The sequence below is a fragment of the Mesorhizobium sp. M1406 genome (genome assembly GCF_040317555.1).
Classification (GTDB): Bacteria; Pseudomonadota; Alphaproteobacteria; order Rhizobiales; family Rhizobiaceae; genus Mesorhizobium.
Genome location: NZ_JAMYKW010000014.1, coordinates 1 through 109538, shown reverse-complemented (window position 1 = coordinate 109538; position 109538 = coordinate 1). Strand labels below are relative to the sequence as shown.

At 62.3% G+C, this 109538-nt stretch carries 120 protein-coding genes, 1 tRNA gene and 3 pseudogenes (1 of these 124 running past the window's edge); 56 read left to right on the top strand and 68 right to left on the bottom strand.

The features are described 5' to 3' along the window. Both NKH03_RS14925 and NKH03_RS14920 read right to left on the bottom strand, forming a co-directional pair. Positions 1–215, bottom strand: the beginning of a protein-coding gene (locus NKH03_RS14925; RefSeq protein ID WP_352968943.1) for a GNAT family N-acetyltransferase. It extends 307 nt beyond the left edge of the window; 215 of the gene's 522 nt are visible here — the first part of the coding sequence; it begins with the start codon at positions 213–215; the stop codon falls past the left edge of the window. Between the two features lie 105 nt (positions 216–320). Further along, positions 321–968: a helix-turn-helix domain-containing protein gene (locus NKH03_RS14920; protein WP_352968941.1), complete on the bottom strand. Its 648-nt coding sequence runs from the start codon at positions 966–968 to the stop codon at positions 321–323. A 362-nt stretch (positions 969–1330) separates the two neighbouring features. Here NKH03_RS14920 and NKH03_RS14915 point away from each other — a divergent pair, with 362 nt between their 5' ends. The 8 genes and pseudogenes from NKH03_RS14915 (at position 1331) to NKH03_RS14885 (ending at position 6641) form a co-directional block, all read left to right on the top strand. Next, positions 1331–1663, top strand: a complete 333-nt coding sequence (locus NKH03_RS14915) for an ArsR/SmtB family transcription factor (protein ID WP_352968940.1) — start codon at positions 1331–1333, stop codon at positions 1661–1663. A 16-nt stretch (positions 1664–1679) separates the two neighbouring features. After that, positions 1680–1805 (top strand): annotated as a pseudogene (locus tag NKH03_RS14910) (arsenate reductase/protein-tyrosine-phosphatase family protein); the annotation flags it as partial. 103 nt (positions 1806–1908) lie between these two features. Beyond that, positions 1909–3018 carry an ACR3 family arsenite efflux transporter gene (arsB, locus tag NKH03_RS14905; RefSeq protein ID WP_502913519.1) on the top strand — a complete coding sequence of 370 codons (1110 nt, stop codon included), beginning with the start codon at positions 1909–1911 and terminating at the stop codon, positions 3016–3018. Continuing rightward, entirely contained in the window at positions 3015–3425 is a 411-nt protein-coding gene (arsC, locus tag NKH03_RS14900) for an arsenate reductase (glutaredoxin) (protein ID WP_352968938.1), read from the top strand. Before arsB ends, arsC begins: the two co-directional genes overlap by 4 nt. Further along, positions 3426–3605, top strand: a pseudogene (locus NKH03_RS35025) (arsenical resistance protein ArsH); the annotation flags it as partial. 58 nt (positions 3606–3663) lie between these two features. Continuing rightward, positions 3664–3984, top strand: a complete 321-nt coding sequence (locus NKH03_RS14895) for an ArsR/SmtB family transcription factor (protein WP_352968937.1) — start codon at positions 3664–3666, stop codon at positions 3982–3984. Positions 3985–4029: 45 nt separating this feature from the next. Beyond that, positions 4030–5418: an FAD-dependent oxidoreductase gene (locus NKH03_RS14890; RefSeq protein ID WP_352968936.1), complete on the top strand. Its 1389-nt coding sequence runs from the start codon at positions 4030–4032 to the stop codon at positions 5416–5418. A gap of 2 nt (positions 5419–5420) precedes the next feature. Beyond that, positions 5421–6641 carry an MFS transporter gene (locus NKH03_RS14885; RefSeq protein ID WP_502913521.1) on the top strand — a complete coding sequence of 407 codons (1221 nt, stop codon included), beginning with the start codon at positions 5421–5423 and terminating at the stop codon, positions 6639–6641. 956 nt (positions 6642–7597) lie between these two features. Here the strand turns inward: NKH03_RS14885 and NKH03_RS14880 are convergent. Together NKH03_RS14880 and NKH03_RS14875 are read right to left on the bottom strand one after the other, a co-directional pair. Beyond that, positions 7598–8128, bottom strand: coding sequence for a helix-turn-helix domain-containing protein (locus NKH03_RS14880; protein WP_352968966.1), 531 nt, complete (start codon positions 8126–8128; stop codon positions 7598–7600). 103 nt (positions 8129–8231) lie between these two features. Continuing rightward, positions 8232–8876, bottom strand: a complete 645-nt coding sequence (locus tag NKH03_RS14875; protein WP_352968934.1) for a hypothetical protein — start codon at positions 8874–8876, stop codon at positions 8232–8234. A 641-nt stretch (positions 8877–9517) separates the two neighbouring features. Here NKH03_RS14875 and NKH03_RS14870 point away from each other — a divergent pair. Then, entirely contained in the window at positions 9518–9727 is a 210-nt protein-coding gene (locus tag NKH03_RS14870; protein WP_352968933.1) for a hypothetical protein, read from the top strand. 150 nt (positions 9728–9877) lie between these two features. Here the strand turns inward: NKH03_RS14870 and NKH03_RS14865 are convergent, their stop codons facing one another. Further along, entirely contained in the window at positions 9878–10135 is a 258-nt protein-coding gene (locus NKH03_RS14865) for a hypothetical protein (protein ID WP_352968931.1), read from the bottom strand. A gap of 249 nt (positions 10136–10384) precedes the next feature. Here NKH03_RS14865 and NKH03_RS14860 point away from each other — a divergent pair, with 249 nt between their 5' ends. Beyond that, positions 10385–10693, top strand: a complete 309-nt coding sequence (locus tag NKH03_RS14860) for a hypothetical protein (RefSeq protein WP_352968930.1) — start codon at positions 10385–10387, stop codon at positions 10691–10693. A gap of 190 nt (positions 10694–10883) precedes the next feature. Here the strand turns inward: NKH03_RS14860 and NKH03_RS14855 are convergent, their stop codons facing one another. Continuing rightward, the gene (locus NKH03_RS14855; protein WP_352968929.1) at positions 10884–11909 is read right to left on the bottom strand and encodes a hypothetical protein; all 1026 of its coding nucleotides are present in this window, start codon (positions 11907–11909) and stop codon (positions 10884–10886) included. A 212-nt stretch (positions 11910–12121) separates the two neighbouring features. Between NKH03_RS14855 and NKH03_RS14850 the strand changes: the two genes are divergently transcribed. After that, positions 12122–12763, top strand: a complete 642-nt coding sequence (locus tag NKH03_RS14850; RefSeq protein WP_352968928.1) for a DUF3102 domain-containing protein — start codon at positions 12122–12124, stop codon at positions 12761–12763. 47 nt (positions 12764–12810) lie between these two features. Here NKH03_RS14850 and NKH03_RS14845 read toward each other — a convergent pair whose 3' ends face one another. Next, positions 12811–13038, bottom strand: a complete 228-nt coding sequence (locus tag NKH03_RS14845; RefSeq protein WP_352968927.1) for a hypothetical protein — start codon at positions 13036–13038, stop codon at positions 12811–12813. A 467-nt stretch (positions 13039–13505) separates the two neighbouring features. On the opposite strand from NKH03_RS14845, the gene NKH03_RS14840 reads away from it, so the two are divergent. Genes NKH03_RS14840 through NKH03_RS14830 form a run of 3 tightly spaced genes read left to right on the top strand, consistent with a single transcriptional unit; the run spans position 13506 to position 14188 of the window. Beyond that, complete coding sequence (locus NKH03_RS14840; protein ID WP_352968926.1) at positions 13506–13727, top strand: hypothetical protein; 222 nt, start codon at positions 13506–13508, stop codon at positions 13725–13727. Between the two features lie 38 nt (positions 13728–13765). Continuing rightward, on the top strand, positions 13766–13987 hold the full coding sequence (locus tag NKH03_RS14835; protein ID WP_352968925.1) for a DUF768 domain-containing protein: 222 nt from the start codon (positions 13766–13768) through the stop codon (positions 13985–13987). Between the two features lie 24 nt (positions 13988–14011). Beyond that, positions 14012–14188: a hypothetical protein gene (locus NKH03_RS14830; protein WP_352968923.1), complete on the top strand. Its 177-nt coding sequence runs from the start codon at positions 14012–14014 to the stop codon at positions 14186–14188. 78 nt (positions 14189–14266) lie between these two features. Here the strand turns inward: NKH03_RS14830 and NKH03_RS14825 are convergent, their stop codons facing one another. Then, positions 14267–14425 carry a hypothetical protein gene (locus tag NKH03_RS14825; protein ID WP_352968922.1) on the bottom strand — a complete coding sequence of 53 codons (159 nt, stop codon included), beginning with the start codon at positions 14423–14425 and terminating at the stop codon, positions 14267–14269. Between the two features lie 306 nt (positions 14426–14731). Between NKH03_RS14825 and NKH03_RS14820 the strand changes: the two genes are divergently transcribed. Further along, on the top strand, positions 14732–15193 hold the full coding sequence (locus tag NKH03_RS14820) for a hypothetical protein (RefSeq protein ID WP_352968921.1): 462 nt from the start codon (positions 14732–14734) through the stop codon (positions 15191–15193). Positions 15194–15268: 75 nt separating this feature from the next. Beyond that, positions 15269–15499, top strand: a complete 231-nt coding sequence (locus NKH03_RS14815) for a hypothetical protein (protein ID WP_352968920.1) — start codon at positions 15269–15271, stop codon at positions 15497–15499. A 2-nt stretch (positions 15500–15501) separates the two neighbouring features. Here NKH03_RS14815 and NKH03_RS14810 read toward each other — a convergent pair whose 3' ends face one another. Further along, a complete protein-coding gene (locus tag NKH03_RS14810; protein ID WP_352968919.1) occupies positions 15502–15690 on the bottom strand; it encodes a hypothetical protein in 189 nt (62 codons plus the stop codon). 653 nt (positions 15691–16343) lie between these two features. Between NKH03_RS14810 and NKH03_RS14805 the strand changes: the two genes are divergently transcribed. Continuing rightward, positions 16344–16646 (top strand): hypothetical protein, encoded by a 303-nt coding sequence (locus NKH03_RS14805; RefSeq protein ID WP_352968918.1) that lies wholly within the window; start codon positions 16344–16346, stop codon positions 16644–16646. Positions 16647–17255: 609 nt separating this feature from the next. Here the strand turns inward: NKH03_RS14805 and NKH03_RS14800 are convergent. Next, a complete protein-coding gene (locus tag NKH03_RS14800) occupies positions 17256–17549 on the bottom strand; it encodes a helix-turn-helix domain-containing protein (RefSeq protein ID WP_352968917.1) in 294 nt (97 codons plus the stop codon). An 89-nt stretch (positions 17550–17638) separates the two neighbouring features. On the opposite strand from NKH03_RS14800, the gene NKH03_RS14795 reads away from it, so the two are divergent. The 3 genes from NKH03_RS14795 (at position 17639) to NKH03_RS14785 (ending at position 19045) form a co-directional block, all read left to right on the top strand. Continuing rightward, positions 17639–18067 (top strand): hypothetical protein, encoded by a 429-nt coding sequence (locus NKH03_RS14795; RefSeq protein WP_352968916.1) that lies wholly within the window; start codon positions 17639–17641, stop codon positions 18065–18067. Between the two features lie 324 nt (positions 18068–18391). After that, complete coding sequence (locus NKH03_RS14790; RefSeq protein ID WP_352968915.1) at positions 18392–18607, top strand: hypothetical protein; 216 nt, start codon at positions 18392–18394, stop codon at positions 18605–18607. 9 nt (positions 18608–18616) lie between these two features. Beyond that, a complete protein-coding gene (locus NKH03_RS14785) occupies positions 18617–19045 on the top strand; it encodes a hypothetical protein (RefSeq protein WP_352968914.1) in 429 nt (142 codons plus the stop codon). A gap of 32 nt (positions 19046–19077) precedes the next feature. Here the strand turns inward: NKH03_RS14785 and NKH03_RS14780 are convergent, their stop codons facing one another. Beyond that, positions 19078–19662, bottom strand: a complete 585-nt coding sequence (locus NKH03_RS14780) for a hypothetical protein (RefSeq protein WP_352968913.1) — start codon at positions 19660–19662, stop codon at positions 19078–19080. Between the two features lie 160 nt (positions 19663–19822). Continuing rightward, positions 19823–19899 (bottom strand) — tRNA-Met (locus tag NKH03_RS14775). A 239-nt stretch (positions 19900–20138) separates the two neighbouring features. On the opposite strand from NKH03_RS14775, the gene NKH03_RS14770 reads away from it, so the two are divergent. Further along, a complete protein-coding gene (locus tag NKH03_RS14770; RefSeq protein ID WP_352968912.1) occupies positions 20139–21098 on the top strand; it encodes a Gfo/Idh/MocA family protein in 960 nt (319 codons plus the stop codon). 185 nt (positions 21099–21283) lie between these two features. Here NKH03_RS14770 and mnmA read toward each other — a convergent pair whose 3' ends face one another. Then, positions 21284–22474 (bottom strand): tRNA 2-thiouridine(34) synthase MnmA, encoded by a 1191-nt coding sequence (mnmA, locus tag NKH03_RS14765; RefSeq protein WP_352968911.1) that lies wholly within the window; start codon positions 22472–22474, stop codon positions 21284–21286. 311 nt (positions 22475–22785) lie between these two features. Here mnmA and sciP point away from each other — a divergent pair, with 311 nt between their 5' ends. Then, the gene (gene sciP, locus NKH03_RS14760; RefSeq protein WP_013529904.1) at positions 22786–23061 is read left to right on the top strand and encodes a CtrA inhibitor SciP; all 276 of its coding nucleotides are present in this window, start codon (positions 22786–22788) and stop codon (positions 23059–23061) included. Between the two features lie 183 nt (positions 23062–23244). Here the strand turns inward: sciP and NKH03_RS14755 are convergent, their stop codons facing one another. Further along, a complete protein-coding gene (locus NKH03_RS14755) occupies positions 23245–23649 on the bottom strand; it encodes a hypothetical protein (protein ID WP_352968910.1) in 405 nt (134 codons plus the stop codon). A 202-nt stretch (positions 23650–23851) separates the two neighbouring features. Here NKH03_RS14755 and NKH03_RS35020 point away from each other — a divergent pair, with 202 nt between their 5' ends. Continuing rightward, the gene (locus NKH03_RS35020; protein ID WP_502913518.1) at positions 23852–24367 is read left to right on the top strand and encodes a winged helix-turn-helix transcriptional regulator; all 516 of its coding nucleotides are present in this window, start codon (positions 23852–23854) and stop codon (positions 24365–24367) included. Here the strand turns inward: NKH03_RS35020 and NKH03_RS14745 are convergent. Continuing rightward, positions 24260–24637 (bottom strand): hypothetical protein, encoded by a 378-nt coding sequence (locus NKH03_RS14745; protein WP_056595903.1) that lies wholly within the window; start codon positions 24635–24637, stop codon positions 24260–24262. The genes NKH03_RS35020 and NKH03_RS14745 overlap by 108 nt on opposite strands. 451 nt (positions 24638–25088) lie before the next feature. Here NKH03_RS14745 and ctrA point away from each other — a divergent pair, with 451 nt between their 5' ends. Further along, complete coding sequence (gene ctrA, locus NKH03_RS14740) at positions 25089–25784, top strand: response regulator transcription factor CtrA (protein ID WP_006203583.1); 696 nt, start codon at positions 25089–25091, stop codon at positions 25782–25784. A gap of 106 nt (positions 25785–25890) precedes the next feature. Here the strand turns inward: ctrA and NKH03_RS14735 are convergent, their stop codons facing one another. Together NKH03_RS14735 and chpT are read right to left on the bottom strand one after the other, a co-directional pair. Continuing rightward, entirely contained in the window at positions 25891–26295 is a 405-nt protein-coding gene (locus tag NKH03_RS14735; RefSeq protein WP_352880905.1) for a response regulator, read from the bottom strand. 236 nt (positions 26296–26531) lie between these two features. Next, entirely contained in the window at positions 26532–27161 is a 630-nt protein-coding gene (chpT, locus tag NKH03_RS14730; protein WP_352627522.1) for a histidine phosphotransferase ChpT, read from the bottom strand. A gap of 413 nt (positions 27162–27574) precedes the next feature. Between chpT and NKH03_RS14725 the strand changes: the two genes are divergently transcribed. Further along, on the top strand, positions 27575–28111 hold the full coding sequence (locus tag NKH03_RS14725; protein WP_352865935.1) for a DUF1134 domain-containing protein: 537 nt from the start codon (positions 27575–27577) through the stop codon (positions 28109–28111). Between the two features lie 252 nt (positions 28112–28363). Continuing rightward, the gene (locus tag NKH03_RS14720) at positions 28364–29494 is read left to right on the top strand and encodes a coiled-coil domain-containing protein (protein ID WP_352865937.1); all 1131 of its coding nucleotides are present in this window, start codon (positions 28364–28366) and stop codon (positions 29492–29494) included. A gap of 2 nt (positions 29495–29496) precedes the next feature. Here NKH03_RS14720 and NKH03_RS14715 read toward each other — a convergent pair whose 3' ends face one another. The 7 genes and pseudogenes from NKH03_RS14715 to NKH03_RS14685 all read right to left on the bottom strand — a co-directional run bounded on the left by NKH03_RS14715 (position 29497) and on the right by NKH03_RS14685 (position 34317). After that, entirely contained in the window at positions 29497–30300 is an 804-nt protein-coding gene (locus tag NKH03_RS14715) for a TrmH family RNA methyltransferase (RefSeq protein WP_352880911.1), read from the bottom strand. 164 nt (positions 30301–30464) lie between these two features. Further along, positions 30465–30809: an ArsR/SmtB family transcription factor gene (locus NKH03_RS14710; RefSeq protein WP_023760638.1), complete on the bottom strand. Its 345-nt coding sequence runs from the start codon at positions 30807–30809 to the stop codon at positions 30465–30467. A 155-nt stretch (positions 30810–30964) separates the two neighbouring features. Beyond that, a complete protein-coding gene (locus NKH03_RS14705; RefSeq protein WP_352968909.1) occupies positions 30965–31744 on the bottom strand; it encodes a HugZ family pyridoxamine 5'-phosphate oxidase in 780 nt (259 codons plus the stop codon). A 4-nt stretch (positions 31745–31748) separates the two neighbouring features. Then, positions 31749–32291, bottom strand: a complete 543-nt coding sequence (locus NKH03_RS14700; protein ID WP_352968965.1) for a CoA transferase — start codon at positions 32289–32291, stop codon at positions 31749–31751. An 86-nt stretch (positions 32292–32377) separates the two neighbouring features. Then, a pseudogene (locus tag NKH03_RS14695) lies at positions 32378–32854 on the bottom strand (CoA transferase); the annotation flags it as partial. A gap of 105 nt (positions 32855–32959) precedes the next feature. Continuing rightward, positions 32960–33721 (bottom strand): 3-hydroxyacyl-CoA dehydrogenase, encoded by a 762-nt coding sequence (locus NKH03_RS14690; RefSeq protein ID WP_352968908.1) that lies wholly within the window; start codon positions 33719–33721, stop codon positions 32960–32962. Between the two features lie 62 nt (positions 33722–33783). Next, entirely contained in the window at positions 33784–34317 is a 534-nt protein-coding gene (locus NKH03_RS14685; RefSeq protein ID WP_352968907.1) for a GNAT family N-acetyltransferase, read from the bottom strand. 268 nt (positions 34318–34585) lie between these two features. Between NKH03_RS14685 and NKH03_RS14680 the strand changes: the two genes are divergently transcribed. Beyond that, on the top strand, positions 34586–35578 hold the full coding sequence (locus NKH03_RS14680; protein WP_352968906.1) for a glutathione S-transferase family protein: 993 nt from the start codon (positions 34586–34588) through the stop codon (positions 35576–35578). A 1-nt stretch (position 35579) separates the two neighbouring features. On the opposite strand, the gene NKH03_RS14675 is transcribed toward NKH03_RS14680, so the two are convergent. After that, positions 35580–36074 carry an NUDIX domain-containing protein gene (locus NKH03_RS14675; RefSeq protein WP_352968905.1) on the bottom strand — a complete coding sequence of 165 codons (495 nt, stop codon included), beginning with the start codon at positions 36072–36074 and terminating at the stop codon, positions 35580–35582. Between the two features lie 53 nt (positions 36075–36127). Here NKH03_RS14675 and NKH03_RS14670 point away from each other — a divergent pair, with 53 nt between their 5' ends. Continuing rightward, positions 36128–37057: a metallophosphoesterase family protein gene (locus NKH03_RS14670; RefSeq protein WP_352865952.1), complete on the top strand. Its 930-nt coding sequence runs from the start codon at positions 36128–36130 to the stop codon at positions 37055–37057. Here NKH03_RS14670 and NKH03_RS14665 read toward each other — a convergent pair. The 4 genes from NKH03_RS14665 to leuA form a co-directional block, all read right to left on the bottom strand. Next, a complete protein-coding gene (locus NKH03_RS14665) occupies positions 37041–37658 on the bottom strand; it encodes a hypothetical protein (RefSeq protein ID WP_352968904.1) in 618 nt (205 codons plus the stop codon). The two genes, NKH03_RS14670 and NKH03_RS14665, sit on opposite strands and share 17 nt — an antisense overlap. 115 nt (positions 37659–37773) lie before the next feature. Next, positions 37774–38577, bottom strand: a complete 804-nt coding sequence (locus tag NKH03_RS14660; protein ID WP_352968903.1) for an alpha/beta fold hydrolase — start codon at positions 38575–38577, stop codon at positions 37774–37776. 183 nt (positions 38578–38760) lie between these two features. Beyond that, positions 38761–40509 (bottom strand): tetratricopeptide repeat protein, encoded by a 1749-nt coding sequence (locus tag NKH03_RS14655; RefSeq protein WP_352968902.1) that lies wholly within the window; start codon positions 40507–40509, stop codon positions 38761–38763. 184 nt (positions 40510–40693) lie between these two features. Further along, positions 40694–42448, bottom strand: a complete 1755-nt coding sequence (leuA, locus tag NKH03_RS14650; protein ID WP_502913517.1) for a 2-isopropylmalate synthase — start codon at positions 42446–42448, stop codon at positions 40694–40696. Between the two features lie 662 nt (positions 42449–43110). Here leuA and NKH03_RS14645 point away from each other — a divergent pair. From NKH03_RS14645 to NKH03_RS14635, 3 genes are all read left to right on the top strand, one after another. Next, complete coding sequence (locus NKH03_RS14645; RefSeq protein WP_352968901.1) at positions 43111–44277, top strand: ATP-grasp domain-containing protein; 1167 nt, start codon at positions 43111–43113, stop codon at positions 44275–44277. 4 nt (positions 44278–44281) lie between these two features. Further along, positions 44282–45058 carry an esterase family protein gene (locus tag NKH03_RS14640; RefSeq protein WP_352968900.1) on the top strand — a complete coding sequence of 259 codons (777 nt, stop codon included), beginning with the start codon at positions 44282–44284 and terminating at the stop codon, positions 45056–45058. A gap of 333 nt (positions 45059–45391) precedes the next feature. Next, entirely contained in the window at positions 45392–46465 is a 1074-nt protein-coding gene (locus tag NKH03_RS14635; RefSeq protein WP_352968899.1) for an SIP domain-containing protein, read from the top strand. Between the two features lie 43 nt (positions 46466–46508). Here NKH03_RS14635 and NKH03_RS14630 read toward each other — a convergent pair whose 3' ends face one another. Both NKH03_RS14630 and NKH03_RS14625 read right to left on the bottom strand, forming a co-directional pair. Beyond that, complete coding sequence (locus NKH03_RS14630) at positions 46509–47408, bottom strand: proline iminopeptidase-family hydrolase (protein WP_352968897.1); 900 nt, start codon at positions 47406–47408, stop codon at positions 46509–46511. Between the two features lie 111 nt (positions 47409–47519). Further along, positions 47520–48281 carry a helix-turn-helix transcriptional regulator gene (locus NKH03_RS14625; protein WP_352968896.1) on the bottom strand — a complete coding sequence of 254 codons (762 nt, stop codon included), beginning with the start codon at positions 48279–48281 and terminating at the stop codon, positions 47520–47522. A gap of 293 nt (positions 48282–48574) precedes the next feature. Between NKH03_RS14625 and NKH03_RS14620 the strand changes: the two genes are divergently transcribed. The 5 genes from NKH03_RS14620 (at position 48575) to NKH03_RS14600 (ending at position 54355) form a co-directional block, all read left to right on the top strand. Beyond that, entirely contained in the window at positions 48575–50248 is a 1674-nt protein-coding gene (locus NKH03_RS14620; RefSeq protein WP_352968895.1) for an ABC transporter substrate-binding protein, read from the top strand. Between the two features lie 100 nt (positions 50249–50348). Beyond that, positions 50349–51377 (top strand): ABC transporter permease, encoded by a 1029-nt coding sequence (locus NKH03_RS14615; protein ID WP_352968894.1) that lies wholly within the window; start codon positions 50349–50351, stop codon positions 51375–51377. Continuing rightward, positions 51377–52351, top strand: a complete 975-nt coding sequence (locus NKH03_RS14610; protein WP_352865972.1) for an ABC transporter permease — start codon at positions 51377–51379, stop codon at positions 52349–52351. Before NKH03_RS14615 ends, NKH03_RS14610 begins: the two co-directional genes overlap by 1 nt. Before the next feature lie 4 nt (positions 52352–52355). Beyond that, the gene (locus NKH03_RS14605; RefSeq protein ID WP_352968963.1) at positions 52356–53375 is read left to right on the top strand and encodes an ABC transporter ATP-binding protein; all 1020 of its coding nucleotides are present in this window, start codon (positions 52356–52358) and stop codon (positions 53373–53375) included. After that, positions 53372–54355 (top strand): ABC transporter ATP-binding protein, encoded by a 984-nt coding sequence (locus NKH03_RS14600; protein ID WP_352880935.1) that lies wholly within the window; start codon positions 53372–53374, stop codon positions 54353–54355. The genes NKH03_RS14605 and NKH03_RS14600 overlap by 4 nt, the downstream gene beginning before the upstream one ends. Positions 54356–54363: 8 nt before the next feature. Here the strand turns inward: NKH03_RS14600 and NKH03_RS14595 are convergent, their stop codons facing one another. The 6 genes from NKH03_RS14595 to NKH03_RS14570 all read right to left on the bottom strand — a co-directional run bounded on the left by NKH03_RS14595 (position 54364) and on the right by NKH03_RS14570 (position 58739). Beyond that, the gene (locus tag NKH03_RS14595) at positions 54364–56469 is read right to left on the bottom strand and encodes a TonB-dependent siderophore receptor (RefSeq protein WP_352968893.1); all 2106 of its coding nucleotides are present in this window, start codon (positions 56467–56469) and stop codon (positions 54364–54366) included. Between the two features lie 44 nt (positions 56470–56513). Continuing rightward, entirely contained in the window at positions 56514–56729 is a 216-nt protein-coding gene (locus NKH03_RS14590; RefSeq protein ID WP_352968892.1) for a hypothetical protein, read from the bottom strand. A 71-nt stretch (positions 56730–56800) separates the two neighbouring features. After that, positions 56801–57046, bottom strand: coding sequence for a type II toxin-antitoxin system Phd/YefM family antitoxin (locus NKH03_RS14585; RefSeq protein WP_352865982.1), 246 nt, complete (start codon positions 57044–57046; stop codon positions 56801–56803). Between the two features lie 38 nt (positions 57047–57084). Then, positions 57085–57393 carry a putative quinol monooxygenase gene (locus NKH03_RS14580; protein WP_352968890.1) on the bottom strand — a complete coding sequence of 103 codons (309 nt, stop codon included), beginning with the start codon at positions 57391–57393 and terminating at the stop codon, positions 57085–57087. Positions 57394–57456: 63 nt separating this feature from the next. After that, a complete protein-coding gene (locus tag NKH03_RS14575; protein ID WP_352968889.1) occupies positions 57457–58239 on the bottom strand; it encodes an SDR family NAD(P)-dependent oxidoreductase in 783 nt (260 codons plus the stop codon). A gap of 62 nt (positions 58240–58301) precedes the next feature. Then, positions 58302–58739, bottom strand: coding sequence for a DsrE family protein (locus NKH03_RS14570; protein WP_352968888.1), 438 nt, complete (start codon positions 58737–58739; stop codon positions 58302–58304). 102 nt (positions 58740–58841) lie between these two features. Between NKH03_RS14570 and NKH03_RS14565 the strand changes: the two genes are divergently transcribed. The 3 genes from NKH03_RS14565 (at position 58842) to NKH03_RS14555 (ending at position 60640) form a co-directional block, all read left to right on the top strand. Next, complete coding sequence (locus NKH03_RS14565; RefSeq protein WP_352968887.1) at positions 58842–59945, top strand: hypothetical protein; 1104 nt, start codon at positions 58842–58844, stop codon at positions 59943–59945. Between the two features lie 66 nt (positions 59946–60011). Then, positions 60012–60257, top strand: coding sequence for an antitoxin (locus tag NKH03_RS14560; protein WP_352968961.1), 246 nt, complete (start codon positions 60012–60014; stop codon positions 60255–60257). Continuing rightward, positions 60254–60640, top strand: coding sequence for a type II toxin-antitoxin system VapC family toxin (locus NKH03_RS14555; RefSeq protein WP_352865991.1), 387 nt, complete (start codon positions 60254–60256; stop codon positions 60638–60640). The genes NKH03_RS14560 and NKH03_RS14555 overlap by 4 nt, the downstream gene beginning before the upstream one ends. A 6-nt stretch (positions 60641–60646) precedes the next feature. On the opposite strand, the gene NKH03_RS14550 is transcribed toward NKH03_RS14555, so the two are convergent. Further along, on the bottom strand, positions 60647–61594 hold the full coding sequence (locus NKH03_RS14550; protein ID WP_352865993.1) for a cation diffusion facilitator family transporter: 948 nt from the start codon (positions 61592–61594) through the stop codon (positions 60647–60649). Between the two features lie 5 nt (positions 61595–61599). After that, positions 61600–63789, bottom strand: coding sequence for an anthranilate synthase (locus NKH03_RS14545; RefSeq protein WP_352865995.1), 2190 nt, complete (start codon positions 63787–63789; stop codon positions 61600–61602). A 321-nt stretch (positions 63790–64110) separates the two neighbouring features. On the opposite strand from NKH03_RS14545, the gene NKH03_RS14540 reads away from it, so the two are divergent. Then, a complete protein-coding gene (locus NKH03_RS14540; RefSeq protein ID WP_352968886.1) occupies positions 64111–64881 on the top strand; it encodes an isocitrate lyase/PEP mutase family protein in 771 nt (256 codons plus the stop codon). Position 64882: 1 nt separating this feature from the next. Here the strand turns inward: NKH03_RS14540 and NKH03_RS14535 are convergent, their stop codons facing one another. From NKH03_RS14535 to NKH03_RS14520, 4 genes are all read right to left on the bottom strand, one after another. Continuing rightward, on the bottom strand, positions 64883–65938 hold the full coding sequence (locus NKH03_RS14535; RefSeq protein WP_352968885.1) for a M14 family metallopeptidase: 1056 nt from the start codon (positions 65936–65938) through the stop codon (positions 64883–64885). An 88-nt stretch (positions 65939–66026) separates the two neighbouring features. Then, positions 66027–67205 (bottom strand): MFS transporter, encoded by a 1179-nt coding sequence (locus tag NKH03_RS14530; RefSeq protein ID WP_352968884.1) that lies wholly within the window; start codon positions 67203–67205, stop codon positions 66027–66029. Between the two features lie 124 nt (positions 67206–67329). Beyond that, on the bottom strand, positions 67330–68706 hold the full coding sequence (locus NKH03_RS14525; RefSeq protein WP_352968883.1) for an FAD-containing oxidoreductase: 1377 nt from the start codon (positions 68704–68706) through the stop codon (positions 67330–67332). Continuing rightward, positions 68703–69164, bottom strand: coding sequence for a DUF4126 domain-containing protein (locus NKH03_RS14520; protein WP_352968881.1), 462 nt, complete (start codon positions 69162–69164; stop codon positions 68703–68705). The genes NKH03_RS14525 and NKH03_RS14520 overlap by 4 nt, the downstream gene beginning before the upstream one ends. Positions 69165–69349: 185 nt before the next feature. Here NKH03_RS14520 and NKH03_RS14515 point away from each other — a divergent pair, with 185 nt between their 5' ends. Beyond that, the gene (locus tag NKH03_RS14515; RefSeq protein ID WP_352968879.1) at positions 69350–69907 is read left to right on the top strand and encodes a sugar O-acetyltransferase; all 558 of its coding nucleotides are present in this window, start codon (positions 69350–69352) and stop codon (positions 69905–69907) included. Positions 69908–70042: 135 nt separating this feature from the next. On the opposite strand, the gene NKH03_RS14510 is transcribed toward NKH03_RS14515, so the two are convergent. Continuing rightward, the gene (locus NKH03_RS14510; protein ID WP_352968878.1) at positions 70043–70936 is read right to left on the bottom strand and encodes a glutathione S-transferase family protein; all 894 of its coding nucleotides are present in this window, start codon (positions 70934–70936) and stop codon (positions 70043–70045) included. Positions 70937–71011: 75 nt separating this feature from the next. Between NKH03_RS14510 and NKH03_RS14505 the strand changes: the two genes are divergently transcribed. Beyond that, positions 71012–71971: a hypothetical protein gene (locus tag NKH03_RS14505; protein WP_352968877.1), complete on the top strand. Its 960-nt coding sequence runs from the start codon at positions 71012–71014 to the stop codon at positions 71969–71971. Between the two features lie 45 nt (positions 71972–72016). Here the strand turns inward: NKH03_RS14505 and NKH03_RS14500 are convergent, their stop codons facing one another. Together NKH03_RS14500 and NKH03_RS14495 are read right to left on the bottom strand one after the other, a co-directional pair. Further along, on the bottom strand, positions 72017–73012 hold the full coding sequence (locus tag NKH03_RS14500; protein WP_352968876.1) for a LysR family transcriptional regulator: 996 nt from the start codon (positions 73010–73012) through the stop codon (positions 72017–72019). A gap of 44 nt (positions 73013–73056) precedes the next feature. Then, entirely contained in the window at positions 73057–74055 is a 999-nt protein-coding gene (locus NKH03_RS14495; RefSeq protein WP_352968875.1) for a GlxA family transcriptional regulator, read from the bottom strand. A 127-nt stretch (positions 74056–74182) separates the two neighbouring features. On the opposite strand from NKH03_RS14495, the gene NKH03_RS14490 reads away from it, so the two are divergent. Beyond that, on the top strand, positions 74183–74827 hold the full coding sequence (locus tag NKH03_RS14490) for a cysteine hydrolase family protein (protein ID WP_352968874.1): 645 nt from the start codon (positions 74183–74185) through the stop codon (positions 74825–74827). Positions 74828–74893: 66 nt separating this feature from the next. On the opposite strand, the gene NKH03_RS14485 is transcribed toward NKH03_RS14490, so the two are convergent. From NKH03_RS14485 to NKH03_RS14445, 9 genes are all read right to left on the bottom strand, one after another. Then, on the bottom strand, positions 74894–76573 hold the full coding sequence (locus tag NKH03_RS14485) for a formate--tetrahydrofolate ligase (RefSeq protein ID WP_352968873.1): 1680 nt from the start codon (positions 76571–76573) through the stop codon (positions 74894–74896). A gap of 313 nt (positions 76574–76886) precedes the next feature. Continuing rightward, positions 76887–78011, bottom strand: coding sequence for a DUF2333 family protein (locus NKH03_RS14480; protein ID WP_352866021.1), 1125 nt, complete (start codon positions 78009–78011; stop codon positions 76887–76889). A gap of 105 nt (positions 78012–78116) precedes the next feature. Beyond that, complete coding sequence (locus tag NKH03_RS14475; RefSeq protein WP_352968872.1) at positions 78117–79415, bottom strand: DUF6638 family protein; 1299 nt, start codon at positions 79413–79415, stop codon at positions 78117–78119. 67 nt (positions 79416–79482) lie between these two features. Beyond that, positions 79483–79893 (bottom strand): endonuclease domain-containing protein, encoded by a 411-nt coding sequence (locus NKH03_RS14470; protein WP_352968871.1) that lies wholly within the window; start codon positions 79891–79893, stop codon positions 79483–79485. 69 nt (positions 79894–79962) lie between these two features. Further along, positions 79963–81873 (bottom strand): AAA family ATPase, encoded by a 1911-nt coding sequence (locus NKH03_RS14465; protein ID WP_352968870.1) that lies wholly within the window; start codon positions 81871–81873, stop codon positions 79963–79965. A gap of 24 nt (positions 81874–81897) precedes the next feature. Continuing rightward, positions 81898–83043 carry a hypothetical protein gene (locus tag NKH03_RS14460; RefSeq protein WP_352866029.1) on the bottom strand — a complete coding sequence of 382 codons (1146 nt, stop codon included), beginning with the start codon at positions 83041–83043 and terminating at the stop codon, positions 81898–81900. 31 nt (positions 83044–83074) lie between these two features. After that, positions 83075–84163 carry a hypothetical protein gene (locus NKH03_RS14455; protein WP_352866031.1) on the bottom strand — a complete coding sequence of 363 codons (1089 nt, stop codon included), beginning with the start codon at positions 84161–84163 and terminating at the stop codon, positions 83075–83077. Positions 84164–84476: 313 nt separating this feature from the next. Beyond that, positions 84477–84866 (bottom strand): c-type cytochrome, encoded by a 390-nt coding sequence (locus NKH03_RS14450; RefSeq protein ID WP_352968869.1) that lies wholly within the window; start codon positions 84864–84866, stop codon positions 84477–84479. A gap of 127 nt (positions 84867–84993) precedes the next feature. Then, positions 84994–85605, bottom strand: coding sequence for a thymidine kinase (locus tag NKH03_RS14445; protein WP_352866036.1), 612 nt, complete (start codon positions 85603–85605; stop codon positions 84994–84996). A 400-nt stretch (positions 85606–86005) separates the two neighbouring features. Here NKH03_RS14445 and NKH03_RS14440 point away from each other — a divergent pair, with 400 nt between their 5' ends. From NKH03_RS14440 to NKH03_RS14425, 4 genes are all read left to right on the top strand, one after another. After that, entirely contained in the window at positions 86006–86941 is a 936-nt protein-coding gene (locus tag NKH03_RS14440; RefSeq protein ID WP_352866039.1) for a choline ABC transporter substrate-binding protein, read from the top strand. Positions 86942–87061: 120 nt separating this feature from the next. Beyond that, positions 87062–87916 (top strand): choline ABC transporter permease subunit, encoded by an 855-nt coding sequence (gene choW / locus NKH03_RS14435; protein WP_352866042.1) that lies wholly within the window; start codon positions 87062–87064, stop codon positions 87914–87916. Beyond that, complete coding sequence (choV, locus tag NKH03_RS14430; protein WP_352866044.1) at positions 87913–89094, top strand: choline ABC transporter ATP-binding protein; 1182 nt, start codon at positions 87913–87915, stop codon at positions 89092–89094. Before choW ends, choV begins: the two co-directional genes overlap by 4 nt. Positions 89095–89139: 45 nt before the next feature. Next, positions 89140–89430, top strand: coding sequence for a hypothetical protein (locus NKH03_RS14425; RefSeq protein ID WP_352883444.1), 291 nt, complete (start codon positions 89140–89142; stop codon positions 89428–89430). A gap of 119 nt (positions 89431–89549) precedes the next feature. Here NKH03_RS14425 and NKH03_RS14420 read toward each other — a convergent pair whose 3' ends face one another. Together NKH03_RS14420 and NKH03_RS14415 are read right to left on the bottom strand one after the other, a co-directional pair. Next, on the bottom strand, positions 89550–90956 hold the full coding sequence (locus tag NKH03_RS14420) for an ATP-binding protein (RefSeq protein ID WP_352968868.1): 1407 nt from the start codon (positions 90954–90956) through the stop codon (positions 89550–89552). Next, complete coding sequence (locus tag NKH03_RS14415; protein ID WP_352866051.1) at positions 90953–91669, bottom strand: response regulator; 717 nt, start codon at positions 91667–91669, stop codon at positions 90953–90955. Before NKH03_RS14415 ends, NKH03_RS14420 begins: the two co-directional genes overlap by 4 nt. Positions 91670–91900: 231 nt before the next feature. Between NKH03_RS14415 and NKH03_RS14410 the strand changes: the two genes are divergently transcribed. From NKH03_RS14410 to clpS, 4 genes are all read left to right on the top strand, one after another. Beyond that, positions 91901–92203 (top strand): hypothetical protein, encoded by a 303-nt coding sequence (locus tag NKH03_RS14410; RefSeq protein ID WP_136615919.1) that lies wholly within the window; start codon positions 91901–91903, stop codon positions 92201–92203. Positions 92204–92242: 39 nt separating this feature from the next. Beyond that, a complete protein-coding gene (locus NKH03_RS14405; RefSeq protein WP_013529962.1) occupies positions 92243–92476 on the top strand; it encodes a hypothetical protein in 234 nt (77 codons plus the stop codon). 219 nt (positions 92477–92695) lie between these two features. Continuing rightward, on the top strand, positions 92696–93004 hold the full coding sequence (locus NKH03_RS14400) for a hypothetical protein (RefSeq protein WP_352968867.1): 309 nt from the start codon (positions 92696–92698) through the stop codon (positions 93002–93004). Positions 93005–93170: 166 nt separating this feature from the next. Next, positions 93171–93476: an ATP-dependent Clp protease adapter ClpS gene (clpS, locus tag NKH03_RS14395; RefSeq protein ID WP_352968866.1), complete on the top strand. Its 306-nt coding sequence runs from the start codon at positions 93171–93173 to the stop codon at positions 93474–93476. Positions 93477–93699: 223 nt separating this feature from the next. Here the strand turns inward: clpS and NKH03_RS14390 are convergent, their stop codons facing one another. Genes NKH03_RS14390 through NKH03_RS14375 form a run of 4 tightly spaced genes read right to left on the bottom strand, consistent with a single transcriptional unit; the run spans position 93700 to position 100597 of the window. Next, a complete protein-coding gene (locus tag NKH03_RS14390) occupies positions 93700–95778 on the bottom strand; it encodes a hypothetical protein (protein WP_352968865.1) in 2079 nt (692 codons plus the stop codon). Between the two features lie 57 nt (positions 95779–95835). Continuing rightward, positions 95836–98658 (bottom strand): DUF4159 domain-containing protein, encoded by a 2823-nt coding sequence (locus NKH03_RS14385; RefSeq protein WP_352968864.1) that lies wholly within the window; start codon positions 98656–98658, stop codon positions 95836–95838. Beyond that, positions 98655–99593 (bottom strand): DUF58 domain-containing protein, encoded by a 939-nt coding sequence (locus NKH03_RS14380; RefSeq protein WP_352883434.1) that lies wholly within the window; start codon positions 99591–99593, stop codon positions 98655–98657. The genes NKH03_RS14385 and NKH03_RS14380 overlap by 4 nt, the downstream gene beginning before the upstream one ends. Then, entirely contained in the window at positions 99593–100597 is a 1005-nt protein-coding gene (locus NKH03_RS14375; RefSeq protein ID WP_352883432.1) for an AAA family ATPase, read from the bottom strand. Before NKH03_RS14375 ends, NKH03_RS14380 begins: the two co-directional genes overlap by 1 nt. A 141-nt stretch (positions 100598–100738) precedes the next feature. On the opposite strand from NKH03_RS14375, the gene NKH03_RS14370 reads away from it, so the two are divergent. Genes NKH03_RS14370 through NKH03_RS14360 form a run of 3 tightly spaced genes read left to right on the top strand, consistent with a single transcriptional unit; the run spans position 100739 to position 103259 of the window. Further along, positions 100739–101368: a DUF1285 domain-containing protein gene (locus tag NKH03_RS14370; protein ID WP_352866065.1), complete on the top strand. Its 630-nt coding sequence runs from the start codon at positions 100739–100741 to the stop codon at positions 101366–101368. Beyond that, a complete protein-coding gene (locus NKH03_RS14365) occupies positions 101368–102000 on the top strand; it encodes a CoA pyrophosphatase (protein ID WP_352968863.1) in 633 nt (210 codons plus the stop codon). The genes NKH03_RS14370 and NKH03_RS14365 overlap by 1 nt, the downstream gene beginning before the upstream one ends. Continuing rightward, a complete protein-coding gene (locus tag NKH03_RS14360; RefSeq protein WP_352968862.1) occupies positions 101997–103259 on the top strand; it encodes a CCA tRNA nucleotidyltransferase in 1263 nt (420 codons plus the stop codon). Before NKH03_RS14365 ends, NKH03_RS14360 begins: the two co-directional genes overlap by 4 nt. Positions 103260–103319: 60 nt before the next feature. Here the strand turns inward: NKH03_RS14360 and NKH03_RS14355 are convergent, their stop codons facing one another. The 5 genes from NKH03_RS14355 to hemF all read right to left on the bottom strand — a co-directional run bounded on the left by NKH03_RS14355 (position 103320) and on the right by hemF (position 107107). Then, entirely contained in the window at positions 103320–104300 is a 981-nt protein-coding gene (locus tag NKH03_RS14355; protein WP_352968861.1) for a S8 family serine peptidase, read from the bottom strand. Positions 104301–104387: 87 nt separating this feature from the next. After that, entirely contained in the window at positions 104388–104966 is a 579-nt protein-coding gene (locus tag NKH03_RS14350) for a hypothetical protein (RefSeq protein ID WP_352874008.1), read from the bottom strand. A 250-nt stretch (positions 104967–105216) separates the two neighbouring features. Further along, positions 105217–105402: a DUF1059 domain-containing protein gene (locus tag NKH03_RS14345; RefSeq protein ID WP_109659722.1), complete on the bottom strand. Its 186-nt coding sequence runs from the start codon at positions 105400–105402 to the stop codon at positions 105217–105219. A 228-nt stretch (positions 105403–105630) separates the two neighbouring features. Continuing rightward, positions 105631–105891, bottom strand: a complete 261-nt coding sequence (locus tag NKH03_RS14340; protein WP_352883424.1) for a DUF1344 domain-containing protein — start codon at positions 105889–105891, stop codon at positions 105631–105633. Between the two features lie 301 nt (positions 105892–106192). Then, on the bottom strand, positions 106193–107107 hold the full coding sequence (gene hemF / locus NKH03_RS14335) for an oxygen-dependent coproporphyrinogen oxidase (RefSeq protein ID WP_352968860.1): 915 nt from the start codon (positions 107105–107107) through the stop codon (positions 106193–106195). 169 nt (positions 107108–107276) lie between these two features. Here hemF and NKH03_RS14330 point away from each other — a divergent pair, with 169 nt between their 5' ends. Further along, positions 107277–107534 carry a hypothetical protein gene (locus NKH03_RS14330; protein ID WP_023760711.1) on the top strand — a complete coding sequence of 86 codons (258 nt, stop codon included), beginning with the start codon at positions 107277–107279 and terminating at the stop codon, positions 107532–107534. Positions 107535–107688: 154 nt separating this feature from the next. On the opposite strand, the gene soxR is transcribed toward NKH03_RS14330, so the two are convergent. Beyond that, entirely contained in the window at positions 107689–108162 is a 474-nt protein-coding gene (soxR, locus tag NKH03_RS14325; RefSeq protein ID WP_136615932.1) for a redox-sensitive transcriptional activator SoxR, read from the bottom strand. Between the two features lie 132 nt (positions 108163–108294). Continuing rightward, positions 108295–108753, bottom strand: coding sequence for a tRNA (cytidine(34)-2'-O)-methyltransferase (locus NKH03_RS14320; RefSeq protein ID WP_352968859.1), 459 nt, complete (start codon positions 108751–108753; stop codon positions 108295–108297). A 283-nt stretch (positions 108754–109036) separates the two neighbouring features. Here NKH03_RS14320 and NKH03_RS14315 point away from each other — a divergent pair. Then, positions 109037–109538, top strand: a 502-nt coding sequence (locus NKH03_RS14315; RefSeq protein WP_352968858.1) for a hypothetical protein, incomplete at its 3' end; no start/stop codon positions are given.

Here is a 109538-nt window from a genome sequence, read left to right as displayed (position 1 = left end):
GCAAGAAAATTATGGATATGGGCGTCGTCTGAACGCGTCATCGCGACCAGCCGTTCATGGGAGACTTCCTTCACGGCGCCGAGAAAGCGGAAGCGCAGGTCGTCCGGCGTCACATGGGTGAAGAACTCCGCCAAGGTCGGTTCGTCTTGGGGATGCGCAAGGCGTATCTCGAAGTGAAAGCCGGTGCGTGTGGTGATTGCGCTATTCGTGGTCATATGCGGATCTCTAATCCTGGATTGTTCTGATCGGCCGGATGCAGCGGAGCCAAAGGGATATGGCTTTGCTCAGTATCTCCATGCCGCCGTTCGACGATATCCGGGTCATTCGCTCATGCAGTGGAGCGCGTCGCGCTTGACGATTTCGATGCTGCGCAGGTTGAGCAGGCGGATGACGCCCTTGTCCTTCAGCCGGGTGAAGACCCGTGAAACGGTCTCGATGGTGAGGCCGAGATAGTCGCCGATGTCCATACGAGACATGGGCAGTTCCACCTGTCGCAAGCCGCCCTGCCGTTCCGCGATGTCGACCAGGAAAGCGGCCACGCGTTCGATGGCGTTCTGGCGACCCAGGACCAGCAGGTGTTCCTGCGCGCGGGTCAAACCCTTGAGCGCCAGGGGCAGCAACTGATGGGACATGTCCGCCCCGGCATTGAGCCGCAAGACGCGCACAGCGGTGGCGTTGATTGCTTCCGCGAAGAAATGATGTGTCGTGTCAGCCTCGAAGCCGAATGTCTCGCCGGCGAGGTGGAAGGCGCTGATCTGCCGGCGGCCGTCGGCAAGCAGGCGGTAGATGCGCACGGCGCCGAACTCGACCTGATAGAGGGCTCCGGCCTTCTCGCCCTGGGCATAGATCTCCGAACCAGCGGGAAAGAAACCAACCGGCTGCAATGGTGCCGGGTCGAATACCGCCGGCAGGCTTGGCTGGACAGAATGCGACGGCAGTGAAATTCTGGAGCTCGTGTAGGCGTGCATGGCTGTTTTCCCGGTTGTTCCGTGACACAGCAATCGCGCGAATCCGCGGGTCGCGAAATTCGGTTATATCCCTACGGGAAACTACCTAGGATTCGACCGTGGCAGCACGGGAGCCGTTGATGATGGCCGGTGCATGCCCGATCTGCTCGGGCGAGGTCGGGGCGTGCCTGCCGGAGCCGATCGAGCATCTGGTCTGAGCCGTAGCCCATCGGACCGCCCATGGAAAAGCGCTACGGTCCCCGCCGGGCTCGCGGCACCGGTCGAGGATTAGATGCGGCGAATCCGACCACCGCGCTTGCCCTATTGTCATCCTGCGGTCATACGTTGGCGCTACATACCGTTAAATCTGGATTTATAGATAAATGGATAAAAAACTAGCTCTCCTTGCCTTGGCGGCGCTCGGCCAGGATACCCGGCTCGAGGCTTTCCGCATGCTCGTCCAGGCTGGCGGCGAGGGAGTTCCCGCAGGTGAGATCGCTGCACGGCTCGATACCGTTCAGAACACCATGTCGGCGCACCTGAAGGTTCTAGATCATGCCGGCCTGGTTCGAGCTGAGCGCGACGGCCGCACAATCCGCTACGTCGCGGACATGACCGGCTTCCGCGATCTACTCGCCTATCTGATGGAAGATTGTTGCAACGGCGCACCGGAATTGTGCCAGCCCGTCATTCAAGCTGTGACCTGCAAATGCTAGAAGGGAGGCGTACGCGATGAGCGAGCCGTACAACGTTCTGTTTCTCCGCACCGGCAATTCGGCCCGTTCGATCATCGCCGAAGCGGTCCTTAACCGTGTCGGTGTCGGCAAGTTCAAGGCCTATTCCGCCGGATCGCACCCCAATCAGCCTGCCGATGAACATGGTCGACAAACTTGCCCTGCAGAAGCAGCTGGACGAGATCGGCCGCAACCCGCCGAAGGCCGGCTGAGTCAAGGAACCCACCATGACTGATCATGCTTTGAACGCGGGCGAGGTGACGCGGCCCAGGATTGGCTTCGTTGAGAAATACCTGACGGTATGGGTGGCACTGTGCATCGTTGCGGGTGTGGTGCTCGGTCATCTGCTGCCGGGCGCGTTCGGCGCCATTGCTTCGGCCGAGATCGCCAGGGTCAACATTCCCGTCGCGGTGCTGATCTGGCTGATGATCGTGCCGATGCTGTTGCGCGTCGATTTCGCCTCGCTGGCCAGGGTCGGCACCTACTGGCGCGGCATCGGCGTGACGTTGTTCATCAACTGGGCGGTGAAGCCGTTCTCGATGGCGCTGCTGGGCTGGCTCTTCATCGGCTGGCTGTTTCGGCCCTGGCTGCCCGCCGTGCAGATCGATTCCTACATTGCAGGGCTGATCATCCTTGCCGCGGCACCGTGCACGGCGATGGTGTTCGTGTGGTCGAACCTGATGCGCGGCGAACCGAACTTCACACTGTCGCAAGTGGCGCTCAACGACGCGATCATGATCGTCGCCTTCGCACCCATCGTCGGTCTGTTGCTCGGCCTGTCGGCCATTGCCGTGCCGTGGAGCACGCTGGTATTGTCGGTGGTGCTCTACATCGTCCTGCCGGTGATCGTCGCGCAACTGGTTCGCGCCCGGTTGCTGGCGGCGAAGGGGCAAGCGGCGCTCGACGCGCTGCTGGCCGCCATGCAGCCGCTGTCGCTGTTTGCCCTGCTGGCAACGCTGGTGCTGCTGTTCGGCTTCCAGGGCGAGCAGATCATTGCCCAGCCGCTGGTGATCGCGCTGCTGGCGGTGCCGATCCTGATCCAGGTCTATTTCAATTCCGGCCTTGCCTATCTGCTCAACCGCATCTCCGGCGAGCGGCATTGCGTGGCCGGGCCATCGGCATTGATCGGCGCGTCGAACTTCTTCGAGTTGGCGGTGGCAGCCGCGATTGCGTTGTTCGGGCTGAATTCGGGCGCCGCCCTCGCCACCGTGGTCGGCGTCCTCATCGAGGTTCCGGTCATGCTGTCCGTGGTGTGGATCGTGAACCGCAGCCGGGGCTGGTACGAAGAGGGTGCCGCCGTCAAAACCACAATGTCGACAGAGAGGCCCGCGCAATGACCGTCACCATCTACCACAATCCCGATTGCGGTACGTCCCGCAATACCCTCGCGATCATCCGTCAATCGGGCGAGGAACCCGAAGTGATCGAATATCTGAAAACGCCGCCGTCGCGGGAACGACTGGTCGAACTGATTGCGGCGATGAGGATGAAGCCCCGCGACTTGCTGCGCGAGAAGGGCACGCCCTATGCCGAACTCGGCCTCGGCGACCCCAAGTGGACCGACGACGAGATCCTCGATTTCATGCTCGCGCATCCCATCCTGATCAACCGGCCGATCGTGGTCACACGTCTCGGCGTCGTCCTTGCCCGGCCTTCGGAAGCGGTTCTCGGCGTCCTGCCAAATCCGCATATCGGGCCATTCGTCAAAGAGGATGGCGAAGTCGTGGTCGTCAGGACGACATAGGGGCGCACCCTCGCGGTGATGCAGGTGTCGGGCGGCTCGCGGAGCTTCAGCGCCGTCAACCAGCTGCGTATTCTCGGCCGCTGGGTGCGGATGGTCACGATTCCCAACCAGTCGCCGGTAGCCAAGGCGTTCGCCGAGTTCGACGAAGCCGGCGGTCGATCTGAGCCAGAAAATTCATATTTCGAGAATCGCCGAAATTCATTTGCCCGACTTCCCAATCGCGCTTATACATATTTCCATGAAACTCGAAAAAGCAGCATCGCAACTCGAAGCTCTCGGGAACCCCACTCGACTTCAGCTCTACCGTGTCCTGGTTAGGGCAGGGGACGAAGGGCTTCCGGTTGGCAGTATCCAAGAGAAACTGGAGATTCCGTCCTCGACACTGTCGCATCACCTCAAGCGGCTTGTCGACACTGGCCTCGTGACCCAGGAACGCCAGGCAACAACTCTGATCTGCCGTGCCAACTATCCCGGCATGAATGCGTTGATTGGCTATCTGGCTGACGAGTGCTGTGCCGACGCAAAATGTGCGCCAGCGGCCAGCAAAGCTGTCGCCTGATTTTTTTTGCGCGAATAATTCGAAGATACTGGAAGGATCGAACAAATGAGCGACATCGCAAATCTCCCGGTAGCCGTCATCGGCGCGGGGCCCGTGGGCCTCGCCGCGGCCGCTCAACTGATCAGCCGTGGACTGAAGGTGAAGGTGTACGAGGCCGGCTCGCATGCAGGTTCGAACCTGTTGGACTGGGGGCACGTTCGCGTTTTCACGCCGTGGCGCTATTGCGTCGATGCGGTTGCCCGCCGGCTGCTCGAGGGCCATGGCTGGACAATGCCGGAGCTTGAGGCATTTCCCACCGCCGATGAGATCGTCGACCAATACATCGGCCCGCTCGCGCAGCTTCCGGAACTGGCACCGTCGATCGAGACCAATGCTCGCGTCATCGCCGTATCCCGCTGGGGTGCCGACAAGGTCCTCAGCAAGGGGCGTGAACAGAGGCCCTTCATGCTGATGGTCGAAACCGCAAGCGGCCGGCGCCGGGATACGGCCCGCGCCGTCATCGACGCTTCGGGCACTTGGCAAACACCGAACCCGCTTGGCGCAGGCGGCTTGTCCGCTGAAGGCGAGAGCGAGTTCGGCGACTGGATCGCCTACGGCATACCCGATATCCTCGGCCGGGACCGCCATCTCTATGCGGGCCGTACGACGCTCGTGGCTGGGGCCGGTCATTCGGCTGCCAATGCCTTGCTGGAACTGGCCAAGCTGTCAGAAAGCGCTCCAGGCACCTCTGCAATCTGGACGACGCGCGGCACCGACCTGGTGCGGATCTATGGTGGCGGCGATGCTGACGCGTTGCCGGCACGCGGTGAACTCGGCTCCGAAGTCAAGGACCTTGCCGAAAGCGGGCGCGTCCGCCTTGTCACCGGCTTTGCCACCACAGCCATTCGTGAGGTGGACGGCCGCCTGCTTGTGGACGGGCAAACCAAAGACGGTCTTCAAACCGTCGGGCCCGTCGACAGGATTATCGCGGCCACCGGCCAGCGCCCGGACCTCGCCCTGACCCGCGAGCTGCGGCTCGATCTCGATCCATGGCTTGAGAGCGTAAAGGCGCTCGGTCCTCTCATTGATCCTAACGAGCACTCTTGCGGGGACGTCCCCCCGCATGGCCACCGTGAACTCAGCCATCCGGAACCGGGGTTCTATACGGTCGGAATCAAGAGCTATGGGCGTGCGCCGACATTCCTGCTGCTGACCGGCTATGAACAGGTCCGCTCCGTCGCAGCAGTGATCGCCGGTGATATGGCGGCGGCCGATGCCGTGCATCTGGTGCTGCCGGACACCGGCGTTTGCACGGTGCCGGCATCGTTTTCCGGCTCAGCAGCCAAAGGCTGCTGCGGTGGCCCGGCGCCTGTGGCCGTTGACGCCTGCTGTGTTGCGGACGCGCAAGCCAAGGAGAAGGGCAAGGCCGGCTGCGGCTGCAGCGCCGCAGCATGACCATGTCGCCCCCGTCGGCCGCCGTCGTGCGTGGTCGTCGCACGATCATCACGACGCTCGGCGTGACACAGATCATGGCGTGGGGATCATCGTACTATCTCCCCGCGGTCATTGCGCCGGCAGTCGCCTTAGGCACAGGCTGGCCTCTGGCCTGGGTCGTTGGGGGCCTGTCTCTCGGATTGCTCACAGCGGGAGTTATCTCGCCGCATGTCGGGTCTTCGATCGAGCGGCACGGTGGCCGCAACGTTCTGGCCTTCAGCGCGGGTTGCATTGGGCTTGGCCAGATCGGACTTGCGGTAGCGCCCAATCTGGCCGCCTACATCATCGCGTGGCTCGTTATCGGCCTCGGCATGGGGGCAGGGCTCTACGACGCCGCGTTCGGAACCCTTGGCCGGCTCTACGGCCATGGGGCTCGCTCCGCCATCACCACGCTCACCCTGTTCGGGGGCTTTGCGAGCACGATCTGCTGGCCGATCTCGGCTTTTTTGCTGGGGGAGATTGGATGGCGCGGCACGTGCCTGGCCTACGCTGCGGTCCAGCTCTGCCTTGCCTTGCCGCTTTACCTTGTGATCTTGCCTCGCGGCCTGCCGCAACCGGCTGCCAAAGCCGCGTCGAGTAGGGCGGTGACGCCTGCGCTGCAAACCGGCTCCAATCTCACGATCATGATCGTCCTGGCCGCGACCCTCACCCTTGCAGCGGTAATCTCTTCGACGCTGTCAGTGCATCTGCTGACGATCCTGCAGAAGGGCGGCATGACACTTGCCGCGGCCGTTGGGCTTGGAGTCCTCGTCGGTCCCTCCCAGGTGGCCGCGCGGACGATCGAGATGGTGATCGCGCGCCTCCATCACCCGATCTGGACCAAGTTCGCGTCGGTTACCTTCGTCGCTATCGGGGTCTCGGCGCTCTGGCTCGGCATGCCGATCATCCCGCTAGCACTCGCGTTCTACGGCGCGGGCATCGGGCTGGAATCCATCGCGCGGGGCACTCTGCCGCTCGCGATCTTCGGCTCTAATGGCTACGCCAAGCTGATGGGTCGCCTTGCCATGCCGAGCCTGATTGCTCAGGCGGCGGCGCCGTCCCTTGGCGCGCTGCTGCTGGAGCGCTTCGGCGCTTACGGCACACTGGCGACGCTTTCCGGCCTTGCGCTGGTTAACGTCGCCCTGGCATGCGGTTTGGGTTGGCTGTTTTTCAGTCGAAGGGATATTCAGGTGCAGCCGCAATAGTGTGGCTGACGGTAGCGGTTGCCCACTTAACTTATTATTAGCGACTGGTAGCGGGAGAGCGCTACCGCCTTTCCCCCCACCCGTCGAACTGCCAGTTCAGGCTTCGCTGCTACGGCTGATTTAGGCGAGCCCATCTAACGACGAATCTGGGGGTCAGGAGTTCGAATCTCTTCGGGCGCGCCATTCCATCCAATTCAAATTGCCTGTCTTTTAGCCTCGCCAACGCGAGCGCGCCGGCTCGGATTCCAGATTTCAGCCGGTTTTTCAGCCGGTTTTGGAAGAACGGACATTCCTTCGAATCATATCGCAGCCTGGCGAATGGTGGCCCTCCTGTTTTCTTCTTGGTCAACACAGGGCTCGATGAGATTCGCACGCATCGGGCTGGCGGTCGTCGCGGCTAGCCGGTGTAGGCTCGAGGCAGCGGTGTTGATGTAGCCGGCTTCATGACGCAAAACCTAGGGAATGACAGTCCGAAAAAAGGCAACCCGTCTCCAACTGCCGCCGCTTGTTGCAGGCGAATGGCGTGGTGAGATCGTTGGCTCAGCCAACATCAATTTTGGCCAGTCCGTGCAGCCCGGACCACCACGCCAATCAGTCGAGTTCAGCTATGTCATACTAGCCGCGTCGCTCATCATGCCGAACGCAGCATTCAGATGGCCTGGCGTCGTCATGATCATGGCCCCAACTCCCATGAAGACAGAGCATCCCGACGCGGGCGCACTTTTTGAAGCCGATCAGCTGGCGTCGCTGAGCCTCTCCCTTGAAGTCACCAGGGCGCAATTTTCTGACATGCTGCCACGTTTCGAGGCGAAACGTTTCAGGGATTTTTACTTCTTGGTAGAGGAAAGGGAGGCAGACGGTAGATGGCCGGTGCGGAGTTGGGGCATGGAACCGCCCAGCTTTGAAATACCTACTGACGATACTCCAAGTCGCTACAAGACAGCCGCAACCGCCTATCAACCGGTCTTGCGGTCAGCCGGTGCGGGTTCGTCGTTCGCCTTGGTGTCCCTGTTCGCGTCGAGCCCCGCCAATTCCTCCCCCAATGCCGCGATTACGGCTGATACGCGACCACGTACCCGTGGAGGAAGCTGCATGAGCCCCGCGATCAGGCGCTGGCCTTCCGCGCTGGCGATAAAGTCGATGCGCTCATCGGCCGGCAGAGGCGAAGCGTTACGACTGATCTCGTCATTTCCGGGCAGACCGTCGAAGAAGCGACTGACGGGAACGTCCAAGGACCTGCCGATCTCGTAAAGCATGGAAGCGCTCACGCGGTTCCTCGCGTTCTCATATTTTTGGAGCTGCTGGAAGCTAATGCCTATGGATCGGGCAAGCTGAGCCTGCGATACGTGCGACAGGACACGAACCGTCGCGATTTGCCTGCCGACGTGCAGATCTGCGGTATGTGGGCTACACTCGGTTTCAGGCTTTGGCCATGCCTGGAAGACGCGGGAGCGTCTTGATTCCACCAATGCCTTTCGCAATTGCATCACTCCCTTGTAGAAAAGTTGGTCGCGGTAGGTTCCCCTACGAGACTCGCGAAACTTTCGAATCATAGGGGCGCTGCCGAGTGCTTGAAACGTCCTTGAGCAGTCAGCTTGGCTCTGTCTGCCCACCGATCCGACCAATATCCTCCAGGACCGAGCGGATTTGCGGCCAAGGAAACTCCGAATCGTCCTTCGACGGTTGCCCCTCCCTGAGTATGGCATCAAGCTTCGCTGCCACACCGGCAAGGGAGATAGCCGGCGTTTCCGACAATGCTTCAAGCAACGCCTCTGCCCGATCGGCTGCCTCACTCTCAGCGCGCATCGTGGCGGAATAGCCAATCACCCGGTCAGAGGCATCCCAGCGCGCCTGATGAGCCGCCAAATCGGCCTCGGCCTTCGCACCGACCGCCACGTCTACAGAACCGACGCCGACCACATCGCGAAGCGCCTCAAGTGAGTGCAGCGTAACGGTCCTACCTTCGGATAATTTGATCACCACACTAGGAAAGCCGACTGTCTCTACGAGCTTCCGTTCCAAACGCTGCTGCTCACGGCTCAACCGTTCAGTCTCTTCGTGAGCAGCTTGCCATTTGCGCGACGCTGCTACCGCAGGGTCGGCCGATTGGTCTCTTTCGAAATCGATGCAGGCAGTCGTCGCTGGCTGCGATCCGGTCGTTGCAGTTCCCGTGCGCGTATGCGCCGTCCTGCACGTGACGGGAGGCAAAGTCGTGGTATTGTCGGAATCAGCCATGATCCGAGCTCCAGACAGCTTTGGTTGTGGTCAAGCCGGGCGACGTGTTGGCGCACGTCGTTCGGCTGAGAATCGCGAACCACAAATTACGTACATACCGTACAATACGGACATGCCCATTGTCAAATACGCCTGATCCTGTTGAGACCAAAACTGAGCGCTTCGAATTGCGACTCTCGAGTGACTTGCTTGCTCGCGTTGATGAATGGCGTCGCAAACAGCCCGATCTTCCCACTAGATCGGAGGCGTTTCGCCGGCTAGTGGAGGCCGGCCTAGGCTCGAAATAGTCGGAAGCCCACCGCAATCCTTGTGGCTTAGCAGTCAACAAGGCGTGCTGTTCGCTTATTTTATCGAATGATCTGTCGCAGCCAGTGCGCCCACCCACCTAAGTCGTCAGGCATGCGCTCTATCTCCGCAGGGTTGCTACTGGGCCGGCTGTGGAAACGTGTGCAAATGGCCAAGGCGGGACCGCCGGTTGGCCTTCCCACGGCGGAGGTCACTCCGGACGTAGAATGGGTCAAGCCCGGCATCAGGGCGCGCGTGAAGACCCTTCGCGGCGAGCCAAAGCTGCGGCATGCATCGGTGCAGGATTTTAGGTAAGAGAATTAGCCTGTATGGATTCCGTGCGGGGAACCAAGCAAATGTCGATCCGGACCAAAGCCAATGAAGCAGGTGTTTTCGGCCCGACCGAATTGGCCTTGCTAGGACGGGTTTTCGAGCAACTAAAGCTCGACGGCCAATCGCCCGATGCACGCGATGCGCTCGCCTCTCGGATCATCGCAAACTACATGTCCGGACTGATTGACGAAGCCGAGCTTATCTCTCTTTCAAAACAGCCGCTCGGCCGTTAGTGCCTATAGCGCCTTGCCTGCGCGTATCATGGCGCGTGCGATTGCCAGTTGCCCGTCACGAAAAGTGCTGCCAGGCAAACGCGCTTCATCGCCTTGCCTTTCGCCAGCCCATTGCCCCTTCCTCTACGGCCGGCAATGGGTCTGCGGTTTTCATTTCTTGGTGAGAAAGGCTTTGCAAGCCGGCGTGAGTTCGCTGAGGTGCTGCTTAAGGCAGCCTTGGGCCTTAATTTCGTTGTCCATGTGGCATACTCGCTTGGCGTCTGACCTACAAGGTGTCTTCCAGGCTTCTTTCGCTAATGCGGCGTCGGTGAGAAAAAGCGATAGAAAAGCCAGAAGCGCTAGTTGAACCGTTTTTCCATTCTGCATGATTATTTCCCCCTTCAGAATTGAGCGCAGAAGCGCGGACATTTATATACGCTCTTCCTAATATAATTGGAATGCACCTCAAGGATGAAGTCGGGCCGGCGCCAGGACGCGCAAGGCGCTTCGCGACGTAAGGTAGCACAATCATGGCGCGATCTTGATCGCTGAGCAACTCAAAGTAGAACCTGCGCGTAGGCAAGATAGCCCGCGCAGCCTTCGCCGGGCTATTGGCAACCGAGCGGCGCCAGGAATATAATCCTTCGTTGCGGCGACCCATTCAACGGAGATTCGCCAATGGCCAGAACCAAATTATCCAAGCACCTTTCACAGGCTGAGATCCACCGCTTTTTGACCGAGGCCGAACGGCTGCATAAGAGCATCGTCCAGCCGCTTCTGTCGCCTAGCAGCGAGCATTACCGGGCGCTGCAAAACACCCATGAGGCGCTGTTGAAGACGATCAAGGATATCACCGGCAGGGGATGCGCCGTTCATTCAGTGGAACGGGACCGGCCCGGCCAACACCGGTCAAACCGGATTGACGGAACATTAGCAATCTCTAACTGTTTGTACTTGCGGCAACGATGCTCACCCCATGGTTGCTGAAGATCGTGATTTCACCAGCCCGATCGGCCCGCGCCTCCCGCAAGTGGTGCGACAGGGCCTCGCCGGTAACACCGGTACCACAACCGCGACAACCGCCATAAAGAGGCACGCGCCCATGCTCATCATATCGCGTTTCAGGGCGCCGATTGCAGCTATGTAGAGAGCGGGACTAAGCTTTGCAGTGCGATTTTCACTGCGATCCCTGGTAGCATTTAACCTGTATCTTGTTCGCGAATTCAGAGATGGTCCGTTGCTTGTAGTCCTCACCGTTGAACAGCGGCATTGCATAGGCGAGAATCACGATCTCCTTGCCGATGCTCTTGACGGGGTTTTCATCATCAAGTTTGTCGACAACGGACATCATTTGCGACATATCGGTCCCGCTCTGGCGCTTCATCATTATGCTGCGGGCAAGTTCGCCGATTGAGGTGCAGTTTTGTGTCAGGGTGGCAGCCTTCGGTGGAGATGCGCCCGCTTGCAGCGGATAGCCGTGTTCGGCCATGCAACTCCGCATCTGGTCGCCTGTTAGTTGGTTTGGGTTCGCACCCATACAGTTCGTCATCGCGCCCAAGCATGTGGACAAATCGGAACTAGAACGACAGATTGTCATGGAGATCAAGACAGCTTCGTCCCGATCTCGATCATGGGCGAGTAGACTTGGATCCGCGCTAGTCTCAATCTTCAGCGCCGATCCAATCGCGCTGCCGGCACCGGCAAGCTCGACTGTCGTGTCAGCAGAACCGCCGGTATCGAAAAAGAACCGAACTGCCAACGTTTTGCCGTCTAGCATGTTTTGCAGGACTCCCCGCGTGGGCGACGGACCTTCCCCATGCCAGAGGATTTCTCGTATCGATCTTCCTCCGTGAAGGATCTCAGGATCCTCAAGGCCTGGTACGGCTTTTTTTAGTGCAGACACTTCGACGTCGACAGCGTCGTTGTCATCGATTCGATAGGCCGCAACTCGTCCCACCGTCAAAATTCTGTCGAGCGAGCTCTGCGGTAGCGACAAGACCCATCGGACCTTGCTGTCTTTGTTTCGGAATATCGAAATTGAAAACCCTTGCGCATTTGTAACGGTTGCAGCTTGGGTAAGTTCAGCATTGGCCGGATCTCGGAATTCTGCGACAGACCAAGTGTCGGCATTGGCTGCGCTTATGCCAGCAGCACAGAAGAATACTGCAGCTACGGTAGTTGCAAAGAAACGCCCCGGTGACATTTTCCCCTCTCCCTTCCCCAAAAGAAGCATCGCGCCAGTTGAGCGCAAACGCAAGCCGGGCTCGCGGAAAGGGGGGTGCCTGTGTCATGGTCGGACTGCGGTGACCTTGCATATAAGCGCCGACTTATGCAATATCCGCCACGTTCTCCCAAGCGAGGCGCGCGGCAATGCTGGCACGGACAGACCCTCTTCCTCGCGATATCCCCTCCGGCATGGTCGTCGATCCTCGCGTGAAAGCGCTTTGCCAGGAATTCGACGTCAGGATCGTCGGCAAATCAGCCTACCCGCTTCCGGGAGAGACCCGAGCCGTCGCCACGATCCGGCGGATCATCGATCGCCACGGCGTCGAGCATGCGCGCCTCATCCTGGCTGAAGGGCGTGGCAACAACGCTCTGATAGACGAAACGTCGCTGGGGGCCATCTCTGACCTTCTGCGGGCCTGTCCCGACTTGGTCGAGCAACACACCGCGGCGCTGCTCGATATGTTCGATCTCATCCCGCTGGGGCCAATGATGGCGCTGGCGAATGAGCTCCGCGGCATCGTTCACCAGGGCCACGCGCTCGCGGGCATGATTTACATGCTGGCACGGCAGCGGCAGGGCGGCGCCCCACGCGTCGATCAGCGCATTCGAGCGAGCGAGGCCGCAAAGGGTCGATCGACTGGTGCCCGGCTATGCAAGGACCGCAAGTTGGCGATCGGGCACCAATTGCTCGAGGCCAAGGCGTCATTGCCGCGTGGTCATTTCGGGCCTTGGCTCGATCGGCAGGAAGGCCTGTCGCGGTCCATGGCTTCGCAGTGCATGGCACTGGCCATAGAGACGCGCCAGGACGCGCGGGGCGCATCGGCGGCGTAGGATGGCGGCCGGCGGAAACGCGCGCCGGCAGGCTTCCCTGTGGCGGCCTACGGTTTGATACTGGGGGAAGGTGGTTTCATCATCACGCGCAATTGCATCTGGTCGATAGTTGCGACGATGGCAGCCGCCAGCGCTTCCGCCTCATGGATCAGTTCCGGACCATAGAGGCCATTCACCTTCTCTTCGCTGGGCAGCACGCCGGGCGGACAGTGTTCCTCGATGGTGCGCCGGATCAGCATCAGCGCTGCGCGGCATTCGTTGGCTTCGGTCTTCATAACCAATGAAACATGCATTTAAGCTAAAATGTTCCGGAACCGATTGCCGGTCCTGCGGCTTGAATCGGCGTTTTGTGAGTCGTGTGCATGCGTTTGAAGTTCGTCGCGCCTTTGATGCCGAACTTGGTGGAGAAGCCTCCCGAAGGGGGACCCGCTCGCCAAGCGTGGCCAATGGCCTATCTCACAAGACGGAATGATGGCGCGCGCACGCCCGATGGTTCCACAACGTGTTGCTAATATGCAGCACCGATTGCATCTCCATCGCAGCGGCGCTTGGAATCGCTTCCAACGGCTGCCCGTTGACGGCAAGATAGCAACGCCAACGACGCGAGGCGACGAAGATGGACAAGCGACAAAACACAAAAAATATTGAGTTGTGCGGTCTTCTAGCCATTCCGTTGTCACTTCTCATTACGGTGTTGCTAGCTGGAATGATCCTTGGCTAGGCGGCCGGTGGGAGGGGAATAATGCACACACTGCCCGCCAATATCGATGCTGACGTGGTGCTGGCAATTGGGCGGATGCTCGACGACCATGCAAAACTCGCGTCGGTCTCGATCGCGGATTCGGTGGAGCAAATCCGGAAAGATCAGGCGAGCTCGCTTGCCGACTTTGAGATCGAGGAACTTGTGATCGAGATGGCTGCGTCTCGCGGCCTCGCTGTTCTGCTCGACCGAACGGCAAGATAAGGGCTCGGAACCGAAAGGCATCTGCGAGCTTACGCTTGATGAGCACGCGCGGCGTCAATTTCCTCGACAAATGGATGGCAGATCATCTGCCCGACGCCATGACCGACGATCCTGTCGCCATCAGCGATCTGGCCGACGATGTCATGAAAGCCGCCGACAGTGCGGGTATTGGCGTCAATGAGATCACCGAGGAAGTGGGCAGCGTGTTTGAGGTCATCCTCGATGCGATGCAACACCGCGACGGCAGCTTGGCAGACTGATCTTCACCACGATATAGGGACCAGATGGCAAAAGGCTGGACGTTCCAATCGCTGATCGACTCAAAGATGATCGTGTCGGCGCATTGCCACTATGCACCCTGCTATCATAGCCATGTGCTCGACCTGGTGAAACTGCGCGATCGGTTCGGCCCAGATGCGCCGGCAATGGCGGACGACCTGATCCCCGAAGCTAAAATGTAGCAGGTGCGGCGGGGTCGACGCCGGACTGATTTACACGCCGGACACCAGCCCGACCGGGTACGGCAAGGCCAAGGGCAGCTAACCGGCGATCGCCATCCCAAGGCCGACGCCGAGTCCGATAGCAACGCCCATGAACAGTTTCCCGGCAAGATCGAGCGCAATGGCGTGGAGTGGGCGCCATACGTCCAGGCGGGGCGCTCTGAGGGCTTGGGAAAGATCGTCAAAGATCGTGTCCATGGGTCGATTCTAGATCGGAACGCTGCGAATGTGAATCCCCCGTCCGGTCCGTCAAAGTCTAACGATCAGCAAAGCGCACTGGAAAGCACGTGCAGTAACAGTTGATTCAACCATCACTGGTAATTAGGGAGTGTGAGTAGCGGCTCCGACAGTGGGCGGGTGCTTGAGTGCCGGAGCCGCCAGCGCAGTCCGGTTGGGGTTTGACCGCGCCGTCCTATTCTGGGACAGCGCGGTCAACGATTCGTTAAAATGTTCCGGAACTAATTAAGCGCGTGCTAATTGAATCGCGGTTTCGCGAGTCAGTGCATGCGTTTGAGGTTCATCCCCCCGCTGATGCCGACCTTAGTGGACAAGCCTCCCGAAGGGGACGACTGGATTCACGAGGTCAAGTTCGACGGCATGGTATCGAAGCGGCGGGACAGCAAATACCGGAGCGGTCCGTCGACCAACTGGCTGAAGGCCAAATGCTATTCGATCGATGACTATGAGTTGCTCGGCGTCGAGCGTGAGGCGGGCAAGCCGGCCTTCGCTCTGATGGCCGAGCGCGGCACCGGGCGCTATGTCGGCAGCGCCTTCATCACCTTGAACCGGGAGATGCGTGAACGACTATGGAAGCGTGTTCAGGAGCACCCAGGGCCGGCACCAAAGGGCATGAAGCGACCAGCAACGCAATGGGTCAAGCCGGGGTTGATAGGCCGCGTGAAGCACTTGCGCGGCGAGGATGATTTGCGGCACGCTTCGCTGAAGGATTTCAGGGAAGAATCGTAAAGCCCGACTTGCCAGCAATCCCAAGATCAGGAATATAATCCTCCCGTTGCGGCGTCCCTTTAACGGAGATCGCCAATGGCCAGGACCAAACCATCCAAGCAGCTTTCACAGGATGAAATCGAGCGCTTTCTGGTGGCAGCGGAAGCGCTGCACAGAAGCATCGTGAAGCCGCTTCTATCGCCTATGAGTGAGCATTACCGCGCGCTGCAAAATACCCATGAGGCGCTGTTGAAGACGGTCAAAGATATCACCGGCAAGGATGCGCCGTTCATTCGATGGCACGGGACAGGGCCAGTGCAGCAGTGAACCTATTTGCTCTTAGCGCCATCCTTGGCGACTATCGAGAGCTTCGGCTTGTGGGCGTCCTGAATGATCCTGAGAGCCTCGTCTCTGGTGATGCCAACCTTGCGCGCATAGAAGTCGGCCTCTCGCGCCCGTTCGCGATCTAATGGGGTCTCAATCGCCTGCTTTGCTTTCTGCTTTGCCTTCTTTCCCATGAGGCGAATCATAGCACATTGAAGGCCCGTCTAAAACGCGAGCCGCCCGCCTTGTGGAAGGGCGGCCGATACAAGTCCCGTACCTATCCCCTACGGCTGGGTAATCCTTTTGGCGCAATTGCGTGAACGCTGACGTGCCCTTAAATTCCGGGTGTCCCCGTGAAAGAGTGACCAGTGCGGCGGGTGATGCCCCTCTAGCCCCGCCGCACTGGTCATGCTCCCTACGGCTGGGTAGCGCCTATATCTCAATCCACGCGAAAGATCCCGAGCGTCATAACTATGAACCACGCCCAGCTCTTCAATGCGGCGCGCACGTCTTCAGGCTTTGCGCCTTTCTGGTTGTCGTAGTCGTCCATCGTCGAAACCCCGGTTCATCGATTTGTCTTGGTACCAAAATCGATGAATGGTGGGCAACCCTTGAGTTTGTACCGGCCTGCCAGGACAGTACGCCGTCACCGCCATCACGAACTCGACCTTGGTGAAGCTCCGCGATCGGTTCGGCCCAGAGGCGCAGGCAATGGCGGACGACTTTATCCCCGAAGCTAAAATGTAGCAGGTGCGGCGGGGTCGACGCCGGACTCGCATACCGCAGATCCCGCCCAAAAGGCTAGATCGGCCCGCCGCTGCCGTGAATGGGGCGGCGGGCTTCCCCTTTGAAAGACGTCACCATGTCCCAATCCGTCGAACCACCGATATTGCCAGAGCATAGCCCAGATCGTCAGGTGAACTGTGAAGTGGCATTAGAAGCCGCATTTGCGGCCCTGGTGACTACGTCAGAAGCGCAAGGTTGGACGCCACAGAAAACGGCTGCAACTCTTCTTAAAATCGCGACGGAGCATGCCCACCGGCTTGAGGCGGCTGCGACCGCAGAGTTGCTGACCAGTAAGGACAAGGCAAAGGCTGATGTGCTAGCGAAAAATGGCGACAAGGTGCGTATCGAGACGATCACGCGCTGAGACGATGGCCGGCGCCCTTTTTTGGGCGGGGGGGTGTTGGGGTAAGGACGCCGGCCAGGCGGAACAGGTCCGCCGCGTCGCGAATGTAGTGCGCAACAAATGCAAGGGGGCACGAACTGCGCTCTAATCGATCCGCCTGATACGGCCCTTGTCGAGGCGGAAGACCCCGCTTTGCCCGCCCTGCTTCTCAAAATCGGTCTGCAGGTCATCCCATATTCCCAAGAACGCGTCGCAATCGGCGCAAACGATATGGGTTTCCGGTTGGGCGTCGTCCGGAATTCTCAGCCTGATTGTCAGGCAGTGCAGTAAGGGCATTCGAGACGATGGTTGAGATATTGCTGGCTCATGGAACATGGAGATTGCATCCGAGGTTGTCCTTGCGCAAGCCGTCGCCCCGAAGGAACTAGACGATTTGCGCAGCCTCACGCCAGCGCCGCCGCCGTTATCGGGGATGAACTCGACGCCGGCCACCAGCGGTCCGCCGCGTGCCCCCACGCGACGGACCTCTGATGGGAGCGGCTATATCCTGAAGGAATCGACCGCTTGTAGTTATATTTGTGAACTGCGTGATAGCCTATGGTGTGATCACGGAAGTGGCGTCGCCGCCGCCTACATCTCGTTGTTTTCGATGATGCCGGCTTCGCCGTCGGGTAACTGAGTGGTGGGCGTTGGCGACTTCCGCAGCCTAGCGCCAGTGCCTTCGCCATTCGTGATGTCGACATTGTGCGCGGCATAGGCAGCCACGATCTTCGCCTTGGTAGTTTCGGTCGCAACTCCGGTGCTCTCGAACCTATGCACGGTCGTAAAGGCGATGCCTGCGGCGCTTGCGAGATCGCGCACTGACCATTTCAGGATCGCTCGCGCGGCGCGGTTTGCTTCCGGCGTCAAAGGCGCTTCATGCATACAGGTGTTCCTATTCCAGTAGACAATGCGAACATCTGTATGTTTTACATACGGTTGTAACTGAACGCAACATCTACTGGAGTTTTTCCATGCCGAACACCTCTGTTCGGGCAGCCGCCGAAGCTATGCCCGCTGCCAACCTGAACCGCCGCCTGGCCCTGCTGGGCGGGCTGACTGCCGCCGCCGCATTTGCTGCAACGCCAAGGGCGAATGCCGGCGCAAACAAGGGCCATGCTGATCCTCTTGCCGATGCGATCACCGAATACCGCGCCGGAGCGGCGCAATTTGCCGCGATCCCAAGCGAGTTGATTGACATCGGCAATGAGGAGGACTTCGTGCAGGCAACCTATGGACCAGCGTTCGATAGGCTGTGGGATGATTGTCCGCCGGCAACCAGTCTTCGCGGCGTGGCAGAGGCGATCCGCTTTACGATCGAGTCACGGTGCATTGCCTGCTCGAGCTCGGAGAACACGCTGGTGGCGGCGCTGGCCTTCCTTGAACAGGAGCACGGACTATGACCGAACCGGGAGACGCCAAGCTGCTGCGCCGCGCGGCCGAGTTCAACGCTGCTGACGACCGGCGGCGAAAGGCTACCGCAAGGACTGCGGAAATCGAGGAGGCGATCGACGTCTCAGATCCCGCATTCGCAAGGCAGAAAAGAAGGAGGCCTCCGCGGTGTCCCGCGCGTTCGATCGGGACATGAAAACCCGCGCCACAAGTCTGGAGGGTCTGCTCGCGAAGGTGAAGGTACGGCGCCGTTGGAACACAGATGACGAGGCGAGCGAGGTCGAAATCCTCAAAAGCCTTGTTGCCGATATCAGGGCCATGTGGGGGGTGCGGTCATGAACGCCCACACGCCTGTCCTGAAGCCCCTTGGCGTGGCTGGCATGGACCCGCGCACATGGCGCCAGTCGGTCGAGAAGCGCCTGAATGACCTTCTGGACCGCGCCATGTCGCTGATCACCGCGCTCGACGTGATGGAAGCCGACTTCGACCTCGAAGACACAGCTGACGACAAGCCGTCGCTTGGCTGCATAGACGATCTCGAACTAGGATAAACGCGGACGATGAGCAAGGCGGCGACGCCGAACCTTGCCCGGACATCTACGGCGAAACCGGATGGCCCGCTGCCGATGGTAGCGGGCTTTTGCTTGCGACTAGGAACGAGTCGGCCAGCGTCGGCGTTATTTGCCATCGAAACGATGGAGGTAACCGTGAGGAAGCTGATATTCGCATCCGTGCTCGCGTTTGCCACAACTGCCGCCGTCACTTCACCGACACAGGCGCAATTTCTCTTCTCGCCCTTCGGAGGCTATTACGGCGGTTTTGGTAGCTTCGGGCGCCCCTTGTATCGCCCTTACTACTACGACGATCCTTATTATGCCGTGCCATATCGCCCGTTCTACCGATACCATCACCGGCACTATTATCGGTATTACCACCGGCACTACCACCACAGACATCACCGCCACCATAGGCACCACTACCGCTACTGAAATACGCGACGTTGCGCATTTGGCCCGCTGCCTCACGGTGGCGGGCTATCTGCTGGATATCGGAGCGGGAGGTTGCTGTTACCAATGCCGAGATACTGGCCGAGGAACAACCGACAGTCGAAGGTAGCCTGGAGGCGTTCCCGGTGTCCGTCGTAGTTGATGACTTCAAACCCAAATACGCATTGAGTGTCGTTCAAATCGCCCACACCCGAAAGATAGCTCTCAAGCGTGTCCAAGCGAGCACGGTCGGCAAAATGAACTCGCAGTGTCTGTGAACCTTCGGCCGGAATGACACTATCGCCCTCCTCGAGGTCGAGACGCAGGTTGCCGCTGAAGGCGGACTTAATCGTCCCTGCAAAATGGAATTCGCCACTTACCCTGCCTATCGACGCCGGCCGATTTCCTTCATTCTCGGCAAGGAGGCGCATGTACTCCTTCGTCGATGCCATTGGCCGTATTGTTACGTAAGACGTTGCGAATCCGAACCAGTCGCGATGAGCGTAGACGGCCACTCCCCCGCCAACAATGACGCCCAAACCGCCAATAGCCGCCACCATGGCGCCGAAGTATTGCTTGGCGTAGTCCAGTAGCTTCGCCGGCTTCTGCAGCCTGGCCATTCGGTCCCCCTCTCATGTCGCGTCCATGTCGCACGGATGGCGGATACTCGCAGGAAACCCTTGGAAATCAACGGTAGTCGCTTGCAACATGCTGCGACATGAAATCAGCCGCCCGATGCGATCGATTGCATCTAAGCCGCTGATCAACTTGAAGAAAAATTGGTAGCGGGAGAGGGACTTGAACCCCCGACCCCAGGATTATGATTCCCGTGCTCTAACCAACTGAGCTACCCCGCCAGGGCGGCGAAAGGCCCGAAATCCGCCTCAAATCGAAAGGCATGTCGGGGGCGTTCGCCAAGGTCGCGCGGATATAAGGTTGGGAGGGTGAGCCTGTCAAGCTTCGAAGCAACCAGCTTGCCGGCTTATCGTCATTATCGAAAAGCTTTGTCGCCCGGAGATTTGGTTGCCGCCGCCGGGGTTGAGTTCGCGGTGGCACGTCGCTATGTCTCGGCCACGAGTTTAAGAGTTTGAAACAGATGAAGCCGCGCATTGCAGTCCTCGGTTGCGGATACTGGGGCAGCAACCATATCCGCACCCTCAAGGCGCTCGGCGCGCTGCACGCGGTCTCCGACACCAACCGGGCCCGTGCCGAAGGCTTTGCCAGCGAGCAAGATTGCCTGGCGATCGAGCCGGACCAGCTGTTCGTCCGTGACGATATCGACGCTATCGTCATGGCACTGCCGGCGCAATTCCATGCCGACCTTGCCGTGCGTGCCGTCGAGAGCGGCAAGGACGTGCTGGTGGAAAAGCCGATCGCTCTGACGGTACCGGACGCCGAGCGTGCGGTGCAGGCGGCCAAGGACAATGGCCGCGTCTTCATGGTCGGCCATGTCCTGCGATTCCATCCCGCTTTCGAGACGCTGAAAGGGCTGATCGACAAGGGCGAGCTCGGCGAAGTCCGCTACATTCACTCGCACCGGCTCGGGCTCGGCAAGTTCCACACCGAGAACGACGCGCTGTGGGACCTGGCGCCGCACGATTTGTCGATGATCCTGGCGATCACCGGCACCGAGCCGATCGAGGTGCGCGGCGAGGGCGCAGCGCTCCTCGACAATCTCAGCGACTTCGCGCATCTGCACATGCGCTTTCCCAACGGCCTGCGCAGCCATCTCTTCACCTCGCGGCTCAATCCCTATCGCGAGCGGCGGCTGACCGTGGTCGGCACCAAGGCGATGGCGGTGTTCGACGATGTCGAGCCATGGGAACGCAAGCTTGCCGTCTACCGCCACGCGGTGTGGCAGGACAGCGGCCAATGGGCCTTCACCACCAATGAGCCGTCCTATGTCGGGGTTGCCCAAGGCATGCCGCTGACGCGCGAGCTGGAGCATTTCATCCACTGCATCGAGACGCGTGCCGAGCCGCGCACCAGCGGCGAGGAAGCGATCAGGGTGCTGCGCATCCTGACCGCCGGCACGGTCACCCACACCAAGTCCTGAGACCGTTTGGAAATTCTACTCCGGCGGCCATCTGGTGGCATTTTCTGCGCTTCCCCGTTCTACTGCGTCGACGCAGTAGAACTGTGCTCACGGACCCAAATGTCCGCTCCGTGCCGGTTCTCGAAAACACCACTATATGACTCGCCAGAGCGAATTTCGAAACGGTCTCCGAGAGGACGGAGCCCCTATTCCGCGGGAATCTGCGCCGGCCTGGCGGCCAGCCGGGTCAGCATGGCTTCGGCCTCGGCGCCACGCTCCGAACGCTCGATAAAACCGCCGCCGAACACGCGGGCCTCGTTGACGTCGTCGGAGTAGAGCACGCAGGCCTGGCCCGGCGCGATGCCGGACTCGCCGTCGACCAGTTCCACCCATGTGGCGCCGGCACGATGATGCAGCACGGCCGGGCGCGGCGGCCGCGTCGAGCGGACCTTGGCGAACAGCTCCAGGCCGCCGATGGGGACGTCTGTGAGCGGTCCGTCGCCCAGCCAGTTCATGTTGCGCAGATAGATCTTGTGCGTCTCCAGCGCCTCGCGCGGGCCGACCACGACGCGGGCGCGGTCGGCATCGAGGTGGACGACGTAAAGCGGCTCGCCGGAAGCGATGCCGATGCCGCGGCGCTGGCCGATCGTGTAGCGCAGGATGCCTTCATGGCGGCCGAGCACGCGGCCGTCGATATGGACGATGTCGCCTGGATTGGCGGCGGTCGGCTTCAGCTTGGCGATGATGTCGGAATACTTGCCCTGCGGCACGAAGCAGATGTCCTGGCTGTCCTGCTTGGCGGCAACGGTCAGCCCCATCTCCTCGGCAATGGCGCGAACCTGCGGCTTCGACAGGCCGCCGAGGGGAAAGCGCAGATAATCGATCTGCGCCTGCGTGGTGGCGAACAGGAAATAGCTCTGGTCGCGGTCGGCATCGACCGGCCGGTAGAGCGCGCGGTGGGCGCCGTTGGCGCCGGAGCGGATGTAGTGGCCGGTGGCCAGCGCGTCGGCGCCAAGCTCCTTGGCGGTGGCCAAAAGGTCGGCGAACTTCACCGTCTGATTGCAGGAAACGCACGGGATCGGCGTCTCGCCGGCGACATAGCTTTCGGCAAAGGGATCGATGACCGCCTTGCGGAAGCGCTCCTCGTAGTCGAGCACATAATGGGGGATGCCGAGCGTCTCGGAGACGCGGCGGGCATCGTCGATGTCCTGCCCGGCGCAGCATGAGCCGGCCCGGTGCGTCGCCGCGCCATGGTCGTAGAGCTGCAAGGTGACGCCGACGACATCATAGCCTTCGCGCTTCAGCAGGCCAGCGACGACCGATGAATCGACACCGCCCGACATGGCGACGACGATGCGGTTGGTTTCGGGACGTCCGGGAAGATCGAGACTGTTCATGATGCTTTCGTTCTACGCGGCGTCTCAATGCCAATGTCGAGAATATAGGTCAAGCTTTACCGGCGCGCCAGCGGGCAGGGCGATTCACGGGGGGGCGGTCGATCCGCGTGAGGGGATGCATTTTCCCCGGCGAACCGGGGTCTGTTCCCCGGCAGACCAGGGTTTGCGGGCAGATGGTTCAAATGCCGGTGAAAAGACTAACGCGGCGTTCATGATCCTTACCTAGTCATTAGGGTCTGCTTAGGCAATTTTTAAAGCTGTGGCGGTAACGTGGCGGGGATTGGGTCTTTGAGTTTTTTGTAGAGAGTACGATGACCGATCTGGTTAGACCGAGAGTCAAGTATGTTATTGGGCCTGACGGCAGTCCTCTTACGATTGCCGATCTGCCGCCGACGAATACACGTCGCTGGGTTATCCGGCGTAAGGCGGAAGTGGTTGCGGCAGTGCGCGGCGGGCTTTTGAGCCTGGACGAGGCATGCCAACGCTACAAGCTCACCACCGAGGAATTCCTGTCCTGGCAGGCGTCGATCGACGAATATGGCCTTGCCGGGCTGCGCACGACGCGCATCCAGCAATACCGGCACTAGCAATATTCGCTTCAGGAACGGCGATCGTGAGTTAAGGGGCGGCGCAACCGCTGCTCTTCGCTCGCCTACCCCATCGCGATCCGCGCTACATGGACATGCTCGCCGACCCTCGGAGGGCGAGACATGATCGCGCACCTCTTCTTAAAAATCGCGAGATGAATGCCGCACCCAGCGATCGGGAATCTATTTCACAAACGAGCCAAGAAAACTGTCGACCAAATCCTCTTTCGTCTCCAAAAAGTGACTTTCGATGGTGAGGTCCATCTCTTTTTGAGCGATAATAGCGTCGATCTGTGCGGTTGGGAGGGGACTGGCGAATCGGCAACTCAGCGCGTGCTGTGTTCTTTGGACCAGATAGCAGCTTACCAGTTCGGATTTATCATCACCAAATTGCAGGTAAAAGTAATCCGGACTGCCGGAAAAGCTGCCGACATACAGCGCCGCTCCACCTTCGGACAGGTCCAGCATGCGAAAATTGTTGCTCTGTACTTCGCGCAGGCCATGTGATGGAAAGATGAGGCGAACAAGGAAATTGACGTTCCTTCGAACCCATCTGCGCTTTTCCTCGACGCCGCCAGAATGTTCCACGAGTTTTGTTCCAATATCTAAGAATCCAAGTATTCCTCGGCTCTTACTTCGGTAGCTTGGGTTAGAAACCTTAAGGACCGATAAGCGGTTCTGCTCGAATTGGTTCTTCCCGTATGACTTCGCGAGCGCGTATCCGCTTCTTCAACATCGCCGATCTCGCTTCACGGTCGAGCGAGACGATCGCGCTGCGGGTGTCTATCTGGTGGTTTGCGCGCTGCGCAAAGGCCGGCTGCGCAATGGCGAGCTTGCCCGCAAGCTCGAAGGCATCACGCCGAAGATGCTGACGCAGACGCTGCGCGTTCTCGATCGTGACGGACTGGTGCTGCGCGAGATCTTCCCGGGGATCCCGCCGCGCGTCGAATATGAATTGACGGATCTCGGCCAGAGCCTGGCGGGGCTGCTTACCCAGATGCTGCTTACCCAGATACGGTCATGGGCGGAACAGCATGCACCGGACATCAAGATGCCAGGGCGCGGGCGGCTGCCGAATATGAAGGCGATTTGGCCGCCTAGGTGGCTTCCAGTTCTCTTGGCGACCTTGCCGCCAAGGCTGGCCGAGGTCATGCGCCCGCCGGGTTGGCAAGCGCCGGAGTCGCGTGCGGGCCGGACTTCAGCCGATCATGGCGCTGCGGCCGCCGACTTCGGCTTCGCGGATCTTGGTGTCACGCGATTCCAGCATTTCCGCCTTGGAAAGCTCCGCTTCAGCTTCGCCGAGTAATGATTCGGCAGTGCTTCGCTGCTGAGCGAGGTCACTTTGCGAATTTCTGAGGTTGTCGCGGCGCAAACGCGCCGCCTTGGCGAAGGTCGGATAGGCGAAATGGTTGATGTCGGTGATGCCGGCCTTCTTTTCTTCAGCGGTGATCTGAAGCTCCAGCTCGACGGCCATGCGTTCGAACTCGGCGATCATCATGTCGAGCTGCAGCAGCTGCCGCCGCTTCTCATTCACCTGAAACTGTTTCAGCCGAACGAGGTTTTCACGTGACTTCATGATTCGGTACTCCCGGAAACGCACACCCGCACTTATCGTCCAAACCACCTGGAAGGGCCCAGGCCGCACCCGTGTCCACCGCCTTTCCCCGAACTATGGGAAACAAAACCCTAAAGTTTTTTGCCGGCGGTAACCATTCGTTTACGGGCATTGTTAATCATACGGGTCAGGACTTAAGGCCGGGTAAAAATTCCGGCCGCCGATGCGGAAGCGATGTCGATGAGTCCCTGGAGTCACTTAGTCCAGATTGTTGATGTGTTGCATTAGGATTTGGTTCTGAGATTCGTTATTAGATTCAAGAGGGTGTAGAAAGAGGTTAAAAAATCTGGTACCGTCATGGACGGGAAATTAGGTTTTGTTAACCATTTAATGGCAGCCTCTGCACAAGGCAACCACTGCTCCGGGTCCGGACGGGTCGTGAAATGGTCCGGCAGCAGAAAAGGGGAATGAAATGCGTGTTCTGCTGATAGAAGATGACAGTGCAACCGCACAAAGCATCGAGCTGATGCTGAAATCGGAAAGTTTCAACGTCTACACGACCGATCTCGGTGAAGAGGGCGTCGATCTAGGCAAGCTCTACGATTACGACATCATCCTTCTCGATCTCAACCTGCCTGACATGTCGGGCTACGAGGTTTTGAGGACGCTTCGCCTTTCCAAGGTAAAGACGCCGATCCTCATCCTCTCCGGCATGGCCGGTATCGAGGACAAGGTACGCGGCCTCGGCTTCGGCGCCGACGACTATATGACCAAGCCGTTCCACAAGGATGAGCTGGTCGCCCGCATTCATGCCATCGTGCGGCGCTCCAAGGGGCACGCCCAGTCGGTCATCACCACCGGCGACCTCGTGGTCAACCTCGATGCCAAGACCGTCGAAGTCGGCGGCCAGCGCGTGCACCTGACCGGCAAGGAATACCAGATGCTGGAGCTGCTCTCGCTGCGCAAGGGCACGACGCTGACCAAGGAAATGTTCCTCAACCACCTTTATGGCGGAATGGACGAGCCTGAGCTGAAGATCATCGACGTCTTCATCTGTAAGCTGCGCAAAAAGCTCGATGCGGCATCCGGCGGCCAGAATTACATCGAGACGGTCTGGGGTCGCGGCTATGTGCTGCGCGAACCCGAAGACATCCGCGTCAGCGCCTGAGCGAAGAACACGTTCTAACTTATTCAATAAAAAACCCGGCTCTGCCGGGTTTTTTGCGTGATGGGCTGATGAGCATCCGTTTTACGCAATTACCAGCAGAAAACCGTCACGCACTCTTCCTGGAATTGCTCACCACCGCCGAATCAGGCGCGATCCTCAAGGCGCGAAAACGCTCAAGCAATTGCGACCGGTTGAACGGCTTCAAGAGATAGCCCTGGGCGCCGGCGCGCTTGGCCCGCATGATCGAAGCGATATCGAGCTCGACCAGTGAAACCAGGATCTGCGGCTTTATCGGGCTCTCCATGGCGCGCACGCGACGGATGAGATCGACCGCCGCCACGTCAGGCAAGGCGCCGTCGACGACGATGATGTCGGGCATATCGGCGGCGCACATCTCCAGCGCGTCAAGTCCGCTGGCGGCCTCGATGATAACCATTTCGGAGCCGCCCAGGATTCGTTTTGCAACCTTCCTGATGACGCTTGAATCGTCGACGAACATGCAGCGTTTCATTTCCGGGTCCTCTTTGCCGTCTGGCAATCCGGCAGCGTCGGGGGCATCGAGAGGCACCATAGGCCAATCCGGTAAAGAAGCCGAAAAGGCGTTAGGTAAAATTTTTGCAAAGATGGCGGCTGCTGACTTTTATTCGCGAATGCTTCAATGCCGCCTAGGCAACTAAACGAATTTCATGCCAATCAGCCGGAATTACAGATTTCGATGTAAAAGTACTTGGCTTCTCGACCGCGCTATCAGGCCGCCGCAAACACGATTTCTTCAGGCGTCGCGTGGATCGATATCGTCATACCGGCTTCGCGCGCCAGAAGCAGCGTGTAATAGGGTTGCACGGAATGCGCGTCGATCGGTTCTTCCGGCTTGTGGCCGGAATGCAGTTCGAGGAATTTCGGCGGCACACGCAGCATCGGGCCAGCCGCGGCGAGCGCGAAACGCGGCTCGGTCTCGAGGTTTTCCAGGGTCACCGAGAGCTTGCCACCGCGCGGAATGGCGGCGTTGGCGACGAGGATCAGGTTGAGCAGCAGCTTGACCTTGTTCTTTGGCAGCAGAGCGCGGGTCCCGTTCCAGGTCAGTTCCGGCTTCTCGTTCTTGAGGAAGGCGATGGCGACCGCTTCGGCATCGCCGGTATCGATCAGCATGCCGGCCGAGCCGGCGGCGCCGAAGGCGATGCGGGCGAACTGCAGGCGGGCCGAAGCGTTGCGGGCGCTCTGACGGATCAGCTTCATGGCGTCTTCGTCGGCGCCGCCTTCATCGAGCAGTTCGAGCCCATTGTTGATCGCGCCGACCGGCGAGATGATGTCGTGGCAGACCCGGCTGCACAAAAGCGCCGCCAGATCGGGTGCGGAAAGGGTGAACAGATCGGCCATCGGCGAAAATCCCAGCAAAATTTTACAATTCATGGCCGAGCGATCGATCGTCGCCTGCCCACACGAATCACGCTCTCTCTCCTCGGACTTTCTGAATACACAGCGTCCGTGCGTGCAGCAACAAATCCAAATTGTGGCTATGGCAAATGGCGTTCACGAAGGCTGCCGACCCCACTTGAGCGACCCTAAACAGCCTTTGAACCGCCATGTTCATGTGGGAGCTTAATGGTTGAAAAAGGATTACGGCATAGTTTGCCCGTAACAGTTACCCCTAACGGCCGGCTAAAAGAGCCGTACGGGGTGCGAGGCGTCGGCGAAGGTGCTCCCTGACGGAGATTGGAAGCATGTTTTCCCGATTCTATGGCCGGACTTTTTTCCGTGTCCCAGACCGGACGTTTGTTCGTGTCATCTCAATGGCGATTGCGCTCATGGGCGTTCTCGCCTTCTCGACTTCAGCCCTACGGGCCCAGGAATATACCGCTCAGGAGATTGTCGATTCCGGTCACAAGTTCTTCGGCGCGACATCGGGCGGGCTCGCCACGGTCGTCGAGAAGATCTTTGCTTCCTACGGCCTGCCCAACGGCTATCTGCTGGGCGAAGAGGGCTCGGGCGCGCTGATCGGCGGTCTGACCTATGGCGAAGGCACGCTCTACACCAAGAATGCCGGCGATCACAAAGTGTTCTGGCAAGGCCCGTCGCTCGGCTGGGACTTCGGCGGCGAGGGCTCGCGAGTGATGATGCTGGTCTACAATCTCGATGATGTGGGCAGCCTCTACAACCGCTATGGCGGCGTCGCCGGCTCGGCCTATGTGGTGGCAGGTGTCGGCTTCAACGTGCTGAAGAACAATAATGTGATTTTGGTGCCGATCCGTACCGGCGTCGGTGCCCGGCTCGGCGTCAATCTCGGCTATTTGAAGCTTACCGAGCGCGCGACGTGGAATCCGTTCTGAGCTAAAGGTCTTTGGCTTTATGCATGTCGCTAGCCCAAAACCGGGCCACTTTTGGGCGACAAGCGTTAAACCCGTCAAGTTGCGGCAAACCCTTGCCGCAACGCTGGATTTCCGCCATGTCAACGTGGCACGGTCAAAAGCGCTCGACGCGTTTTTGGTTTTATCTTGTTGCATGTCGTTGCCCCAAACCGGTTCTCATTTTTTGGACGACATGCATTGGTTTGATGGTTGCCGTCCACAACGGGTAGTCACTTGGTCCAGTCGGTCCTGTTCTTCGTTCTCGGCTTTCTCTGCGCCGGCTTTCTGGCGCTTATGGTGGCTCCGGCCATATGGCGTCGCGCCGTCACCCTGACGCGTCGACGTATCGAAGGCTCGATCCCCCTGACGCAAACCGAAATCCAAGCGGACAAGGATCGCATCCGCGCCGAGTACGCCATGTCGACGCGCCGCCTCGAAATCATCGTCAAGGCGTTGCGCGAGAAGGCGGCTGAGCAACTCGTGGAGATCAATCGCGGTCGCGAGGCCCTGAAAGGGCTGGCGGTCGAGCGCATGGACAAAAGCCAGGCGCTGACCGAGCTGGGCGTCACGACCGAGGCGTTGCATCAACGCGAGAGCGAGTTGCGGCAGCTTTCGGAGCGACTCAAGGAAACCGAACGCAAGCTGGAAAAACGCGCGCTCGAGCTTGAAAAGCTCGAGCGCATGTATGACGACGCCAGTTTTTCCTCCAGCAGCCGGCAGATCGAGCTCGTCGCGCGCGAATCCGAAATGCAGAAACTCGCCAGCGACATTGCGCTGCTGCGGGGCCAGCGCAAGGAGGCGGACAGGCGCGGCCAGGAGATCGCGGCCGAAAGCAAGGCAGCACGCGAAGCGCTGAAAGCCGAGAAGAAAAGGACCGCTGAGCTCGACAAGAAGGTCGAACGGCTGCTGGCGACGCTTGCCGACCGCGAGGACAAGCTTGAACGCCGCGAAAAGGAACTGGCGCGCATGCGAGAAAAATCGAAAGGCGAAGACAGCGCACCGGACTTGCGGCTGGTCGGCAAGGCCGGCGAAACCGCCAGGAGCGACGACCTCGACAAAGCGATCGCCAAGCTCGACAGCGATCGTGAGCGGCTAGAGGCGAGGCTGACGGCGCTGGCGCTCGAGAACAAGCGGCTGAAGGCGGATCTCACAGCGCTGGCCGCGTCCAATCCCGCGGAGGTCAGCTCCGCCCTGCGCGAGCAGATGAACGAACTGGCGGCGGAGGTTGTCCACCTGACGGCCAAGCTCGAAGGGCCTGGTTCGCCGATCGACAAGGCCTTGGCGGCCCCTTCGGATGTACGCTCCGGCAACCGCAGTCTTGCCGACCGCGTGCGGGCGCTGCAGAAGGCTGACGCGACAAGTTGAAATCAGGTCTCTTTGGCCGAAAAATGATGCAGGGCGATGGCTGATGCGGCTGCGACATTCAGGCTGTCGAAACCTTTCGACATGGTGATCCGCACGGTGTGCAAGCGCGCGAGCAGGCTGTCCGGCAAGCCTTCGCCCTCAGTGCCGAGATAGAGTGCCAGGCGTTCGCTCCTTTGCGCATCGCGGATGTCGGTCCGCCCGCGTGGCGTCAGTGCGAATTGTTCGAAGTTCCGCCGGCCGAGCATTGCCATGAAGCCGGCGGCGTCGGTGAACGACGCGAAAGGGATCTTGAGCGCGGCGCCGACTGAAACGCGGATCGCCTTGCGGTAGAGCGGATCGCAGCATGTCGCGTCCAGCAGTATGGCGTCGGCACCAAAGGCGGCGGCGTTGCGGAAGATCGAACCCATATTGTCATGATTGGCGATGCCGACGAGCACCACGACCAGTGCCCCGGCCGGCAAGGCATCGATCAGGGCCTCGGCGGACCGCGGCGTCCCCTTGCGGCCCATGGCCAGGATGCCGCGATGCATGTGAAACCCGGCGATTGCGTCCATCACCGCGCTGGTGGCGACATAGACCGGAAGGTTGGCCGGCGCCTTGCGCAGGATGCTCTCGAGGCCGGAGAGCCGGTTCTCCAGAACCAGAACCGATTCGGCGCCAAAGCGTCCGGCCGAGAACAGCAGGTCCAGCACCACCTTGCCTTCGGCGACGAAGCGGCCTTGCCGGCCGGCGAGATCGCGCTCACGGATGTCGAGATAGGCAGCGACGCGCGGATCTTGCGGGTCGTCGATGCGAATAGGGTCCATGCGTTCCTCGCCGCCGTCGCATCGGCTCGAAAATCCGGGCCGATTTCCCGGCGCTCACCTTTGGGTTCGGAAAGCACGATGCGACAATTCGGGACGGTCAGCTAGCTCCATGCGCCCTAGCGCATGTCGGCTCTGAAATCGCCGGCGAGGCGGCTACAGGACGGTCAGGTTCCGGCACGGCGCAAACGGTGCGCCATCTGGGACAAGTCATCCTTGCCGCTGCCGAAAATGCCGTCCAGCATGACAAGCAGTTCGCGCACGGCGTCGGATTTGCAGGAATAGTAAATCATCTGCCTGTCACGGCGGGTGTCGACGAGGTCGAGCGCACGCAACTTGGCCAGATGCTGGGATAGTGCCGATTGACTGAGCATCACCTTCTCGGCGATGGCGCCGACCGACATTTCACCGTCGGCGAGATAGCTCATGATCAACAGCCGTTTCTCATTGCCCATCAGCATGAGAAATTCGGCCGCGGATTCGGCGTTGACGATTAGCTTTGTCGAGACCATTGATGCCCCATGCTTCTTGTTCATCCCGACGCCATGGGGGCAATGGCGTCTGATTCCATAAACTCACTTGTCAACCGGCGCTGGCGATTCAGCGCCACCAGCAAAAGGTAGAGCATTTCATTTAAATCTCAAGTGTTGCTTTTGATCAAACATAATTAAGTCCAGTCTCCGGCGTCGACCGAGGCCCGGCCGCTCCTGGCCATCTCGACCAGAACGTGTCGCAATTCGCGCGCTGCCACCAGGGGTTGCGGGAAGAAAACCCGGCAAGTGTAATCACCCGATACCAGATCCATGCCATCGGCATCGAAGCCGGCAATGGTCCAGCCGTTGGCGGATGCTCTCGCGAAATGCCGGGCATACACGGCGATTGCGTCAAGATGGTCGGCGTTCATGTGATCGATGGCGGATTGCTCGCTCGCCGCAAGCTCCTCGACGATCGGCCCGCTGGTGAGCAGATCCGACCGATCGAGATGATAGGCCTTGCCGAAACCTCCATTGAGGCTGGCGCGTTGCGGCTCGAGGCGAAAGATCGAAAAGTCGCCGAGACTGGCGTAAAGTTTCGCCTTGGGATTGTGGTTGAGATAACGGCGCTCGGTGCGGGCGTGTTCGCTTGATCCGCGCTCGAGCCGTGCCGCCCGGCAGACCAGTGTCAGGCGCGGGTGCGCAAGCGGGTCGCCCTTGCCGGGTTCGCCAAGCAAAAGGGAGCAGCGCGGATCGGCAAGCAGGGCGCCGGTGTGCGCCGAGAGCATCGACACCAGGATCAGCGGCGCGCCATCGATGTCGGTGGCCACGCCGACCCTGCTGGCCAGCGGCGAGCCGGTTTGCGGTTCGATCACCGCCAGCGCGCCAAAGCGGGGGCTGCGCAGAAGCGCCTTCGCCAGCCGGATCGCTTCGGCGTCCGTCTCGCGGATCACGTCCTTCTTCGGTTCGTCCAAGGCATCACCGCAATAAGTGGATTTTCTTTCTCCAATTATCTGTCAAACAAACCGGATTTGACAAGGTCGTCGATCTCGTTTTTCGAAAACCCGAAACGTGCCAGCACCTTCGACGGGGCGAGATCGTTGTCGGCGAGCCTGGTCGCCGGTGTCGGCCGCGAGCCGGAGAACGCGGCGCCGGGGCAGGGCGCTCAAGTGCGCCCGCCATCACGAAGGAGTTGCGCGCCCGATTGTGCGGGTGCTGCTTCGCCTCATGCAGCGACAGGACAGGAGCAACGCAGGCATCGGTTTGGGTAAACAGCAGGTCCCAGTCGTCGCGTGATTTCCGCCGGACCCGATCGGCAATCGCCGCGCGCATCGGCGGCCACAGCGCCTTGTCGTACTGGCCGGACACAAAGCGCTCGTCGAGCGGCAGCAGTCTGGCGAATTCGGCGAAGAATTGCGGCTCGAGGCAGCCGATGGCGATATGGCGTCCGTCCGATGTCTCATAGGTGTCGTAGAAGGGGGCGCCGGAATCGAGAGGTTCGCGCCGCGCTTGTCGCTCCACAACCCGGCTGCCACGAAGGCGTGCAGAGGCACCGCCAGCATCGAGGCGCCTTCGACCATCGCGGCGTCGACGACCTCGCCCTTGCCCGTGCGCGAGCGTTGGAACAGCGCGGCCAGCAGGCCGGCTACCAGCATCATGGCGCCACCACCATAGTCGGCGACGAGGTTGAGCGGCGGGACAGGGCGGTCGTCCGGGTGGCCGATTGCGTGCAGCACGCCGCAATAGGCGAGGTAGGTGATGTCGTGACCGGCGCGGCCGGAGAGCGGGCCGTCCTGGCCGAAGCCGGTCATGCGGCCGTAGATCAGCGCCGGGTTGCGCGTCAGCACCGCCTCCGGGCCGAGGCCAAGCCGTTCCATGACACCGGGGCGAAACCCTTCGAGCAACATGTCCGCGTTTTCGGCAAGGCGCAGCAGCAGATCGGCGCCTTCCCGGCGCTTCAGGTCAAGACGCAGGATGGCGCGGCCGTGGCGGTCGATGTTGTAGTCATCCGGGAGCGGCAGGAGCGGCTGGCTGGTCCCCGTCCGTTCGATGCGCAGCACTTCGGCGCCCATCTCCGACAGCATCAGGCCGGCCAGCGGCACGGGGCCCAGCCCGGCCATCTCGATCACCTTCAGCCCGGCAAGCGGGCCGGTCTTGCCGGCAGCGGACGGGCCGGTGCTCATGTCCGTCTATTTCGGCGCCATGCGGATGGCGCCGTCAAGGCGGATGGTCTCGCCGTTCAGCATCTGGTTCTCGATGATGTGCAGGGCGAGAGCGGCATATTCGGATGGTTCGCCGAGGCGCGACGGGAAGGGTACGGCGGCGCCCAGCGAATCCTGCACCTCTTGCGGCATGCCGGCCATCATCGGCGTCTTGAAGATGCCGGGCGCGATGGTGCAGACGCGGATGCCTGAACGGGCAAGGTCGCGCGCCACCGGCAGCGTCATGCCGACGACGCCTCCCTTGGACGCCGCATAGGCGGCCTGGCCGATCTGGCCGTCATAGGCGGCAACCGAAGCGGTGTTGACGATGACGCCGCGCTCGCCACCTTGCAGCGGATCGAGCTTTGAAGCGCGCTCGGCGACGAGGCGGATCATGTTGAACGTGCCGATCAGATTGACCTCGATCACCTTGCGGTACTGATCGAGAGGATGGGGGCCATCCTTGCCGATCGTCTTCACGCCAATGGCGATGCCGGCGCAATTGACCAGGATCCGCGGCTCGCCAAGCTTGTCGGCGACGTCGGCAAGTGCAGCTGTCCCACTGTCGGCGCTGCTGACGTCGCACTGGACGGCAATGCCGCCGATCTCGGCCGCGACCTTGGCCGCGCGGTCAATACCGACGTCGAAGATGGCGACGCGGGCGCCCTTGGCGGCCAGCGCCCGCGCCGTTGCCTCGCCAAGACCGGAGCCGCCGCCGGTAACGATCGCGATCTGGCCGTTCGGGTTCATGGCGTCATCCTTTTGATCTCAGGAACAGTGGGACGGATCAGGCGCCAGATCGATGGGTAAGGTCAAGCCATCGCCGCGATCGCGGCAACCCTGGCCTGATCGGCGTGACAGACCTCGCCCGAGAGCCTGGCGACCGCGCCCGGCACGATCTCGTGCGACAGCAACCGGTCGAGATCGACAGGGCGCGGCATCGAAATCTGGCCGCGCGGGATCCGTTTGAAACCGAGCGGACCGTAATAGGGTTCATCACCGACCAGCATGATCGCGGGCGCACCGGTCTTGGCGGCGGCCTCCAGCGCGATCGCCACCAGCCGGCGGCCGATGCCGAGATTCTTGAAGGCCGGCCGCACCGCAAGCGGCCCGAGCATCAGCGCGCGACCGGCGCCGGCGGCGATGCGGGTCATGCGCACCGAGGCGACGACCATGTCGCCCTCGACGGCGACAAAAGACAACGAGCGTTCGTGCCCTCCGGCTTCGCGGATCTTGTAGGCGGCCAGCACAAAGCGGCCGGGCCCGAAGGCTTCGTCGTTGATGGCTTCGATCTGGAGGTCGTGCGCCGGGGTTTCCGGCAGGTATTTTACGTCGGCAAGGCTCATGGTCTTTGCGTTCCGGTAAGGAGGAAAGGTTTGCTGCAAACGGCAGCATTCGCCAGTCAGCGCTAAGCGCGGGCGCCCTTTCGTCGTCGGTCAAACCGGATCAAAGCAAAGTCGAACATGCGGATTGTCCGCTAGCATCAATTTTCCGCCGCTGCAATCGGCCGTTTTAGTGCGTCGTTTCGGCCAAGTGACGCTCTGTTCAGCACCTGACGTCTTCGACAGGCCAATGTTGCGCTTAAATAGGCCAATAGGACGCAAGGAGATTTGCATGGGATTGCTGGTTGAAGGCAGGTGGCAGGATCGCTGGTATGATACCGCGGACAACGGCGGCAGGTTCGTGCGGACGCAGTCGCAATGGCGCGACTGGATCACCGTTGACGGGGCGGCGGCCGAAGGCCGAACGCGCGGCTTCAAGGCCGAGCCCGGCCGCTATCATCTCTATGTCTCGCTTGCCTGTCCGTGGGCGCACCGGACGTTGATTTTTCGCGTATTGAAGAAGCTGGAAGGCATCATATCGGTGTCGGTGGTGCATCATTTCATGGGCGCCAACGGCTGGACGTTCGTGGCCGAGGACGGCGCCACCGGCGACACGCTTTACGGCCTCGACTTCCTGCACCAGATCTACACCATGGCCGATCCTGACTATTCGGGCAGGGTGACGGTGCCGGTGCTGTGGGACAAGAAGGAGCAAACCATCGTCTCCAACGAATCTTCCGAGATCATCCGGATGCTGAATTCGGCTTTCGACGAATGGGGCGATGCCAGCCCCGATTTCTATCCGCAGGCGCTGCGCCGCGACATCGACCGCATCAATGCGCTGGTCTATCCCGCGGTCAACAACGGCGTCTATCGGGCCGGCTTCGCCACCACGCAGCGCGCCTATGAGGAGGCGTTCGGCGAATTGTTCGCGGCGCTGGATATGCTGGAGGAGCGGCTGTCAAGACAGCGCTATCTCGTCGGCGACCGTATCACCGAGGCCGACTGGCGGCTGTTCACCACGCTGGTGCGCTTCGACCCGGTCTATGTCGGCCATTTCAAATGCAATCTGCGCCGCATCGCCGATTACCCGAACCTGTCCAACTATCTGCGCGATCTCTACCAGGTGCCTGGTGTCGCCGAGACCGTGAACCTGCACCACATCAAGGCGCATTATTACGGCAGCCACGAAACGATCAATCCGACGCGGATCGTGCCCGTCGGGCCGAAACTGGATTATGGCGCACGGCATGACCGGGCGCGGTTCAGCAGGGCGGCGGCCTGATCTACCAGTAAGGCGAGGGCTGCTCGCCGTCAAAAACCTCGGCGATCCGCCGCAGCGTCGCGGGCGTCGTTTTCTCGGGCAAGCGGTCGAGGGGGAAGAAGCAGGCTTCGGCGATCTCGTGGTCCGGGAGTTTTGGCGCCGTCTGGCTGAAGTGCTCGATCACGTAGAAGCCGACGTGGTCGCGCCGGCTGGCGCGGCGGTTGAAATGCATCGATTTGAGCATCGGCGGTGATGTCAGTGCGATGTTGCCTTCCTCGGCCAGTTCGCGTGCCAGCGCCTCGGCCAGCGTCTCGCCGACTTCGACACCGCCGCCGGGAAGCTGCCAGCCCGGCACATAGGTGTGGCGAATGAGGAAGATGGAATTGGACGCCATGTCGTGGATCAGACCGCGCACGCCGAGCGTCATCGGCCGTCGCAGCACGAAATGGAGATGGAACAGCCTGGCCCTCAGACCCGCCCAGCCGGTCTGGCGGAAGGCATCTTCAGGCTTCACCATCAGGCCCGAAACCGTGGCTGGAAAGCCAAGCGCGGGTCGCCTATGAAGGATGCATGTTCAGGCTCGCGCATATTTCCGATGTCCATCTTGGGCCGCTCCCCGATGTATCCTATCGTGATCTCGCCTCCAAGCGCGTGCTCGGCTACGTCAACTGGCAGCGCAACCGCCGCCGCCATATGCATGACGCCGTCATCGACACGATCGTCGCCGACATCAAGGCGAACACGCCTGACCACCTTGCCGTCACCGGCGACCTGGTCAATCTGGCGCTCGACGGCGAGATCGAGATGGCCAGGCATTGGCTGGAGACGCTGGGACCGCCGCATGATGTTTCGGTCGTTCCGGGCAACCACGATGCCTATGTGCCCGGGGCCTTCGACAAGGTCTGCCGATCCTGGGCGGCGTGGATGAGCGGCGACGGCGTCAACACGCCGGTCGACCGCAACGCGTTCCCCTATCTGCGAGTGCGCGGCGAAGTCGCCCTGATCGGCGTCTCGACGGCACGCGCCACGGCACCCTTCATGGCCAACGGTTTCTTCATGGAAGGCCAGGCGGCCCGGCTCGGCAAGCTGCTCGACGCAACGGCCAAACAAGGGCTGTTTCGGGCGATCATGATCCACCATCCGCCGGTGCGCGGCGCGGTACCGCAGCACAAGCGGCTGTTCGGTATCGCCCGCTTTCACAAGATCATTCGGCGTCATGGTGCCGAACTTGTCCTGCATGGCCATTCGCATCTGCCGTCGCTGTTCTTCATCGGCGGTAGAGGCGTCAGGATCCCGGCGGTCGGCGTTGCCGCCGCGGGCCAGGCACCGGGCGGCAAGCACCCGGCGGCGCAGTACAATCTGTTCGACATCGACGGCGAAAAGGGCAATTGGCGGATACGGCTGACGCGGCGCGGCCTGACCGGGCCGTCCATACCGCCATCCGACCTGCAGACGCTGGAGCTTGGCACGGAGCCCGGAGCCGTTATGGCCGCAAGCTGATAATCATGGCGGCGATACGGTCCCAGAACAAGACGACCGACACAACCAGTCCGACCAGGGCACCGGCGGCGATCAGGCCAAGCCCGGACAGAAAGGCCGACCAGCCGTTGCTGCTCGTCACTGGGCGCAGCGGCGGTTCGGCTTCCGCTACATCGGCGCGTTTCATGCCGGCGACAGCCGGCTCGACCCCGCCTTCCATCATCCTCTGACGCTCGACGATGCGCTCGGCGACATAGCGCGTCACGGAATCGGCAACCGACTTCATTTCGGTGGATTCGGCAAGCACCACCCGGCCGATGCGGGTGTCCTTGAGGAAGCGATAGGTGCGGCGGTCGCGTCCCATGGCGACATGGCTGACGGCGTCGATCCACAGGCGCGGCTGCAAGCCGGACGAGACGACAAAGTCGAAATTGTCCATGTCGGCCGGAACATCGGCAAAAACCGGCGCCAGATCGGCGGCGAGCAGATCGAGGCGCATGCGATGCGCCTCGCGCATATCGACGACGACGTCATCGCGGTCGGCGAAGGCATTCTTCACATCACGGATGGCATCGGACAGCTTGTTCGACTGGTCGATGGTCTTCTCGCCTGCTTCCTTCATCGGCGTTTGCCTCGCGGGTTTGGTTAACATGGCGTTAACACAGCCGCCGGCAAAATGCACTGGAGAGATGGACGGGATCGAGGCGCGCACGAAGGTTGTTGTGCGCGAAAAAAGGTCAGTTGGCCGCCGCCGCGAATTTCTGGCGATGCGGCCTGGCGCGGCGGTTGGTGTTGCGGCGAATGATCTCGGCGACGAGGCCGGGTGCTTCCTCGGCCAGCATGTGGCCGGCCTCCAGCACATGGTGCACATGAAAATGCGCTGGCAGATCATGCGCCTGGGTAAAGGGCAGCACCGCGTCGTCGGTTCCCCACGCCACCATCACGGGTATGTTCAGCCCATCGAGGCGATCATGCGGGATGACGCCTTGCCGGTCGTCCTTGGTCATGGCGGCTGCGATCTCGACGAGTTTTTCCAGCTGGCCGGGCCGCCCGCGCATTTCCCAGAGGATGTCCACGGTGTGATCGAGCGGCCGGGCTGATGGTCCCGACATGGCGGCGAGGCAGAACCGTATCTCGGACCGATCCGCTGCACCGGCATAGCGGCGCAACAGGGGTCCGTTGATCTCCTGGCCAATGCCCCCCGGCGCCAGAAGCGTCAGCGAAGCGACTTTTCCGGGCTCGGCCAACGCCATCAGCATTGCCACCGCACCGCCCATCGAGTGGCCCACGAGATGAACGCGCCTCAGGCGACGCTCCGAGAGATCGGCGAGCACGGCCCTTGCCGCCACCTTGGCCGGACCAGCGGCGGGAAAATCGAGCGACAGCCCATGCCCCGGCAGATCATAGGCCAGCGTGTGCGTTGCAGGCGCCAGGGAGGAAATCACCTCGCGCCAGACATCGTGGCAACCGCCGAAACCATGCAGCAGGACGATGGCCTTCGAGCCAACACCTTGTTCGGCGGCAAAAAGCGATGCGGTCATGAAAACTGATTTTTGTTATTGCGGGATGCGCGACACTAATTGTGCTGAATTGCTCCGAGTCTAGCGTGATGGCCAGTAAAATTTTCGCGATTTGTACGGTCGCGGACAGAACTCGGCGACCAGCCGGTAGTGGCGATCAAATCCACCGGAACGTGGCGCCCAATCCGCGGATGTCGATTGGTGTCAGCTTGGGTTGCCGAGCCCGGCCGCGCGCAGCGCCTGGACCAGCCGGTCGGTCAGGTCGGCTGGATATTTCCGCTCGACGAAGGTCGCACGTGGATCGGCGGCAAATTTAGGGAACTCGGTGGTCAGTTGTTTCAGCAGCGTGCTCACCAGATGGTCCTGTCCGGCGGCCTTGGCGCCGATCAGCCGCGCCGCCAGATAGTGCGATTTCGTTGCCGTCGTTCTCAACGCCATGCTGGCTGCGACTGCCTTGTTCATGTCGCCGAGCATGAACTCACCGACGAACACCCCGTAATCCCACCATGTCGAGTGCCCGCTGAAGGTCTCCGCTGCATGGTCAAGGATCGGCGTTCCCTCCGCGTATCGGCCGGCGAAGATCAGCCCATAGCCGTAAGCAGCGGCCATGCCGAGGTCGTAGGGATTGAGTTCATAGGCCTTGCGCATCCAGCGGATCGCTTCGTCCGTATTGCCGAGGCGCGAACTGACGTAGCCGTAGGAGCGATGCGCATAAGGGCTGGTCGGCCCCATCTGCACGCCGCGATGGGCAAACTCCACCGCCTTCTCGATCGTCGCATTGGGCGGATAGACATAATGATCGGAGACCGCTTCCAGATGCAGGGAGGCAAGTTCCGAATAGACCAGCGAGGATTTCGTGCCGCCATTGGCCAGCTTCTCGAGGCACCGATAGGCAGCCTCATGGGTCCTGGCGTTCTGGTCGAGATAATATTTGTCGTTGAGCAGCAGGCATTGCGTCAGACCATTTGGCGCACCGGCCTGCTCGATATAGTTGTAGATCGTGCCCGAGGCGGGAAGCGCTGAACTCAGCATGTCGGCGATACGGTCTTCGATCGCGGCAGGAGCGCTGTCGGCAGGGGTCAAATTGCGCGAAAGAAGCACCCGTCCGGACGCCATGCTTTGCAGTTCGATCGTGATATCGCCCGTGTCCGGTCCGGGCAGGATGTCGAATATGAAGCTTGTGGCATCTTCGGCCGGATCGGCCACGGTGTCGCGGCCGATGAAGTCGATCGTATCGAAGCCGCTCAAGCCGGCGCGCAGCGACGCGGCGACACGGCTGGCGTACGTGCCTTCGGCCTTGAGGCCGATATAGACTTGCGGCAGGTCGTCAGCCATTGCCGATGACGCGATGCTTCCGGTCGCGCGGACGGTCTCGAGCGTTGTCGACATGTCGCCGCCCGTCAGCAAGGCACTGCCGCCCTGACGAAGGATCAGTACACCCAGCATGGCGATGACCAGGGCGATCGCCATCCAGAAGAAACGGAGATGGCGCACCACCGAGGGCGTGGGCGAGGGCGTCGCGGAAGTCAGCAGCGCCGCATCCGGCACACTGGCGTCGTTGGGTCGATCGGCGGATGCAGCGCTATCCAGCTTGAGATCCGGCAGCCTTATGGCGTTCAATTCATAGGCAGGAACATAGCCGCCGCGCGGAATGGCGATGCGGACAGGCTCGGCAACGCCCTCATTGGCAAAATAGTGCTGCAGAAGCTCGCGCAGCCTGCCTGCCTGCACCCGCACGACGGCATCGGTGGACGGATCGAAATCGCCGTCCTTGCCGAAAACATCCATGGCGATGGAGAAGCCCTTGAGCCTGTCGGCTTCTCCGGCTTGTTCACGTTCGACAAGATAACGGAGCAGCTTGCGCGCGCGTTCGGATCGTCCGAACGTTTGGCTGGCAAGCAGTCGCTCCAGTGTCTCGCGCACTGCGGGGGCGGCAGGCGTGGCATGCTGCAAGTGTCGATCCTCTCGAAGTCGGCACAGGTTGAGGCGCGATCATATAGGTCCCGCACCGCCACACAAGTATACACCCATTATGCGATCACGTACCCCACCGGATAATTCTTCGGTGGTTAATGTCCCGAAAGATCGGAACCGATCACCAGGTTGCGGCGGTCCCGATCTTCGCTCTGGTCGTGCGTCAGCCGGCTTTTTTGCCAACGATCCGGTTGGCGGCGGACATCACCGCTTCCAGCGAGGCGGCGACGATGTTGGTGTTGATGCCGGCGCCGAACAGCTTGCCGTCAGGATATTCCATCTCGACATAGGAAATGGCCGACGCGTTCGAGCCGCGCTGCAACGAGTGCTCGGAATAGTCGAGCACCGACATCTCGACGCCGAGATGGCGCGACAGCGCATCGACGAAGCCGTCGATCGGACCGGTGCCCGTGCCCGATATCGTCACTTCCTTGCCATTGTCGAGGATGACAGCCTCGACAACGCGCCGGCCCTTGATTTCGGTGCTGGGATAGGTGTGGTGATCGAGGAATTTCAGCCGCGCGGCAGGCTGATCGACATAGGTATCGAGAAAGCGCTCGTAGATGCGCCTTACCGGCACTTCCTTGCCCTCGGCATCGGTGATCGCCTGGATTTCCTGGCTGAATTCGATCTGCAGATTGCGCGGCAGGTTGAGGCCGTAATCGGCCTGCAGCACATAGGCGATGCCGCCCTTGCCGGACTGCGAGTTGATGCGGATGATGGCTTCGTAGCTGCGCCCGACATCAGCCGGATCGATCGGCAGATACGGCACTTCCCACAGGCTCGTGTTGGCCTTCTTCAGCGCCTTCATGCCCTTGTTGATGGCATCCTGATGCGAGCCGGAAAAGGCGGTGTAGACGAGTTCGCCGACATAGGGGTGGCGCTCGGGGATCTTCAACTGGTTCGAATACTCGTAGACGTCCTTCATGCGGTTGATGTCGGAGCAGTCGATCCCGGGATCGACACCTTGCGTGTACATGTTGAGCGCCAGCGTGACGATGTCGACATTGCCGGTGCGCTCGCCATTGCCGAACAGCGTGCCCTCGACGCGGTCGGCGCCGGCCATCAGGCCGAGTTCGGTGGTGGCGATGCCGGTGCCGCGGTCATTGTGCGGATGCAGCGAGACCAGCAGGTTCTCCCTGTTGTCGAGGTTGCGGCACATCCATTCGATGCGGTCGGCATAGATGTTGGGTGTCGACATCTCGACCGTCGACGGCAGGTTGACGATCAGCTTGTTGTCCGGCGTCGGCCTGACGATCTCGGTGACGGCGTTGCAGATCTCCAGCGCCACTTCGAGCTCGGTGCCGGTAAAACTCTCCGGCGAATATTCGAAGCGAAAGCCGCCGCCGGCCTTGGCCGCCATGTCGGTGATCATCTTGGCCGCATCGGTGGCGATGCGCTTGATGCCGCCGACGTCCTTTTCGAAGACGACGCGGCGCTGCAATTCGCTGGTGGAATTGTAGAAATGCACGATCGGGTTGGTGGCGCCTTTGAGCGCCTCGAAGGTGCGGGTGATCAGTTCGGGCCGGCACTGCACCAGCACCTGCAGCGAGACGTCGGCGGGCACGTTGCTCTGCTCGATGCACCAGCGGGCGAAGTCGAAATCGGTCTGCGAGGCCGAGGGGAAACCGATCTCGATCTCCTTGAAGCCCATGTCGAGCAGCAGGCCGAACATGCGCGCCTTGCGCTCGTGGCCCATCGGGTCGATCAGCGCCTGGTTGCCGTCGCGCAGGTCGACCGAGCACCAGATCGGCGCCTTGTCGATGACCTTCGAGGGCCAGGTGCGGTCAGTGAGGCCGACGGTCGGATAGGGCTGATATTTGCGGGCCGCGTCAGGCATGCCCCTGTTCTGGATGCTTCTTTCCACACCCTTGCCAGCTATCTCGGCATCGGAGCGGATCTCTTCTCGTGCGTTCATCGTCTTTTCTCCCGGCGGCTCATGGATCCACCCTCGGGTGGATTGATGGCGAGCGGCGCCTTTACCAGAATTTCGTTCGCTTGATGTGATTGCCAAGGAGCATGCGCTTGCGCGGCGGTTCGACCGCCGGGCGCTCCTTCAGCGAACCCGGCGATCGCCGATAAGGCCGAGAAGAAGCAGGGTCGAAGTCAGCGCGCGCACGGTCTCGCCGGAAAAACCGGTCGGACGGGAAGCGTTGGTGGCGCGCGTGCTCATGGCTGATCTCATATAGGAGCGGCTTGTGGGAGGCAAGTGGGGCCCATGGCGGGTAGGGCTCCGAACTCAGGTTGATAAAAGACCTTACGACAGCCAGTTCGGCGGTGCCGGCAGCTTTTCACGATAGGAATTTTTTCTTGATTCCATGACCTCAGCTATGGTACATATTCGTCCATGGTGCTGATTTGCGCCAGTGACCCGCCGCACAGGCGGGTTTTTCGTTTGATGCTCCGTCAGCCAACGCGCCGGCGAAGGAACCCGTTAACCCGAGTTCGTTGCCCTGGCATTGCTGGCCGGATCTGCTGGATATTATCCCTACCGCACGTGCTCTTCCCCAGGCGCGGCAAATGCGCCAGACTTGGGCGTCGACGGGGTTGCGATGTCCTGTCGCCGGGAGGGAGTCGTCCATGAATTTCGTGTTCTTCTCGCCGCATTTTCCCGCCAATGGCGTGGATTTCTGCGACCGTTTGAAGAAGGCCGGAGCCAGGGTGCTCGGCATCGGCGACGCACCCTATGACGCGCTCGACGCCAAGCTGAAGGCGGCGCTTTCGGAATATTACCGTGTCGCCGACATGGAGGACTACGATCCGGTGTTCCGGGCGATGGGGTATCTCATCCACAAATGGGGCCGGATCGATCGTTTCGAATCGCTCAACGAACACTGGCTGGAACTCGAAGCCAACATCCGCACCGACTTCAACATCTATGGCACCAAGCTCGATTTCGTGAAGAATTTGAAGCGCAAGAGCCGCATGCGCGCCTTCTTCCGCAAGAGCGGTGTCGACACCATCGCGCAGCGCAAATGCTCCGACCGCGCTGGGGCCATGACCTTCATCCGCCGCGTCGGCTATCCGGTGGTGGTCAAGCCAGACAGCGGCTCGGGCGCCTCGAACACCTTCAAGATCTCCAACGCCAAGGAGCTCGACCGGTTCTTCAGGGACAAGCCCGAGGACGTGACGTTCGTCATGGAGCAGTTCATCGAGGGGCTGGTGGTGACCTTCGACGGGCTGATCAATCGCGACGGTGAGGTGGTGCTGGCGGCGAGCCATCGTTACGACCAGAGCGTCATGGAGGTGGTCAACAAGGATCGCCACATGAGCTACCTTTGCTTTCCCAGGATCAGCCCGGCGGTCGAGGAGGCCGGCCGCAAGATCCTAAAAGCGTTCGACGTGCGCGAGCGCTTCTTCCACATCGAGTTGTTCGAGACCACGGACGACCGGGTCATCGCGCTGGAGGTCAACATGCGCCCGCCCGGCGCCTGGATGACCGATGCCATCAACTACACCTTCGACATCGACGTCTATGCGGCATGGGCCGATATGGTGGTCAGGGATGCCGCCGGCGGTCCCTATGAGGGCAAGTATTTCACAGCCTACGCCAGCCGCAAGCAACGCCTCCACTATTTGCACAGCCATGAGGACGTGTTAGCCGCCCATGGCGACAAGATCGTCCATCATCAGGCCATTGAAGAGGTTTTCAGCCGCGCCATGGGAAATTACGCCTACCAGATGCGCTCGAAGGACGAAGCAGCGCTGCGCGAGGCGGTCGCCTATATCCACGCGGAAAAGGTGTGAGGCGATGGACATCTCCTATCACAAGAGTTCCTCGGGCAAGCTCGGCCGCGACATGGAATACAAGCGCTACGGCCACGCCGGCCGGCCGGTGGTGGTGTTCCCGACCTCGCAGGGACGGTTCTACCAGTTCGAGGATTCCGGCGGGGTGGCTGCACTGGCCGAGTTCATCGACACCGGCCGCATCCAGCTGTTCACGGTCGATGGCGTCGATTCGGAATCCTTCTTCGACAAGCATGCAGACGCCGCGCACCGCATCGCCCGCCACGAGGCCTATTTCCGCTATGTGCGCGAGGAGGCGCTGCCGGAATTCCTGTCGGCAGCCGAGCAAGCCAATGGCGGACGCAAGCTGAAGCCGCTGTTTTCGGGCTGTTCGATGGGTGCCTACCACTCGTCGAACTTCGTCTTCCGCTTTCCCGAACTGGCCAGCGGCGTCATTGCGCTCTCGGGCGTCTATTCGGCCCGCGACTTCTTCGGCAAGGCGTTGGAAGGCGACATCTTCTACAATTCGCCGCTCGACTATCTGCCCGGCATCGTCGACCCCAAGCTGCTTGCCCGCCTGAAGGCGTTGCGGCTGATCTTCTGCTGCGGGCAGGGCGCCTGGGAAGAGCGGATGCTGGTCGAAACACGCAAGCTGGAACAGATCCTGCGCGACAAATCCATTCCCGCCTGGGTCGATTATTGGGGCGGCGATGTCAGCCATGACTGGCCGTGGTGGCACAAGCAACTGGTCTATTTCTTCGGCCGCTGGCTGGATGAAGACCTGATGCACAGGCTGGATTGAGGTGCGTTGATATTCAGCCGGCCTGCGAACGACGGTCCGGCCTGAATCTCGACACACCTTGTTGCGCAGAGGAATGAGCACATCCGACTTGGCCGTGTCCAGTTCAGGATGCTGTGGCCCTCCATCGCCATTTGTCGCTGAAGGTGCGCGTGTTCGTCGATTTCCTTCCTGAACGGCTTGCGGCGGCGACAAGCGGCTCGTAGAGCGTCGTCCAGAAAAATATGACTATTCTAATCATGTTTCTGTGGAAACACCGGAGCGGCTGTGGCATGGCGGTGGCGGCGATGGCGCCGCGTGGCGTCTTGTCCCGAACCGTTTCGAAGGACTTGAGTGATGGACCAACTGAGCGCGCAAACCCGTATCCGCGACGAGGCGATCAGGTCGGCGATGGACAGGCTGCGTGCCGAACACGGCGAATTCGAGATCGACACCGGCGTCGCCGACCAATGGGAGCTTCGCCTGCATTATGGGTCGCTGATCGCCATGCTCGAGGATGACGGCATGCTGATCCGTGTCGCGGCGACAGACGAAACCTGCCTGTCCTACATGAAGATGACGGTCGCCGGCCATGTCGCCGAACATCTTGGCACGGCCAGCGGGCTGCGCTGGCAAGGCGACGGCGTTGACGCCGGCACGCCGGTCTTCTTCCGCGAGATCATGGTGATGGCGTCGACGCGGATCTCGGCGCATATGCAGCGCCTGCGCTTCGCCGGCAAGGATCTCGGCCGGTTTACTCATGGCGGCCTGCACATGCGGTTGCTGCTGCCGCCGCATGGGCGACGGCCGGTCTGGCCGTCGATGGGTGCCGACGGGCTGCTTGTCTGGCCCTCGGGCGACGATGTCCTTACCGTGCGGGTCTACACGATCCGGGCGGTGGATGCCGCAAACGGCTGGCTCGATGTCGATTTCGTCCTGCACCCTGGCCAGGACACGCCCGCCGCCACCTTCGCGCAAAACGCACGGGCGGGAGACGTCATCGGCATGATCGGACCCGGCGGCGGCGACACCCCGGTGGCGCAGACCCTGCTTCTGCTCGGCGACGACACCGCATTGCCCGCCATGGCCAGGATCCTCGAGCATCTGCCGCCGTCAACCCGCGCCGAGGTACTCATCGAGGTCGATGGCCCGGATGACCGGATCGCGCTGGCGCAAGGGGAAAATATCGACATCACCTGGCTTTACCGGCATGGCCGTGAAACCGGCACCGCCGGCCTGTTGCCGGCCGCCTTGCGGGAGCGCAGTCACATCGCGCTTGCCGACGGCCTTTATGTCTGGGCCGGATGCGAATTCGGCGATTTCCGGGAGATCCGCAAGATCGTGCGTAAGCAATGGAACCTGTCGCGCGACCAACACCTGGTCACGGCCTACTGGCGCCGGGACGCGCACAGCGAGGGCGACGGCGAGTAACCGTCGATCTCCTGTCGACGTTCGCTACCGCGCGAAGCGGCGGTCAGTCATGGCGGGCCAGAAACGCCTCGGTGACCGCGATGCAATCCTGCCTTTCCTCGACATGCGGCATGTGGCTCGAGAGTGGGAAGACATGGCCTTCGACCGTGGGAATATGGTCGAGGAAGGGCTGGACACAGGCGGCCGTGGCTTCATCGAAAAGGCCGCGAAAGGCCAGTGTCGGCGCTTCGATCAGCGGCAGGCGGTCGATGATCGACCAGTCGCGCATGGTGCCAACAACGTGGAATTCATTGGGGCCGTTCATCGTGTGATAGACGGTGGGATCGGCGTCGATGGCGGCAAAGGTGCGCGCCACCTCGACCGGCCAAGGCACGACGCGGCAGACGTGCCGGTCGTAGAACGCCCGCGTCGCCGCGAGGTAATCGGGATGGTCCGTCGTCCCGTCCGCTTCGTGGCGATCGAGCGCCTGTCTCACTGCTGCCGGCAGCTGCGCGCGCAGTTGCCCCGCGCCTTCGACCCACAGCCTCATCGAGGCGAGCGAGTTGGCGAGCACCAGTGCCTTGAGGCCCGCTGGCCGGCGCACCGCATGCTCGGCGCCGAGCATGCCGCCCCAGGATTGCCCGAGCAGGGCGTAACGCTGCTGGATGCCGAGATGGGCGAGCAGCGCATCCAGTTCGCCAAGGAAGAATTCGACCGTCCAGAAGTCGCCGCCCTTGTGCGGCAGATGGGTGGATCGTCCGTTGCCGATCTGGTCGTAGTGGACCACCGCGCGGCCGAAGCCGGCAATGTCCTTGAAGCTGTCGACATAGTCGTGGGTGCAGCCGGGTCCACCATGGGCAACGACCAGCGGCAGCCTGCCCGACCCCAGGTCTCCCGTCACGCGGTACCAGGTCCTGTATGGCCCGTAGGCGCTGAACCCTTCCGATATTGCAAGGTCGTCCATCGTGTCCCTCCGCCTGGCTGGCTCGGCGTCGGCCGCTCATCAACGGTCTCCGACGGTGTTCGCGGCAAAGGGTACAGAGGCGGACCGGCAAGCGACCAGCTAGCAATAACGTTAGTTTTGATGGTGCCGGCGGGACAGGTCCTGGCCCTGGCTGATAGGCCCGAGCAACCGGTAGTGGGCCGCCAAAGCGATGGCGTGGAAGCGGTTGCGGGCGCCGAGTTTGCGGCTGGCGGCGTTGAGATGCAGCGTCGCGGTCGGCACGCTGCGGCAGATTTCATGGGCGATCTGCTTGGCGGTCAATCCGCAAGCGGCGAGGCTCAGACACTGGCGTTCCCGTGACGTCAGGTGGAAATACTGGCTTGTCCGGGTGCGCTGATCGAAACCGGCATAGACGCAATCGTGGAACAGGTGACCGAGGTCGCCAATGCCGGGCAGCATCCCTTGTGCCTCGGCTTCGAAATTCGGCTCCGGATCGAGGCGGATGGCGGTGAAGGTGGCGAGATCGCCGCCGTCGAAGCGGATCGGCACCGTCACGCCGCATGTCATCTTGGTGTCCAGCAGGTAGCCTATCACCGGGTCATGCTTGCGCTGCAGGATGCGTCTCATGACCGGGCTCTGCGACCCCTTATGCGACCACAGAAATGGTCGTGACACCGCGAGTGCCGCCTCCTGCACCGGATCGAGCTGATAGTAACCACCCTTGCACCACAGGTCCTGCATGTCGGACGGCACGTTGGCGAGGGCCATCAGCGAAGGCGTGATCAACTCGCCTTCATGACTGACCGGGACCGGCGTATAGTCGTAAATCAGCGAGGTAAAACCTGCGGGCGCAAGCACGCGCATCGCCGCCGCCATCGCGGCGTCGATTCCCATGCCTGTGTGAAATTCGCTCTCGAAATCGCCGGACACGCCTTGCATGAGCAAAAGCTTACTCGCCAGCCAATGTTTGTCAAACAGGCATGTTCGTAAAATGCTCAACAAATGAGCACAGCGCGATCACGGCTTGTTGTCCGCGACGCGTCCGGAGGGACAAAACTATCTTAATTCACAGCTATCCCGGCGGGTTTCGTGCGCCATACGCTGTGTACAATGGATCGCGGTCCGGCGTGTGCCACCTGGCGCACATCGTGGCTTGCAATCACCCACTTCCCCAGAGGAGCAAGACGATGCGGTCCCGGAATGTTTTTAGCGCAATGATGGCCGGTGTCGGCCTGGCTGGCCTGATGCTGATGGCGCCCGTGACAGGTGCGGCCGCGCAAGAAGGCAAGGCTGGCGGGACGCTGAAGCTTCTCGCCAACGCCGCTGCCGGCACGATCGATCCGCAAATCAACTACACACTGCAATATTTCCAGATCAACTACGTCCTCTATGATGGGCTGGTGACCTTCCGCAAGACCGGCGACAAGACCGGTTTCGAGGTGGTGGCGGACCTGGCCGAGAGCTTGCCCAAGCCGGAAGACGGCGGCAAGAAATACGTCTTCAAGCTGCGCAAGGGCATCAAGTTCGCCGACGGATCGGACCTGACGACGGCCGATGTCGTGGCGTCGTTCCAGCGCATGTTCAAGATCAGCGGTCCCACGACGGGTACGCTCTACAATGGCATCGTCGGCGCCGACACATGTCTCAAAACGCCGGCGATCTGCACGCTCGACGGCGGCGTCGTCGCCGATGAGGCGGCAAGCACCGTCACCTTCAATCTGGTGGCGCCCGATCCGGACTTCCTGCAGAAGATCTCGATCCCGCACGCCGCGATCCTGCCCGCCGAGGCGCCTCTCAAGGATTCGGGGACCGCGCCCATTCCCGGCACCGGGCCCTACATGATCGCCACCTACGATCCCAACAGCCTGCTCAAGATGGTGCGCAACCCGCATTTCAAGGAATGGAGCAAGGAGGCGCAGCCGGCCGGCTATCCCGACGAGATAGACTATGGCTTCGGTCTCACCGACGAGGCGGCGGTCACCGCCGTGGAGAATGGCCAGGCCGACTGGATGTTCGATCCGCCGCCGGCAGACCGGCTGGCGGAATTGGGCACGAAATACGCCAAGCAGGTGTCCGTGCATCCGCTGACAGCGATGTGGTATGCGCCGATGAATACCAATCTCGCGCCGTTCAACGACATCCGCGTGCGGCAGGCGGTCAACTACGCCATCGACCGGTCGGCCATCGTCAAGCTGTTCGGCGGCAGCAATCTGGCGCAGCCTTCCTGCCAGATACTGCCGCCGGATTTCCCGTCCTACGCTCCTTATTGCCCGTTCACGGCCAAGCCCGGCGAAAAGTGGTCGGCGCCTGACCTGGAGAAAGCCAAAGCGCTGGTCGCCGCCTCCGGCACGGCTGGACAGGAGGTGACGATCATCACCGAGGACACCGAAGTGTCGAAGTCGATCGGCGTGTATCTGCAGGATGTGCTGAACGGGCTGGGCTACAAGACCTCGATCAAGCCGATCTCGCAGAACATCCAGTTCACCTATATCCAGAACACCAACAACAAGGTGCAGATTTCCGTCTCGCAGTGGTTCCAGGACTATCCCGCGCCATCGGATTTCCTGCAGGTGCTGTTCAGCTGCGCCTCGTTCACACCCGGCTCGGACGCCTCGGTCAACATTTCCGGCTTCTGCGACAAGTCGATCGACCAGAAGATGGGCGAGGCTCAGACCGCCACGATCGCCGATCCTGCCAAGGGCGCGCAACTGTGGACCGCCGTCGACAAGGCGGTCACCGACGCAGCGCCGGTGGCCGTGCTGTTCACGCCGAAGCGCGTCGACCTGATCTCGCCGCGGCTGAAGAATTTCGTCTTCAGCCCGCAATTCTACTGGATCATGAGCCAGTCATGGGTCGAGTGACCGGGGGTTGAGTGATCAGGCCAAGTCAGATCCGCGGCGGAACGATGCGCAATCCTCCGCCGCGGTTGCTTTTCCCGCCGATCTGAAATTCATACCCATCATGGACAATTCGAGTGGCGGGCAAGCGCTGGTTCGGGGCCGCCGGGGCGCCGAGGGGCCATGGCGGACAGCGTGGCGCAAGCTCAGGGCCGACCGGGCTGCCATCATGGCGTTCGGCGTGCTGGTGCTGATCACCGCCGCTTCGCTGGCAGCCCCGCTTTATGCCCGCCATGTGGCACAGAGCGATCCTTTTGCCACCAACCTCAATGGCGAGATCGTCATAGGCGGCCAGACCAGGCAGGTGCTGGAGCCTTCGACCGAAGGCCTTGGCCTCGGATTCACGCCGCTTGGCCCGACCTGGGATTTCGGACCCTATATGCTGGGCGTCGACAATCAGGGTCGTGACGTCGCAGCGCGCCTGCTTTACGGCGGTCGCAATTCGCTGCTGATTGCCGGCGCCGCGGCGCTGATATGCCTTGGCCTGGCGACATTGCTCGGCGTCGTCTCCGGCTTTTTCGGCGGTCTGGTCGACACCTTGCTGTCGCGCATTCTCGACGTGCTATGGGCGTTCCCCATCTTCCTGCTGGCGATTTCGCTGTCGATCGTCCTGATCACGCAAAGCATCACCATCGGCCCGATCGAAATCCGCTCCGGCAGTCTCTGGCTGCCGACCTTCATCATCGGCATCGTCTATGTGCCTTACGTCGCCAGGCCCATCCGCGGTCATGTCCTGTCGTTGATGCAGGCCGAGTTCGTCACGGCGGCGATCGGCATTGGCGCGTCGCCCTGGCGCATCCTGCTCTATGATATCCTCCCCAATGTGATTACCCGGGTCATCGTCTTCGTGCCGCTCATCCTGGCGCTGAACATGATGACGGAATCCTCGCTTTCCTTCCTGTCCATCGGCGTGCAGCCGCCCGATGCGAGCTGGGGCACCATCATCCAGGACGGGCAGGGGCTTCTCTATTCACGCCCGATCGTCGCCCTGGCGCCGGGACTGGCGATCGTCATCACGGTGCTGGCGCTGAACATATTGGGCGACGGCGTGCGCGATGCGCTCGACCCGAAGTCGTCGATCAGGGTCGTCTGATGCTGACGGCGCTCATTTCCAGGCTCGGCCAGATGGTGCTGGTGATGTTCGGCATCAGCGTCGTCGCCTTCCTGATCTTTTTCGCCACCCCGGGCGCCGATCCGTCGGCGCGCATCGCCGGGCGCAACGCATCGCAGGAGACGCTGGTCCAGGTGCGGCACGATTTCGGCCTCGACAGGCCGCTGCCTGTGCAATACGCGCTGATGATGAAGCGGCTGTTCATCAGCCGCGATCTCACCTCCTTCGTCAATCGCGGCCAGAAGGTCGTTCCAACGGTGCTCGAGGCGATCCCGATCACTCTGTCGCTGGTGCTTGGCGCCGCCGTCTTCTGGGTTCTCGGCGGGCTGATCGTCGGCGTTGTCGCCGGCGCGACGCGCGGCACGTGGCTCGACCGGACGCTGATGATCCTCAGCCTGATCGGCGTGTCGATACCGGTCTTCTGGCTGGGCGAGGTCGCCAATCTGGTCACGCAGAGCCGCTGGCATGACAGCTGGCTGTTCTCGTGGGTGCCGCCGCTCGGCTATATCCCCTTCACCGAGGATCCCTGGGGCTGGTTCAAGGCGCTTGTCATTCCCTGGTTCACGCTCGCCACGCTTTATATCGGACTTTACGGCCGCGTGCTGCGGGCCTCGATCATCGAGACCATGCAGGAGGATTTCATTCGCACCGCGCGCGCCAAGGGCATCGGCGAGCGGCGGGTGCTGCTGCATCACGGCTTAAGAACCTCGCTCGTCGCCTTCGTCACCATGTTCGGGCTGGATTTTGGCGCCCTGGTCGGCGGCGGCGCCTTGCTGACGGAGGTGGTGTTCGGCCTGCAAGGGGTCGGCAAGCTCACCTACGGGGCCTTGCAGTCGCTCGATCTGCCGATGATCCTGGCGACGGTCATCTACGCCTCGTTCTTCGTGGTGATGGCCAATTTCATCGTCGACATTGTCTTTGTCTTCATCGATCCGAGGGTTAGAGATGCCCACTGACAAGATGCCCACTGACAGGCCGCTGCTGGTCGTCGAGAATCTGTGCGTCTCGTTCCGCACCGAGGGCGGTGTGGTGCCTGCCGTCAGCGGCGTCTCGTTCTCGCTCGCGCAGCGCGAGATCCTCGGCGTCGTCGGTGAAAGCGGTTCGGGCAAGAGCCAGACCTTGCTCGCCATTCTGGGCTTGATCAGCAGTCCCAACGCCGTCGTCACCGGGTCGGTGCGTTTTCTCGGCCAGGAGTTGCTGGGGCTCAAGCGCCGGGCCCTCGACGCTATTCGCGGCCGGCAGATCGGGATGATCTTCCAGGATCCGATGACGGCGCTGACGCCGGTACATACGATCGGCGACCAGATCATCGAGCAGATCCGCGCGCATGAACGGGTGTCGCGCGCCGCCGCGCGCAAGCGGGCGGTGGACTTGCTCGATGCGGTTGGATTGCCGAGCCCCGACAGCGCCGTCGACCGCTACCCGCACCAGCTGTCAGGCGGCATGCGCCAGCGCGCCGTGATCGCCATGGCGCTGTCGTGCAATCCGGCATTGCTGATCGCCGATGAGCCGACGACGGCGCTCGACGTGACGGTGCAGGCGCAGATCCTGGAGCTGATCGGCCGATTGCGCAATGAGTTCGGATCCGCCGTCATCCTGGTCACCCATGACCTCGGCGTGGTCGCCGAAGTCGCCGACCGCGTGCTGGTGATGTATGCCGGGCGCGTTGTCGAGGAGGGCGGCAAGGGGCAGCTTTTCCGCGAGCCGCTTCACCCCTACGCGTGGGGACTTTTCGGGTCGATCCCGCCGATGCACGGTCCGCGGCCCGCACGGCTGACGGCCATTCCCGGCAGCCCGCCGAAACTGAGCCAGATGCCGCAGGGCTGCGCTTTCGGGCCGCGGTGCACATTCCGCCATGAAGCCTGTGCCGCCCAGCCTGCGCTTGATGGAGCGGGCGGGCATCGGTCGGCTTGCTTTCTTCCGCAGGACGGCCGCCAGGATTTGCGCCGGACGCTGGCTGGCAGGGCCGTGCCGGCATGAGCGAAACCAGGCCGAAACCGCTGGTGCGGACCAGCGATCTGTCGAAACACTATCCGGTCGGGCGCCCGCCCTTTCAACGGCGGATCGTCCATGCCGTGGAGCAGATCTCGCTCGACATCTTCCCGGGCGAGACGCTTGGTATCGTCGGCGAGTCGGGCTGCGGAAAATCGACACTGGGGCGCTGCCTCGTCCGTCTCACGGAAATCACCTCCGGGTCACTGGAATTCGAAGGCCTCGATATCACCAGAGCCTCGCAGCGGCAGCTTCGGCCGATACGGCGCCAGATGCAGATGGTGTTTCAGGATCCCGCCGCTTCGCTCAACCCGCGCCGCCGCGTCGGCGACCTGCTGGCGGACCCTTTCCGCGTGCATGAAAGACTTTCGCGATCGGAAATGGCGGATCGCGTCGAGGAATTGCTGGTCCGCGTCGAACTGCTTCCCGAGCATGCCCAGCGTTTCCCGCATGAATTCTCGGGCGGACAGCGCCAGCGGATCGGCATCGCACGCGCCTTGGCGCTGCGGCCGCGACTGATCGTTGCCGATGAGCCGGTGTCGGCGCTGGACGTGTCCATCCAGGCGCAGATCATCAACCTGCTTTGCGATCTGCGTGACGAATTCAACCTGACCTATGTGTTCATCGCCCACGACCTCTCGGTGGTCAGGCAGTTCTCGTCGCGGGTGGCGGTCATGTATATGGGTTCGATCGTCGAAACAGGGCCTGTCGACGCTGTCTTTTCAGCGCCGCGGCATCACTACACCATAGCGCTTCGCTCGGCGGTGCCGGTACCCGACGTCGACAACCGGCCAGGCCAGCGGATCATGCTCAAGGGTGATCTGCCGAGCCCGCTCGACCCGCCGTCAGGCTGCCGTTTCCATACGCGTTGCGTGGCGGCGACTTCGGTCTGCCGCCACGAGCGTCCGGTACTTTCGCTCGTCGACAAGAACCACTTCGTCGCCTGCCATCATCCGAGGGCGGGCTAGGCTCTCCGTCAGAAGCGGTAGCGCAGGCTGGCGAACAGCGAGCGGCCTTCGTCGCGGTAGCAATAGCCGGCGGAGCAGATGGTCTTCTGGCTGTCGAACAGGTTCTTGGCGTTGACCTGCAGCTTGACGCCTTCGAGCTTCGGATTGCGGTGGCCGAAATCATAGGAGAGCGAGGCGTCGACGAAGGCGCGGGCGCTGTTCTTGAACGTGTTGGTGTCGTCGCCATAGCTCGAACCGGCGAAGCGCACGCCCGTGCCGAGCCCCAGCCCTTCCAGCGTGCCGTTCTCGAACTGATAATGGCCCCACAGCGACAAGATGTGGTTCGGCGTCGCCGATAGCTCCTTGCCATCGGTTCCTTCGGCGCCCTGCTCGATCCTGACGCGAAGATACGTATAGGAAGCGATGAAGCTGAAGCCATTGTCGAGCGAGGCACTGGCTTCCAGTTCGATACCGCGCGAATTCAGGTCGAGCTGGCGCTGCTTGTTGATGCCGGTCGAGGCGTCGAAGACGACACCGTCCTTCTGGTCGATGTCGAACAGCGCGGCGCTGACGGTCGCATTGTAGTTCGGGATCTCGTATTTGACGCCGATCTCCTTCTGCGTCGCGATGGTCGGGCGGGCGACGCGGCCGACAGGGCTGGCAACGTCGTCATAGACGAAGCCGATGTTGGGTGAGAACGAGGTCGAATAGTTGACATAGGGCGTGATGCCCCATTCGGTCTGGTAGGACAGGCCGAGACGGCCTGAAAAGGCGCTGTCCTTCTGCTTCGACGTGCTGTCGTCGGCCGCTGTGGAGGTGGTGTCGACCCAGTCGTAGCGGCCGCTGGTGAACAGGATGAAGTCGTTCCACTCCATTTGGTCGTGCAGGTAGACGCCGAGCTGGTTCATCTGCTGTCCGCCGGAGTGGGGAACCGGCATCGCCTTGATGTCATCGACAGAGATATAGGACAGGCCGCTGGCGGCATCATAGTCCGACCAGGCATAGTCGATGCCGCCGACGGCGATGTGCTTGACCGGTCCCGTGTCGAACTCGAACTGCGCCATGTTGTCGACGACGAAGTTCTTCATGGTCTCGGTGTAATGGCCCCAGTAGCGCCTCAAGTCGGCGCCGTCCGGATAGTGGCCGCTGTATTCGATGTCGCTGTCGACGGCGTTGTAGCGCAGGTTCTGGCGCACCGTCAGCAGGTCGTTGAAACGATGCTCGAACTCGTAGCCGATGCGGCCCTGGCTCTGGGCAAAATCGTTCCAGGCCGGATCGCCCTCATAGAGGTTGGACAGCACGCCATAGCTAGAATTGTAGAAGGCGGCCGTGCCGCCGGTGACCGATTTCGAATATTCGCCGAGGATGGTGAGCTTCGTATCCTCGTCCGGCTTGAAGGTGATGGCCGGCGCCAGGTAAACCTTGTCGTCGGGATAGCCGGACAATTCGGTATCGCTTTTGCGGCCGAGGCTGGTGAAGCGATAGAGGATGCTGCCATCCTCGTTCACGGGTCCGGAAGCGTCAAGGGCTGCCTGAAACCGGTTGTGCTCGCCGGCAAGCAGTTCGATCTCGCGGAACGGCTCATCCTTGGGGCGCTTGGTGACGACATTGACGATGCCGCCCGGGCCGCTGACACCGTAAAGCGACGATGCCGGGCCTTTCAGGATGGTGACGCCCTCGATGCCGTAGGGCTCGGTCCTGAACCAGGCCGAGGGGCCGTTGTACTGGCGCAGCCCGTCGCGGAACATGCCATTATAGAAGGCCTGGAAGCCGCGCAGGAAAAACGCGTCGTAGCGGGTGTCGAAGCCGAAGCTGTTGGGATTGGCGCTAGCCGTGTAGCCGAGCGTTTCGTTCAGCGTGCGCGGCTTCTGGTCTTCGATCTGCTTCTGCGTCACCACAGAAACGGCCTGCGGAATCCTGGCGAGCGGCGTGTCGGTCTTGGTGCCGATGCGGTCCTTCTTGGCGACGTAGCCATCCTGCTTCAGGATCTCGTTGCTCTGCGCGGTGACCTCGATCTTGCCGAGCATGGTGGCCGTTTCGCCGTCCTGGGCATGCGCGGCGCCGGACTGGCCGAGCATTGCCGCGCCGCCCAACAATGAGATCCCCTGGCGCCATGTCATCGGCCTTGTTCGCATCAACCCGTCTCCACCGTCTCATGCTTGATTGCGTTCCCGCGTTCTCAAATATGAGTATAGGAGTCAAGTATTTTTCTCGCATCGGCCCAGGCTGTCATGGGCTGTTGCAGAGCGGCACCGCTAACGGATTCGACCGATCGGTTTTGAGTTTCTGGGGCGGCGGCTTTGACTAATGCCTGACGCTTCTCGCCACCAGGCGTGCGACGCTCGGGCCGACCAGCAGCAGCACGATCAGGAATCGTGCCGATTGCAGCGACCATGGTCCGTCCTCAGCAAAAGGACGTCTTCCACGATTGCCCGAGCGACAGCAAGTGGGTGTCGAGTGATAGTTTCACGCGTTGGTGCCGAACAGTTGCTCGACCTCTCCGTCGCCCATGCGATCGAAATCGTCGGGGACGGAAAGCTGGCCGGCCATAAAACCGATCCGTCGTGCCTGCGCCGATGCAGGCTGGTCGATCGGCACGACTTTGACCAATGGTTTGCCCGCCTTGGCGATGATGAACGGCTCACCTTTGGCGGCCTGGTCAACGAGACGTGAAAGATTGGCCTTTGCATTGTGAATGTTCACGGTCTGCATCGCAGTTGGCTCCGTTGGCATGGCGCCGTCTGTCCTGGTCAGCCAGTCTTGCCGTCGGCCAGGCCGAAGCCGCCGACGGGGTGGGTTTCGACCTGGAATTCAAAGCCGGCGATGAACGGCCGCGCCTTGGCGATCGTCGCCTGGACTTCCGGAAGCTGCAGCGACGTCTTATGGCTTTCGGCGTCGATCCACACTTCGGTCACCCAGATCGCATCGGCATCCGCGGGGTCGCGGGCGATGATGTAGCTCAGGCAACCCGGCAGGGCGCCGGTGCTGGCGCGCAGAAGTTCGATGACCGCGTCACGCTGGCCGCGCGCCGCCCGCATCTTGCCGATCAGTCCGTACATTCCGTTGTCTCCCTTTGAGGTTTTCGACAAGAACATGCAGATCGCCAGTATGCAGATAGCCGCTCAAGGCATCAACTGGCCGCCATTCACCTCGATCACCTGGCCGGTGATGTAGCCGCTCAAAAGATCGGAAGAGAGGAACAGATAGGCGCCGACGCAGTCCTGCGCCGTGCCCGCACGCCCCTGCGGAATCGTGGCGATCATGCCTTTCATCTGCTCGTCGGTCGAATAGCGCTCGTGGAAAGGGGTGAGAATGGTGCCGGGCGCCACCGCGTTGACGCGGATGCCGAAGCCGATCAGCTCCTTGGCCATGCCGCGCGTCACATTGGAGACGAAGGCCTTGGCCGAGCCGTAAAGCCCGGCGCCGCCGCCGGCACCATTGCGCGCGGCGATCGACGAGGTGTTGACGATGAAGCCGCCCTGTTTCTTCAGCCATGGGATCGCCTTGCGCGAGGCGGTCAGCACCGAGCGCGCGTTGAGACCCATCACCGCGTCGTAATGCGCTTCGGTTTGTTCGGCATAGGGCACGCGGCCAAGCATGCCGCCGGCATTGTTGACCAGCCCGTCGAGGCGGCCGAAATACCGCGCGCTGTCCTCGACGACACGTTCGACATCGGTGGCAACGGAGAAATCACCCTGGACGAGAAACACCTCGCCGCCCTTGTCGGCGATCGTCAAGCCGAGCTTCTCGGCGGCGTCGCGGCTCGAGTTATAATGCAGCGCCACCTTGCACTTCTGCGCTGCATACGCCAGCGCGAGCGCCGCGCCGATGCCGGTCGACGCACCGGTGACCAGCACCGCCTTGCCGGCAAGATCGGGTATGCTGAGTGTGGTTGTGGCTGGCACGGTTCTTCCTCCGGGATGTCGGCCCGTCCTTCGTAGGCCCTTGCCGCCCCGGTGTTCAAGCCTCACGGGCGCAGATAGGCGTAGCCCTGGCCTTGCAGTTCGGTGAGTTTGACGACGCCGCCCTTGTCGGCGGCATGGAAACCGGCGAGCAGGTCGGCGAGCGAAATATCCATGCCTTGCATGGTGTTGGCGCAGGCATGGGATTCCAGCCCCTGCCGCACCAGGCCGGCGAAGCGCCCGGAAATCGCTGCCGATATGCCTTTCGACTTGAAGGCCGCCAAGGCAGGACCGTGCACGACCAGCGCGATGTCGACATTGCCGCCGGTACCATCATAGTGGTTCTTGATGTTGCCGAGCACGAAGTTGACTTTTTCGACGTCGCTCAAATGATAGGCGACCTTCTGCCTGGCAGGCTTGATGGTGGCTGCCTGCACCGCCCCCAAGCCAAGAAGCGTTCCGGTTCCGGCAAGAACCGCGCGGAACATTTCGCGCCGGCGCATGGCATCCTCCTCGGCTTGGCGGCCCACCGCGAATTGCGTGGCCGCGGCCGCAATACTAGCATAAATTGACGTTGCGTCCTGTCGATGCGGAGGAGAGATCACATGGCGTTCGGGGTGGGGGAATGGAAGACAATTGCCGGCGCCGGGTTTGGTGCGGCGCTGATTGCCACGCTTGCCGGCTCGGCCTTCGCCGATGATGCGCTCAAGCTCGCCGAACTCAGTCCCGACGGCACTGACGCCTGTTTCGGCCGCGTCTATGACGCGGCGCACCTCAAGGCGCACCCGAAGCAGAAAGTGGGGCGGATCTTCTTCCTCTATGGTCATGATCCGGTGAGCCGTCCCAATGAGCAGCCCGCCGCAAGCTCCGACTCGTCCTATAACGGCTTCATCGCCACCACCGTGCGCGGAGCCAAGGCGCCGGAATGGGCCGGCGGCTGGTGCAATCACGAGTCCGAGGATGGCACGTCCGGCCCGATCCGTTGCGGCATGGACTGCGACCGCACCATGGCCTCGCTGAAGCTCGACGAGAAAGGCCGCCTGATTGTCACCGGTGTGTCCCCCGATCTTTATCTCGATGCGGGATCGGAAGACGAACTTGGCGAGGCTGAGTATGACAGGCAGGCGCTCGGCTCGGAGGACGACAATTTCCGCCTCGACCCGATGCCGGCCGCGACCTGCAAGGCGGAGTTCGCGCGCATCGATCCGATCGACCCGGCACTCGGTCCGCCGCTGCGCGAGCGGCTGAAGCCGGACCAGGCGTTCTGCTATGGCCGCGACTATGACGGATCGCACCTTGCCTCGCATCCCGACCAGCTGACGCAGTCGATCCGGGTTTTCCGCGGATCGGTCGAACTGGCGTCCTTTGCCTCGGGCGGCGACGCCGCCAACTGGCCAGACGGTGCCGACATTGCCGTTACCGTCACCACACGGCGTAAATCGGCTGAGGTGACGCAGACCTATTCCTGCCAGGGCGAGGCCGACCAGTGGCGCTGCGCGGCGAGCTCGAAGATGAGCGATTTCTCCTGCGACATCGCGCGGAAAGAGATTTTCCTCAAGCGCGGCGCCGACGGCACGATGATGCTGGCCAATCCCAACAGCGCTCTCGCGATCGTCGACCTGTGTTCGAAGGCCGCCGACGGCAAGACCAAATCCGACGACAAGGTCTATCGGCTGCAGCCGATGCCGCAATCGGCCTGCGCGCCATGAGCCCGGACTTGTCTACATCGCCATGAGGGAATATATCTTTGCTATATCTCATCTGAGGATAGCATGATGGAAAAAGCAAAAGTGTTCTGGTCGGGGAGGTCACAAGCTGTACGCCTGCCCAAGGAATTCCGTTTCGAAACAAACGAGGTTTCGATCCGCCGTCACGGACAGACCGTTATCCTGGAACCGGTTGCGCAGGATTGGGGGTGGCTCGACCAAGTGATCGGACCACTTGATAACGATTTCGCCGAGGCAGCACTGGAACGTCAGGACGGCCAGGATAGACCCGCCTTGGATGACGTCTTCAAGTGATCTACCTGCTCGACACCAATGCCGTTATTGCGGTCATCAAGGGCGATGATGGTCTGCTGACACTACTCAAACAGCGCACGCCGCAGGATTTTGCCCTCTCGGCGATAGTGGTACACGAATTGTACTATGGTGCTGAAAAGAGCCAGCGAAGGCCCGAAAATTTGGCACGCATCGAAGCTCTGCAGTTCCCCGTCCTCGAATTTGACCGGGAAGACGCGAGACATGCCGGCGAGATTCGGGCAACGCTTGCGACGTTGGGAACTCCAATCGGTCCCTACGATGCGTTGATCGGCGGGCAGGCGCGCGCTCGGAACCTTACGCTGATGACCCGTAATGTCCGGGAATTCGAGCGGATCAAAAATCTTTCAATCGAGACCTGGTGAACCGCCTCAAGCGAACGGCACGGCCGTCGTGCCCTTCGGCAGCTTGGCCTCGTCGTCGGGCTCGACATGGATGGTGACGCGCACCGAGGGGATCTCGGCCTTCAGGGCGTCCTCGATGCGGTCGCAGATGACATGGCTGGCGCCGACCGACATGTCGGCATCGACGACCAGATGGAACTCGATGAAGGTGGCGCGGCCGGCGATGCGTGTCTTGAGGTCATGCACCTCGAGCGCGCCCTTGCAGTTGGCCGAGATGACGTCGCGGATGCGCATGTGCTCCTGCGTGTCGACGGCGCGGTCCATCAGGCCGTTCATCGACGAGCCGATGACATGCCAGCCCTGCCACAGGATGTTCAGCGCCACGAGGACGGCAAGCGCCGGATCGAGGATCTGCCAGCCGGTCAGGATCGCTCCGACGAGGCCGCCGAAGACGCCGATCGAGGTCACCACGTCGGTCATGATGTGGTTGCCGTCGGCGACCAGCGCCGGTGACTTCTCGGCCCTGCCGGCACGGATCAGCGTCCAGGCCCAGAAAGCATTGATCACCGTGGCGACGCCGTTGACGGCAAGACCTTCCCAGGGCTGTTCGAGTGGCGCGGGACTCTGCCAGGACCGCCAGACCTCGTTGAGGATCAAAAGCGCGGCGAGCACGATCAGCACGCCCTCAAGCACCGCCGAGAAATACTCCGCCTTGTGATGGCCGAAGGGGTGATCCTGGTCGGCCGGCTTGTAGCTGACCTGGATCGCCCAGAAGGCGGCCACCGAGGCGATGACGTTGACGATCGATTCCAGCGCGTCCGAATAGAGCGCGACGGAGCCGGTGACGTACCAGGCGACGAGCTTCAGGCCGAGCACGATCGCGGCAATGATGATCGACCAGAAGGCAAGGTTGGCGACCTTGCGCTTCGCGGCCGCCTTGGCCGCGATCGCCATTGTGTTCTCGGCTTCGGCCATGATCGTCAGGCGGCCTTTTCCTTGGCCTTGCGCGGCAGGTGGGCGACGATGTTTTCGATGATGCGCATGCCGGCATTGTGGCCGAGCGTCATGATCGATTCCGGGTGGAACTGCACCGCGGCGATCGGCTCCTTGCGGTGCTCGAAGGCCATGATGACGCCGTCCTCGGTCTCGGCCGTGACGATGAAGTCATCGGGCAACCGCACCGGGTCGGCAAAGATCGAGTGGTAACGGCCGACGGTGACCTCCTTGGGCAGGCCGGAGAAGATGATGCCCGGCTTCGAGACGCGGATGCGCGACGGCTTGCCGTGCATCGGCACATGCAACTGCCTGAGCTCGCCGCCATAGGCTTCGGCCAAGGCCTGCAGGCCAAGGCAGACGCCGAAGATCGGCAGGTCGCGGGCGCGCGCTCGTCTGATGGTCGCGGCGCAATCGAAATCCTTCGGCGTGCCGGGGCCGGGCGACAGCACGACGAGGTCGGGCTTCAGCCGGTCGAACACTTCCTCCGGCACCGGCGTGCGCACGGTCGAGACATTGGCTCCGGTCTGGCGGAAATAATTGGCCAGCGTGTGCACGAACGAATCCTCGTGGTCGACGAGCAGGATGTTGACGCCGTCGCCGACGCGCGCGGTGGTGCGCTCGGTGCTGGCGGAATTGCCTGTCTTGGCGTCGCGGATGGCGGAGAGCATGGCGGATGCCTTCAGTTCGGTTTCGGCTTCTTCTTCCTCAGGAATGCTGTCGAAGAGCAATGTGGCGCCGGCGCGCACTTCGGCAATGCCGTCCTTGATGCGGATGGTGCGCAGGGTGAGGCCGGTGTTCATGTCGCCGTTGAAGTTGACCATGCCGATCGCGCCGCCGTACCAGGCGCGCGGGCTCTTCTCGTTCTGTTCGATGAAGCGCATGGCCCACAGTTTCGGAGCGCCGGTAACGGTAACCGCCCAGGCATGAGACAGGAAGGCGTCGAAGGCATCCATGCCTTCGCGCAGCCGGCCTTCGATGTGGTCGACGGTGTGGATCAGGCGCGAATACATCTCGATCTGGCGGCGGCCGATGACGCGCACCGAACCCGGCTCGCAGACCCGCGACTTGTCGTTGCGATCGACGTCCGAGCACATGGTCAGCTCGGATTCGTCCTTCTTGGAGTTGAGCAGTTTCAGGATCTGCTCGGAGTCCGAAATGGCGTCGTCGCCGCGCTTGATAGTGCCCGAGATCGGGCAGGTCTCGACGCGGCGGCCGTTGACGCGCACGAACATTTCGGGCGAGGCGCCGATCAGATACTCGCCTTCGCCCAGATTGATGAAGAAGGAATAGGGCGAGGGGTTGATCGACTTCAGCTTGCGCGAAATCTCCGATGGCTGCGTCTCGCAGCGCTCATAGAACATCTGGCCGGGGACGACCTCGAACAGGTCGCCGCGCTTGAACGAATCCATCGCCTTGCGTACCAGATTGGCGTATTCGCCAGGTTCATGGTCGCCGCGCGGCGGGATGCGGTCAGGGCTCTTGAACGGCTCGGCGATTTCGTCGCGCGGCAACCCTTCCGTCGAAAACCCGTCGCCGGCATAGTCGTAGCGGTCGGTCCAGGCCTTGGCCGAATAATGGTCGACGACGAGGATCTCGTCGGGCAGGAACAGCACCAGGTCGCGCTGGCTTTGCTTGCGCTCGAGCTTGTAGTCGACCGGGTCGAACTGGAAGGCGAGGTCGTAGCCGAAGGCGCCATAGAGACCGAGATTGGCGTCTTCCTCGGTCTTGAACAGCGCGGTGATGGCGCGCAGGACAGTAAACACCGAAGGAACGCGGCTGCGCTCCTCCTCGGTGAACACACGGCCGGGTTTGGCGACGTCGAGGCGGATGAGCTTATTCGATGTCTCGGCGATTGTGACGTCGGCGAGGCCGCCCAGCGCCTTGCCGATGACCGGCAACAGCGCCTCGCCGCGGCGGTTCAGCGCCTCGATGCGCATGGCGCGGCCACGTGCCGAGATGACCAGCGGCGGGTCGATGATGGCGGTGTCCCAGCGCGTGTAGCGGCCGGGATATTCATAGTTCGAGGAAAACACGGCGCCCCGGCGCGAATTCAGGCCGTCGACGTAAGCGTCGATCGCGCCCGCATAGGGCCGGTCGTGGCGCTCGCGAGTGATGGTCACGCCACCCGCGGTCACGAAACTTTCCGCCCCGTTATCCAGAACCTTCATCGTCATTGCCGTCTCCATCAGCTTCTTTGGGGCAACGGACCCGGGAATGGCTTGGAAAAAACAAATGGCCGCCCGGACTTTCCGTTGCGGCCACCCTCTCTTTTCGCGCACGCGCGTTCGAACAGGCCGCTGTCAGCAGGCCCACCACCAAATGGTCTTGGTCGAACGCATATTCATGGCGAAATCCATAGCTGCGAAAGGGAGGATACGCAACTGGTTTGAAAAGCCTGTCCGGTGGCCGCCGCCTCTGCATCTCATGGCACATCGCCAGAGTTGGCAGTCCGGGCTAGATTGTTCATCCAACAGCAGGAACATGAGAAAATACCAATGACCGAGCAGATCGAGCGCGCGAGCACGTTCCATTCCCTCCACGTCAAGGGAAACCCGATCGTCCTCTACAATGCATGGGATCCCGGCTCGGCCAAGATCGTCGAGAAAGCAGGAGCCAAGGCCATCGCCACCGGAAGCTGGCCGGTGGCGGCCGCCTTCGGATATGCCGATGGCGAGAAGATCCCGCTGGAGCTGGCGATCGACAACATCAGGCGCATCGTCGGGTCGGTCGACCTGCCGGTGACGATGGACCTCGAGGGCGGCTACGGCGTCGACCCGGACATCGTCGCCCGCACGGTGACGCTTGCCTTGCAGGCCGGGGCCATCGGCTTCAATTTCGAGGATCAGATCGTCGGCGGCACCGGCCTGCATGACATCGCCGTGCAGGTGAAACGCATCGAGGCCGCGGCGGCCGCCGTCAGGCAATCGGGTATACCGGCTTTCCTCAACGCCCGGACCGACATCTTTCTCAAGGCGAAGCCGGATACGCATGACAAGGCGCTGCTCGATCAGGCGATCGAACGGGCGCGGGCCTATGAAAAGGCCGGAGCGAACGGTTTTTTCGCGCCGGGCCTTGGCGATGAGGGCCTCATCGAGGCGCTCTGCAAGGCAACCGCGTTGCCGGTCAACATCATCGCGCTGGCGCATGTGCCGCCGCGCCAGCGGCTGGCCGAACTCGGCGTCGCCCGCATCAGCCATGGCCCTGTTCCTTACCGGCAGATGGCGGAATGGCTGGAGGCGAAGGCGCGCCAGGCCATTTCTGGCTAGATCAATCTTCCAGCGTGCCCGACCTGGCGTCTGCGCTCTTCCTGTCGCCGACCAGCTTCAGCAGATCCTCGCCGGCGCGGATGATGCGGCGCGAGCGGCGGGTCAGGATGACGCCGCCCTGCGGCGCGAAGACTTCGGTGCGGCCATCGGCTTCGCCCGGCGCATGGACGATGGTGGCCAGCCTTGCGCCTTTGGCGACGCGGTCGCCGGGCTTCACGTCGTAGAGCACCGCGCCTGCCCGGGGTGCGGGCATCATGTCGATGTTCTCCAGGGGCGCGACGGTGCCGGTGAAGGGACCGGGCGCGGACAGGGTGTTATCGGCGATCACGCCGCGCCCCACCAGCAGCCGGTAGAGCCCTTCGGCGTCGGCGGCGGCCAAGGCGCCGTCGACATCGAGGATGCCGCGATATTCGACCGTGGTGGCGACGCGGCGGTCGAGCTTCGCCACTTCGGCGGGAACGTTCTGGTAGGGCATGATCGCGGCGCCCTCGAAGGTGCCGTCGGTGTCCTCGCTCCACAGCACGACCGCATCGACGCCCATGGCGGCGGCGCAATCGGCCATCGCCGGCCACAGGCTGGTGTGGACGTAGAGATAGGCGAGGCCCTCGTCGTCGCAGTGCAGGTCGAGCACGATGTCATGGCCAAGCGACAACTGCACCAGCCGGCTCTTCAGCCGCTGGTCGACCGTGCCAAGTGCGGTGTCGTGCAAGAGGGCTGTGTCGGGCGCGGCGAGCAGCGGAAAGCCGCGGTTGAAATTGGTGCGGGTGCCCAGATGGAAGCGGCCCTGATGCTCGCCGAAATGATATTGCGCCCGGCCGACCGGGTTGGCCCAGGGCACGATGGTGAGGTTGCCCTTGATGCGGCCCTCGGCCTCGGCCTTGTTGAGCATCGGCATCAGCGCGTCGATGGCGACGACGCCCGGCAATTCGCCGGCATGGAGCGCTGCCTGCAGATAGGCGGATGGGGCGGCCTTGTCCGCGCCCGCGAAGCGGAACAGCGGGAATTCGTAGGAAACACCTTCGCTTTCGCCGGCGATGCGCTCGATCGATTTCTGCATGACGTCCTCCATCAAGAGCGACAAGACATGCCCATTTGAAGGTGCCGATGTCGATTGGTCCAGACTGCCGCGCTATGGGCGCAAGCGGCTACTCCGCGGGAGCCTGGAGAGGGATGACGGGCGCGGGGCGATCCAGCGCCTGCGACAGCACAGCGACGGTGACCGCCAGCAGGGCAAGTGCCGCGCCGACCAGCGGCAAATTGGCATAGGAGACACCGGTGGAAAGGGCCACGCCGCCGATCCAGGCGCCGCTGGCATTACCGACATTGAAGGCGCCCTGGTTCAGCGTGGCGGCCAGGTTCGGCCCCTCGGAGGCCGCCTCGACGACGCGGATCTGCAGCGGTGGCACGACGACGAAGATCAGCAGCCCCCAGAGGAAGACGATGCCGATGGCAACGCTTGCTATCGCTCCGAACTGCATGAAGCCGACCAGCAGCAGCGCCATCGAGAGTAGCGTGCCGATCACCGTCGGCATCAGTTTCCAGTCGGCCAGCCTGCCGCCGATGATGTTGCCGATGGTCATGCCGGCTCCGAACAGCAGCAGCACCCAGGTGACCGCGGAGGTGGACAGGCCGGATACGTCGGTCAAATAGGGTTTGATGTAGGTGAAGACGGCAAACAGGCTGGCCGAGGCCAGGGCGGCGATCAGCATCGCCAGCCAGACCTGCAGTTTGCCCAGCACGCGCAATTCGCCACGCAGGCCGCCGCCGCTCGGTTCAGTGACATCGGATGGCACCAGCCAGGCGATCGCCGCGACCGAGATCAGGCCGATGCCGACCACGGCCAGGAAAGTGGCGCGCCAGCCGAGGGCTTCGCCAAGCGCGGTGCCAGCCGGAACGCCAAGGATGTTGGCCAGCGTCAGTCCGGCGAACATGAGCGCGATGGCGCTGGCGCGCTTGTTGCGCGGCACCAGGCTGGCGGCAACGACCGAGCCGATGCCGAAGAAGGCGCCATGGCCGAAGGCGGTGAAGACGCGCGCGGCCATCAGCGTCCAGTAATTGGGCGAGATGGCGCAAAACAAATTGCCGACGACGAACAGCACGGCGAGGCCAACCAGCACCGGCTTGCGCGGCAAATGCGCGGTGGCCATGGCGACAATCGGGGCGCCGAAGACGACGCCTAACGCATAGCCGGTGACCAGCAGGCCCGCGGAAGGGATGGACACGCCGAGATCGGCGGCGACCTCCGGCAGCAGGCCCATGATGACGAATTCGGTGGTGCCGATGCAGAAGGACGCAATAGCAAGCGCAAGGATCGGCAAGGGCATGGGGCGTCCAGACTGAATCGGTTCAAAATTGAGACTGCGCGAAGGACGCCACCGTTCGCAAGCTGCATTGCTGCATTGCAGCAATGCAGAAAAGAAAGGGCTTTGAAATAGGTCGCCGCTGCTCTTAAACCAGCGGCTTCAGCTCCTGGGCAATGGTCGGCAGCAATTCCGAGACATTGGGATGGATGTGCACGGCGCGCGCGAGCGTGTCGACGGGCGCCTTGGCGTACATCAGGTCGAGCACGCAATGCACCGCCTCGTCGCCACCGGGGCCGAGCACCGAGCAGCCGAGGATCTGCCTGGTGTCGGCATCGACCAGGATCTTCATGAAGCCTTGCGTCTCGCCCTTTTCGATGGCGCGGCCGACGCGGGTCATCGGCCGCTGGCCGACGAGTGCGCGACGGCCGGATTTCTTCACCGAGGCCTCGGTCATGCCGCAGCGGCCGAGCGGCGGGTCGATGTAGAGCGCATAGGCTTCGATGCGATCGCTGACCTTACGCGGATCGTTGTCGAGCAGGTTGGCGGCGACAATCTCGTAGTCGTTGTAGGAGGTGTGGGTGAAGGCGCCCTTGCCGTTGCAGTCGCCCATCGCCCAGATGCCGGGCACGCTGGTGCGCAGCTGGTCGTCGACAATCACGAAGCCGCGCCGGTCGACCTCGACGCCGGCCTTTTCCAGGCCGAGGTCGTCGGTGTTGGGCGTCCGCCCCAGGGCCAGCAGCAAATGCGAGCCGACCGCCGGCGGTTTGCCGGCCGAGAAGTTCACGGCAATATCCCCGCCCTGTTTGGCGAAGCTGATGTCGTCGGCACCGACATGGACTGTGATGCCTTCGTTTTCGAGGATCGACAGGATGGCGGCCGAGACGTCCTCGTCCTCGCGGCCGGTCAGGCGGAGGCTCTTCTCGATGACGGTGACTTCCGAGCCGAAGCGGCGGAACATTTGCGCGAATTCGAGCGAGACATAGCTGCCGCCGACGACGATGAGATGGCGCGGCAGCACGCCGAGATCCATCATCGAGGAATTGGTCAAATAGTCGATGTCGTGGATGCCGGGCAGGTCGGGCACCGTTGCTCGGCCGCCGGTGTTGAGAAAGATTTTCTCGGCGGTCAGAAGCTCGTCGCCGACGCGGACCGTGTTGGCGGATTCGAACCGAGCATGGCCACGGTAGAGCGTGCATTTGTCCATGCCTGCGATCCAGGTCTCCAGATTGGTGCGGGCGTCGATCGTCACCTTGTCCTTGCGCGCCTTGATCCTGGCATAGTCGATGCCGACCGGGCCGCCGAGCGTGACGCCATAGTCGGCCGCACGCCGCGCCAAGTGCGCGGCATAGGCGCTGGCGACCATGGTCTTGGTCGGCATGCAGCCGGTGTTGACGCAAGTGCCGCCAACCAGCTTGCGTTCGATCAGCGCCACGCTCATGCCTGCCGCATTCAGCCGGCCGGCCAGCGGAGGGCCGGCCTGTCCGGCGCCGATGACGATGGCGTCGAAGGTTTTCGTTGTCATGCCACCGCCGCTACGATCAGCAAGCCGCCGAGGATCGCCACCGCGTCCTCGATGAAGGCGGCGGGCCGATCCTTGCCGAAGGCTGCCGCCAGCCGTCCGCGTGCTTCGGCGCCGCCCAGCGTGCCGATGACAGCGCCGATGGCGCCGGCAATCAGGCCGCCGATGGTGGCCCCGCCTGTCGCGCCGATCGCCGCGCCAGCGAAGGCACCCAAAATGATGCGAGCGCCGAATTGCTGCGGTACCTTGCGGCTTGGCGTCGAAGGCAATTGGTCGGTGACCAGCTCGACGATGGCCAGGATGGTGAAGATGCCGACAGCTGCCCAATGGCTCATGAAGCTCGCCCAGGTGCCAGCAACCGACAGCCAGCCGAGCCAAGCGCCCCAGGCAACCGCGGCCGGCGCGGTCATGGCGCGAAGACCGGCAATGATACCGATCAGAAGTGCGAGAATGTAAAGCATCGTCGATCCCCCTCGATCGCCGGGCCAGGACAGTCCGGCAAGAGCAGGCTAGCATAGGTCCGGCATTTGACCAGCGCATGACTGCGAAAAATCCGAATGGATTTGCGCTGGTGCTGCCGGGGCGCTGGCACTTCCCCGTTCACTGCAATTGTGCTTTGGCAGTGACGTCACATGGAGACATCGTCATGGCTGGAAGCGAGCGCGCAAGGATGGCGGCCGGCGAATGGTATACGTGCCTCGACGACGAACTGGAGGCTTTGCGGGCGATAGCGCGCGACGCGGTGTTCGAGCATAATTGCCTGCCGCCGCGTCAGCGCGGCAACCTCGGACCGGGCTTGAAGGTGCTGCTCGGCAAAGCCGGCGAGGGCGCCCGTATCGAGGCGCCGTTCCATTGCGCCTACGGTTTCAACATCTTTCTCGGCGACGGCGTCTTTCTCAATGCCGGCTGCACCATCCTCGATACGGCGAGCGTGCGCATCGGCAAGGGAACGCTGCTTGGTCCCAATGTTCAGATCTACTGCGCCGAGCACCACAAGGAGGCCAGTGGGCGGCAAGCCGGACTGGAGATCGCCAGGCCGGTCGAGATCGGCGCCAATGCCTGGATCGGCGGTGGTGCCGTCATCCTCGGCGGCGTCGGCATCGGTGACGGCGCGATCGTCGGTGCCGGCGCGGTGGTGACGCGCGACGTGGCCGCCAACACCACGATGGTCGGCAACCCCGCGCGGGCGGTCAAGCGGGATTAGGGATCGGTGCGACAGCCCGGGCGCCTCCTGACGTCGTGCTGCATTAATCTGCACCCGACACCGGCGTTGCACTTCGTCCCGCCAACAGAGGGCGCCCAATACTCCACCGACGGCAGAACCTGTCGGTTGCACATATCAGGCTGCAACAGTCTCGTTTTGAGGGAACATGGCGCGACGTGTTTCGGTATCGAGTTCGGCCTTGAAGGTATGTTTCGCCTTTATATCCAAGGCGCGCTGAACGGCGGGGCGCTTGGTCACTTCGTCCATGAAGCGCATGACATTGGGATAGTCGCCAAGGCCTTTCTGGCCGAATACATATCCGGCCGAGGCGGCCCAACCCCAAAGTGCCATGTCCGCGATTGTATATTCGTCACCTGCCAGATATCGAGCCTGCGCAAGGCGATGGTCCAGAACCGAATAGTGTCGCTCGGCTTCCTTCACGTAGCGATTTTTAGCATAGGCGATGTCTTCCGGAGCGTAGTGAAGGAAGTGGATCGCCTGGCCGGAAAACGGCGACAGGCCTGTTGCCACGAACTGCAGCCATGACAGCATGACGGCCTTGTTCTTCAGCTCGCTGGGAAGGAACTTTCCGTGCTTCTCGGCGAGGTAGAGGAGGATGGCATGGGAATCGAAGATCGTCACATCCCCGTCCACCATCGCCGGAACCTTGCCGTTGGGATTGACCGCCCTGAATTCGGGCGCGTGCTGCTCGCCCTTGAAGATATCGACCGGCGAGAGGTCGAAGGGCAGTTCCAGTTCTTCCAGCAGCACCGCCACCTTCATCGAATTCGGCGTGGCATGAAAATACAGATTGAGCATGTTTTTCTGTTCCATCGTTGAACATCCACCCGGTCCGGCCAATTTGCCGCCTGCTGATGTTGAAGCGTTGGAACATGCTGGTTTGCCCAACAGTGCACCAATCGATCTCACGGATTGGTGGTATCGGGCCCGTCCATGGCCGGTGAGGCATTGGGAAGGGTTTCGACTTTCGCAAGCGCCGAACCCATGGACATGATCGATTGGTCCCATCGTGACAGGCGATTTCTCAAGGCGCGCACGGGGTTCTAGAGCGGTGACATCAACCGATCGAAAGGAACCCCAATCATGATCTCTCGCTCTCTTATGGCTGGCATCGCCGCCATAACGTCCTTCAGTTTTGTATCGCCATCGATGGCCGGCACCACGGCCCAGAAAATTTCGTTCACCTCCGACCAGAGTTATCCGGAAGGCATTACGTGGTCGGCCAAGCAGGACACCTTCATGGTCGGCTCGGTGCGTCATGGACTGGTGGCCAAGGTCGACGAAGCCGGGAAGTACACGGTGTTCGTCCACGATGCGAAACTGATTTCCACGGCGGGCCTGCTCGTCGACGACAAGCGCAATACGCTCTGGGTGACGAACTCCGATCCGGGCGTCGGCGACCGCACCAATGCGGCGACCCAGGGCAAGCTTGCGGGGGTGGCCACATATGATGCCACGACCGGCCAGTCTCGGGCCTACTACGACCTCGGCAGTCTCAGCGGAGGCACGCATTTTGCCAATGATATCGCGCTCGACGCCGACGGAAACGCTTATGTGACCGACAGCTTTGCTCCGATCGTCTACCGGATCGATACGGCAGGCAAGGCAACGATCTTCGCGCAGGACCCGCGCTTCAAGGACAGCGATGGCTTCAACCTGAACGGCATCGCCTGGCACAAGGACGGCTATCTGCTCGTCGGCAAATACAATACGGGTGAGCTGTTTCGCGTCAGCATCGCCGACCCAGGCAAGATCGAGCTGGTGAAGCTGCCCGAGCCTCTGACGGGTGCCGACGGCATTCAACTGATCGATGAGCAGCATCTCGTCGTCGTGCAGAACCTTGGCGTCGATCGCGCCGTCGAACTGGTTTCCACCGACGGGTGGGCATCGGCAGCGATCGTCCGGCAGGAGCGCAGCATCATGTCTATGCCGACGGCCGCGGCGATCCTGGGCGACGACATCTACGTGCTGAACTCGCGGCTCGATACGCTGTTCGATCCCGCTGCCGAAAAGGTCGGCGACTACCTGCTTCAGAAGTTCTGATAGCGCGACATGCGGTGGCCGGAACGGTTGCGTGGCGTCCGGCCACTAGTCTTCATGACTGCTGCGAGCGCTTCGCATCACCAGTTTGCGCAGCCACATGTGCGCAGGGTCGCTGCGCATCCTCGGGTGCCAGAACAGGTTCATGGCGAACGGCGAAAGTACCAGGGGCGCTTCGAACAGATCAAGGACCTGAGCGAAGCGCCTCAGGAAACGCCGGGGCAGGGTGCAGATCAGATCGCTGTTCGCCAGAACGAGGGGGGCCAAGGCGTAGCTCTGGATGGAGACCGTCACGTTGCGCTCGCGGCCAATCTCCGAAAGCGCGTCATCGATCATCCCTGCAAAATGCCCGCCGGTCGTCGAAATGAGCAGATGGTCGAGGGCACAGAACTCGTCCAAGGTTATTGGTCCCTTGCCCCGTGGATGGCCGTGCCGCTGGGCCGTGACGAATTCTTCTTCGAACAGTTTCTGCCCGATCAGACCACCCGAGCCGTCTTCCGCGGCCCCGATGAAGAGATCGACGTCGCCCTGCTCCAGGTGCTCGACGATCCTCGGCTTGTTGGGCACGGTAAAAGCGACCTTTGCGTTGGGAGCCTGGGATTTGAACCGCGGAATGAGGTCCGGAGCCAGGATCGCGGCCGGATTATCCGTTGCGGCAATGCGATAGACACGTTTGCTTGTCGCAGGGTCGAACAGATGGGCGGTATTCACAAAATCGCTCAACCGCTCGAGCAGGCGCGTGAGTTCGGCCTCAAGCGCCAGAGCGTGAGGCGTGGGCGTCATCCCCCGTCCGGACGCCGCCGTGGTGAAGAGTGGATCGTTCAGCAACTGGCGCAGTCGGGTCAGACGGGCCGACAAGGCGGATTGGGTGATGTTCAATCTCGACGCCGCATGGGTGACGTTCTGGTGCTTCAACAGGGCGTCGAGTGTCAGCAGCAAGCCAATGTCGAAATCCGATAATCGTTGAGTCAACGGGGCCTCGCAACGGTAGGCGGCATTCAATCGATAGCGATCTCTAGCATGGCTCCCCAGTTTGACGAGCATGCGGTTGAGTCAATCTTGCGATGGCTTCTGGCTTGGTCGTGTCATTAGCTGTTTTCAACCTCTGGCGCCTTGTTCCCCTCCTGATCGGGCCGCCTGGAAAATTCGCGCCGGTATTGCGCCGGCGATGTCCTGAGCCGCGCGGCGAAATGCTGGCGCAGCGAGGTGGCGCTGCCGAAGCCGGCTTCGAAGGCCACCATGTCCATCGACTTTTCCGTTGCCTCCAGCAGCCGCTGCGCCAGTTCTATCCGCTGACCGGTCAGCCATTCGCCGAAACTGGTGCCGATCGATTTCTGGAAGCGGCGGGTGAAGGTGCGCCTTGTCAGGCCGGCGGCATCGGCGACGCTGTCCAGGCTATGCGCCTCGCCGAGCGTCGCGCGAACCGCGTCGAGGGCTTGGGCGAAACGGTCGGCATCCGCGCTCCTTGCCACCGGATGCTCGATGAATTGCGCCTGCCCGCCTTGCCGATGCGGAGAAAGCACGATCTGGCGGGCGAGCCGCAGCGCGGCTTCCGCGCCATAGCGGGCGCGCACGATGTGTAGACAGCAGTCGAGACCAGCGGCGACGCCGGCCGAGGTCACGACATCGCCATTGTCGATATAAAGCACCGAGGCATCGACGGCGATGTCGGGATGGAGTGTTTGCAATTGTTCGGAATAGGCCCAGTGCGTCGCCGCCCGGCGGCCCGACAGCAGCCCGGCCGCGGCGATCGCAAAGGTTCCCAGGCACAGTCCGACAATCAAGGCGCCGCGCCGGTGCGCACGGCGCAGCGCCTCCATCAGCAGCGGCGATGGCGGCTCGCCGAGATGATGCCAGCTCGGGATGATGACGATGTCGGCGCTATCAAGTCCCTCGAGCCCATGCGGTGCCGTGACGGTCAGTCCGGCTTCGGTGTGGATCGGGCCGGCCTTGACCGCGCAGATGCGGAAGTCGAAGCGCGGCAGACCAAGCGCCGTCCTGTCCTCACCGAACACCAGGCACGGCACGGAAAGATGGAATGGGCTGATGCCGTCGAAGGCGAGGACGGCAATGATCGGGTCGGTCATGGGTGCCTCCAGCGAGTGAGCGTGGATTGTCCCAACTCTTTCGGATGATGTCAATCGGGCCACTTTCAGCGGCCCGGCGGTCCGCCTATTTTCGGCCCATCGCATTCAAGCAGGAAAGGAAAACACAATGTCTGACCCAGCCAACACCACGCCACGCCGGGCGCTGATCGTCGTCGATGTGCAGAACGACTATGACGGCGGCAATCTCGCCATCCAGCATCCGCCGTTCCGTGACAGCGTCGTTCATGTGGCGCGGGCGATGGATGCGGCCGCAGCGGCCGGTATCAAGGTGGTGGTCATCAAGCAGATGGCGCCGGAGACATCGCCTATCTTCGCCAAGGGCAGCCATGGCGGCGAACTGCATCCCGAGATCGCCAGGCGCGAGCGCGACCACTATGTCGAAAAGAACCTGCCCAGCGCCTTCACCGGCACCGATCTCGAGGACTGGCTGCGTGCCAACGCCATCGATACGATCACGGTGGTCGGCTACATGACGCACAATTGCGACCTGTCGACCATCATCCACGCCGTGCATATGGGCTTTGCCGTCGAGTTCCTGTCCGACGCCACCGGCTCGGTGCCTTACGCCAACAGCGCCGGCTACGCCTCGGCCGAGGAGATCCACCGCGTAGTCACGATCATCCTGCAGTCGCGCTTCGCCGCGGTGCTAAAGACCGCCGAATGGGTCGAGTGCCTGAAGACCGGCGCGCTGCCGGAACGCGATACCATCTTCGGCTCCAACCGGCGGGCGCTGTCGCGCAGTGCTGCTTAGGACTGTCCTAAAAGAGAAAAGGGCGCCGCATCGCTGCGGCGCCCTTTTTGTCGAAACTGCAAGATCTCAGAACAGGCCTTCGATCTGACCCATTTCGTTGAGGAAGATCTTCTCCGAGGACGGCGCCCTGGGTAGGCCTGGCATGGTCATGACCTCGCCGCAGATGACGACAACGAAGCCGGCACCGGCCGAAAGCCTGACCTCGCGCACCGGCACGGTGTGGCCGGTCGGCGCGCCGCGCAAATTCGGGTCGGTCGAGAACGAATACTGGGTCTTGGCCATGCAGACTGGGAGGTGGCCGTAGCCGGCCTGCTCCCAGGCGTGCAGCTGGTCGCGCACCGACTTGTCGGCGATCGCCTCCGAGCCGCGATAGATGCGCTGGACGATGGTGTTGATCTTCTCGAACAGCGGCATGGCATCGGGATAGAGCGGCGCGAACTGCGAGGCGCCGGATTCGGCCAGCGCCACCACCTTGTTGGCGAGGTCCTCGATGCCGGCCGAGCCATGGGCCCAGTGCTTGCACAGGATTGCCTCTTCGCCCATCGAGGTGACATAGTCCTTCATCGCCTGGATCTCGGCGTCGGTGTCGGAATAGAAGTGGTTGATGGCGACCACCGCCGGCACGCCGAACTGCCTGATGTTCTCGATGTGGCGGCCAAGGTTGGCGCAGCCCTTCTTCACAGCTTCGACGTTTTCCTTGCCGAGGTCTTCCTTCTTGACGCCGCCATTCATCTTCATGGCGCGCACGGTGGCGACGATGACGGCCGCCGCTGGCTTCAGGCCCGCCTTGCGGCACTTGATGTCGAAGAACTTTTCCGCACCGAGATCGGCGCCGAAACCGGCTTCGGTGACGACATAGTCGGCAAGCTTGAGCGCCGTCGTGGTGGCGACGACCGAGTTACAGCCATGCGCGATGTTGGCGAACGGCCCGCCATGCACGAAGGCCGGGTTGTTCTCCAGCGTCTGCACCAGGTTCGGCTGCATGGCGTCCTTCAGCAGCACGGCCATGGCGCCGTCTGCCTTGAGGTCGCGGGCATAGACCGCCGACTTGTCGCGACGGTAGGCGACGATGATGTCGCCGAGGCGCTTTTCCAGGTCCTTCAGATCAGTGGCCAGGCACAGGATGGCCATGACTTCCGAGGCGACGGTGATGTCGAAGCCGGCCTCGCGCGGAAAACCGTTGGCGACGCCGCCGAGCGAGCAGATGATTTCGCGCAGCGCCCGGTCGTTCATGTCCATGACGCGGCGCCAGACGACGCGGCGGTTGTCGATACCGAGTTCATTACCCCAGTAGATGTGGTTGTCGATCAGCGCCGAAAGCAAATTATGCGCCGTGGTGATGGCGTGGAAGTCGCCGGTGAAGTGAAGGTTCATGTCCTCCATCGGCACGACCTGCGCGTAGCCGCCGCCGGCAGCGCCGCCCTTGACACCGAAGTTCGGGCCGAGCGAGGCCTCGCGGATGCAGACGATCGCCTTCTTGCCGATGCGGTTCAGGCCGTCGCCGAGGCCGACCGTGGTCGTCGTCTTGCCTTCGCCGGCCGGCGTCGGGTTGATGGCGGTGACGAGGATCAGCTTGCCGTCCTTGTTGCCCTTCACCGACTTGATGAACTCGGCGGAGATCTTGGCCTTGTCGTGGCCATAGGGCAGCAGATGCTCGGTCGGGATGCCGATCTTCTGGCCGATCTCCTGGATCTGCTTTTTCCTGGCGCCGCGCGCGATCTCGATGTCGGACTTCACTTCGGCCATGACGGCTTTCCTCTGGATTGGACGGTGGAGGGGACGGGTTTGATGTCACTCGCAAGCAGGTTGGAACCGGGCGCGGGCATGTTCTAACCCTGTCGCTGCCGCGGCGTCAACTTGTATGCAACTAAGTTTCCTATAGAGAAAATTCCTCTGCGGACCGGCCGACCTGTCATCGGTTCTTCCTGGCTCCGTTGCCGCGCCGTATAGAAGCCAGAGGACGCGTCGTTCCGCCGTCTCAAAACAGCCGCACAATGCACGGAATGCGACAGAGGCGACGGCGCAAATTCGCCATCGCGTGGTGCCCAATGGAACAGCGTTACTGAGTCAGCACGTTGCTGATTTCGACCATGTTGGAGCGCACCCTGAGCACGTAGAAGCCCATTGTCGTCAGGTGCGTCGGCAGGATCCAGCCGTCCTCGCGGCCATTGGCGATGATGAAGGGCTGGATGCGCAGCGCCGAGACGAACTGCGAGTCCATCGTGTCCCACAGGTTCTGCAGATGCTTTTCCTTGATGACGTCGTCGAAGTCCGCCTGGGCGCCCTTCATCAGGCCGTAATAGCCGTAGAGCTGGCCATAGGCGAACCAGAAGCGGTCGTCGGCGCGGAAATCGAACCAGCCATTGTTGTGGTTTTCAGCTCGTTCCTTGAGGATCGCCGAGGTCGAGCCGATGTCGGACGAGATACGGTCGATATATTGTTTCAGATTGTCGGCGCGGGCGTCGAACGTCGCCTGGCAGGTGGCAAGGCGAGCGTTGAAGGAACGCAGCATGCGGACGGCATCGCGATAGTAGCTTGGCGTCGGCGTCTTGGGGCCGAACGGGTTCAGGCCGAAATACCAGGTCTCCTCGTCGAACTGCAGATTGCCGCGGGCATTCTGCAGATCGCTGTCGATCTGCGAGGTGGTGCGCACACGGCCGAGATTGTCGGCGAGTTCGGTCGCGGTGCGCCGCACCGCCTGGTTGATGCCGCGCTGGAACGAGGCCTTGTTATCCATCCACGGCGTGTTGTCCCAGTCGATGCCGAACAGGCCGAGCTTGTAGAGGATCATCGACGAGATCCAGGCATTCTGGTTGACGTTGAAATCGGTCAGGTCGGCCGCCACCTGGGCGATGCCGGAGTTGCCGCAGGTCTTGGCCGTGTCGGTGCCGGAGCCCGCCGAGAGCTGTTCGCCGGCGGAGACGTTACGTTTCTCGAAAGTGTATGTGTCGGGGTAGTTCGGGTTGAAATTGTTCCACCACTGGGTGGCGTAGAAGAAATTGGCGTAGAGGCCGATCAGCACCAGCAAAGCCAGGCCGAGCGCCGCCTTGAGGATCCAGCCACGCTGCGTGTACCAGCGCCCGGCCCACAGGAACGGCCACAGGATCGCGCCGATCACAAGCCCAATGCCGCGGCCGATCCACTGGAAAATCCGGGTGAAGAAGTTCACGATCGGATCGAGCATGGCAATGTCATCCCCTCAAAGCACGATGCCAAAAAGTTGCAGACTTTTTGGATAACATCATGCGCCAAAACAGTAAGTTAGAACGAAGTGACGGTTCATTTCGTTCTAGTCAGTCAGACCGTAGAGGCGTGTGCGAAACGCCACCTTGTCCTTCAAATATGTGGTTTTGAGAACGTCCACAACATGCGATCGCCAGGCGTCGCTGAAGCCGTCATAGTCCTTGTAGAAGCCCTGCTTGTTGAAGATGTAGCGCGAGACGAAGTCCGACGGCACGAAATCCGAGATCAGCCGGTTGGTCAGCCAGGCGTCGGGATGATCTGATTTGGCGCGGATCACCAGGAAGCGCTGCTGCGGGAAGACATCCTCGATCTTGAGGTGGCCGAGCTGGGCGATCTCGCGCTTGGCGGCGTTGAGAAAGGGAAAGTTGCCGTCTTTGGTGATCATGTCGGCATGGCTCTGGATCCAGGTCTGCAGCCAGACCTTGTCGACGTCGGTCAGGTTGCGGTTCGGGTCGGCGTCCCGGATCAGCGCGCGCACCACCATCTCGGCGCGATGCTCGAGATAACCCGATGTCTCGACCCAGGAGGCGCGCGGCAGCTCGATGCGCCCGGTGGTGGCGAGGAATTTGAACACCTTGTCGGCATCGCTGATCGAGATATAGCTCACTTGCCACGGTCGCGAACGGCGGAAACCGGGAGCCGCCGGATCGCTGATCACGGTCGTCATATCAGGGTCGACGAACACGTAGAGGCCGCCGAAATGGCTGGTCCAGTAGGCGTTGTGGCGGAAGATCACCTGGTCGGGCACCAGCGCGTTCTCGCGGATGTCGCCGCAGATCTTGGCGAGCTCTACCATGCGGGTCAGCATGGCGTTGTCGCGCCAGGCGTCGGGCTCCTGCTTCAGCCGGTCGACGAGCTTGCCGAGTTCGGCGGCCTTGCCCAGCACATTCTCGGCCGACAGCACCTTGAACTCGACCTGGCTGATCGACAGCAGATCCTCGATGTCGTTGACCTTGGGAATGGAATCCTCGATCTCGCCGTAGATCACGTCCTTGATGGTCAGCGCGTCGATGGCGCGCTGGTTCTTGGACATGAACTCGAACATCAGCTGCGAGGTGTTGGAGAAGGCCGTGTGCACCACCGGCAGGTCGATCTGCGACGGCGTCAGGATGATGAAGCGGCGGTTGACCTCGTTGGGATCGAGATAATCGTAGTCGCCGCATTCCTCGGCCACTTCGGGCGAGAAGCCGGTGCGGTCGATCTGAAAGCTTTTCAGCTTGGTGGGGTTCAGGCCGAACGCGGCGAGCGCCTTGTTGTAGCGCTGGATCAGGTGCGACTCGTCGACCGTCAGCAGCCGCCCATAAATCAGCTCATTGTCGCGCAGCAGATCGGGTTTCTTGATCATCTTCCCTTCTCCCCGTTTACGGGGAGAAGGTGCCCGAAGGGCGGATGAGGGGCGGCGCAAACGCTCATCATCTTTCCTCTGGCGTGGCTGACGGCAGAAATTTCGCGTCGATACCGATCATTTTTTCATCCAACCGACCGTCCAGGGCTGCAACAATCGTCTCCAGCACGCTCCTGCGGTCAGTGAGGACATCAGCGTTCCAGACCCTCAACACCGACCAGCCATTCCTGTTCATGGTTTCGTCCCTGTATCGATCATGAGATCGATTTGCGTGCTGGCTTCCATCGACTTCCACAACCAGATTAGTTTCTCGGCAGGCGAAATCGGCGAAGTAGGGTCCGATCGGCAGTTGGCGAATAAATTTGTGGCCATTCAATCGTCGCCCACGCAGTTCGTGCCACAGCCATTCCTCGGCATCATTCTCGACTTTTCGGAGCTGACGGGCTCTTGCTACCTTTGGCTCATTACTGCCTCGCATAGCGCTGCCCCTCATCCGCCCTTCGGGCACCTTCTCCCCGTGAACGGGGAGAAGGAAGAGGCGTCAAGCTCACGCATTCCAAAGCCCCTTCTTCTTCATCTCTTCCATCTCGCGCGCTGCCCGTTCACGCAGCCTCGCGTCGCGCAGCAGCTTCTCGACCGCGGAGTCATCGGACTTGTCGGAATAGCGAAACTCGCTGTCGGCGTAGCGGTTGATCTCCTGCATGACCATGTCCATCGAGAACGGCCCGCGCAGCTCCTCGATCATCGCTTTCTTCTCGTCGTAGCCCTTGTGCATGAAGACTTCCGGCTTCTCGAACCAGTCGTCGGGCAGCTCGATGTCCATGGCGCGCATCTTGATGGCATCGGTGACGTTCTTGATGGCGCGGCCGGTGAAGCGCGGTTCGGCATCCTTGATCAGGTGCAGATAGGTGCCGATGTCTGCCATCGATTTCGGCGCGCCGTTCTCTTTCATGTAGCGTTCGTAGACCTTCATCAGCCCGTCTTCCCGCGGCTTCTCGTGCTCCTCATAGGCTTCAGTCACGGCGCGCTGGATTTCCTGCGCAGCGTAGAGCTCGTGGTCGCCGAGCGGGATCTTGTGGTTCTTGCCGGCAAGCAGGACGAAGATGTCGATGTAGTCGTCGCGGCTCTGCGGTCCGTCGACCAGCCAACGGGCGCCGGCGCGCTGGCGCAGCGCGTCGTCGACGTTCTCGGGATAGTTGGAGAACATGCCGAACGAGCAGTTGCCCCGCACCACGGTGGCGGCGCCCGCGAAGGCGTCCATCAAAACGCCGGTTATCTCCTGCTGGCCGGCCGAGGCGCGGTCGTCGGAGCGGCGCGCCGCGACCTGGTCGATGTCGTCGATGGTGCCGAAGCCGATGACGCGCGGGTTCAAGACATTGTTGATGAACTGGCGGCAGTTCTGGCCGGATTTGCCCTGATAGGACGAGATCTGGTCGACGCCGAAATTCTCATAGGCGAAGGGATAGCCGGCGACCTGGCAATAGCCGTTGACGAGGCCGGCGATCATCTGGATCAGCGTCGTCTTGCCGGTGCCGGGCGCGCCGTCGCCGATGAAGGTGAACAGGAAGCCGCCGAGCTCGACGAACGGGTTCATCTCGCGCTCGAAGTCGTAGGCCATCAGCATCTTGGCGAGCTTGACCGACTGGTACTTGGCAATGTGGTTGCCGACGACCTCCTCCGGCTTCTTGAAGGTCATCACCAGCGGCTTGGAGCGCTTGCCCGGCGCGACGTCGAAACCATCGAGGGTGAAGTCGTCGGCATCGATACGGATATGGGCGTTCTCGAACGGGCCGATGCCGTCGAAGCGGCTCTTGCGCACCAGAAGCCCGTCGATGGCGACGCGGGCAAAGGCGCGCGCCCGGGTCATCAAGTCGGCGTCGTCGGACGATCCTGAGATCGCCTTGTCGAGGCCGGCGAGGATCGACTTCACCGCATCCTGCGGCGTGTCGAAAAGGAAGTCGGGCTCGGGGATATCGTTGGGCACCTCGCCGTCGCTGTCGATCAGCTGGAACAGATAGGAGGCGAGGCTGAAGGCGGAGATGTAAGCCGAGGCCGACAGAAGCTTCTTGAAGGTGGACGCCTCGTCGCCTTCGAGCGGGGCGCGGGTGTTCTTGGCCTGCAGGCTTTCGAGGTCCGAGCCTTCGGCGAAAACATCCGATATTGCGAGCGCGATCGCCGTGCCGCGCCGGGCGCGAAACAGAAGCGTGTGCTGCGGGATGGTCAGCAACTGGTCGTCGGGATGGACGGCGCCGACGGTCTTGGCCAGCTCGACTTCGCGCGTGCGGCGCACCGAGCCGACCGAGACGGTCGAGACGAAGCGGCGGTTGGTGCCGGCAAGTGCCGTGCCCGATTCGCGTGACGGGTCCTCCAGCACGACGATGCGGGTGATGAAGCTTTGCGCGGTTGCGCGGTGCTTTTCGATCGCAGCTTCCGGTATGGTGGTCAGGCCGGTATCCATGAAGGGTGCTCCGTGGTGTGACGGTCAGACGTCCGAGATGACCTGCCCGTTGGACAGGATGTGAACCTTGTAGCCGGCAAAAATCTTCTGCGCCTCGCCGACGGCATAGAGCGCCTGATAGGCCTCGTGCGGGATCAGCGCGTGGTTTTCGTAGCTCGACACGCCTTGGCGGGCGGCTTCCAGATCGTCGGTGTTGATGAAGAATTCCTGCGTCGTCTTCTCGCTTGAAAACAGCCCTTTGCGACCGGGCTTCTCGGCCTTGGAATAGACCTCCTGGATGGTCCAGGTGAGCAGCCAGGCATTTTCGGGCTTGCGCACCTTGGCGAGCACCTCGGTCACCGTCGAATTGTTGTCGGTAATGCCAGCCGAATAGAACGGTCCGAGCACGACGCGGCGCAGCTGCTTGGGATGCAGCGGCTCGAAATCCTTGTCGAGGTTGACCGCGATGGTCGCCGGCGACAGGGTATAGGCGGAGTTCTTCTCGGTGAAATCGTCGAAACGGTGGGCGAGCTCGGGATTGAGCAGGCCGTCGACCGGCAGCGGAATGTCGATCGTCTCGTTCAGTTTGCCGTTTCTGTCGACAAGCTGTCGGACCATGTCTTCGGAAGAATCCTCCACCGTCACCATGTAGACCAGAGGCAGGTTGGCGCTGCCGTCGAACGTCGCCCAGTGGACGAGATAGTAGGGACGCCCCGTCTTCGGGTTGACCGAGACCTTGGCCGTTTGCGCCAGGGTGAACGGGCCGAACGTGTTTTCGCTCTTCACGTCCTCGAGATAGAGCCTCTCGGCCATCGACTTCTGCAGCGCCTCGGGGAATTCCTTGTGGCGCAGGATGAAGTCGGCCATCTCCTCGCGCAACTCGCCGGCCAGCGGAATGTTGGCCAGCCGCGCATCGGCCTGGCGGCGGTCATTTTCCAGTTCGAGCAGGTTCTGGAAGACCGGGAAGCCGCTTTCGGCCCGCGAAATGCGGAACGTGTCCATGAAGCCCAGCCGGTTGCGCCAGCAGGCGAATGACTTGTCGAGCCGGGCGATGTATTCGGCGACGATCTTGGCGACGATGCCATGCCGGTACAGCGGCGAGCGATCGTCGCGCATGAACACTTCAAGGCCACTGAGCGCGGCCGTGATGGCGGAGAAATACCGTGCCGCCGCTTCGTTTTCGCGGGTCATGCTTGTGTGCTCGCGGGCAGTCCTGTCACTCCTAAGACTGCACGTAGTTCGCCGAATTGTGCTTCTTCAGCACCTCGTCGAAGCGGCGGGCAAAGGCATCGTCGGCCAGCTTCTTGCGGCGCTGGATGTCGGCAGTGGCGACCATGTTCTTCTCGTGCATCTCGAGCAGGTCGCCGATGTGCTTTTGCGAGGCGGCACCGATGCCGGCCATGGTTTCCTCGGCGGTGTTGTCGACCTGGCTGCCCAGCGTGTTGATCTTGTGGGCGACGTCCTGCTGGGCGGCGGTCTTCAGCGAATCTTCGAGCGCCTTGTAGAGGACGATGCGTTGCTCGGTGTCGATGGTCAGCTTGTTGATCAGCGTCGACTGCGCGGCGATCTGGTTGTTGAGCGAATCGACGAAGGTCTGGAACATCGAGGTGTAGCGCTCGAGCGTCTGGCTCTCGGCCAGCAGCTCCTGTTCCTTGGCCTGCTTTTCATTGTATTCCGTCGCCAGCTTGGAGCGCTCGCCTTCGAGCTGCGTGCGCTCCTTCTGGCTGGTCGAAGCGGCGATCTTGTTTTCGATGTCGAGCAGCATCGGGTTGAGTTCCTCGATGCGCTTCTGCACGGCTTCGAGGTTGGTCATGGTGGTCTTGCGCCGCTCGATGACCTGCGACAGGCTAGTCTCGGAGGTCTTGTAGCGCTGGTCGAGGACCCCTTTCTGCGCCTTCAGGATGCCGACGATGGTGTCGGACTTGACCAGCAGTTCCTGCAGATTGCCGGCCAGCGACATGTTGCGGACGCGGTCGGTGCGCATGCGCTGCTTGCTCTGGCTGGAGAAGACGCCGATGAATTTTTCCCAGCCGGTGTAGTTCTTCATGCTCTCGAACTCGGCGCCGAAGACGTTGGTGGCATCCTCCAGCCCGATGATCAGGTCGGCGATGTTGCCTTCCATCACCTTCTGCTGCTTCAGCACATCCTCGATGCGGGCGTTCTCGATGTCGAAATTGGCGTCGCCGATCTTCTTGTCGGCGGTGGCGAGCGTATCAAGCACGGTGCCGGACTGCTCGATCTTGGTGCGCATGTCCTGCACGACCTGCTTGGTCTTGGCAATTTCGGCATCGAAATTCTGCAATGTCGCCATTGGGGCCTCCCGCTTCGGCACTACGTCGCTGGTCGCGAACAGCGGCGAATATATGTGGGGCATCCAGGGATTGAAAGACGCAAGACAAGACCCGCCCCGAAAACAAAATATTCGGTCACGGTCTTGAAAGGCAAATGGAGGAGAGGTCATGGCGTGATTAGCCTGCCGGCCAGGCTTAGTTCAACTGCCATTGAACTTCTATGCCGCAAAACGACGGCGCACGGATGCCTTTGTATTTGGCAAGCCAATGCAGCAATAGCGGCCGCGACATGCGAGGCGGAAGCCGGCTTCACAGCGGCGCGCGTGCGGCGGATCAGGGCTTGGGATCGGCCTTCAGATAGGCGATGACATTGGCGATGTCGTCGTCCTTGGTCAAGCCGGCAAACGCCATCTTGTTGCCGGGCACTTTCAGCTTGGGAGCCTTGAGATACTCGGCGAGATTGGCTTCATCCCAGACGAGGCCGGCGGCGCCAGCGCCCTTCATAGCCTCGGAGTAGTGACCAAGAAAACTCTCGGCGCTACCGGCGGTGCGACCGACGACGCCCAACAGATGCGGGCCGACCTTGTCGCGGTCGGTGGCTGCTTCGTGGCAGGCGATGCACCGGTTGAAGACCTTCTTGCCCAGGGCCGGGTCACCGCCGGCATGGGCGGCAAGCGAGGTGGCAAGGAGAAGAGTGCTGGCGGACGAAGCGGCTCGAAACATGGCTGACCCCGGAGAGCTCTGGCTGGCGGCCTTATAGTGCCGAGGCCTTAACAAACACTGCATCGCGGCGCGATCGCGGAAGGTGCCGATCGGGCTGCACCGAACCCGGGCAAGGTCGCCGGGGCCGTCAGCCCTTGATAAAGCCGATGAAGTCGTCGGGCGCGGCGCGGCCCATCTCTTCCTCCCAGTGGCGACGGCAGAGCGAGACATAAACGTCCTTGCCGATCGCCACCTGCTCGCCCTGGCGCGCCACCTTGCCGTCAGGTCCAAGGCGCACCACCATCGTCGCCTTGCGGCCACAGCGGCAGATGGTGCGCACTTCGCGCAAATCGTCGGCGATGGCCAGCAGCGCGCGAGAACCGGAGAACAGATTGCCCTGGAAATCGGTGCGCAAGCCGTAACACATGACCGGGATGTTCAGCCGGTCGGCAATGCGGGCGAGCTGCCAGACCTGCTCCTCTTCGAGAAACTGCGCCTCGTCGACAAAGACGCAATGCACCGATGTATGTGCGTGATGATCGGCGACGCGGGCGAACAGGTCGTCGCCATCGCGGAACATGTCGGCTTCCGTCTCCAGGCCGATGCGCGACGAGATCAGGCCGGTATCGCCCTTGCGGTAATGGCCGGCGACGAACAGCATCGTGCGCATGCCGCGCTCGCGATAATTGTACGACGCCTGCAACAGCATCGTGGTCTTGCCGGCGTTCATCGTTGCATAGTGGAAGTAGAGCTTGGCCATGCCGTCCTTTACGGTCTGTTGATATTCAGGTGATGCCGGCCTGCAAATGGCGGTTCCTGCGCTTCCGGTGCTCACGTACCCGAAAGTACGCTCCGCTCCGGTTCTCGGAGCCCACCATTTTCGGCGCGGCCTGACCTGAATCTAAACAGACCTTAAGCCGACTTGGTGTCGTGCGGGGAGAGGCCACGGCAGCCTTTCTACGAAAAAGCCGCCTCGCTCCTGAAAAAACTGTCTGGCAAGACGAAAGCGTCAGCCGTGTCGCTGATTGGCCAGTCCGCGCCGTTGATCGTGATTGCCTTAACGCTTGAAACCGCACCAGAATGGTGTTTGGCTGACGAAACAAGGCGGGCAGAGAAACCGCAGCTGCGCTTCGCCAAAGAATCACAATGGGAGAATACCTATGTCGCGTATGAACTCTTTCGTCGCCGGCCTCGGCCTGGCGGCTTTTTTGTCCACGAGCGCTGCATTCGCCGGTGATCCGGCGAGCTGCAAGGCGGTGCGTCTTTCCGATGTCGGCTGGACCGACATCCAGGCGACGACCGGCATCGCTTCCGTGCTGCTGACCGCACTCGGCTACGAGCCGCAGGTGATCCAGCTATCGGTGCCGGTGACCTATGCGTCTCTGAAAAACAAGGACCTCGACGTCTTCCTCGGCAACTGGATGCCGTCGATGACCAACGACATCAAGGACTACACCGCCGACGGCTCGGTCGAGACCATCAGCGAAAACCTCAGCGGCGCCGGCTACGGCATCGTCGTGCCGACCTATGTGGCGGACGCCGGCGTCAAGACGCTGACCGACCTCGGCAAGTTCAAGGACAAGTTCGACGGCAAGATCTACGGCATCGAGGCCGGCAACGATGGCAACCGCATCATCCTCGACATGATCAAAAACCCGAAGGACAATCTCGAAGGCTTCGAACTGGTCGAATCCTCGGAAGCCGGCATGCTGACGCAGGCCGAACAGTCGATGAAGAACAATGAGTGGATCGCGTTCCTCGGCTGGACGCCGCATCCGGTGATGGGCGCCATGAAGATCACCTATCTCGACGGCATGGGCGACAGCGGCTTCGGCGCCGCCACCGTGCATACCAATGTGCGCAAGGGATATACCACCGAGTGCCCGAATGCCGGCAAGTTCATCGCCAACCTGAAGTTCAATCTCGATATGGAAGGCGAGATGATGGACGCGATCCTCAAGGGCAGCGACGCCAACACGGCCGCGACCGACTGGCTGAAGAAGCATCCGGACGCGGTCGCTCCGTGGATTGCCGGCGTGACCACCTTCGATGGCGGCGACGCGGCTGCGGCGGTGAAGACCGCGCTCGGGAGCTGAGCCGACTTTGAATCCGACATGACGCGAGTGAGGGCAGCCATCTAGAAAAGGCTGCCCTTTTTTATATCCTGTGACAAGATGACTGTCCGGCAAGGACGGCGGCTGCCAAAGAGGGGCTAGATGGATCCGATTTCAAAATTCTTTGTCAGTTATAAAATTCCCATCGGCGAATGGGGCAAAGCGTTCTTCACCTTCCTCACCGACAATTTCAACACCTTCTTCCGCGGCCTCTCAGGCGGCCTGAATTTCCTGCTCGACGGCGTGGTCGACACGCTGTTGCTGATACCGCCCGTCCTTCTCATCGCCCTGATTGCGCTGCTTGCCTACTATTTGCAGCGATCGAGAGGCCTGGCAGTGGCCGTCTTTCTCGGATTGCTGTTCATCCTCAACCAGAACCTCTGGAAGCAGACCGTGGAGACGCTGGTGCTGGTGGTTGCCGCTGCCGCCGCCTCGATGGCCATCGGTGTGCCACTCGGTATTTGGGCGGCTCACAAGCCGAAGGTCTACCGCATCATGCTGCCGGTGCTCGACCTGATGCAGACGTTGCCGACCTTCGTCTATCTGATTCCGGTGCTGACGCTGTTCGGCCTTGGCAACGCGCCCGGCCTCATCGTCACCATCATCTTCGTCATCCCGACATCGGTTCGTCTCACGCATCTGGGCGTCGTCTCGGTGCCGAAGTCGATCGTCGAGGCAGGCGAGGCGTTCGGCGCCACCAAGAGCCAGCTGCTCTGGAAGGTGGAGCTGCCCTCGGCCCTGCCGACCATCATGGCCGGTCTCACCCAGTCGATCATGCTGTCGCTGTCGATGGTGGTGTTCGCGGCTCTCATCGGTGCCGGCGGCCTCGGCACCGAGATCAACCGCGCGCTTGGTTCGCGCAAGATCGACCTCGGCCTTGAAGCCGGCCTGGCCATCGTCGTGCTGGCCATCGTGCTCGACCGCATGACGCGCATCGGCGTTGGAGGCAAGAAATGACCGTCGCCGTCGATTTCAGGAACGTCGATATCGTCTTCGGCGCCGACCAGGCCGGATCGTTGGCAATGATCGACGCCGGCGCCAGCCGCGCCGATATCCTCGAAAAGACCGGTAATGTGCTCGGCTGCGCCGGCGCCAGCCTGACCATCAACGAGGGCGAGATCTCGGTGCTGATGGGCCTCTCCGGTTCGGGCAAGTCGACATTGCTGCGGGCGGTCAATCGGCTCAACGTGGTGTCGCGCGGTCAGGTCCTGGTCAAGGATGGCGACAAGACCGTCGATGTCGTCACTTGCGATGAGGCGACCTTGCGGCGCCTGCGCCAGAAACAGGTGGCGATGGTGTTCCAGCAGTTCGGCCTGCTGCCGTGGCGTACGGTGGAGGAAAATGTCGGCCTCGGCCTCGAACTCGCCGGCGTGCCGGAGCTAGAGCGTAAGGAACGCGTGCAACGCCAGCTCAAGCTGGTCAATCTCGACCAGTGGTCGAAGAAATACGCGCATGAGCTTTCGGGCGGCATGCAGCAGCGCGTCGGCCTGGCCCGTGCCTTCGCCACCGAGGCGCCGATCCTTCTGATGGATGAGCCTTTCTCGGCGCTCGACCCGCTGATCCGCACCAAGCTGCAGGACGAGCTGCTGCAATTGCAGGCCGAGCTGAAGAAGACCATCATCTTCGTCAGCCACGACCTCGAGGAGGCGCTGAAGATCGGCAGCCACATCACTATCATGGAAGGCGGTCGCATCGTGCAGACCGGGGCGCCGGAGGACATCGTGCTGCGGCCCGCCAACGACTATGTCCGCGACTTCATCGCCAATGTGAATCCGCTGTCGGTGCTGACCGCCTGGAACGTCATGCGCGACCGCCGCGACCTGGAACATGGCGACAATGGCTGGGTGTGGCTCGACCGGCGCAAAACGACGCGCTTCAAGATCGATGAGCACGGGCTGGTGGCGGCGGCCGAACGCGACGGCAAGCCAGCGGTCTGGGTGTCGTGCGCCGATCTCGAAGGGCAGCCGGAGGAAGCGGCGCAAGTGTTCTGGGCCAACCCCGGCACCTCGCTGAAAACAGTGATGCTGGCCATGCACCGCTCGCAGACAGCACCCGTGGCGCTGTTCGACGACCAGTCGCGCTTCGTCGGCGCGATCGGCATCCGCGACGTGCTGAGTGCGGTCCTGCGGCGGTAGGAGCGGCGAGAACTCCAGGACCGTCGGCTATCAGGGAAAGGCGCTTTGGAACGGATTTGGGGTTGGCTGTCTAAACCGCGGACCGCGCAAACGGCGCTCGGGCTGCTGCTTGTGATTGCGATGCGATCGATCCTGGAGTTTTTCAGGATCGGCGGTGCGACCGGCACGCAACTGACTGCAAATCAGCTCTTTTATATCGAAGGGACGCTCGCGGCGATCAGTGCCGCGTTGGCGGTTCTTGCCCTGCATGCGTTCGGGCGGAATGGTTTGGCGACCCTCTCCAGCGCAGCAGCAATAGTTGCCCTGCTTGCATGGAAGATCGCCGTCATCCATTGAAAATGGGAACACATCCCTTGTCCTCGCGGCGACCCTGATATCACGCTGCCGACCTCCCGGGTTTCCGGGTATGCCGGTCCAAAGCCGCGCCTTGCGAGGTCGGCACTTTTGGGGCTGCGTCAGGCCGCCAATGGCAGGCGCAGTTGCGTCAGCAGGCCACCACCCGGATTGTTGGACAGGCTGACCTCACCGCCGGCGGCGCGTGCGATGTTGCGAGCAATGGTCAGGCCGAGCCCGAGACCGCCGGTCTGGCGGTTGCGGGATTGTTCGAGGCGCACGAAAGAGCCGAACACGGCGTCGATCTGCGCCTGCGGTATGCCCGGCCCTTCATCACGGATGGTGAGCAGGATCATGTTTTGCGACAGGCGCAGGCTGAGATGCGCCTTCTTGCCGTAGGTGACCGCGTTCTGCAGCAGATTGGTGACGCAGCGCTTGAGCGCGACCGGCCGCGCCATGCAGACGAGGCCGCGTGAACGGGTATCATCGTCGAACGAGACGTCGTCATAGCTGTCGGCGATGGATTCCACGAGCGACCAGAAGTCGATACGCTCGTTCTTCTCCTCGGTCACCTCGAAGGTGGCGAAGTCGATCACCGAGCTGGCAATGCTCTCGACATCGGCGAGATCGTGTGCCAGCGCCTCGCGAACCGCCGATTTGCGCAACAGCTCCAGGCGCAGCCGCATCCGCGTCATCGGCGTGCGCAAATCATGCGCCAGCGCCGCCGCCAGATGTTCGCGGTCCTCGACATATTCGCGCAGCCGGGCCTGCATGGCGTTGATCGCCTTGGCAGCGGCACGCACCTCGCGGCTACCGCCTTCCGCGATTGGCGGGCTCTTCAGATCCTTGCCGATCCGGTTCACGGCGGTTTCCATCATCCGGTAGGGCGCCGTCAGCCGACGTAGCGACCAGATCGACATGATCACCACCAGTCCGGCGATCAGCGAATAGAGTGGCAGGCTGTCGAAGCTCAGTATCGGGCCGAAAGGCGTGATCGGCTCGGTGAAGTTCAGCCATTGGCCGTCGGCGAAACGCAACGACGCCGTCAGCTTGTCGCTCTGCGCAAAGTTGGCGGCCAGCACCAGAAGGTCGCGTTCGACCTGGCCGATATCGGGCCCCGGCGCCGTGCCGTCGGCGTCGTCGGCCTCGCGCGTCGCCGGGTCGCGCCGCACGCGCGCATCAGTGATGCCGAACTTCGACAGCCGGCCGACAAGGATGTCTTCGAGTTCCGCCATCTCGTCGTCGCTTGCGATCGACGAGGTGACCGCCGGCGTGTCCGAGATAGTGAGTGCGTAGGTGGAATTGAACAGGCCGGTCGCCGTCGCCTTTCGTTCCTCCGGCGTAGCGTCATGCATGAGCTGCACCAGCGAGAAGGCGCGGTCGTTGAGGCGGTAGAGGTCGACGACGCCATTGGCTACGGCGCGGTCGCGCGACACGATGTAGAGGGTCGCGACCTGGCTGATCAGCAGGCCGGCAATGACGATCAGCAGCACCCAAACAGGCAAGGTCTGCGGCAGGAAACGTCTCATTCGGAGGTCGTCTCGGGCAGGAACTGGTAGCCGCCGCTGCGCACGGTCAGGATCAGCTTGGGCGTTTTCGGGTCGTCTTCCATCTTGCGCCGCAACCGGCTGACGAGGATGTCGACGCTGCGGTCGAAGGAGTAGTCGCTGTCGCCACCGGACAGTTCGATGAGCTGGTCGCGGGTCAGCACGCGCTGCGCGCTTTTGACGAAGGTCTGCAGCAGGTTGAATTCGGCCATGGTCAACTCGACCCTGATATCGTCGGGAGCGATCAGCCGGCGGCGCGAGCAGTCCATCGTCCAGCCGGCGAAGCGGTAGATCTGCCTGGTGGTTGCGCGCTTGGGCTCGGCGCCGCCATTGCGCCGCAGCACGGCGCGGATGCGCGCCAAAAGCTCGCGCGGATCGAAGGGTTTTGGCACATAGTCGTCGGCGCCCATTTCCAGTCCGACGACGCGGTCGGTCGTCTCGGTGACGGCGGTCAGCATGATGATCGGCGTCGAATACTGGGCGCGCAGGTCGCGGCACAGCTCCAGCCCGCTCTTGCCGGGCAGCATCACGTCGAGAACGATGAGGTCCACCTGCGCGCGGCGCAGGATGGTCTCCATCTCGATGCCATCGGCGGCAACCGAGGTGTGCAGGCCCCGCTTCTGGAAGAATTCCTGCAGCAGGTCGCGGATGCCCTTGTCGTCGTCGACGATCAGTATGTGTGCATCGGATTTCACTTGAGCCCTGTCATTGTTGATTGCCAAGCCCTTCTGTCGCAACCCACACGATAGAATTCAGGCCATATGTTGGCCAGTGGTGATGATGGGTTCACACCGGCTCTCAGACACAATCCAGAAACAAAATTCTACAGTTCAGAAAAACTCCTGAAAAATTTCAAGGGCATAACTGATCTCGTGGCGGTCAGGTCATCGGCTGCGACGCTAGTCTCCGGGTTTACGGATAAACCGATGCCAAGGTTGTCGATCAGTTTGTTGGGTGCGTTGCTGGGCCTTGGCCTGGTCACTGCCGCTGTCGGACAATCGGACGCAAAGGTGACGCTCACCACCCGGAGCGAACGGTGCGCCAATCTCAGCCACCAATTCGATGAAGCCCTCGAAACCCATGCCACGGCAACGCAGGTCACCGCGGCAAAGGCACTTCAGAGAAAGGGTAACCGGTACTGCGCCGCCAAGAAACAGGCACAGGGCATCCGGATGCTCGCCAATGCTTTGAAGCTGCTTGGAGTGACACCGAACGACCCGGTCCAGTGACACTCGAAAACTCGACCCGCATGAAAAGGAAATGAAGCCATGAAAAAGTCCATCCTCTCCGCAACCGGTCTCGCCGTCGCTCTCGCTTTCGCGATGCCGGCTCTCGGCAACGCCGCTGCCACCACGACCGCTGCTCCGGCTGCTTCGACGACCACCGCTCCGGCTACCGCCGCTCCGGCCAAGGCTGCTCCGAAGAAGGTCGTCAAGAAGACCGTCAAGAAGCACAAGAAGGCTGCCGAGAAGGCTGTCAAGAAGGACGCCCCGAAGACGTGATCGGGTCCAGCATCAAATGCTAGCCTGTTGACCAAGGCCGCTCCAGTCGGTTTCGGCTGGAGCGGCCTTCTTCCTGTCCAAGCCGTTGAGAAAACCTGATATCGGCGATCAATCGGACTGATGGGATCGATCGATATCTGGCCGAAGCCTGGTGCCGGCAGCTTCCGCCTCGACTGACACATAACCCGTTTGCAACGCCGGCGGTGTAAGACAATCCGCATGAAGAAGCGGCTTTCGTCCATTCTGCGCTCGATGGTGCTCGGCGGCCTGGTGGCCACCGGGGTCGCCAGGGTGCTGATCCTGTTCACCGCCAGCCCGGTGCCCGATCCGGCCAGCGGACGCACCGAGCCTTCGCTGTTTGCGCCGGCGATTTCCACCAATTGGGACTACATCACGCCGGCGCAGACTTGGTTGCTGATCGTGCTGACCGGCGCGACGCTGATCTGCGTCGTCGCCTGGCCGATCACAGCCTGGCTGGAACGCCGGGCGGATGCCCGGGGGAAACCGCTTCCGGCCCGACAGGCCTAGCCGCCGCGTGTTCAGCCGCCAGGGCCGTTGAACGGCGACCGACGGTTTCCCACATAGTGAGTGGCCGCGCCCACCGGATACCGGTTGGCGCGTCGATCAAAATGGACGGCCGCTTTCCCCGGTGCCAGAATGGCGGCCTCGTCGCTTACGCAAATTGCCGGTTCCAATGCCTGAAATCACCACAAAACCGCGTGTCCAGGTCAAGCCGCAGATCGAACGGCCGAAGCTCTATAAGGTCATCCTCATCAATGACGATTTCACACCGCGCGAATTCGTGGTGACGGTGCTGAAGGGCGAGTTCAAGCTCAGCGAAGACCAGGCGCACCGGGTGATGATCACCGCGCATCGGCGCGGTGTCTGCGTCGTCGCCGTCTTTACCAAGGATGTCGCCGAGACCAAGGCGACGCGGGCCACCGACGCCGGCAAGGCCAAGGGCTATCCGCTGATGTTCACGACGGAGCCGGAAGAGTAGGGCGGGGGTAGTCTTTAACGCTGACAATCGGCGAAACCATCCGCGACAGCATCTTTCTCCCCGTCACTATACGGGGAGAAATGTCCGGCAGGACAATGAGGGGCGGCGCCGGGGGTGACAACAGTTCATTTGCGCGATCGCCAATCACTTCAGGCTGGAGCTGCCCCTCATCCGCCCTTCGGGCACCTTCTCCCCGTGAACGGGGAGAAGGAAAAAGGTGGCGCTACCGTCCCTCGCGGTACCACATCGAACCCATCGCCAGAAGCAGCAGGCCGAGGCCGAGGAAGCCGCCGAACAGCGGCACGCGCGAGACGGCCTTGAGCACGCTGTCGTCCGTGGTGCGCAGGCCGATCCAGTCGCTGCCGGACGCGGCGCCGGCCGAGCGCACCGGCACGATGGAGGGCAGCGTCACATCGCTGCCAAGGGCGGTGGATGACGCCAGCCGGCGCACGCTGCCGCCGGTAGCTTCCGCCGGCGCCTTCAGCCGGTTTTCGGTGGAGATGACGTCGGCGAACTCCGGTGCGTTGACCGGTCCGACATGGGCGAGCGCGGTCAGGTCGCCATTGGCGACCTGATAGAGGCCGATCTCGCTGGTCTCGACACTGCCGAGGAAGACGCCGGGCTCGGATTTCGCGAGCTTGACGGTCAAGGTCTTGCCGGACGGGGTGATGATCTGGGCGGGGCCGGGATCATCGGCCATCGTCTGGCGACGGATTTCCAGCACCATGCCGCGACCGTCGGCGGTCAGCCGCTCTTCCTCGAGTTCGGGCTCCTTCATCAGCCAGTGCGCGATGCGCCGATAGAGCTGGACATGCGGGCCGCCGCCTTCGAAGCCGCGCGCCCACAGCCAGCCCTGGTCGGACAGAAGCATGCCTACGCGACCTTCACCCTTGCGGTCGAGCAACAGAAGGGGCCGGTTGTCGGCGCCCTTCATCACCACTTCTCCTTCGGGATTCTGAACACCGATGGTGCGGAACCAGCGGCTCCAGCGCGGCGGCTCGGCGGCCGAGCCATCCAGCCCACGTGTCACCGGATGGCGCTGGCCAAGATCGGTGAGGCGTGGATAGAAGGCCTTGTCGACAACCTCACCGGTCGGCATCGCCGGCAGGGCCGACATCAGCGGCGTGCGCGCGATCGAGCTTTCGCCGGCATATTCGGGGCCGGCCGCGATCAGCAGCGCGCCGCCCTTTTCGACATATTCGGAGATGTAGTCGTAATAGAGAATCGGCAGCACGTCGCGGTGCTGGTAGCGGTCGAAGATGATGAGGTCGAAATCCTTGATCTTCTCGACGAACAACTCGCGGGTCGGGAAGGCGATCAGCGACAATTCGTTGATCGGCGTGCCGTCCTGCTTTTCCGGCGGCCGCAGAATGGTGAAGTGGACGAGATCGACCGAGGCGTCGGATTTCAACAGATTGCGCCAGGTGCGCTCGCCGGCATGCGGCTCGCCGGAGACGAGCAGCACACGCAGGTTCTCGCGGATACCGTCGATGAGCGCGATGGCGCGGTTGTTGGTGTCGGTCAGTTCGCCCGGCTCGCGGTCGATGGCGAGTTCGACGATGTTGCGGCCGGCACCGGGAATGGTCACTTGCAGCGGCATGGCCTGGCCGACGACGGCATGCTCGACCGCGACCTGCTCGCCATTGACCGAGACGCGCACGTCGACCGGACCGGTCTCCTTCTCGGTCGAGATGACGCGGTAAGTCATGTCGAGCGGCTTGCCGACAAGGCCGAAGCGCGGCGCGTTCTCGAAGCGGATGCGGCGATCCTTTTCGTGGTCGTTGCCAGTGATCAGGGCATGCAGCGGGGCGTTGAAATCAGGGGCGCCCGGGGGGGCGTCATGCACCTCGCCATCGGTGATCATGATGGCGCCGCCGATGCGCGAGGGAGGCACGTCGCGGAAGGCGCCCTCGAGCGCGCCAAATAGCCGCGTTTCGGTGCGCTCTTCGGCGGCTTCGGATTTACCCGCCTCGACGACGCGCACGTCGAACTGCTTGAAGCGGCCAAGACGCTGCTGCAGCCCCGCCAGCGCCTCGTCGGTTTGTTTGGTGCGGTCGCCGATATCCTGGCTCTGGCTGCGGTCGACAACGAGGGCGACAACGCTTTTCAGTGGCTCGCGCTCCTCGTTGAGGAACACCGGGTTGAACAGGGCGGCGGCGAGCGCCATCAAAGCGATGAAGCGGAAGACCGAGCCGCGCTGGCGAAACCACAGGCCGACCAGCGCAAGCAGCGCCAGCGGCACCAGCGCCAAGGCCAGCCAGGGCCAGGAGATCAGCGGTTCGAAGGAGATCGACCAGTTCATTCCTTACCCTCCCATTTGGGAGGGTCGATCCGCGGAGGTGCAATAAAAGACATCATCTTACTGCCCCAGCCGTTCGAGCAGTATCGGCACATGCACCTGGTCGGATTTGTAGTTGCCGGTCAGCATGTACATCATGATGTTGACGCCGGCGCGCAGCGCGTAGATGCGCTGCATCGGGTCCGCCGGGACGGTCGGCAGCAGCGGGTCGCCATTCTCGTCGACCGCCCAGGCGCCGGCGAAATCGTTGGCGGTGATCATGATCGGCGATACGCCGTCGCCGGTCCGCACCGGCCGGTTCTCGGCATTGCTGGCGTCGAGCGAGGCCTCGACCCACAGTGGACCGCCGGCGAAGCGGCCGGGAAATTCGGGCAGAATGAAGAAGGATTTGGTCAGCACGTGGTCGGACGGCACCGGCTCCAGCGGCGGCACGTTGAGGCTGCCGAGGATGTCGCGCAGCCGCTCCGTCGCCGGGCTGGTCGAATCGGCGCCGATGCCGTTGGCGAACTGGTCGCGCGTATCGAACAGCACCGTGCCGCCCTGCTGCATATAGGCGTCGATGCGGGCGATCGCGGCCTGGCTCGGCATCGGCGCGGCCGGATCGATCGGCCAGTAGATCAGCGGGTAGAACGACAGTTCGTCCTTCGAGATGTCGACGCCGGCCGGCTCGCCCGGTTCCAGTGCCGTCTTCTCGATCAGGAAGCGGGTCAGGCCCTCGAGCCCGGCGCGGCTGATCGAGTCGTCGCCCGGCACGCCGGTCAGCACATAGGCGATGCGGGTCTTCGAAATCGCCTCTATTGCAACCTCGTCGCCCGGCTTGGCGTCATCGGCGCGGGCAAGATCGGCATGGCCGAACAAGGCACCGAGCGCAATCAGGATCGCCGCGGTCGTTGTTACGGCACCGGCGCGGCGCGGCCGGCGGGTAAACAGGCCGCCTATCCAGAACACCGCCAGCGTGTCGAGCAGCATCAGCACCAGGGCAGCCGCGACCAGCGCGCCCTTCAAATTGCGCGATTCATCAAAGGCATACTGGATCGACGTGACGGGAACCGTGACCTGCGGGCGCGCCAGGGGCGCAAACCTGCTGTCGGCTTCAAGCAGATTGTGGGCAAACACACCCGTCTCGGAACCATAGAGCCCGGGCGGGTTCTCGAAGGTCACTGGCAACGCGCCGGCGCCCGGAACCAGCGGCCGCGCGTCCGGCGTCGGCGGCACCAGCGAGCCGTCGGCCGCAATCATCCGGTAGGGCGCCAGCGAGGTGGCGGCGGCTTCGGCATTGGCGATCGCCGCGCCCTGGTTGCGCGACAGTTGCACGATGCGGCGCAGCATCTCGACGAAGCTGCCCGAGATCGGCAGGTTCGACCAGGTCGCCTCGGGCGTGACATGGAACAGCACCAGCGTGCCCTTGCCCTTCTTCAGCCCGGTGACCAGCGGCGTGCCGTCGGCAAGCGCGGCCCAGGTGCGCTCGACGATGTCGGGCGTCGGCTCGGCCAGCACCTGCCTGCTGACGGTGACCTCGGTCGGCGGGGCAAGATCGGCGAACGGGCCGGCCTTGGGGAATTCGGTGACCGGCTGCGGCGACGTCCATGACAGCGCGCCGCCAAGCGAACGTTCGCCGGTGCGCAGGCGGACCGGCAGCAGATCGTCGTCATTGCCGGAGGCGGCTAGCCGCGAACCGGCGAAACGCACCAGCGTGCCGCCATTGTCGACCCAGTCGACCAGTCTTTGCCGGACCTGTGCGGGAATGGTGCCGATGTCGGCCATGATGATCATCGCCGGCTTCTGGTCGAGGATCTGCGGGATGGCGTCGGCGAGGTCGGCGCTGGAGGGTTCGACCAGATCGGCGAAGGGCTGCAGCGCGCGCCTGATGTAGTAGAGCGGCGACAAAAGCGGCTGCGCCTGGTCGGCCTCGGCCTGCGACAACAGTCCGACGCGGCGGCGCTTGGAGCTTTCATCGAGGACGCGCACCGCGCCGGCCTGGCGCTCGCCGTCGAGCGCGACCGAGGCGAAGTCGTTGCGCAGCTCGAACGGCACCGCCATGGTGCCGGTGGCGGTGGTTTCGCCCGGCGAGAAGGTCAGCGTCGCATCGGCGATGCGGCGACCCTTATCGTCGAAGGCGCCGGCGGTGACCTGCGCCGGGGCAGGATCGCCCGGCGGGCGAATGGCGGTCAGCGCAAAGCCGTCGACCTGGTTGTCGGCGGCGGTCAGGCCTGTCAGCGACAGCCTGTCGGCGGTTGCCCAAACGACACGGGCGGCATTTTTCGACAAAAGCGTTTTGAAGGCGGCCTCGTCGCCTTTTGCCGCAAGGCCGTCGGCGAGCACGGCGACACTGGCGCCGGGCAAGCTCTCCAGCACGCCGGCGACGCGGGCATAGACGGCGGGCCGGTCGGTCGGGATCGGCCGCGGCTTGGCGGCGCGCAGCCGGTCGAGCGCGGCGGCGGCATCGAACGGGCCGATCTCGGCATTGGCTTTTTCCGCGGTGAAGGCGATGACGACAGGCACGCCGTTCGAGCCGGCATCGGCGATCAGCCGCTCGGCGGTGGCGACGCGCTTGCCCCAGTCGGCGGCACTTGCCCAGTCATTGTCGATGACGAGGGCCAGGGCAGCACCCTCGGCGGGCAGCTTTTCGCGCGGGTTGAAGACCGGGTCGGCCAATGCGGCGACGATGAGCGCCGCCATCAGGAGCCTGAGCAGCGTCAGCCACCACGGGCTCTGCTGCGGCGTCTCCTCGTGCTTCAGAACGCGCGCCAGGATCTTCAGCGGCGGGAAGATCTCGGTCTGCGGCTTGGGCGGTGTCAGCCGCAACAGCCACCAGATCACCGGCAGCGCCAGCAGGCCCCACAGCACCATGGGGGCGCCAAAGGAGAGCGGCAGCCAGCTCATGCGACGGCCTTTCCGGGACGATCGCCTGCGGTCGGCCCGAAAGAGGGGCCATCGGCGGTCATCGCCATGTGCAGGCGCACCAGCGCATCGGACGCCAGCCGATCGGTGTGGTTGACGGTAAAGCTCCAGCCGAGGCGCTTGCACCAGGCGGCCAATTCGTGACGGCGAGCGGTGTAGAGCAGGCGATACTCATCGCCCAGCATTTCGGCGCGGCCGGCGGTCAGCTTGTCGCCGGTCTCGGGGTCGGTGAATTCGGTGCGGCCGGCATAGGGGAAGGTTTCCTCGGCCGGGTCGGCAACCTCGATCAGATGGGCGCGCACGCCGTGGCGGGCTAGAACGTCGAGCCAGGCCATCGTCTCCTCGACGGAATCGAGGAAATCGCTGACAATGACGATGTCGCAGAAGCGGCGGATGTCGGAAAGATCGGGTTTTGCCGGCAAATCGCCGGCATGCATGAGCTGGGCGGCGATGCGCTCGGCGCCGTTGCGGGCGGTAAACGGATCGGTAAGGCCGGGCCAGGCGATGCGCTCGCCGCTGCGCGACAACAGCTCGGCCATGGCCAGCGCCAGCACCAGCGCGCGCGATTGCTTGGAAACGCTGGCGCCGGTCGACTTGTAGAGCATCGACGGCGAGGGGTCGGCCCACAGCCAGACCGTATGGGCGGCTTCCCATTCGCGGTCGCGCACATAGGTATGATCGTCGCGCGCCGAGCGGCGCCAGTCGATGCGTGAGGAATCGCCTTCGACATAGGGCCGGAACTGCCAGAAATTCTCACCGATGCCGCGCTTGCGGCGGCCATGCCAGCCGGCGATCACAGTGTTGACGATGCGCCGCGCCTCGACCAGCAGGTCGGGCACAAGAGAGGCCCGCAACCGGCCACGGGCGAGCGCGTCGCGCGTCGCTGCCGGAGCCTGGACCTCGCCAATACGCGCCATCAGATACCTTTGGCCAGTTTCGCCACAACGTCGCGCACGCTGGTGCCTTCGGCGCGGGCGGCGAAGGTCAGCGCCATGCGGTGCTGCAGCACCGGCTCGGCCAGCGCGCGGACATCGTCGATCGAGGGCGCCAGCCGTCCATCGTAGAGCGCGCGCGCCCTTGTGCACAGCATCAGCGCCTGGCTGGCGCGCGGACCGGGGCCCCAGGCGACGTGCTTGTCGGTCTCGGCATTGCCTTGGTCCGGACGCGCCGAGCGCACCAGCGTCAGGATCGCCTCGACGACGCTTTCGGGTACCGGCATGCGGCGGATGAGTGTCTGGATTTCCTTCAGCCGCGCCGGCTGCAGTACGTTCTGGGCTTTGGCGTCCTCGACGCCGGTCGTTTCCAGCAGAATGCGGCGCTCGGCCTCGATTTCGGGATAGAGGATATCGACCTGCATCAGGAAGCGGTCGAGCTGGGCCTCGGGCAGCGGATAGGTGCCTTCCTGCTCCAGCGGGTTCTGCGTCGCCAGCACGTGGAAAGGCGCCGGCAGGTCGTAGCGGGCGCCGGCAATGGTGACGTGGTACTCCTGCATCGCCTGCAGCAGCGCAGACTGGGTGCGCGGCGATGCGCGGTTGATCTCGTCGGCCATGAGCAACTGGGCGAAGATCGGGCCGGAAATGAAGCGGAAGGAGCGCTTGCCGGTCTCGTCCTGCTCCATCACCTCGGAGCCAAGGATATCGGACGGCATCAGGTCGGGGGTGAACTGGATGCGGCGCGAATTGAGGCCGAGCACGATGCCCAGAGTTTCGACCAGCTTGGTCTTGGCGAGGCCCGGCACGCCGACCAGCAGCGCATGGCCGCCGGCCAGCAGCGCCACCAGCGTGCGCTCGACGACGCTCTCCTGGCCGAAAATGACCCGGCCGACCCCGTCGCGGATCCTGGAGATGTCGGCCAGCGCCTTCTCGGCCTCGGCGATCATGTCCGTTTCGCTGATCGGGCTTTCCTTGACCATCACGCTCATGCCGCATCGATCCTTGTGGTTGGAAATACCTGCTTGCAGCATACCATGACTGCCGCGATTCGGCCTCGCCTGGTGTCCGCATTAGAATTTAAATCACAGACTTAGGCTGACAAGCGGAACAACAGTGACTATTTCGTGACCATGACGGGACCCTTGGAACATCGTGAAGAAAGCCTGACGACCGCCACCGAGGCGCGCGGTCTCGAGGCGCTGATCTCGCGCGCGGCTCGTGCCGGCAAGGGTGCGGCACCCGTCGAGCGCTGGAATCCCGACTTCTGCGGCGATCTCGACATGGAGATCAGGGCCGACGGCACCTGGTTCTATCTGGGCACGCCGATCGGGCGAATGCCGCTGGTGCAGCTTTTCTCCTCGGTGCTGCGCAAGGATGCCGACGGCAGGACCTATCTGGTGACACCGGTGGAGCGGGTCGGCATCCGCGTCGCCGATGCGCCGTTCATTGCCGTCGAAATGGATGTTTCTGGCGACGGCGATGCGCAGGTCATCACCTTCCGAACCAATGTCGGCGACGTCGTCGAGGCCGGGCCGGAGCGGCCGCTGCGTTTCGTCGACGAGAACGGGACCGGCGGGCTGAAGCCCTATGTGCTGGTGCGCGGCCGGCTGGAGGCCTTGGTGGCGCGGCCGGTGATGTATGAGTTGGTCGGCCATGGCGAGGAGGTCGAGATCGGCGGCAAGACCATGTTCGCGGTGCGCTCGAAAAAGGCTGTGTTCCCAATCATGCCGGCGGACCAGTTGAAGCGGCTGAGCGCGTGATGGACCAGATGTCTCCGACGCCTTTCTCATCAGCGGATTTTCGCGCGCGCTTTGCCGCGCAGCCGGATGCGCATGCCGGCGACGACTATGGCGACCATCGCTTCAACCCCGGTCACCCACGCCTCAACCAGGGCAAGGCGCTGCGCGACGCCGCGGTGCTGATCCCGGTCGTCGATCATGAGGGCGATGCGACGGTTCTTTTGACCAAACGGGCCGAAAAGCTGCGCAACCATTCGGGGCAGGTGGCCTTTCCCGGCGGCACCATCGATCCGGCCGATCCAAGCCCGGAGGCGGCGGCGCTGCGCGAGACCTTCGAGGAGATCGGCCTTGGCCAGGATGGCATCGAGGTCATCGGCCGCATGCCAGACTATGTCGCCGGCAGCGGCTACCGCATCGCGCCGGTGCTCGGCATCGTGCGGCCGGGTTTCCAGCTGACGCTCAACGCCGACGAGGTCGATGCCGCCTTCGAAGTGCCGCTGCGCTTCCTGATGGACCCGGCCAATCACAAGCGCGACAGCCGCATGTGGAACGATCTCGAATGGTTCTTCTACGACATGCCCTATGGCGACCGGCGCATCTGGGGCGTCACCGCCGGCATCATCCGTACCCTCTATGAAAGGCTCTATGCGTGAGTGTCTCGATCGCGGGCAGGGCCGACTGGCTCGGCGACAAGCATCTGCAGCGCCTGTTGGCCGCACTGAGCGAGGGCGATGAAGAGGCGCGTGTCGCGGGCGGCGCCGTGCGCAACACGCTGATGGGCCAGCCGGTCGCCGACATCGACATCGCCACCACGTGTTTGCCTGGGGAAACCGTTCGTCGCGCCGAGGCGGCAGGTTTCAAGGCGGTGCCGACCGGCATCGAGCACGGCACGATCACGGTTGTCGCCGGCGGCAAGCCCTATGAGGTCACCACGTTGCGAGCCGACATCGAGACTGACGGGCGACGGGCCAAAGTGTCGTTCGGGCGCGACTGGAAGCTTGACGCCGAGCGGCGCGATTTCACCATCAACGCGCTCTATGCCGAAGCCGATGGCCGGGTTGTCGACCTGGTCGGCGGCATCGCCGACATCGAGGCACGCCGGCTGCGCTTCATCGGCGATGCGGAAGCGCGCATCCGTGAGGACTATCTGCGCATCCTTCGTTTCTTCCGCTTCTTCGCCTGGTATGGCGATGGCCGGCCCGATGCCGATGGGTTGAAAGCCTGTGCCCGGCTGAAGGAAGGTCTTGCACAGCTTTCGGCCGAGCGCATCTGGTCTGAATTGAAGAAGCTTTTGTCGGCGCCTGATCCCTCACGGGCGCTGCTCTGGATGCGGCAGGCTGGCGTCTTGACCGCCGCGCTGCCGGCGAGCGAGAAATGGGGCATCGATGCCATCCATGGGCTGACCAAGGCCGAGAAGGATCTGGGCTGGGCGCCCGACCCGCTGCTGCGGCTGGAAGCGATCGTGCCGCCGGATGCCGCACGCATGAAGACGCTCGCCGAGCGGCTCAGATTTTCGATCGCCGAAGCGGATCGCCTGCGCCACTGGGCGCTTGCCACCGCTGTCGAGCCGAAGACGACCGAGGGCGAACTGGCGAAAAGGCTCTATCGCGGCCATCGGCAGGGATTTGTCGACCGCTTGCGCCTGTCGCTGGCTGCCGCCCGTGTGCGTGCTGTCGACGACAATGACGCGCTGCTTGAAGCCGGCGGCTTCTCGCGCCTGCTGGCCTTCGCGCTCAAATGGGAAAAACCGATGTTCCCGCTGAAAGGCGCCGATCTGACGGCGCGCGGCGCAACGCCAGGACCGAAGCTGGGCGAAATCCTCAAGAACCTCGAGGCGGAATGGATCGAAGCGGGATTTGCGCCCGATCGCGCCGCACTGCTTGATCGCGCCGCGAAGGCACTGGAGAGCTAGCCCACGGCTCGACGGTTGTGCTCCGCGACGTAACGATCAAATGTGGTCGAGCGAGCGAAACTACCTGATTGCCACGGGAGCCAGGGCGCGTGAGAGGCTCGCTTCGCCCTTGCCGTACATGGAAGCGCTATAGTCGACCAGGGTGTCGGTACGAGCCGTATTGAGCAGATCGTTGGTGATCTGGGTCGGCGTGGCCTTGGTGAATTTGCTGCCTAGTATCGCCGCATATCCTGAAATGATCGGTGCCGCGAAGGAGGTGCCATACAGGCCTGTCTTGCTCCCATCGACGCCAACCACAAGAAAGTGGCTTTGCACGAGCGGGTTGGAGCCGGCATAGTTGGAGTACCAGGCAAGCTGGGCCTTGTTGGTTGTTGTGCCGTTCGTCGAAAGGGCGCCGACGAAGATCGCGGAGGCTTTGCCAACCAGGGCGATGTCGAGATAGTCCTGCTGACCGCCTGTGACACCGCCCACGGCAACCGAATCGTTGCCCGCCGCCTTCGAAACAACGGCCGACCCTTTGGTGGCATAGGAGATGATGGAGGCTTCCTCGGGACTCCATCCGATCTGGTTCGAACTGTAACCGGCGTTGGCGTACATGCCATAGCTCAGGTTGAGCACGTTCAGGCCACGCGTCAGGCTGACGGCCGAGCTGGTTGAAAAGTCCTTCGACCTGATGGTCGCCAAGGGCGCGATCATGCCGGCTTCCTCGCGCGTCCATTCACCATGGCGCTGGGTTTGAACCCCGACACCGAAATTGCCCGAGAAGCGCGAAGTACTGGAGAAATCGTCGACGATCGTAATCGTGACGCCCTTGCCCTTGTACCCCGCGGCCCATGCCGCGCCGACGTCGGGACTCATCCACCCCTGCACCGCTTGTGTGCCTGCAGCCGGGATCGTTGCACTCACGCATGTGGACCGGCCGCCGCCGTGACACAGCGCGGACATCTCGTCCGCATTGACCGCCTCCTGTGCCGAAGCCATCGGCGCCGACAGGGTGGTGAGAGCCGCGGCGATAACGAATTTCAAGCAACTACCGGACATGCTCTTACTCCGTTCAAAAAAGAACCAGGACGGGCGATCGCGAAATTTCGGGACGAGATGATTTTCTCATTTGCATCCTCCCGGCGATCAGAAAGTAACACGGTAATTCAGCCAGAGGTGCTGGCTCTCCGGTTTAGCGTTAACCAGATATTTCAAGGTCTCCTCTGGCGCCATCTCGCCGGCCGCGAGCCGACAATTGACGCTGTAGGTACCCAAATCGCCGTAGTCCGCTTCGCATGGCTTTTCGGTGAGCTTGCCGCCGAGGGTCGTGGTGAGCGACAAGGAAAGAGTGCTGTTCGGACCCGGATGCATCTGCGTGAGGAAACCCAGCTTTAGGCTGGGCTCGATGCGATATTTCTCACCTTCTTCTCCGGTGCCTAGTCCCCAGAGGATCCCGGTGTCTTCGGTGATCTGGGTCAAAAGTTCGACATGCATGTCGACCCAGTTTGCGTGGTACCATTGGTTGAACGATATCCGGCTTCCGTCCTGCAGTTCATAACCGCCGCCGCCCAGGCCGCGCGCGCGATCGCTGAGCGGCGAGCCTTGGTGGATGTCGACCAGCGATGTGGTCAGTTCCTGGGCAATCGCCGGAGACGCTGCAAGGAGCCCGTACAGCAGGAGCGCCGTCGTGCGAAAACTCACTCGATTGCCGGAACTTTCGCGCATGCGCGAAACACCTCGCCCCACCGATTCCGGACCAGTGCCTGGTGACGACGGGCTTCTCTTGCAGCCCACTGTAGCCGGATTATTTGCCCGACAGTGGCACGGGTTCGGTTACCGCAGGGTTTATTTTAGCTGAGGAAAATATAATTCTTTGGCCGGCGGCCCGGCAGGACGTCCGCGATGGCGCTTTTCAACCAATCTTGAAGCGCCAACGCGGCTCGTTTGGTGTTGCGGATGAATCCTGCGGCAAAGACTAGGCCGCGTCGCGGGCCTTCTCGATGCGCGAGCGGATAGCCTCGATCATCGTCTCGCGGATGACCGTCTCGCCATGCGTCTCGCGCATGTGCTCGACGGCGCGGCGCATGACCTCGGCCTCCTCGTCGGCACGCGTGTGCCAGTCACAGCCGGGCACGAGCGACCCGCAGTGAAATTCCTTCATTGGTTTCTCCTTTTCCTCCGTGGAGCCCGACCGAGGCTCCGGCACTTTCTTGGCTCATGGTCCGATTCCAGGGTTGAATCCGCGGATCCGGGAGCGGGCGGAATGCATAACACAGATGGGGTGGTATTGGTTGCCGTCAACGGCAAAAGGGCGAAACAGCGCTGCTCCGCCCTTTTGCGCTAGCGCGAAACAGGACCAGACATCATCTTGCCCTGCCTTGGCCGGCCATCACTTTGCGATCTTGACAGCCTCGGCGATTTTTTTCTTGCCGCTCATCTCCCATGAGACGCGGACCTTTTCACCGACCTGCAGGCCCGGATCCTTGAAGGTCTTGGGAAGCGTAAAAGACGATCCGTCATCGAGGACAAGGCTCATGGCCGTTGCGTCAAAGGTCTTGATCGTGCCGGTGGTGTGCTTGACGGCGGCGAACGTCACCGAACCGGAAGCGAGAAGGGCAGCGGCGGCAGCCGAAACAATGATCTTGCGCATTGTGAAGTACTCCTGAAGGGCGGGACGAGGGTGTGTCCCGCATCGTCTGGGCCGTCCGGTCGCGTCGGGTCGCGGCTCGCTTGTTTCGAGGCAATTCCGAACGGAAAACCGTCTCACATTTTCCTGGAATTGCACTCAGGCGAACCGCCGGCGCTTCCCGACCCGGCGCAACAAATAGACCAGCCTTTTCAAGAGCCTATTAGACGAAAAAGAAATTTTTCACCGCACCTTGTGCCACATTCGATGCCCCATTTCGAGCGAATGGGACATCAATACGGCTCACGCCGCGCTCACCATTTTGTTACGGCCAGCGGACCTCGGGCGGGAGGCTGGAGAGGATCGCTTCGACATTGCCGCCGGTCTTCAGGCCGAAGATGGTGCCGCGATCGTGAAGCAGGTTGAATTCGACGTAACGACCGCGGCGGATGAGCTGCTCGTCGCGATCACCGTCGGTCCAATTCTCGTTGAAGTTGGCGCGCACGAGGTGGCCATAGACGACGAGAAAAGAACGGCCGACATCCTGGACGAAGTTGAAGTCGGCATTCCAGCCGCCTCTATCCTCACCCGAATGCAGCCAGTCGAAGAAGATGCCGCCGGTGCCGCGCGGCTCATTGCGGTGCGGAAGATAGAAGTACTCGTCGCACCAGGCTTTGAATTTCGGGTAGTCGGCAACGTCGGCGTTCTTCTCGCAGGCGAATTGCATGGCGCGGTGGAAGGCGACCGTGTCGGGGTCGTCCTGGGTGCGGCGGCGGTCGAGCACCGGCGTCAAATCGGCGCCGCCACCGAACCATTGGCTGGACGTGACCACCATGCGGGTATTCATGTGCACGGCCGGAACGTTGGGATTCCAGGGATGCGCGATCAGCGAAATGCCGGATGCCCAGAAGCGCGGGTCTTCCTCGGCGCCCGGCATCTGCTTCCTGAATTCGGGCGAGAACTCGCCATGGACGGTCGAGGTATGAACGCCGACCTTCTCGAAGACGCGGCCGTACATCATCGACATGGTGCCGCCGCCGCCGCGGCCCTCGTCGCGTTCCCAGGGCGTCTCTTCGAAACGGCCTGGCGACCACGAGGCCAGCGGGCCGCCAAGATCCTGTTCGATCTGTTCAAGCCCGGCGCAGATGCGTTCGCGCAACGCCTCGAACCACAGGCGCGCCTTCATCTTCTTCTGTTCGATGTCGGCGGGCAGGCCAGCCGGTATTTCAGGTCGTTCCAAGTGCCGTCTCCGGTTGCGGGGCGATGAGTCCTACAAATGACTCGTCTTTTGCCGGCGCGATCCCTAATCTCTTAAGGGCAAGGGTCAAGTCACTTTGGTTTTGCGCATGATCCTTTCCGAAACTCGATTCCGATTTCGGAGTCATGCGCCAGGTGCAAGGAGTTGTTTCGTGCGCACCCCGGCAAGACCGCCGCTGGATGGCCTGAAGAAAAGGCTGGACCAAAGCCGGGCCGAGCGCGCGCGCATGCCGCGCGACGGTTTCCTGCGGGAGACCTTCGTGCTGCCGCGCTCCGATGCGCGGCTCAAAGCCAAGGAATGGTTCGATCGCTTTCCCAAGCAGGCCTACTGGACCGAAATCGAAAGCTGGTTCGAGCGGCCGGGCGACGTGATCGAGTTCACCATCAGGCGCTTGCCGGCGGCTGACTAGGATTTCCTCGCCGTTTACGGGGAGTTGAGGAGTGGTTCGCGCAGCGGACGAGAAGCCGACTGCTTGGCTTTTCGAACGACCAACGCCGGCAGGCAGGTGAGGGCTGCGCGAACCTCTCAATGCTGGCGCTGCCCCTCATCCGCCTTCACTTCGTTCAGGCACCTTCTCCCCGTGAACGGGGAGAAGGAAGAGCCACCAGCCTTCTCGCGCCCGTCCCCTCCCTTGCCAGCCTGTCGCCCTTGTTTCTGAGCGGGCATTTGTCGATCGACATGCAGCCGCAGCCGATGCAGTCGGTCAGTCCGTCGCGCAGTTTCTTCAGCTGGGCGATCTTGTGATCGAGCCCGTCACGCCAGGCGGTCGACAGCAGGTTCCAGTCATCGCGCGTCGGCGTGCGGCCCTCGGGCAGCGATGCCAGGGCCGTGCCGATCTCGGCCAGCGAGATGCCGACCTCTTGCGCCACCTTGATGATCGCGACACGGCGCAGCACGTCGCGGCCGTAGCGGCGCTGGTTGCCTGACGTCCGGTGGCTGCGGATCAGGCCGCGGGCCTCATAGAAATGCAGCGCCGACACCGCCACACCGCTGCGCATGGCCACCTGGCCGACCGTCAATTCCGTTACCGGTGCCATTCCTGATTTCTCCGCCCGATTTTTCTGCTTGACCTCAAGTTAAGTTGAGCTTGTAGCGAAGAAACCCGGGATCTGCAAACGAAGGAGGAGGCGATGTGCGCCTGGGTCAAGATGACGGGAGACGGAGTGCCGTTATCCGAGTTGCCGGATGGCTTCGCCCGCCACCATGGCGACGGAAAGCGCGACATTGATGCTGCGCGCCGCGCGCTGCATGGGGATGGTCAGCCGCGCATCCGCCGCCTGATGGACGGGATACGGAACACCTGCGGATTCGCGGCCGAACAGAAGGATATCGCCATCGGCGAAGGTAAAGCTGGTGTAAGCGGCGGTGGCTTTGGTCGACAGCAGCACCAGCCGGCGCGCTCGGACTTTGCGCCAGTCCTCGAAGGCGTGCCAGTCGACATGCCGGGTCAGAGCAGCCATTTCGAGGTAGTCCATCCCGGCTCGCTTGAGCGCTTTGTCGGACAGCGGAAAACCGGCCGGTTCAATGATGTCGACGCCGAGGCCGAGGCAAGCGGCGAAGCGCAGGATTGTCCCGGTGTTGCCGGCGATATCCGGCTGGTAGAGCGCGATGCGGAGACAACAGTTCATTTCCGCGTCTTTCTAATAAGTGGCAAATCGGCCACAGCGGGCTCGCGGTTTTGGAAATTGCTGGACCCGCGGGTGGCCATTTTCTGCGAAGTCGGGTATGTCAGCTCCATTGTCAACCCGAACCGATGGAGGGGTAATTCATGATGACCATGCACATCCAGCGCCCCTCTCGTGGGCTTACCTGCCTGCCGGCGGTTTCGGTACGACGATTCTCCTGACTCTCTAAGACTGATCGCACCGATTCCCGCCGAAACGATTTTTCGGCTTTCGAAGGAATCCTGCGATGTTTTTCAAAAAGTCAAAAGGGCTGAACGCCCGAACTGAGCATGTCCAGACCGACGATCATCGTCGTGTCCAGACCGACGCAATGCGTGCCTCCGGCCGAATGCCGGCGGACGATATTGCTTCGCCTTTTCATCTCTATTTTCACACGGAGGACGGACCGATGTTCGATCCCTACAGAATACCCGGCTCAAGGAGCCTGCATATCCACCGACTGCCGACCTGGGCGCTGCTCATCGGCGACACCTATTCGTCGGCGGTTCATGCCGAGGTTCGCCGCCGGCCGCATCGCGGCATGCTGCCGGATGTCGATTTCTCGCGCGCGGTCCCCGATCCGAGCCGGCCGTCGCTGGTGCGCCGGATCATCCGGCTGATCAGGCCCGGCGCGAAAATCCGGATCGTGAACAGTGCGCCGTCAGGGTCATCCGGCGCACCTGTCGGCGAAAAGCCCGCGAGCCCCTATATTGCGCGAAGCAGGGCCGACGGTCCGGATGATTCCGGAC

Excerpts from the sequence above, each read along its gene's own strand:
- NKH03_RS14680 (WP_352968906.1), top strand. The coding sequence starts at position 34,586 with ATGGGATTGCTGGTTGAAGGCAGGTGGCAGGATCGCTGGTATGATACC.
- NKH03_RS14685 (WP_352968907.1), bottom strand. The coding sequence starts at position 34,317 with ATGAGCCTTGCCGACGTAAAATACCTGCCGGAAACCCCGGCGCACGAC.
- choV (WP_352866044.1), top strand. The coding sequence starts at position 87,913 with ATGACCGTCGCCGTCGATTTCAGGAACGTCGATATCGTCTTCGGCGCC.
- NKH03_RS14375 (WP_352883432.1), bottom strand. The coding sequence starts at position 100,597 with ATGAGCGTGATGGTCAAGGAAAGCCCGATCAGCGAAACGGACATGATC.
- NKH03_RS14780 (WP_352968913.1), bottom strand. The coding sequence starts at position 19,662 with ATGGCCAGGCTGCAGAAGCCGGCGAAGCTACTGGACTACGCCAAGCAA.
- NKH03_RS14715 (WP_352880911.1), bottom strand. The coding sequence starts at position 30,300 with ATGGACCCTATTCGCATCGACGACCCGCAAGATCCGCGCGTCGCTGCC.
- NKH03_RS14880 (WP_352968966.1), bottom strand. The coding sequence starts at position 8,128 with ATGCAATTGCGAAAGGCATTGGTGGAATCAAGACGCTCCCGCGTCTTC.
- NKH03_RS14920 (WP_352968941.1), bottom strand. The coding sequence starts at position 968 with ATGCACGCCTACACGAGCTCCAGAATTTCACTGCCGTCGCATTCTGTC.
- NKH03_RS14770 (WP_352968912.1), top strand. The coding sequence starts at position 20,139 with ATGAAGCCGCGCATTGCAGTCCTCGGTTGCGGATACTGGGGCAGCAAC.
- NKH03_RS14875 (WP_352968934.1), bottom strand. The coding sequence starts at position 8,876 with ATGGCTGATTCCGACAATACCACGACTTTGCCTCCCGTCACGTGCAGG.
- NKH03_RS14895 (WP_352968937.1), top strand. The coding sequence starts at position 3,664 with ATGAAACTCGAAAAAGCAGCATCGCAACTCGAAGCTCTCGGGAACCCC.
- NKH03_RS14630 (WP_352968897.1), bottom strand. The coding sequence starts at position 47,408 with ATGGACGACCTTGCAATATCGGAAGGGTTCAGCGCCTACGGGCCATAC.
- NKH03_RS14620 (WP_352968895.1), top strand. The coding sequence starts at position 48,575 with ATGCGGTCCCGGAATGTTTTTAGCGCAATGATGGCCGGTGTCGGCCTG.
- clpS (WP_352968866.1), top strand. The coding sequence starts at position 93,171 with ATGCCTGAAATCACCACAAAACCGCGTGTCCAGGTCAAGCCGCAGATC.
- NKH03_RS14825 (WP_352968922.1), bottom strand. The coding sequence starts at position 14,425 with ATGGACACGATCTTTGACGATCTTTCCCAAGCCCTCAGAGCGCCCCGC.
- NKH03_RS14380 (WP_352883434.1), bottom strand. The coding sequence starts at position 99,593 with ATGGCGCGTATTGGCGAGGTCCAGGCTCCGGCAGCGACGCGCGACGCG.
- NKH03_RS14515 (WP_352968879.1), top strand. The coding sequence starts at position 69,350 with ATGGCTGGAAGCGAGCGCGCAAGGATGGCGGCCGGCGAATGGTATACG.
- NKH03_RS14560 (WP_352968961.1), top strand. The coding sequence starts at position 60,012 with ATGGAAAAAGCAAAAGTGTTCTGGTCGGGGAGGTCACAAGCTGTACGC.
- NKH03_RS14815 (WP_352968920.1), top strand. The coding sequence starts at position 15,269 with ATGGCCAGGACCAAACCATCCAAGCAGCTTTCACAGGATGAAATCGAG.
- NKH03_RS14340 (WP_352883424.1), bottom strand. The coding sequence starts at position 105,891 with ATGCGCAAGATCATTGTTTCGGCTGCCGCCGCTGCCCTTCTCGCTTCC.
- NKH03_RS14615 (WP_352968894.1), top strand. The coding sequence starts at position 50,349 with ATGGACAATTCGAGTGGCGGGCAAGCGCTGGTTCGGGGCCGCCGGGGC.
- NKH03_RS14570 (WP_352968888.1), bottom strand. The coding sequence starts at position 58,739 with ATGCGCCGGCGCGAAATGTTCCGCGCGGTTCTTGCCGGAACCGGAACG.
- NKH03_RS14710 (WP_023760638.1), bottom strand. The coding sequence starts at position 30,809 with ATGGTCTCGACAAAGCTAATCGTCAACGCCGAATCCGCGGCCGAATTT.
- NKH03_RS14745 (WP_056595903.1), bottom strand. The coding sequence starts at position 24,637 with ATGAAGTCACGTGAAAACCTCGTTCGGCTGAAACAGTTTCAGGTGAAT.
- NKH03_RS14885 (WP_502913521.1), top strand. The coding sequence starts at position 5,421 with ATGTCGCCCCCGTCGGCCGCCGTCGTGCGTGGTCGTCGCACGATCATC.
- NKH03_RS14660 (WP_352968903.1), bottom strand. The coding sequence starts at position 38,577 with ATGACCGCATCGCTTTTTGCCGCCGAACAAGGTGTTGGCTCGAAGGCC.
- NKH03_RS14420 (WP_352968868.1), bottom strand. The coding sequence starts at position 90,956 with ATGAGACGTTTCCTGCCGCAGACCTTGCCTGTTTGGGTGCTGCTGATC.
- NKH03_RS14645 (WP_352968901.1), top strand. The coding sequence starts at position 43,111 with ATGAATTTCGTGTTCTTCTCGCCGCATTTTCCCGCCAATGGCGTGGAT.
- NKH03_RS14590 (WP_352968892.1), bottom strand. The coding sequence starts at position 56,729 with ATGGTCGCTGCAATCGGCACGATTCCTGATCGTGCTGCTGCTGGTCGG.
- NKH03_RS14915 (WP_352968940.1), top strand. The coding sequence starts at position 1,331 with ATGGATAAAAAACTAGCTCTCCTTGCCTTGGCGGCGCTCGGCCAGGAT.
- NKH03_RS14470 (WP_352968871.1), bottom strand. The coding sequence starts at position 79,893 with ATGCGAGGCAGTAATGAGCCAAAGGTAGCAAGAGCCCGTCAGCTCCGA.
- NKH03_RS14690 (WP_352968908.1), bottom strand. The coding sequence starts at position 33,721 with ATGAACCCGAACGGCCAGATCGCGATCGTTACCGGCGGCGGCTCCGGT.
- NKH03_RS14580 (WP_352968890.1), bottom strand. The coding sequence starts at position 57,393 with ATGTACGGACTGATCGGCAAGATGCGGGCGGCGCGCGGCCAGCGTGAC.
- NKH03_RS14485 (WP_352968873.1), bottom strand. The coding sequence starts at position 76,573 with ATGGCCGAAGTGAAGTCCGACATCGAGATCGCGCGCGGCGCCAGGAAA.
- NKH03_RS14365 (WP_352968863.1), top strand. The coding sequence starts at position 101,368 with ATGGACCAGATGTCTCCGACGCCTTTCTCATCAGCGGATTTTCGCGCG.
- leuA (WP_502913517.1), bottom strand. The coding sequence starts at position 42,448 with ATGAACGCACGAGAAGAGATCCGCTCCGATGCCGAGATAGCTGGCAAG.
- NKH03_RS14790 (WP_352968915.1), top strand. The coding sequence starts at position 18,392 with ATGAACGCCCACACGCCTGTCCTGAAGCCCCTTGGCGTGGCTGGCATG.
- NKH03_RS14565 (WP_352968887.1), top strand. The coding sequence starts at position 58,842 with ATGGCGTTCGGGGTGGGGGAATGGAAGACAATTGCCGGCGCCGGGTTT.
- NKH03_RS14870 (WP_352968933.1), top strand. The coding sequence starts at position 9,518 with ATGTCGATCCGGACCAAAGCCAATGAAGCAGGTGTTTTCGGCCCGACC.
- arsB (WP_502913519.1), top strand. The coding sequence starts at position 1,909 with ATGACTGATCATGCTTTGAACGCGGGCGAGGTGACGCGGCCCAGGATT.
- NKH03_RS14610 (WP_352865972.1), top strand. The coding sequence starts at position 51,377 with ATGCTGACGGCGCTCATTTCCAGGCTCGGCCAGATGGTGCTGGTGATG.
- NKH03_RS14850 (WP_352968928.1), top strand. The coding sequence starts at position 12,122 with ATGGTCGTCGATCCTCGCGTGAAAGCGCTTTGCCAGGAATTCGACGTC.
- NKH03_RS14370 (WP_352866065.1), top strand. The coding sequence starts at position 100,739 with ATGACGGGACCCTTGGAACATCGTGAAGAAAGCCTGACGACCGCCACC.
- NKH03_RS14450 (WP_352968869.1), bottom strand. The coding sequence starts at position 84,866 with ATGTTTCGAGCCGCTTCGTCCGCCAGCACTCTTCTCCTTGCCACCTCG.
- NKH03_RS14635 (WP_352968899.1), top strand. The coding sequence starts at position 45,392 with ATGGACCAACTGAGCGCGCAAACCCGTATCCGCGACGAGGCGATCAGG.
- NKH03_RS14445 (WP_352866036.1), bottom strand. The coding sequence starts at position 85,605 with ATGGCCAAGCTCTACTTCCACTATGCAACGATGAACGCCGGCAAGACC.
- NKH03_RS14800 (WP_352968917.1), bottom strand. The coding sequence starts at position 17,549 with ATGCATGAAGCGCCTTTGACGCCGGAAGCAAACCGCGCCGCGCGAGCG.
- NKH03_RS14455 (WP_352866031.1), bottom strand. The coding sequence starts at position 84,163 with ATGGCGACATTGCAGAATTTCGATGCCGAAATTGCCAAGACCAAGCAG.
- NKH03_RS14480 (WP_352866021.1), bottom strand. The coding sequence starts at position 78,011 with ATGCTCGATCCGATCGTGAACTTCTTCACCCGGATTTTCCAGTGGATC.
- NKH03_RS14585 (WP_352865982.1), bottom strand. The coding sequence starts at position 57,046 with ATGCAGACCGTGAACATTCACAATGCAAAGGCCAATCTTTCACGTCTC.
- NKH03_RS14810 (WP_352968919.1), bottom strand. The coding sequence starts at position 15,690 with ATGGGAAAGAAGGCAAAGCAGAAAGCAAAGCAGGCGATTGAGACCCCA.
- NKH03_RS14490 (WP_352968874.1), top strand. The coding sequence starts at position 74,183 with ATGTCTGACCCAGCCAACACCACGCCACGCCGGGCGCTGATCGTCGTC.
- NKH03_RS14475 (WP_352968872.1), bottom strand. The coding sequence starts at position 79,415 with ATGATCAAGAAACCCGATCTGCTGCGCGACAATGAGCTGATTTATGGG.
- NKH03_RS14550 (WP_352865993.1), bottom strand. The coding sequence starts at position 61,594 with ATGGCCGAAGCCGAGAACACAATGGCGATCGCGGCCAAGGCGGCCGCG.
- chpT (WP_352627522.1), bottom strand. The coding sequence starts at position 27,161 with ATGGCCGATCTGTTCACCCTTTCCGCACCCGATCTGGCGGCGCTTTTG.
- NKH03_RS14785 (WP_352968914.1), top strand. The coding sequence starts at position 18,617 with ATGAGCAAGGCGGCGACGCCGAACCTTGCCCGGACATCTACGGCGAAA.
- NKH03_RS14350 (WP_352874008.1), bottom strand. The coding sequence starts at position 104,966 with ATGCGCGAAAGTTCCGGCAATCGAGTGAGTTTTCGCACGACGGCGCTC.
- NKH03_RS14665 (WP_352968904.1), bottom strand. The coding sequence starts at position 37,658 with ATGAAGGAAGCAGGCGAGAAGACCATCGACCAGTCGAACAAGCTGTCC.
- NKH03_RS14385 (WP_352968864.1), bottom strand. The coding sequence starts at position 98,658 with ATGAGCTGGCTGCCGCTCTCCTTTGGCGCCCCCATGGTGCTGTGGGGC.
- NKH03_RS14835 (WP_352968925.1), top strand. The coding sequence starts at position 13,766 with ATGAGCACGCGCGGCGTCAATTTCCTCGACAAATGGATGGCAGATCAT.
- NKH03_RS14345 (WP_109659722.1), bottom strand. The coding sequence starts at position 105,402 with ATGAAGGAATTTCACTGCGGGTCGCTCGTGCCCGGCTGTGACTGGCAC.
- NKH03_RS14535 (WP_352968885.1), bottom strand. The coding sequence starts at position 65,938 with ATGCAGAAATCGATCGAGCGCATCGCCGGCGAAAGCGAAGGTGTTTCC.
- NKH03_RS14860 (WP_352968930.1), top strand. The coding sequence starts at position 10,385 with ATGGCCAGAACCAAATTATCCAAGCACCTTTCACAGGCTGAGATCCAC.
- NKH03_RS14725 (WP_352865935.1), top strand. The coding sequence starts at position 27,575 with ATGGCGATTGCGCTCATGGGCGTTCTCGCCTTCTCGACTTCAGCCCTA.
- NKH03_RS14845 (WP_352968927.1), bottom strand. The coding sequence starts at position 13,038 with ATGAAGACCGAAGCCAACGAATGCCGCGCAGCGCTGATGCTGATCCGG.
- NKH03_RS14530 (WP_352968884.1), bottom strand. The coding sequence starts at position 67,205 with ATGCCCTTGCCGATCCTTGCGCTTGCTATTGCGTCCTTCTGCATCGGC.
- NKH03_RS14605 (WP_352968963.1), top strand. The coding sequence starts at position 52,356 with ATGCCCACTGACAGGCCGCTGCTGGTCGTCGAGAATCTGTGCGTCTCG.
- NKH03_RS14440 (WP_352866039.1), top strand. The coding sequence starts at position 86,006 with ATGTCGCGTATGAACTCTTTCGTCGCCGGCCTCGGCCTGGCGGCTTTT.
- NKH03_RS14520 (WP_352968881.1), bottom strand. The coding sequence starts at position 69,164 with ATGCTTTACATTCTCGCACTTCTGATCGGTATCATTGCCGGTCTTCGC.
- NKH03_RS14460 (WP_352866029.1), bottom strand. The coding sequence starts at position 83,043 with ATGACCCGCGAAAACGAAGCGGCGGCACGGTATTTCTCCGCCATCACG.
- NKH03_RS14595 (WP_352968893.1), bottom strand. The coding sequence starts at position 56,469 with ATGCGAACAAGGCCGATGACATGGCGCCAGGGGATCTCATTGTTGGGC.
- NKH03_RS14600 (WP_352880935.1), top strand. The coding sequence starts at position 53,372 with ATGAGCGAAACCAGGCCGAAACCGCTGGTGCGGACCAGCGATCTGTCG.
- NKH03_RS14320 (WP_352968859.1), bottom strand. The coding sequence starts at position 108,753 with ATGAACTGTTGTCTCCGCATCGCGCTCTACCAGCCGGATATCGCCGGC.
- NKH03_RS14830 (WP_352968923.1), top strand. The coding sequence starts at position 14,012 with ATGGCAAAAGGCTGGACGTTCCAATCGCTGATCGACTCAAAGATGATC.
- soxR (WP_136615932.1), bottom strand. The coding sequence starts at position 108,162 with ATGGCACCGGTAACGGAATTGACGGTCGGCCAGGTGGCCATGCGCAGC.
- NKH03_RS14500 (WP_352968876.1), bottom strand. The coding sequence starts at position 73,012 with ATGCTCGTCAAACTGGGGAGCCATGCTAGAGATCGCTATCGATTGAAT.
- NKH03_RS14640 (WP_352968900.1), top strand. The coding sequence starts at position 44,282 with ATGGACATCTCCTATCACAAGAGTTCCTCGGGCAAGCTCGGCCGCGAC.
- NKH03_RS14355 (WP_352968861.1), bottom strand. The coding sequence starts at position 104,300 with ATGTCCGGTAGTTGCTTGAAATTCGTTATCGCCGCGGCTCTCACCACC.
- NKH03_RS14390 (WP_352968865.1), bottom strand. The coding sequence starts at position 95,778 with ATGAACTGGTCGATCTCCTTCGAACCGCTGATCTCCTGGCCCTGGCTG.
- NKH03_RS14675 (WP_352968905.1), bottom strand. The coding sequence starts at position 36,074 with ATGGTGAAGCCTGAAGATGCCTTCCGCCAGACCGGCTGGGCGGGTCTG.
- NKH03_RS14410 (WP_136615919.1), top strand. The coding sequence starts at position 91,901 with ATGCCAAGGTTGTCGATCAGTTTGTTGGGTGCGTTGCTGGGCCTTGGC.
- NKH03_RS14735 (WP_352880905.1), bottom strand. The coding sequence starts at position 26,295 with ATGAAACGCTGCATGTTCGTCGACGATTCAAGCGTCATCAGGAAGGTT.
- NKH03_RS14540 (WP_352968886.1), top strand. The coding sequence starts at position 64,111 with ATGACCGAGCAGATCGAGCGCGCGAGCACGTTCCATTCCCTCCACGTC.
- sciP (WP_013529904.1), top strand. The coding sequence starts at position 22,786 with ATGACCGATCTGGTTAGACCGAGAGTCAAGTATGTTATTGGGCCTGAC.
- mnmA (WP_352968911.1), bottom strand. The coding sequence starts at position 22,474 with ATGAACAGTCTCGATCTTCCCGGACGTCCCGAAACCAACCGCATCGTC.
- NKH03_RS14795 (WP_352968916.1), top strand. The coding sequence starts at position 17,639 with ATGCCGAACACCTCTGTTCGGGCAGCCGCCGAAGCTATGCCCGCTGCC.
- arsC (WP_352968938.1), top strand. The coding sequence starts at position 3,015 with ATGACCGTCACCATCTACCACAATCCCGATTGCGGTACGTCCCGCAAT.
- NKH03_RS14525 (WP_352968883.1), bottom strand. The coding sequence starts at position 68,706 with ATGACAACGAAAACCTTCGACGCCATCGTCATCGGCGCCGGACAGGCC.
- NKH03_RS14670 (WP_352865952.1), top strand. The coding sequence starts at position 36,128 with ATGTTCAGGCTCGCGCATATTTCCGATGTCCATCTTGGGCCGCTCCCC.
- NKH03_RS14495 (WP_352968875.1), bottom strand. The coding sequence starts at position 74,055 with ATGACCGACCCGATCATTGCCGTCCTCGCCTTCGACGGCATCAGCCCA.
- NKH03_RS14890 (WP_352968936.1), top strand. The coding sequence starts at position 4,030 with ATGAGCGACATCGCAAATCTCCCGGTAGCCGTCATCGGCGCGGGGCCC.
- NKH03_RS14505 (WP_352968877.1), top strand. The coding sequence starts at position 71,012 with ATGATCTCTCGCTCTCTTATGGCTGGCATCGCCGCCATAACGTCCTTC.
- NKH03_RS14510 (WP_352968878.1), bottom strand. The coding sequence starts at position 70,936 with ATGGGACCAATCGATCATGTCCATGGGTTCGGCGCTTGCGAAAGTCGA.
- NKH03_RS14840 (WP_352968926.1), top strand. The coding sequence starts at position 13,506 with ATGCACACACTGCCCGCCAATATCGATGCTGACGTGGTGCTGGCAATT.
- NKH03_RS14405 (WP_013529962.1), top strand. The coding sequence starts at position 92,243 with ATGAAAAAGTCCATCCTCTCCGCAACCGGTCTCGCCGTCGCTCTCGCT.
- NKH03_RS14820 (WP_352968921.1), top strand. The coding sequence starts at position 14,732 with ATGCGTTTGAGGTTCATCCCCCCGCTGATGCCGACCTTAGTGGACAAG.
- NKH03_RS14855 (WP_352968929.1), bottom strand. The coding sequence starts at position 11,909 with ATGTCACCGGGGCGTTTCTTTGCAACTACCGTAGCTGCAGTATTCTTC.
- NKH03_RS14625 (WP_352968896.1), bottom strand. The coding sequence starts at position 48,281 with ATGGGAATCGACGCCGCGATGGCGGCGGCGATGCGCGTGCTTGCGCCC.
- NKH03_RS14865 (WP_352968931.1), bottom strand. The coding sequence starts at position 10,135 with ATGTCCGCGCTTCTGCGCTCAATTCTGAAGGGGGAAATAATCATGCAG.
- NKH03_RS14400 (WP_352968867.1), top strand. The coding sequence starts at position 92,696 with ATGAAGAAGCGGCTTTCGTCCATTCTGCGCTCGATGGTGCTCGGCGGC.
- choW (WP_352866042.1), top strand. The coding sequence starts at position 87,062 with ATGGATCCGATTTCAAAATTCTTTGTCAGTTATAAAATTCCCATCGGC.
- ctrA (WP_006203583.1), top strand. The coding sequence starts at position 25,089 with ATGCGTGTTCTGCTGATAGAAGATGACAGTGCAACCGCACAAAGCATC.
- NKH03_RS14545 (WP_352865995.1), bottom strand. The coding sequence starts at position 63,789 with ATGACGATGAAGGTTCTGGATAACGGGGCGGAAAGTTTCGTGACCGCG.
- NKH03_RS14465 (WP_352968870.1), bottom strand. The coding sequence starts at position 81,873 with ATGGATACCGGCCTGACCACCATACCGGAAGCTGCGATCGAAAAGCAC.